Below are 115,343 nucleotides of genomic sequence, written 5' to 3'. Positions count from 1 at the left end.
TCGGCTTTACATCTGCCATTGTTTTAAGCACTTTGTCGCTGAATACCATATACGCGGGCAGGTTCTGTTTTTTTGCCAGTTCTCTTCTTAATACTCTAAGCCTTTCGTACAGGCCTTCATCAGGCGTGCCGGCTGCTTCAAATCCGCTTTCAAAAGGTTTTATCCGCGCCAAAGTATTAACATCCCGGACAAGTTCTTTAACCGTAATCCCCCTGCACACATCACATGAATCGCCGCAGTCATTCATGTACTCGCCAAAATAGCTGACAACTTCCCTGTGCCTGCAGGTTTGCCGTTCGGCCATACGGAACATATCCGTTGTTTTCTTTCTGAAATCTTCCCTTACATTTTCATCCATATAATCCTTTAAAAACATTCCATAATTTACCACGTCAGCCCACGAATAAAACATAACACAGTCGCTGTCCAGTCCGTCTCTGCCTGCCCTTCCTATTTCCTGATAATACCCTTCCAAAGTCTTTGGCATATCCGCGTGTATCACATATCTGACATTGGATTTATTAATCCCCATGCCAAACGCAATGGTTGCCACAACAACATCGCAGTCATCTTTCAAAAACGCATCCTGATTTTCAGCCCGCTGCTCCGCTTTAAGCCCCGCGTGGTAAGGCACCGCCTTTATCCCGTTTTTCTGAAGGTATTCGGCAAAACCATCAACGCGTTTTCTGCTCCAGCAGTAAACAATCCCGCTCTCTTTGTCATGGCTTTTCGCGTAATCCAAAACAAACTTTCTGACATTAACATCCCCTCCCTTTTTCGCGCATGCTATTTTAAGGTTAGGCCTGTAAAACGAACCGCGATAAACGCTTGGCGACGCCATTCCCAGCTGTTCCCCTATATCTTTTATCACTTTTGAAGTGGCAGTGGCAGTAAGCGCCAATACAGGAATATTTCCAAACCTCTTTTTAAGCCCCTGTAAATTTCTGTAAGAAGGCCTGAAATCATGCCCCCATTGGCTGATACAGTGGGCTTCATCAACAACAACCAACACAACAGGAAAATCCTCAACAAAACTGCCAATCCCCGAATCAAGAGCTTCGGGAGCAAGATACACAAGTTCATACCCGCCGTTTTTAAATTCCAAAAGGCGTTTTTCTTTTTCCGCGGCCGAAAGGCTGGAATTGATATAAACCGCCTTAAACCCGTATTCGTTCAAAGAATCAACCTGATCTTTCATTAAAGAAATTAAAGGCGAGATTACAAGCACCGTCCCCTTCATAAGCCGCGCCGGTATCTGAAAAGTAACAGACTTTCCCGCGCCGGTAGGCATGATGCCTATGGAATCCTTTCCAGCCATGACATTATCAATAAGCTCTTTCTGCCCCGGCCTGAAACTTTCATATCCAAACGTTTTCTTTAAAACCGAAATAGGCGACATAAATCCCCCTTAAATTTTCTTATTATACCGCACCTTCCCTGAACAGTTCACAAATCCTACACCAATTAACATTTGTCTATAAATTGTAGACAACTTAAATTTATTCAACACCTTCTTTTTTATCCCCTTCCTCAAAAAAACTATCTTCAAATTTATCCGCGGAAGGCAGATATTTTTTATATTCCTCGTTAAAAATTTATTTATCTTCCCAATCAGGGCTTTTTCCAGTTCTCTTTCTTCGTGTTCTTCGGGAAGTTCAAGAAAGTCAAAAGTATATTCATCTTTAACCGCAAGCTTAGCCTGATTTCTATATTTTTCCGGAACCGCTTCATTAAAATTAGTCTGGTTTTTCAGGTATCTTAGATAAGTCCCTGCTTCTATCTGATGAATAAGCACATTTTTTGTCCAGCCGAATTTTTTTGTCATCTGAATGTAAAAAGCACGTTCTTCGTTGTCTTTGCACGATTCCATAATTACAACATTGTGAGTCCATCCTATTTCTTGCACCATTGGTGCAAGTTTTGTATTATCAGAATACATAAGAAATAATTTCCTCATTCTCCACATATTATCAGCAGAAAACCCCTGTATTCCCGGATACTCTTTTTGAATATCTTTTGCCAGATTTTCAACCACTCCCTTGCCCCAGCCAAGCTTCACCTGTTTTTCGTGTATCATCTTTCCCAAATCCCAATACAATCCAATTAATTTTTTATTTACGGCTTTCAGCGCGTCATACTGCGCCCTGCGTATACGCCGCTTAATTTCACCTAGAAAATCCTCATAGCCATTTACTGATTTCCTTTTCATAAAACCCCCTCTATGAGTTTTAGTAACCCTTGCATCTGTATACCCAAGTATACAAAGTGTATACTTATTTGTCAACATCTATATAATTAGAAATAGAGGGACGGAGGGACAGAAGATTAAAGAGCGAATTAAGCTATAGGCAATTAAGCAGAAGCGAACAACCAAATAACTGTATTACGCTATAGCTTAATTGCTTAGTGTTTATAGCTTTTGCTTAGAAAAGTTGGGATATGGGTTAATCGTCTATGAGATAGTCTTTACGTACTTTTCCACCCTGTTCCTGCCGTTGTGTTTGGCAAGGTACAGTGCTTCGTCCGCGTTCATTATAAGTGTCCTGGCGTCTTCGGCGCACGCCGGATATGAGCACACGCCGATGCTTAAATTAATGGCTTTTTGTTCCCTGTCGTTGCCGCCCTGAAGATTTTTTTCACAGTACCGCCTTATCTCATCGCCTATTCCGGCCGCCCTGTCCAGGTCGTAGTTTTCAAGGACAAAGACAAATTCTTCGCCGCCATAGCGCGCCGCGAAAGTGCCGTGATGCGTGTGTTCAAAGTGAATGAGCATATCAGCCACTTTTTTTAATACCCTGTCGCCTTCCTGATGTCCGTAGCTGTCATTGAACTTCTTGAAAAAATCTATGTCAGTAAGCAGCAGGGACACACACTTGCTGCCGCCGGTATTTACACGTTCAATTGCTTCCCTTAATTTTTCCTGAAAAGTTAAGTGGTTTGTAAGCCCTGTAAGCCCGTCGCGGGTGGCCTGCTTTTTTATTTTTTCATACAGCTTGGCGTTCTGAAGCAGCATTGTAATTCTGGAAAAAAGCATTTCCAGCGTTTTAATTTCAAACTCCGTAAAAAACGCCCCTTCTTCCTTGTCCAGTTTTATAACGCCGTAAATTTCATCAGCATCCCTTAAGGGCGCTATTAGAAACTTGTCTGACCTTATGCCAAAATTTATCTTCTGCCCGCGGTCTTTCAAGCCGTTTACCACGGAACTTTTTCCCGAATCTATAACATACCGAAGTATTTCATCTTCTTTTGGCGATACCAGAGAACCTTTCACCCGTTCAGGATAGTTAAAAGTCTCTGTCACCTGAAACGTTTTCCCGTCGCCCGTGGATTCAGCCACATACGCGGACACAATATCAAACGACCTTGATTCATTAAAGAAAGTCTGCAGCAGTTTATGTTTGCCTTCAAGCAGGTTTAATTTTCCGTATATTTCATAAAGGCTGGAAACCCTGCGCTCTTTGCTTAAAGTCTTCTGGTTAATTTCCAGCATTTCTATCACATTGCCGGTTTCACGCGCAAGCGCTTCCATCATAGGCCTTACCGTGTCATTATCCGTAAAGTTTTCTTTTTTGAAATCCATGACTATAAGGCCTATCAGTTTATTTAAAATTACAGGCACAGACGCCAGTTTTTCCCCGCCTTCGCCGCTTTTATAATAGGGCTTATGAATCCCTTCCACATCAAAAACATTAAACCCTTCCTTTAAAATAGCGTTGCCTATCACCCCTTCCTTGATACCGACATTATATTCCGGGTCGGTCACAAGGCCTTCACCGCAGACGCTCATCATCAGCAGGAATTTTTTTTCATCATCATGGTCGCGCAGAAAAAGCATCACTGATTCGCTTTTTATGGAACGCCTGAAAACATCATAAAGATTTTTAAGCATATTATCGGCCACTGTTTTTAAATCATCCGGCTGTTTTCCGGTATCAGACACCCCAAATATCATCTTTTCCCTGCTGCCTTTATTTTCCCTGCGTGTTAAAAACAACACCGCGCAGAAGCCAACCACCACAGCATTAAATATTAAAAACCGCGGCTCTGTACCGCCGGTCCTTAAAACCGAAATAAGGGTAAGAAGCGTTATTAACCCGCCGTAAGCGTGATACCCCCTGTTTAAAAGGACAAAAACAAGAATATACATTGACCATAATAACGGCGACAGGTATCCGCCGGTAAGCGCGGCGGCAAGCACGCACCCCGCAAATACCCCAAACGCGGCTTTAAGCTGAAACGGCTTGTCTGTCTTTCTTGTTTTTTTCTCCGTGAAATACACATAGGTAAAAAATATACCGTAAAGTATGGGATATATAAATAATGGAATTTGTAAGTCCGGGAATTTTACAACAGCGCTTATAATATAGACAGCCGCAACGGCTGAATATAGGATTGTTTTTTTGCCCGACTGCCCGCCGGCCTTCGCGTTTGGCTTCCTTAAGACCACTTTTTGCGGGTAATTTTTAGCCATAGTTTACTTGAATTTTTTTGCTGCTTCGTCCGCGGTTTTGTAATACTCCAGGATGTTCGTGAAATCCAGAAGTTCAAATATTTCCATTACTTCCTGCTTCATATTTACAAGTTTCAGGTCGCCTTTATTCTTTCTTATGTTCTTAATTTCACTGATAAAGATACCCCATCCTGCACTGCTTATGTAGTCCACTTCTCCAAGGTCCATTATTATCTTAAATTTTTTGCCCTGAATAAGTTCCGCCATTTTATTTTCAAGAAGGGATGATGTGGTGGTGTCAATGTAACCCTGACAGCTTACCACTTTTATATCACCTTTATCCGTAACCTTAATATTTAAACCTTCCATAATTAATACCTCCCCTTAGTCTTTCCACTTAGTTTTTAAATATCCCGCCTGTTTCATAAACTTATTTGACCACATACTCATTATATCATTTTTTATATCCGGATAAAACAGTATTTTTTTAAATTCACTTTTTTTCATATAAACGGCGTTTTTCAGGATGTGGTCAGGGTTTGGTTTTAACACGCCGGATACCCGCACCCTAAAATACATATTAATAACGTGCCTTTTTCCTCCGGGGTATATGGAATCATTGACAAAAAGCAGTTCCCCCGCTTTTTTCACATTCAGGGACATCTCTTCCATAAACTCGCGCTTTAACGCTTCGTGCAGGGTCTCGCCGTATTCCACGCCGCCGCCCGGCAAAAGCCAGTACGACTTGCCATTCTTCTGGTGGTTGACCAGCAACAGCCTGTTATTTTTATCCAGGCATATCCCCGCCACGCGTATCCTGATATTTTTATCCTGCACGATATCTCCTTTTTAGTTACAAGTTTCAGGTTACAAGTTACAGGTTACCAACTGCAAGCCGTCAGTTGTAACCTGTCACCTGAAACTTGTCACTTGTCACCTGTCAGTTAAAATAACTCTCCATTTTCCGGTTTCTTATACCCAAAATGTTCATATGCCTTGCCTGTAACCTTGCGCCCGGATGATGTCCTTTGAATAAAACCAAGCTGAATTAAAAACGGTTCATACACATCTTCTATAGTATCGGCTTCTTCAGATACCGCTACCGCAATGGTTTCTATTCCCACAGGGCCGCCTTTGAATTTTTCTATGATTGTGGTTATGACCTTTCTGTCCATATTATCAAGGCCTATTTCATCAATTTCAAGCATGGCAAGCGCGGCCTTTGCGGTTTTAACGTCAATAACGCCAAGCGCTTTAACCTGCGCAAAATCCCTTACGCGCTTTAACAGCCTGTTTGCCACCCTTGGTGTCCCGCGCGAGCGCCTTGCAATTTCGTAAATACCCTCTTTGTCTGACTTAACCCCAAGAATTTCCGCGGAACGTTTTAAAATAATTGCTATGGAATCAGTATCATAAAAATCCACCCTGTACACAGCGCCAAAACGCTCCCTTAAAGGGGCGGATATCATGCCCGCCCTTGTGGTCGCGCCTATAAGCGTGAACTTAGGCAGATTTATCCTGAATGTTTTTGCGGACGGCCCCTTGCCTATTACAATATCCAGCACGCCGTCTTCCAGCGCCGGATACATTATTTCTTCAACCGAATGATTAAGCCTGTGTATCTCGTCTATAAAAAGAATGTCGTTTTCTTCAAGGTTGGTGATAATAGCCGCAAGGTCACCGGCTTTTTCTATTACAGGCCCTGCTGTTGATTTAATATTTACGCCAAGTTCATTGGCAATGATGTGCGATAAAGTGGTCTTTCCAAGCCCGGGCGGACCGTAAAATAAAATATGCTCCGGCGGTTCTTTTCTTTTCTTAGCCGCCTCAATTAATATTTTAAGTTTCTCTTTTACGCTTTCCTGACCTATATAATCAGTAAGCAGTTTGGGCCGTAAAGCGTTTTCCCGTACCCGCTCTTCCGGCTCCGCAAACCCTTCCACTATGCGCTCTGTATCTTTGTCGTCTTTCATCCAATTCTCCATTTGAATTTAAATCATATGCTGAATCCAAAGTTCTAACGGACAGCGCAGGAGCGCTGTCCCTACATAATCCTTTATTTTTGCAGCCGCCGAGCTATGTATTCCGCTTCTGCTTAACTGCTTATAGTTTAACTTGCCATTTTTTAGACCAACTGCCGCACCCTAAAGGGTGCGCCTACCAAATCCAAACCAAGCTGCTAAACCGCCCGACTTACCGCTTCTGCTTAACTGCTTATAGCTTAACTCGCTTTTACCAAGCCTCTAAGCATCCAAGCCTCTAAGCATCCAAAACTATCCCAGCCTTTTCAGCGCTTCCTTAATTACTTTTTCTTTATCCGCAGTACCTTCAATACTCCTTAACGCTTCCTTTAACGCTTCCCTTGCCTGCCCGTAATTAAAACCAAGCGCGGTTAAAACCTGTATGTATTCTTCTTCGTCAGGGATGTTTCCGCCTTTTGGTTCTTTTACTGCCATGGATTTACATTTATCCTTAAGTTCAAGAATAATGCGTTCCGCTTTTTTTCTGCCTAAGCCCGGTATCTTTGTAAGCGCTTCAATATTTTCGCTGCCAATCGCGCGCTTTAACGCGTCTATTGTAATATTTCCCAGTATGGTCATTCCCGCTTTGGCGCCTATTCCATTGACGGAAATTAACATTAAAAAAGTCTCTTTTTCCTGCAGGGTAATAAAGCCGTATAATTCCTGCGCGTCTTCCCTGACATTCATGTAAGTATAAAGCCTGACCGGCGCTGTTACGTCCTTTATATCAAGATATGTGGCAGCGGAAATAAATATCCCGTAGCCCACACCATTAACGTCTATAACAGCGTAATTTTCCGCCAGACTGTCTATTCTGCCTTCCACAAAAGCTATCATTTTTTTCCGCCTGTATTTTTAAAATTTTCAAACTTATAAAAACTGGAACAGCACACCGCTATTGCCAGCGCGTCAGCCACATCATCCGGTTTTGGAACCGCCTTTAAACCAAGCAGCATTTTTATCATTTCCTGCATCTGCTTTTTATCGGCTTTGCCGTAACCGGTAAGCGCCATCTTCACCTGCATCGGTGTGTATTCCCTTATCTGCGCACCGGCCAAAACCGCGGAAAGAAGAATTACACCCCTTGCTTCCGCAACGCTTATCGCCGTAGTCACATTTTTATTAAAGAAAAGTTTTTCCACTGACACAAATTCCGGTTTGTATTTATCTATTATATCAGAAAGTTCATTATATATCTTTTTAAGCCTTAAGGCGGGTTCCATATCTTTGTCTGTCTCTATAAGCCCGTAAGCCGCGGCCCTGACAGCGCTTCCCTTTTTTTCTATCACCCCGTAGCCGCAGCGCGCGGTGCCGGGATCTATTCCCAGTATTATCATCTATTCTCCGGAGTCATGAATTAATATTTATAAATTCTTTTTACCCTGTCGGATATTCCGGTAAGAATTTCATAAGCAATGGTACCCGCGTCTTCCGCCATTTTTTCAATGGGCATAATATTTTTTCCATCCCTGCCAAAAACAAGCACAGCGTCGCCCTGCTTTACATTTTTGTCCGCCTGTACCACTGTCAGGTCCATACACACAGTGCCAAGCACTTTTCTTTTTTTGCCGTTAATCATAACTTCGCCCTTACCCGATAAAGAACGCGGGAAGCCGTCGCCGTAGCCTATGGAAATAACCGCGGCATATTCTTTTTTACGCGCGGTGTACCTGCCGCCATAGCTTACTTTGTCGCCGCTCTTAAGGCCAATCACCTGCGCGACTGAAGTTTTTAGCGTCATCACCGGCAATAATGATTTGGCTGTTTTTTTATCGCAGTACGAACCGTACATCATAATTCCCGGCCTTACCGCATCAAAATGCGCGAAAGGATATTTTAAAATTGCAGCGGAATTTGCCGCGTGAAAAAGCACATCAGGCCCGGCTGCCTTTTTTAAAGATTCAAGTATTAATGACTGTTTTTTTGTCCTTTTGTCATTGGCAAGGTCGGCATCCGCGAAATGCGTGTAGACAGATTCAAGTTTTAGAAAATTACTGTTTCTGATAAAATTTATGAATCCAGGGGCTTTTTCGGGTTTAACGCCAAGCCTGTTCATTCCCGTGTTTATTTTAAGGTGTACTTTTATTATTTTTTTTGCCGCGGCGGCTTTTTTATCCAGCAGGCACAGCAGGGGCATATCATATACAGAAGGTTCAAGGTTATAGTGAATTAATTCCTGAATTTCATCTTCATAAAAACCACCAAGTATTATAATGGAAGAATTAATCTGCCCTGCTCGGATTTCAATACCTTCATTTACCCTGGCTACCGCAAGTTTTTTTGCCCCAAGATTTTCTGTCAGATAAGAGGCAACTTCAACAGAGCCGTGCCCGTAAGCGTTGGCTTTTATAACCGGTATTATTTCCCGCCCGCCGGACAGCCTGCCGGCAAGGATAAAATTGTGCGACAGCGCGGACATGTCTATATGGGCGCACGCGTTACACTCGTATCTTTCACGCATCAGCTGAAAGCCTCGTCATTCTGAAGTTCTGTGGTCTCCTCAAAGCATGTAAGTTCCGGAAGGAACAATACAGGCTGCGTCAGCGTTGGGCCGTTACGGTTTTTGGCGATTATAAGCCTGCAGCGCCTTACCTTTACAAACCGCTCCGCGCTTCCCTGCTGTTCCACGCCTTCGGTGTCTTTTTCATCATCACGGTCAATAAATATAACAACGTCGGCATCCTGCTCTATGGCGCCGCTTTCGCGCAAGTCTGAAAGTTTGGGTTCTATCCGCTTGCCGCTTTTGGTGCGGTCCCTTTTTTCCGATTCCCGGTTTAACTGTGACAGCGCAATTACCGGGATATTTGTTTCCCTTGCCATCGCCTTCATGGCCCTGGATATTGTGGAAATCTGCTGTTCGCGCGATTTAATGGAAGCGTCCGGTTTTACCAGCTGCATGTAATCTATTATTATAAGGTCAAGCGACTTGTTTTCTCTTTTTAACTGCGACATTATAGTCCTTACTTTAGCGCGCATTTCAAAAACGCCGTTATCATCCGTGTCTATAAACATCCTTGTTTCGGACAATACGCCTGCCGCTTCAAGTATCTTCTGTTTTTCTTCTTTGGTCATGTACTTGCCGGTCCTTATCTTCTGAATGCTGACCCTGGAACCGGTCGCAAGCATCCTTCTTATAAGATCCTCCGCGCTCATTTCAAAACTGAAGAAAAGGATATTCTTCTGTTTTCTGGTGGCAAGCCTGTGCGCGATATTAAGCACAAGCGATGTTTTTCCCAAAGACGGCCTTGCGGCCACAATGACAAGCGACCCGCCCGTAAGCCCCGATGTTGCTTCGTCTATCTTTTTGTATCCGGTCTCAAGGCCTATAAGCTCGTCCTTCATCCTTCCCATTTCATCCATCTGCACGTAAACATCATGAATCATGTCTTTTACTTCGCGCAGCGAACCCCTGCTTTTTTCTGTTATGGAAAATATCTGATTTTCCGCGGCTTCAATTATTTCTCTGGAAGGTTTTTCTTCGTCAAAAGAATTCTCCAGTATTTCGGCGGAAATGCCTATAAGTTTTCTTAAATCAGCTTTTTCACGGATTATTTTGGCGTAATCTTCCACGTGCATCCACGTGGGCATAAGATTTGAAAGGTCGGAAATATATGTGGCCCCGCCCACCGATTCAAGCTCTCCGGTGCCGTTAAGTTTGTCAATAAGAGTCAGGCTGTCTATTGCCCCGCCCACTGTCTGCAGTTCAAACATGGCAGAATATATTTTCTTGTGCCTGACATCATAAAAATCTTCGGCTGTGATTATGGGTATGACCACGTCTATTGCCTGGCCGCGAAGAAGAATGCTGCCAAGCAAGGACTGTTCGGCCTCCGCGTTCTGCGGGGGCACTTTCCCCTGAATTGTTTTTTCAGACATTAAAGCCCGCCTTTGCCCTGCTTAGTTCAGGCTTCCTTAACCACCCAAAGAACTACATTGGATTCTATGTCGCCCTTAAGTTTTACTTTTACGGCAAAGTTTCCAACTTCTTTGATATGCGATTCCATCTTTATGTTGCTTTTATTTACGTCATAACCGGCCGCTTTAATTGCCGCTGCCACGTCTGCTTCGGTAACAGAACCAAAAAGTTTGTCATCGGCTGACGCTTTTTTCTTTACGGTAAATTCTTTACCTTCAAGCTGCCCGGCCATTTCTTTAAGTTTGTCTTTTTTGGCTTCAAGCTTGACAGAACGCCTTTTCATCTCTTCCTGAATTGATTTTAAGTTCTTGTCAGAAACAGGCATAGCCATGTTCTGTGGAAAAAGAAAATTCCTGGCATATCCGTCAGTTACTTTTACAAGGTCCCCTGCGTTTCCTAATTTTTTTACGTTTTCTTTTAATATGACTTCCATGATTACCTCCGTACAGTTTTTTTTATCCTTTTATGTTTATTGCTTTAGCTTTTCTGAAACTAAACCATGTATCAAGCGCGCCCGTGGCTATAAGTACCGCTGACATAAGCGGTAAAAACACCGCGGACATATAAACAAGTATTTTTACAAAGCCCGGCATTCCCCTTTTATCCATAAAAAAGGAAGCCACTGAAAGCCCTATAAGAAAATATAAGTTACCAAGTACAAAGAGCACGTTTATCGCGGCTGTCTGCATCGCTTCATTATTTATTAAGTCTCGCCCTGCCAGAACAGCCATGGCCGCCAGTGCCAGCCACATTACTTTTAAGTCAAGCCACCAGAAAGAAAACGGCGCCATTTTGTGCTCTATTCCAAACTTTTTCAGCGCGTACATCCTGGTGAAAGTGTAGTTTAAAAAAACCATAAAAAGCACGCTTAACATCGACCATGCCGGAGCGGTCTTAACTACAAACAGCTCCACCTGTTTTTTTGCCGCCTGTATGTCCGCTTCGGGAAGCCCGGCTTTTCTTTGTGCTTCTACTGCAGCTTCCACGCTTCTATTAAGCTCCCGGTCCATATATTCTTTCATATCATGTCCCGTAGAAGCTTTAAATACCAGATACAGCGCCAGAACCGATAAAAACACAAAACAGGTTCCAAGAACAATAACCTTTACCCAGCCTACCTGCCTTTTAATAAGCCCCAGCATAAAAAAATCCAGGGCGCCAAAAAAAAGAAATATAAAAGCCAGGCTGGACAGAAAAAAAAGTATATCGCCTGCCATTTTTCCGCTTATTCAGCCGTAAAAGGCAGCATTCCCGCTTCTCTTGATTTCTTTACTGTCCTTGTAACAGCGCGCTGATGTTTGGCGCAGTTGCCGGTTACCCTTCTTGGTATAATCTTGCCCCTGTCGGTGATAAATCCGCGGAGAAAATCCACGTCTTTATAATCCACAGTATCTTTTCCCGCAGTGCAAAGTTTGCACCTTTTCTTTTTTGCCCTCTTGAATACAAAATTCCTTTTCATTCCGCCTGCTGGTGGTTTCATTGCCATTTATATATCCTCCTGAATCACTTTATATTTTTTTTAATTTCTAGAACGGGGCGTCATCCCCGCCGGAAGGCGTTCCGCCCGGCGCGTCAGCGCCCTGCGTATCATCCTCACCGGTAAATTCTTCGTCTTTCTTTCCTTTTCTGTCAAGGAACTGCACCCTGTCCGCTACTACTTCAAGAATGCTGTTTTTCTTTCCGTCATCCGATTCCCAGCTTCTGGACTGCAGCCTTCCTTCAACAAACACGGAAGAGCCTTTTCTTAAATAAGTGTGGCAGCTTTCCGCCTGCTTACCCCACACGACAACGTTTACAAAACATACTTCTTCTTTCTTTTCCCCTGTCTGCGTCGTGTAAGCGCGGTTTACAGCAAGCCTTATGTTTGTAACCGGCTGCCCCGTCTTCACGTACTTTATCTCCAGGTCTCTTGTAAGGTTTCCCATAAGAAGTACCCTGTTTAAATTAGCCATCCCGCAAACCTCCCTTTTATCGCTTTATGCCTGTTCCCCGCCGCCCTGTGATGTTTCAGAAGGAACGTCCGCAGGCGCCGGCTTTTCAACCGCTGTTTCTACCGCAGCTTTCTTCGGTTTTCTGACCTTTTGTTTCTTCAGCTTAATTATAACTTCATTGGAAACCATAAACCTTATGACCTCTTCGGTAAGCCTTAATTTTTCCCTGACATCAAATACCTGTTTTTCATCCACTTTGAATTTGATGTAATATACAAAAGCGTCTTTAAACTTCTTCATAAAAAAATGAAGTTTCTTCTTTTCCGGCGCTTTTTCTTCTATAACTTCGCCTTTTACCTCTTCTAACGTCTTCTTAACCTTTGCCAAAGTGGCCTTAATTTCCTCTTCAGTCAAAGTCGGCCTTAAATAAACAATTGCTTCATACGTTCTCATTCAGTGACTCCTTTCGTTTCATAAAAATGTTTTTTTCGGCGTAAATTATTATCCGCCTTAATACAATAAAAATACAGATAAATCCAAGTGTTTTTAGATGGAAAACACCCGGCTTTATCAAGCCAAATAAATTTGGCTTCGCAAGGTTCCACGCCATAAACAGCCCTTAACGCACCTGTAATACGTAAAAGAACATACTTATGCCGTGGAGAGATAAAATATCATAATGAAAAGCGTTTGGCAAGAGTAATTTTCCCGGAATCATGTTAAAAAGAATAAAAACCTGCCGTTTTTTGCCTTTCCACATCCTGCCTCAATATCATTCATTAATTATCGGGGTAAAAATGGCTCTTTTTAACACGATTATTTTATGTGCTTTTTTTCATTGCATTTTTCAATTTTCCCTTCTTTTGTCTTTTTTAACAAGCAAATATGTCGGCCCGCCGTAATCCCAGAAACTTACCTCCTTTACTTCCCATCCCTTTTCCGTATATTTATCCGCTTCATACTTGCAGTCTATAAAAAATTTGTTATTTTTTGTCTCCTGTTCATTCATTTTTTTCATGGCACACCTCCGTTTTTTTACCGTGTTTCTTTTAACAGGATCCGGCTTAAACCGGTCATGTCTTTAAAACCGCTTTGGTCCCTGTAATTTGCTGCGGCATCGCCGCCGTTTTTAACACAACCTGCCTGTTTTTAAATCAGTTAAGATTTTATTCAGCAGGTACTTTTGCGAAAGGCTCATATGGATAAAATCGATAGAATTCTCATACGCCTCCCCGGCTTTCTGCTTTTTCACCCCGGCGACTTCCCCGATAAGCGTCACGGTATTATTTTCGCCGCACACAATATCCACAAGAACCATCTCGCCTTTTTCCAAGCTTTGATCACCGTGAACTTTCATACCATAAGCGTTAAGCATAAGCGGAACGCGTTTTTTAAAAGCTCCTTCTTTATTTACCTCATCAATGCGCGAAAATGAAACTGTTACATTTTCAAGAATTTTATTAACTTTTAATCCCGGCGTAAAAATTTCTGTGAAAATCATTGTTGTCCCTCCTTTAATTTTTCAGGCGGGTTTATTAAGCAGGATACGGCCCCGTACCGCCGGACGGTATGCCGCTGCTTTCATTATCAGGGTTTTCCATGACATACCTCCTTTTATTTAAGTTATAAAATAAAAAATCCGGAATTTATAAACCTTTTGGATTTATAAACCCCGGATTACTTTTCAATTAGTCTTCGGTTTCCCGCCTACTCTTTGCCCAGTCTTCCGATCTGTGTCAGCTTTCGCTTCATTTGAATGTATTTTACTACAGTTCCTGAAATAAGTCAAATCAACTGCATATAATTTTAAACCGGTATAACCATAAACTTCAGTTAAAAAAAATGAACAATAACCCGCGCGTTTTTCTGCTTATTTATATTTTACGGGTAAAATTACATTAACATACCTGCCAGCCCTTTTCTTATCATCATTACCGCAATTGCCGCAAGTAGAAGAGCCATAATACGCGACACAGCCATAACCCCGGTATTGCCTATCATTTTAATAAGCGTCCTGGAAAAACTTAACACTAAAACGGCAATAAGGACATTAAGCACTACGGATACAATGGTGGGAATAATACCGTACTGCGCGGTTAATATCAGGCATGTGGTTAAAACCCCGGGCCCAACTATAAGCGGAGTGCCAATGGGCACAGCGCCTATTTCGGACGTTTCACCTATATGCTTTGCTATGTTAAATATATCGCGCAGGGCAATCAGAAAAAGAATTACACCGCCCGCGACCATAAAGTCATTTACTGTAATGCCAAGCACGGCAAAAATCCACTTCCCGATAAAAATAAAAACAAGAGCCAGTGAAATCCCGGTGACAAAAGACTGAACAAGGGTTTTATGAATTTCCTTCGCGTTAAGTTTTCGGGTTAATGATACAAATATGGGCAGAAGCCCTATAACATTTACCGCCACAAAAACAGGAATAAAAGCAAGTACAAATTCTTTCAACATAAAACCTCCCATAAATTAAATTATCCGGCAAATACCAGGCACTGTTGTTTCACAGGATCCGCCTGAAGATATATCTTTAAATCATCGCTTTCTATCACCCTGACGGCGCCACCATAATTTTTTTCTCCGGGAAATATCTGCGCAAAACTATCAGGCAGCGAATGCAGAAACTTTTCATTTAATATATTACCCTGCGACGACGCAAAGAATCCAATATACAGAATATTCATTTCCACGAGGTCATTAAAAAAATGCGTTCCCATGGAAAGGTCAGGGATAAGGCCTTCATGCATTCTGCCAATTTCGCATATTACAGATACCGTGTTAATCTCCGAAAATACAACCGGCACGCCAAGCTGCACCATGCGCGTGCCCCACCTTCCGGGCCCTAAGAGCATTATATTTTTACCCGCTTCTTCTTTAAAATGAGCGGCCCTTCCCACCAGCCGTGCCACAGCATACCTTTCCTGTTCGGGCAGCAGCCCATAAATTTCCGGCACCACATATATTATCCTGTCCACTTTAATTGTCCGCCCCTGCCCCACAAGCCCGCCTTTAGACTTAAGAATTATTCTTTCTTCATCCGCGGCAGGAAGCATGCTTGAAGTTCCGCTTTCCTTTCTGACATGCTGAGGCCTGCACTGAAGCAGGTTTATCCTGTACTTTTTATCCGGCGTGAAATTCGCGGTAAATTCTATATCCACCTGGCTGCCATAATTATCCCTTAATATGCGCAGCATCTTGCCCATGTCTTTTATAAATTCCGTGCCTGATATAACCGTATCAAAATTAATTATCCTGTACCGGGTTTCGTTGAATTCCTTTTCCACCGAAAACATTTCAGGATTTACTCCCGGGTTTTCTTTGATAATATCAGTGAAGTACTCCGTTTTCAGTTCATTTTTCTGAATGTCCAGAACATCCACTCTTTTTTGCGTGAACTTTACCGTATCAGTTTGATTACCTTCCGGCCTTTTTTTCGGGGCATTTACCGCCACTATCCGTGTGTAATCATCGTCATGCCTGTCAACGGCCCTGGTTCCAAGCCCGTACACAAGGCGTATAAGCCCGGAAGACGGGTCAATGTCTTCATCCCACTTATAGGAATTATAGGAAAATCCCACGCCGGCAAGATGCGGCATAAATATATTTTCATACCTTGTTCCGGAAACCCTCTGCACCAAAAGCGCCATCTGTTCATCCATATCAAGGACATTACGCCTTGCCCTGTAAGCCAGCGCTTCTTCAGACATAGTGCTGGCGTAGATTACACGGACTGCTTTTAAAAACTCTTCAAGCCTCTGTTCTTTTGTGCCATTGTTTACGCAGAAGATGCTTTCGTATTTCCCGGAAAACGCGTTGCCAAAGTTGTCTTCAAGAAGCGAACTTGAACGGACAATTATAGGAGCCTGCCCAAAATAATCCAGCATGTCCGAAAACTTCTGTTTCTCACTTTCCTGAAACTTTCCGTTTAAAATAAGATTTTTGGCTTCTTCCAGATGTTCATAAACGGTGGCCGGGTCTTTCTGCTGCTGCCTTATGTGCCAGCATCCGTTACGCACAAGAAAAGAATAAAAAATATCGGAACCTATATAAAAAGAATCATGTTTTTCAATGATTCCGGCGTATTCCGAAAAATGTTTTTTTAAAATAGCGTGCGCCAGAAGCATTCCGGCGGATTTGCCCCCAATCATTCCCGTGCCTATTGTCCGCTTCCATATGCGTATCAGTTCCGGCAGGTCAATAAACTTTTTTGCCATTTCCAGCATTCTTTCATCAGTTGAAAAAATCTGTTTTAACTGCCTTAAATATATCGCGTTAACCGTATCAAGAGAACATTCCCCGCGCCTGCACGATTCTATAACATCTTCAGATTCTATAAAGAGCCTGTCCCACAGCCCCACAGCCCGGTAAGGCGCCGACTGCAGCCCATACCACGGCTCGGACGCGGATATTTCCGCGATATCAGAACTGTTCATAACCGGCAAGAAATCATCCCCCGCGCGTTCATGAAGCATAAACATATCCGAAGAATACCTGCCGTCAACCTTCACCGGCTGAATGTAGTCGCGGCCGTCCCTGCTGTATATATCCAGTATCAGCTGCGTGGTCTTTGTTATCGGCTTTGTGGCGTGATATGAATTCAGGTTGCTGGTCACCACAAAATACGCGATACACTTCATTTTCAAAAGCCTTGGACAGGTAAGCACAAAAAAGTTTTCTATCATGCTTTCGCTGAAGTTCTGTACGGCAAGTTCAGAGAGCGAATCAAATATGTAATAAGCGCCGTCCCCTGTTTTCCCTATGACATCATGCATCTGCGTTATGAATTTTTCAAATCCCTCTTCGGGGCGAAGCACATGCACCTGCGCGCCGTCCGCTTCAGAGGCAAAAGGCGTATGTCCGGAAAAACGAAAATATATCAGTTTTCTGTTTTCCGACTTCGCGTAAGCACAGTATGGTTTTACATAAGGCAGAAAATGTTCCAGCACATCCGTCTGCCAGACAATATTATCGCCGGGAATTATCCCTTTTAATATTTTATCAAGTCCCGGTATTCCCGTGCTGTCTTTCATAATTACCTCCGGAGCTTTATTGGTTTTGGCCGTCTTTTTCTTCACGGCGTTTTAGTATGCTTAAAGCTTTAATATCCGCCCCGTTTACGGAGCAGTAAGACAGCGGTGTAGTCTCACCGCTGATTTTTTCATTGGGGTCAAAAAAATATTTTACCAGCAAAGATAAAAGCCTGTAATTCCGGTCAAAAGCCGCCTTTACAAGCGGTATTTCCCAGCTTTTCTTTACATCATATTTTACCCGCCTCTTTGTAAGCCCGGCGGAGTTTAGGCTGTAAAGCATTACTGTGTCGTTTTTATCCGCAAGCATTGCTATTGCCAGGTACTGCTCTTTTGTGTAAAACTTTGCCTGCGTAAATTCAGCTCCGCTTTGAATAAGCCGTCCGGCAAGGGCCCTTTTTTCTGCAAGCAGCGCAGCTGTAATAAAATCACCGCCTGAAATCTTTAAGAGTGATTTATTGCGCAGTATTTTTTCCAGCACAGGTTCATTACCGCCGCGCATAGCCGCTTTTAATACCTCAAGCGGCCGGGTTTTGATAAGCCCTGCATATCCCTGCAGTAAAACCGGACCAAACAAAGATTCATTTTCAACATTCTGAAGGTCAAAAACAGAAATTTCTTTCTCTTCATCTTTAAAAAAGATATAACCTTTTAATCCCGCTTCAGGTTTGTGTTTTAAAACCGCCGTTCCCGCTTTTAATTTACCCCCAACTAAAGCACACAGGATAAGCGGCGCTTTAATACTCTGATTAAAAAATATTACGTGGTCAGGGTCAAACCCCGCGTCCAAAACCGCTGTTAATTTCACTTCATCATCATTATTCAATAATTCTTCAAGTTTTTCATCCGCAAGCCGCCGGTTAGCGCCGTTAAACCTTCCGCTTAAAACAGATTTAAGCAGCACAGTAAATTTTCTGCCCGCCTTTTGTTTTACATCATTATATAAAGCCATATCGCTGTTGTCATAAGCAAAGCCCAGAAGTTCACGCGGGCTTCCCGAACCGCTTTTTAACATTATTGCAGCGGTATTGTTATGGCCGCTTTCCAGCGCAGCCATAACCGCCGTGTTTAATCCTGAATCCGTTTTATTCAGCAGGTACTTAACAGTTTCTTCATGGCCGCAGGCTGCCGCCATTTTCAGCGCGTCCGGAATATTATTCGCGCCTTTTCGCAGCAGATACTTTATAACGTCAAGGCTGCCTGTTTTAGAGGCTTTTAACATAGCCACATTATAGAATTCCGCGCCGTTTTTTACGGCCTCTTTCACGGCATCAAGGTCTCCCTTTTCCGCAGCTTCAAGAAGCCTTTCATCTTCAGTCAATTCTTACCCTCCGGTTAATCACTTAATTGTTAATCTGGAATTTGCTGTTTCCGCTTTTACCAGCCCTATACCGTTTGCCATCCAGCAGCTTCCCGTCATAGGGTTATTATCCACCAGATTTCTATTTACACGCGCGCTGATATGGTACGCGTTTACAGTATTTCCGTTTACTGATACTTCTTCCAACCCTTTATTTTCCATATCTACTATTACCTTTGCTTTTATATTTATTATAAGAAGGGTTTTTACTTTTACATTGCCCTCATACCGCCACTTTTTACCCGCCTGAATTGGAACTGCCAATATATTGGCTTCATTTTCAAGTTCAAGGGTGACGTAAATAAAACTTAGCACAGGAAGGTTCATCTGCGCGGCCTTAACCCAGATACCTTCATCATCCGCCCGCACAAAACACCTTATGCCGCGAGAAGGCACTTCATAAAGAGAATATTCAAGTTTGCCGTATTTCTCCGGTTTATTAACACTTGCCTGTACATCTGCCCTTTGTTTATTCTCTTTCTTATTAAACAGGCCGTATGTCCATTTTGATCCCGGTTCAAGCGGGCAGTAATCTTTAGGGCTGTATTCCAAAGCAAAAACCGCGCCAAAGAACAGCACAACAGATATTATTAGAAACCCTCTTTTCATTATTGCCCCCGGTTTTATTTGCTGTAAGCCAGCCCTATATCCATTATAAAATCCAATATTTTTACAGCAAACTGTTTTTTAAAAGCGTAAAATTTATCGTCAATTTCTTCAAACATTACGTTGTACTCTTCACTATCCCAGCTGTTTATAATCTCATTACGTTTTTCTATGTCCGGTACAATACCGCCCGGAAACAGGCTGTTTATTTTCTTTAACAGTTCAACCGGTTCATTAAACTTTATCTTTCCAAGGTCCTCTATAGTGTCATTAACATGGTCAGCGCTTTCATTATAATAAAAGCTTATAATACCGCTGTCTGCCTGTTCCATCAAAGAGTGGCAGTTAAACCATACGCGTTCATCTGATGTTAAGGCGCTGTAATCAGCCATTCCCTTTTCCGCAAGAATTTCCCATTCATTCTGAAAATCAATAAGCTGCTTCAATTATAATCTCCTTTTGCTCTGTCTCCTATCACCTATCTAATATCTACTGTCTAAGTTCACCAATGCGGCTGATTGCCTATTTCCACTCCGGTTACATCTTCCGCGGTCATAACAGCTATAAAAGCCTTGGGGTCTGTTTTTAGAATTGACCTTTTTAAATATGATATCTTTTTTCTTTCCACAACAGAATACAGAATATTCTGCTGTGTACCTTTATACCCGCCTTTACTGTCAATAATGGTAAACGCAAAGCGTTCTTTCTTCATATGTTCCGCTATAACATCTGATTTTTCAGACATTATAAGAACAGCGCGCCTGTGGGCAAACCCGTGAAAAGTTTTATTAGTAACATACATATTTACAAAGATATACACCAGCGTGTAAAGCACATTTTCCAGCGGAAAAAACGCGGCCATAGAACCAATAATTACCGCGTTTATTATCATAGACGAAGTGCCAATTGACATCCCTGTCATTTTATTAATTATAATGTAAAGTACATCCGCGCCGCCGGCAGAACCGTACGAACGCAGCGCAATGGCAAGGCCTATTCCTGAAAGCCCGCCGGCAATTACCGCGCACAACATCTTATCCTGCATGTGAAACTGAAAAGGCATAAGGCCAAGTATCACCGTATATATTGCCATTCCTATAAGAGAGTATACTGTAAACCTTCTTCCTACAAATTTCCATCCAAGCGCAAATATAGGAATGTTTATCAGAAGGTAAATTACGCCCAGCGGCAGAATATCCGTTTTATATGAAATCATAAGCGAAATACCGGTGGCTCCCCTTGAAATAAATTCCTGAGGCACAAGAAAAGCTTTTATGGCAAAAGCGGTGATAAGGCTTCCCGCGGTTATAAGAAATATATTATACGCCGCATCAGATATTTTCCTCTTCATAATCGCTCCCTTTTTTCTTTTATTATAACATAACAACACTTATAGTCCATCTGTCCTTCCAAACTGCCGGTTTTTCGCTTCCGCTTATAGTTCACTGGTTCATATATTTAAAATCAACTGCCCCGGGCTAAAGCCCGCGCCTGCCGGATCAAAATCCTCCGTCCCGCCAACCCTCTAACCATCCAAGCCCTTAAGCTTTTAGCATCCAAGCATCCAACCCTCCAAGCATCTATCTGTCTTTCCTCCCTTGCTTTTGTTATAATAACTTAAAATAATCAGGAGACACAGTATGCAGCCAAAATCCGTAAAAGAACTTCTAATAGCGCTTGTACGCATTCCTTCCGTCAACCGGTTTATTACCGGTGAAATAAAAGCGGAACAGAAAATCGGGGAATACTTAAAAAAACTAAGTAAATCTTTTGGTTTAAAAGCGCAGCTTCTGGACGTTCCCGGCTGCGCTGCCAACCTTCTTATTACAAAAGAATTTAAAAAAGATGCGCCATGGATAATGTTCTGCGCTCATATGGATACCGTTTCCGCAGAAGGGATGGATTTTGACCCGTTTTACGGTGAAGAAAAAGACGGCCGTGTTCTTGGCCGCGGTTCAAACGATGATAAGGGCAGCATTGCAGCGTCTCTCTGGGCACTAAAAGAATTAATCAGCGAAGGTAATTGGGTTAATAATATTGCCCTTTTATTTACAGTGGACGAGGAACAAAAGCGCAGCGGCGCCACGGCATTCTGCAGAGAGCAGCTGCCAAAACTTACGTTTAAACCGGCAGGAGTTATAATTGCGGAGCCAACTTCTTTAAAACCAATAGTCGCGCACGCGGGCATAGGACACTTCAGGGTAATTGTAAAAGGCATTGCGGCACACGCTTCTGACCCGTCCAAAGGCAGATCGGCCATTAAGGATATGGTAAAAGTAATGGATGTTATTGAAAAAGACTATATCGCCGGACTGACCGCAGCACACCCTTTATGCGGAAAAGCGCAATGTTCAATAAATATGATAAACGGCGGCCGCCAGATTAACGGAATTCCTGATGAATGTATAATACGCGTGGACCGCAGGGTCATGCCGGGGGAAGATGTGGATTCAGTAATCCCCGAAGTGGAAAAAGTTATAAGCGGGCTTAGAAAACAGGATCCCGCTTTACAGGTAACAGCAGAATCTGACTTCAAAGACAACCCCTTGTCACAGGACTTAAGCAGCCCATTTATAACAAAAACACTGGAAGGAATAAAAAAAGCAGGATTAGACAGCACACCCATAGGCGCGGCGTTTGCCACGGATGCCGGCGCTTTTTCAGCCATAGGATTACCCTGCGTGGTATTGGGCCCGGGCGAGGATAAAAATTCCCACACAGCAGATGAATCAATATCTGTAAAAGAACTTATAGAAGGCGTACGCATTTTCAAGGAATTAATGAAATCCGGGTATTAGCGCCCGGAACCGCGATTTACACAGATTAACAGCACATACTTAATTAATACCATTCCGGTATACCCTTAACAAGTATTCAGCATTACTTTACCGCCGCTTTTGTAGAAATATATGTCCATTTTGCAGCGGTTAAGTGGTAGTATATCAGTAAGGGCGGGGTTTGAAATCTTATCTGATAAACATGAATAGAGCGGTTTAACCGGAGATTACATGAACGAGAAAACAAAGCTTGTTTTAATAAGGTGCGCGCGGGTTTATATTGCCACAAAAAACTGGGACAAAGCCGTATCCGAATATGAAACTTTATATGCTGATTTTCCGGATGACCCCTATATAATAGAACCGCTTGCCAAAGCATACTATGAAAAAGGCGATAAATTCAAATCAAAAAACCTTTATGAAAAAGTTGTTGCGATTTTTGCATCCAAGGGCGATGAGATTAAGGTTCTAAGGATAAAAACAGACATCGCAAAAATGTTCCCCGAAGCCTCTGAGTCGGGGCAGCAATAAAAAAAGCCCGGGAAAAAAACACAATAAGGTTTTATCCCGGGCTTTTTATTGGATTTATTTCTTAAATTACTTCCTCAAACACTTCAAATGAATATCCGGGGTTTACATCATTTGCAAGTACTGTATCAGGGCCATCCTCACATTCAATCGGCATAACCAGCAAATAAAGCGTGCCTGTAAAGTCAGCAAAATAATTAACAGTACTTAAATACCCCGCGCCTGTCGGGTCATTACCGCAATTTACCGCACAGTCATCATTGTATACCAGACTATTTGTCTGTATATCATTAAGATCAAAAGTTGTTAATGCATTCTTACCGGCAGTGTCAAACACATACAACACCGTATCGGTATCCCCGGTTCCAACCGGGTCATTTTCATCGGTTGTAAGGTCAAAAGTCCTGAAAACATATGCAGAACCGTTTGTAACCGATACTTTAAACCAGTCTTTATCGCATGCACTGTCAAAAGTAAGCCCTGTAATTGAACTTCCCATCGCAACTGTAATTGCCTCATCCGGCGTATTTCCCGACGGCTCTGCCGCAGGCGCGCTTGGCGAGCTTGATTTGGAACAGGCAGCAAAAATGAAAAAGACTGCAAGTAATGATAAAATAAGGATCATAATTTTTTTCATAAAATGATTACCTCCATATTTTTTTATATTATACCAAAAAAACATATCTGACAACTTACATTTTTTAGCTTAAATAGAGACTGTGCACTTCACAAACTCTCCGTCCTTCGTGTCCGGTTCATACGCCATTGACTTCCATTTGTACTGGGTATCCCTTCGTCCTTTATTAATATGTTCCCCCATAATCTGCGCTTCCCATCCCGGTTTCATAAAATAAAATACCGGCGGTGCCAGCCTTCCCGAATCCCTTTCGTCCAGATATTCAGGATTAACCGCTTTAAGCGTATTTTCAATCAGCTGCGGCAGCATCTGCCGGATTTCTTCTTTCTCATCAACATCAAGATAAATTTCATACCTGCTTTTTGCCGCGTTGCCCACAGCCCGAAACTGCCTGACTTCAATACCTGACTCTTTTTTTATCGCGGCAAAAGTTTCCATAAAATGATTTACATGATTTTTTTCACCGCTTATATCAATTATGTCATTACATTTTCGCTGAAAAATAATCACCGGCGCCTTTTTATAAAAATCCACAACCCTTATTATATCCCCTATATCATACCTGTACAGCCCGCTGCCGTTTGTAAGCAGTATCTTATAATTCTTATTTTTTTCAAGCTGCCAGCAGCTTAAAACGGAATAAGAAGCGGATTCAGCCTGTTCTTCCGGAATAAACTCATAATAATTATTTTGAACAGCCAGGACAGTCCCGGGATAATTATCTTTAAAAGGAATAGAGCTGGCCGCCTCACTGGCTATATAGCCCAGGTCCCTTTTGGCAATACTTTTCCCAAAATAACAGTCCAGTTCATCCGCCTTATAACCCACGTTGCCCGCTGTCCAGCACCCAATAAGCTGCATTTGTGGCCATATACTGTACGGCATCAGCCGCCCTTGCTTTGTTAAAATACTTTCAAGTTCATCCGCCCTTTTGGGATTTGGCTTTATGTATTTTGAAAGTTTTTTTATAAGGGCAGGGCCTGCCTTCTCACCCGCAAAAAAACCTTCAGGAAAAAGCACGCCTTTTCTTATGCTTTCTATTATAACCCCGGAGTACTCCATCCCTGTTTTTACCATGTTAATTATCGTCAGAGGGCACGGGGTGACGATAAAAGAAACATTTTGTTCAAAAGAAAACCTTGCAGTCAGATAATAACGGGATTTATAGTCGCCCAGCATGGAAACTTCTTCCGGTACTGCATGAATTCCGCCAAAACGGGAAGCCGCGCCTGACCGCACCATTCCGGAAAAACAACCGCAGACAGTATTGCCTTTTGATAATTCTTCAACACCTTTGTTTGCTATTCCTATATTTTTACCCGCAAGAAGGTTCGGATGCGCTTTTATGGCACCATACAGCCAGTGAAAAGTCAGATCCATTGTCTTTTTATAACTTTCCGCTGTCATGGGAATATATTTGGGAGAAGCGCCGGTTCCTGAAGTCATATTGAACATTACAATTCGGCCGCAAGTCATAATGTTCTTTTCACCTTCAAGCATTTTTCTGATATCCGGTTCAATATCGCCGTACCTTACCACAGGAACATTATTTCTGTAGCCGTCTTCATCTTTTATCGCGGAAAAATTATATGCCTTTCCGTATTTACACGCTGCATTTTTCTTAAGAATAGATAAAAGCAGTTTTTGCTGCGCGCCTTCCGGATTTTCTGCCGCTTTATCAAGGCGCGCCTGAAGCATGGCTCCTTTTATTTTAATTGCCGTTTCCAGAAGATATCTCATATTATAAACCTCCCTTTATTCCCTGCACGGCAAAAAACATCCCCAAGATTATAAGAAAAACACCGGATCCAAGGGATATAATTCTTATGATTTTTTCATTTAATAATTTTCTGCCATAAGCTGATAAAGAGGAAAAAAACAGAGACCATAGCAGAACGCCCGTAAGTACCGCAGCCCCGCCTGCAAGCCAGAAGTAAACTGAATTTTTAAACACAATAGCGGATAACCCCGTCCACCATATTAAAGTCATGGGGCTTAATAAAGTCAGCAGGAATCCGTGAAGGTAATTCGCACCGTAAATCACGGCTGTTTTTTGTGATTTTATACCGTAAGCGGTTATACAGGACCTGACCCCAAGAAAAATTATAAAAAAAACACCGGCAAAATAAATCACACGTTCCGCGGGCCCGCCCGACAGAAAATTTTTAAATCCGGAGAAAACCAGAATCATAACAATAAAATCCGCCGTACAAGCTCCAAGAGAAAATAAAAAAGCGGGCTTAAATCCGCCCTGCAGGCCCCTTCGCATAATTTCTGAATTTACAGGCCCGATAGGAGCCGCAAGAGTAAACCCAAGCAATAAATTAACCGCTATTTCCCCGAACATTTACTGTCTCCGTTATTATTTTGTACTTTATTAAACAGAGGCGCAAATCCTTTCGCGCTGCCGCGATTGTATTGCGCCCCTGCTTTATTATTCATTAAGACACTCTTAATGTCTTCTCAGATATATATTTCCGGACTGACAATCCTCCTTACTTGCTGTCGCCCACGCCTATAAACGGCACTGCGCCGGCGCCGGTCACGTTAGGCAGTATGCCGTTCCATTTTTCAATCGCTTTCATATTTGCTTCAATCTTTCTAAGTTCAATAAGGTCGGCAGAGATATTGGCTTTCTGCAGCCTTAAAGATTCCGCTTCAGCGCGGGCGGCTGTAACTTTCTGCTCCGCTTCTATTTTAATACGTTCAAGGTCGCGTTTTGCCTTTAGCGCCAGCTGTTCGGCGGTCTGCTTGTTTTCAATGGCTTCCGTGAATACTTTTGAGAAACTGAAAGCCACAATTGAAAACGCGTCTACAGCTATATTATACGGTTTTAAACGTTCTTCAAGTTTCATCCTCATCTCTTCGCCGACTATGGGCCTTTTTGTGATAAGTTCTTCCGCTGAATACCTTGCGGTTACAGCCTTAACCACTTCAAGTATGGCAGGGTCAATAATTCTGTCTTTAAATAAAACTCCAAGTTCCTGATACACTTTATTGGCTTTGTCCGGAATTATGTGGTAGTTAAGCGCCACCGTAGATGTGACATCCTGAAGGTCGGCTGAAGCAGCAATTGTTTCCGTCATTGCCTTCTGTACTTTAACATCCAAAGTCACTATGCTCTGCATTACCGGGATTCTGAAATGTATGCCTTCATTAAGGACTTTATCCTCAACCGCTCCAAAATTCAGCATGACTCCCCTTTCCCCGGGGCCTACCAGAGCCCATGGCCTGAAAAATATCAAAACAACCAGCAAAACACCAACCGTAATTATTGTCTTTGGAAACCTGTTAAAAGCCTTTTTCATTTCGTAAAATTCTTCCGCCATCTTGTACCTCCTCTATTTTTTTTATACTGACATTATAAACAGATATAAATATTTGTATATGTTTATTTGAAGTTTTTTCGTTTATCAGCAGCGGTAAAAACACCATACATCCCGCTTAACCCCTTAAAAACAGGCGTTATACGGCTGCAGTGAAGGCAAAATACTACTCCCTTTGTTTTTCCGCCTCAAAACGGTACCTTGCATCCGCGATGATTTTATCCGCAAGCATATTTATAAGAGCCGTAAGTTTTGAACTTTCCGAATAGTCCGCTTCCGCCATTAAATCCGCACGCCCCGCTTTAAGCAGCTGCCTGCAGACCTTATACCCTTTTTTATCCCCCGGCGCGTACACCGCGACAGCATATCCGCCGGCGCCGCGCACAACCGTCATTGACGGCACATCGGTTAAACCGTCGCCTATATATATCATGTTTTTAAAAGGAATAGGCCTTAACTTTTCATCCATATGTTCATTTATGGATTCTCCCTGTTTTTCCTTTCCTTTATTAATACGAAAAATGTACTGCGTCTTGTTGGTGTCATTTACGACAATATTGGGAAATACAGCCTTACCCTGCCGGTTGTAATAATACTCGCACGCAAAAACATTATAGAAGTTCTTAAATATGGATGTCCCCTGTATTATCTCTTTCATGCCTCCGGAAGTGATGTAATGCCGCATTTCCGCAGCCGGCATTTTCGATTTCACATATTTGTTTAACCTGTGGAAGTGCGATTTTACACCCTTAAAATACTTTATATTTTTCGCGGGCTTTGCAAGCATCGCGCGTGTCAGCGGCACCCCTGCCTTATGCGCTTTTTCCAGTATCATCCGCAGGTATGTAAGAGTGGAATCCCCGCCGGTTTTCTTCATCTGGGCTTCCAGCTCACGCCAGAAATCCGCGCCCTTTATCCCCACCTGCGGCAGGACAGTGTAGTCCTGCATGGAACCGGGCGTCAGCGTCCCGTCAAAATCATAAATTACCGCGATTATTGGTTTCATTGCTTCTCCTTTACAGGCATTTACTTTTATTTAAAGTTTAAATTTATCTGCAGCCAAAATTTTATTAAATGCCGCAAACACATCATCAAGATTAAAATCCTCATCCGGGCTGATAACAGGTTTCAAATCTGTTTCCACCTGTTTTTTTAACAAATTCACCTTGTCCTTATCAAACCCAAAATCAACTTTAAAGTCACTTTTTACATTTTCGTCATTCATCTTTTTTTTAAATAAACTTACGAATTTATAATCATTAAAATCAAAGCCGGACTTTTTAATATATTTAAGGTCATAAAAATCTCTTATGGCCGGAATTTTTCTTGTTATCGCGGCTTTCAACTTTTCCGCAGCTGCCTCCGCAAGCGTCAAAGACAGGACTTTGCCTCCTTCTATAACGTCCCTTCCCGTAAAAACATCTTTAAAAAAATGTTTAACATCTACAAAAACAGGCGCGTCATATACCGGCGCCCTTAATGAAATTTCAATTTTAATTTTCTCCGGTTTATTTAAAAATATAGAATCGTAAATCACAGAAAAAACATATTGTGTGGAATTATTAAAACCCCTCCCTTCAGGAATTTCCATTTTCATTCCAAATTCCGCTATAAAATTCTTCATGGACGTTCTTATCGGCGACATTGCCCGGGAGCGGCCCGTTCTTGTAGTACATCTTTCATAGTTCAAGTATGAAAAATCCAGATCTTCACTAAGCCTGTGATAATCCAGATATGCTTTATTCAAAAGCGTCCCTCCTTTAAAAACACAAGCCCCCCTTAACACCCGTTCTATATTTTTTAATATTACAGTTAAGTAATAATCTTTTTCCACAAGCGCCGGCCTGAATCCGTACTTCCCGGAAACAGCAAGGCATAAATCTTTCAGTTTTTCACCCTCAATCATTTATTATCAGCCCCCACTCTTTGTTAACCTTTCCTTTTCTTGACCGGTTAAACGGGTTCAAGACTATATTTGTTCTGGACGGATCAAAAGACTTTTTTAATTTAACTATCAGTTTATTATCCGCTCCGGCTTCCTGTATTAAATAACCCGCCCTTTTTCTGACAGCTATTTCCGGATATTTTATCAGATATTCACATAACTTCACATAATCAATCCCCGACAAAACTTCTTTTACAATCTGTTTCATTGATTCAAACGTTCCTGTAGGTTTATATATAAAATCCACAAGCGTCCTTTCCTTATCGCTTATCGTTATCTTTTCGCCCTCAATTTCAATTTCAACCGTTCCATAGTATTTAAGCGGGGATATTTTTACAGCATTGTATTCAACACCCTTAATAACCGAAGAGTATGATTTTTCTGTATTTAAAACATATACAGACCTTGGTATCTGCCCGGTAAAACCCCAGTAATTGTACATAGTATAATATCCCAAATAATAATCTCCGGTACCTATCCAATACTTTGCAGTAATAAACTCATTGGGAGCCCAAAGCTGCTTTGGAGCCCTGATAGGTACAATAAAATATTTACCTCGGCTAATACGAATAAGCCTGCCCTTATTTACAAGGCGCGACAGTATATTTGACGTCTTCTTTTTTTCTCCAATAACTGAATTTGCGAATTCCCCGGTTATTAACTTTAGCCCTGAATATTCCGCTCTGGAAATGAGATTCAGCTCATCTTTTGATATACCTCTATAAAACTGTTGTTTATCATTCATTGTATTTATTCCTTCTAATTCTCATATTTTAAGAATTAACTAAACTAAATACATTATAGATACTTTTTTTTTTTTTTCAAGTCAAATCCAGTACCATTTTGTAGCCGCCAAATATTAAAGGCCGTATGCCAGGCGGTAGGCATGGGTCGGGGGAAGGCCTGCGTCCAGTATTTTTTTCTGCGCGGTGTGAATATCATAATCAAGCCTTTTTTCTACAAAAATACCGCTGCCACTGTCATACAAACAGACTCCCGCCTGCGGCATGCCGTCGCGCGGCTGACCCACGCTGCCTATGTTAATAATATACCTGAATCCTTTTTCAACATGTACTTTGCTGCCAAACCTGTACTGATACAGCCCGGAGTCTTCATTAAATCTGAACGCCGCGGGAATATGAGTATGCCCTATTAAACATATCTGTTCTTCAAACGATAAAAAGGCTTCAACCACTTCCCTTCCGGACATGACATAGTTAAAATTCTCCGGATAAAAAGGCGAACCATGAACAATTTTTATGGAATGTTCTTTTATCACCTCAGAATATTTCAGCCCCTTTATGTATTTCATATTATTTTCCGTTACCGTATCCTGATGCCAGGATATTGCTTCCCTGGCATTCCTGTTTACCCCATTAAAATCTTTCTCCCCCAATAAGTAATCTTCATGATTACCCCTTACACATAACACCCTCATTTCCTTTAACATCTCCACGCATTCATTAGGCTGAGCGCCATACCCGATAATATCGCCGGCGCAGTACACAGCTTCCGTATTATTGCTCTTTATGAATTCCGCAGCTGTTTTTAAAGCATCGTAATTGCTGTGAATGTCGGATATAAATGCAATCTTCATAATTAATCCACCCCGCAATTACAAGCATAGCTTATAAAACGGCACAAAATCAAGGTTTACAGGGGGAAACCATATCGTATAAGCCATAAAGGTAAAACAGTACTAAAACCCTATAATTTGATCTTCTTCTGTTTTTTTATGGTTTAACCATTATTTATTGGTTATGGGATAACAGTTTATGGGTTAATATTTCTATGGTCTTATCTGCCATATATTAATTTATGATATAATTAGCCACATAAAACACAGGAGAATTGAATGGCGTTTAACCCCGATATATTAAAGAAATTTACAGCTTCAAAAAAACCGGAAAAAGAAACCCCATATTCCATTAAAGAAGCCGGTTTAAAAGGGCAGATAACCGAAGTGGAAGGGGCAAAACTTCTTACTTATAATGAAGACTTTGCAATTACACCGTCATTACCCCCCGCGGAGCTGTTTAAGAACGAGTGCGAGTGCTGCCTGGAACTTTTACCGGGTGTGCGCGCCAAAAAAGCCGAGAAATTAAAAAGCACGGGTATAAATAAAATACAGGACGCCTTAACCCATGAAAAACACAAACAACACGCGCAGGACCTTGCGGGTATATTATCGTTTACCCCGGAAGAACTGACTAAAAGGCTGCGCACACGTTTATCCGGCTCTAACAGGCTTTTTTATCTAATGTCCGGCTTATACGACCCAAAAGATTTATTGTTTCTGGATTTGGAAACGCGAAGCCTTTTTTCCGAAACCCAGATAATTACAATAGGCACGGGATACTACGCTGATAAAAAAACTTTCAGCGTTAACCAGTTTACCGCATTAAACCCCGATGCCGAATATGAAGCCCTTATGTATCTGGATACCCTGTCTTCAAAATTCAAAGCGCTTGTCACATACAACGGCAGATCTTTTGATGTGCCGTTTACCGTATCGCGTTTTTCATATTACGGATTAAGAAACGCCGCCAAACGTTTTTCCGGCCTTATTAACTTTGACCTTCTGCATTACTGCAGGGCCGCGTTTTCGGCGGCTTTGGCGCATTCGCTTAAAGAGATGGAAATGTACCTGTTAAAAGAGTACCGCGATAATGACATAGACGGTTCTGAAGTGGATTACCATTACACCCGCTGGCTTAAACTGCACAAACCCGAAGACATAAACCTTATCACTTCCCACAACGTTATTGATGTGCGTTCCATGGCGCTGGTTTTAAACAAGCTTGGTGAAAAATGGGCAAGATAGATTCATTAATTCAGGATATAGAAATTTCAAGATATTACCGCGGCCAGATGGTAAGATCGTTATTAATTCCTGCCACACCCGCCCGATATAGCGATGCTGACCCGGCAGAATTATCGCCGGCGCAGAAAAAATACCTTGAAGGTTTAACACTTAAAAATTTGTATATCCACCAGGCTCAGGCGGTTATAAATTACAATAAGGGTTTAAACTCCGTCCTTACAACGCCCACGGCATCTGGCAAAAGCCTTGCTTTTAACCTGCCGGCGCTTTCTGAAATTGAAAAGGGCAGGTCATGCCTGTATATTTACCCGGCAAAGGCGCTTTCAAATGACCAGCTGATATCAATTGAAAAAATGAATTCATTATCAGGGCTAAACTTCATAAGCGGAGTATATGACGGAGATACGGACGCCGGTACAAAACAGCGCTTGCGCCGTGAAGCATCCGTAATAATCACAAATCCATACGAACTGCACCAGATACTTCCCTATCATTCAAAGTTCGCGGATTTTTATTCGCGCCTGGGTTTGATAGTGCTGGACGAAGCGCACAGGTACAGGGGCGTGTTTGGATCCAACATCGCTTTTTTAATCCGGCGGCTGCTGCGCATATGCAGCTACTACGGGGTAAAGCCCGCAGTCACCGCAGCTTCAGGTTCCATTAAAAACGCCGCGCAGTTTATGAATAAACTGACAGGGCTGCCCTTTACACAGATAAACGAAAACGGCGCGCCGCTTGCCGCAAAAAGGATTATCTTCTGGGACGCTGCAAAAAATACGGAAAAATCCGCGGTTACCCAGGCAAAGGACATTCTGCTTTCCTGCACGCAGAGCGATTTGCAGACGCTGGTTTTTACCAAATCAAGAAGAATGGCGGAATCCATAAGAATGTGGGCTTCCCAGGAAGACAGTTCCCTTGACATTGCGTCTTACAGGGCAGGTTATACGCCGGAGCTGCGCCGCGAAATTGAAAATAATTTGAAATCAGGAAAATCAAAAGCCATAATATCAACCAATGCCCTTGAACTTGGGATAGACATAGGCGGATTGGACAGCGTAATAATGGCGGGCTACCCCGGAACGGTTTCCTCTTTCTGGCAGCAGTCCGGCCGCGCGGGCAGAAGCGGAAAAGAGTCTGTAATATTTTTTATTCCGTCTGAAGACGCAATGGAACAGTACATATTAAAATTCCCGGAAACGGTTATGACACAGTCTTTTGAAAGCGCGAATGTTTCCCTTGAAAACCCGAATATCACCGCCGGTCAGGTGTTGTGCTCGCTTGCAGAGCTGCCTTACCCTTCAGAGGGAGAAGATAAAAACGGCCTTTTTTCAGACACGGGCGCCGGCGCTATAATTCCCGAACTTGAAAAACAGGGCGTTATAAAACGCACAGCACGCGGCCTTATTTATTCCGGCGGCGTGCGCCCGCATGACGCGGTGTCGCTTGATTCTTCCGGGCCTGCGTCAATTAAGTTAAAGGTGGACGGCAGGATACTGGAAGAACTTCCCTTAAGCCGCGCGTATGAAACTGCGCATAAAGGCGCGGTGCATTTATATAACGGAAAAAGCTACGTAATAACAGAACTTAACCTTTCGCAGGGCGAAGCCACAGCAGAAAAGAAAACCGCGGATTATGTGACTGAACCCGTGACAGAAGAAGAGGTAAGGATACTTAACCTGAAAAAGAAAATTGATTTTGAAGGTTTTTCCCTTTGCTATGGCGACGTAAACGTCACGGAATTTTTCAAAGGGTTCAGAAGGAAAAAAGCGGGCCGTACGCTTGGGCAGGAAAATCTGGTGCTGCCGCCCTTAACCTTTAACACGGAATCAGTCTGGTTTGATTTCTCACCTGAAATTGCAGCTAATATATCCAAACAGCAATTTGACCTTGACGGCTCTATGCACGCAGCGGAACACGCGGTAATTGGAATGGCGCCTATTATCGCCATGTGCGACAGAGAAGACCTTGGCGGACGGTCATACAGCACTTATACAAACGGCAATCCTATGATATTTGTATATGACACTTTTGAAGGCGGGATAGGTATTTCTGAAAAACTTTTTGAATCTTTTAAAGACTGGCTTAATCTGGCCTTAAACAACGTGTCATCATGCACGTGCGAAAAAGGCTGCCCTGCCTGCGTCTTTTCCCCCAAATGCGGCAACGGCAACAACCCGATAGATAAACTTGGCTCCATTGAGATTCTTAAATACTTAGTAAAATAGTTACAAGTTACAGGTTGAAAGTTACAGGTTTAAACATAAAATCAATAACAGTTTCAGATTTAAATTTAAGTTTCTAATAAAAACATAGAGGGGTGCTATGGGAACATTAAAAACATTTGAAGAATTAGACATATGGAAAAAAGGTATGGAAATAACAATGAAGGTTTACGAACTTAGCAGTACCGGATTTTTCTCAAAAGATTATGCGTTAAAGACACAAATACGAGATGCTTGTATTTCCATCACATCTAATATAGCCGAAGGTTATGAAAGAGACGGCGTCAAAGAACAAATTCAATTTCTATATTACGCAAAAGGTTCAGCCGGCGAAGTAAGAAGCCAGCTGCACACCGCAAAAAAATTGAATTACATTCAGGACACAGATTATTATGAAATCCTAGAAATACTGATTTCGGAATCTAAAATGATAAACGGGTTCATCAAATATATAAAAAACACAGGTTATTTAGGGAAAAAGTATTCAAAAACCACTACAATTACCAAATAGAACCTGCAACCTGCAACCTGTAACCTGCAACCTGCAACCTGTTACCTGCAACCTGTAACCTGTAACTACCTATTCTTCTCCAGCCACTTCATAACCGCGGCGTCGCCGGGCATTAACAGCAGATATTTTTCAAACGTCTTTATTGCCTGTGCTTTTTTACCCTGTTTGAAATAAACAGCGCCAAGCCGTTTATACACAGGCGCATAGTTTTCGTCGTACCCTTTTATTACATTATACTGAATTTCGGCTTCGTTTAACTTGCCGGTGTCTTCCACAGCACCGGCCTTTAACATCATTGCATCCAGCTGTGCTTTTGTTTTTGTATTATTAAGCATCCATTTTTTCACAGCAGCGTCATTGGGCATAAGTTTCAAATAACTTTCAAAAGTTTTTATAGCTTCAGCTTTACGCCCCTGTTTAAAATACACAGAACCAAGCCTCTTATAAGCGGGCGCGTAGCCGGTATTTATCTGCATAATATCAATGTATTTAAGTTCCGCTTCACTTAACTTTCCGGCGTCTTCAACCGCCCCTGCTTTTGCCATCATTTCGTCAAGCTGTGCTGTTGACAGTACCGCCGGCTGACCGCCAAAAATATAAGCTGCAGATACCCTGTGTGTTATTCCAAGGCTTCCATGCGGTACAAAAGCGTAATCAATTCCAAAATTTCCAAGTTTTATTCCGGCGCCCGCAGAAAACCCTTTAAGCCCGGTCAGCGTGTCTTCCCCAAGCATAAATTTATATCCGCCCCTTATGGCCAAAATCCCCGACAAAACATATTCAGCGCCCGCGGCAACTGATGGTATTTCTTTAAGCGTATATTTGCCTTCAACAGAAGCCATAAAATTATGATCTCTATTATTAATAATTTTTACTGCCGCACCGGTTTTTATACTTAAAGGTAATGAATACACCCCGGCTGCGCCTATGTTCTGCCCGGTCAAACCCAAAGATAATATCCCGGAAACATACTGCAGCCCGATGTCCCCCGCAAAACCGGTGTTAGAAGAGTTATCAAGAGAGTTTGTAATAAATTTAGCTCCGGCGCCAAGATAAAAACCGCTGCCAAGCGGAAACCCATATGCCAGAACCGCGCCAAGATAATAAGGGTTTATTGCCCCGCCATAAGTACCGCCAAGATTATCCACCCTTTCAAATGAACCGTAATTCATGTAAGAAATATCGGCGCCAAAAACGCCGGGGCCTGCCGGCACCGCGGCCATAAGGCGCTGATATGCAGTGTCAACAAACCACCTGTCATAAGCAAGTGAGACCTGTACATTTTTTATCTGCCCAAGCGCGCCGGCATTCCAATAGGCCGCACCCGCGTCATTAACAACGGCCGTATAAGCTTCTGACATACCTGCCGCCCTTGCGCCAGCCCCTATTTCCAACTCCGGAAAAATCACTCCGGCGCTGTCCTGCACCGCCGCCCATAAGAACACAGGCATTACTGCCGCCGCGGCTGCAATTAAAAATTTTTTCATGTCTATTATGCCCTCACTTTATTTAACAACAAGAAACTTGCCTGCTTTAAAGTTTATTTCTTTGCCTGACGCGCTTTTGGCATTAATCACATAATAATAAACACCGGGCGCGAATTTTTTTATGTCAAGTGTAATATTATTTGCCGCAGATGCAATCCCGTTATGTTCCGCCTGCGCCACGGGCATCCCCGCTGCGTTATAAATATTCAATTTTACCCAAGCCTGTTCATCCAACGCGTACACAACAGTTATAAATTCTTTTGCCGGCTGCGGCAGCACATAACTTGATCCTGTCTGCGCCGGTTTTAATACCGGTACAGCTGTAGCCGCGGCTGTTAAAGTAATTGTTGATGTGGGTGTAATCGTCCCGGTTTGCGTTATTGTGGGTGTATGAGTATTTGTCAAAGTAATAGTAGCAGTTGCTGTTGCTGTCGGGCTTGCGGTAGAAGTGGATGTCACTGTGTTTGTGGGCGTGGCAGATACCACAGGGCTTATCGTGGACGAAGGCGTGGCAGTGCTTGTGGGAGTGGGTGATAACACAGGGCTTTCCGTGGACGTCGGAGTGGCAGTACTTGTGGAAGTGGGCGATAACACAGGGCTTTCTGTTGATGTCGGCGTGTTTGTCTGTGTTATAGTCCCCGTCGTTGTTTGTGTTATTGTTTCTGTTGAAGTCCCTGAAACTGTGGCCGTAGCCGATTCAGTCACCGTGGCAGATACCGTTGCGGTTGCTGTTTGCGTAGATGTCTTTGTCACTGTTACAGATGCCGAGACAGTTGATGTCAGCGTAACAGACGCAGTACCCGTCTTTGTGCCCGTTAAAGAAGGCACAGCTGCAGTTGTTTGGGTTAACGTGGCAGTCGCCGTAACAGTTGCTGTGGGCGTATTGGTATATGTGGCGGTAGCGCCGGTATAAGTAAACGCCGCAACCCCCGTGCCCTGCTGTCCGTCCGGATTAAGAACCACTATATTTACAACCCCTGCCGCGTGCGGCGGAGTATTCATATTAAGCGTCATTGAATCAACAAATACAACACCCGTGGCAGCAGCTCCGCCAAAGGTAACTGTGCATCCGTTTTGAAAATTCATGCCGTATAAAATAACCGCTTCATTTCCGGCCGGCAAACCGCTGTCCGGATCGCACACATCCACCATAGGCGCCGGTTCTTTTATCTGTATGGTATAAGTTGTTATTTTGCCTTCATATGTTACCGTCAGCACCTGTGATGCAGACGCGGCAGAACTGTCAAAACCGGTAACATTATCCGTGGTTACAGGAAGAATTTTTGTACTAAAATCTTCATAAGTTCCGGTTATCACCATTCCCGTTATATCAAGCGGGTCTCCTTCGTTGTATATAAGTTTTGATGCAGGGGTGGTAATTATGATTCCTGTCAAAAGCGGCTGTACTATATCAATAGAATAAGATGTTGTTTTTCCGCCCACTGTAACCGTAAGCGCCTGCCCCGTAAAAGGAACAGTGCTGTTAAACCCGGTCACATCTGACAGCGTCACTGTTTCCTGTTTAGTATTGCCGTCCGTGTATGTCCCTGTAATTACAAGGCCCGTTATACTAAGCACATCACCCACGTTGAATACAAGTTTATTTGCCGGATGCGTAATTTCAATGGATGCCAAAGAAGGCGCTATGTCCACTTCAAATATCGCAGTCTTCCCGCCCACCGTAACTGTCAAAACCTGCCCGTTTACAGCATAAGAAGAATCAAATCCCGTTACATTTGCAGCGCTTATAATTTCCTGTTTTGTGGTTCCATCCGTATATGTGCCGGTAACCGCCAAACCTGCAAGATTAAGCGCCTCCCCTATATCATAAATAAGTTTATCCGGCTCCGAGGTTAACGCTATGCTTACCAGCGATGGAATTACATCCACCGTAAAAGTATCATAAAGCCCCCCGTAAGTTACTGTCAGTTCCTGAGACAAAGCCGCGGCAGCACTGTTAAACCCCGTTATGTTTGAAGGTGTTATTGCAAGTATTTCCGAAGACGTATCCGAATATGTCCCGGTGACTTCCATCCCCGTTATGTCCAGCGGTTCATTTATATCATACACAAGTTTTAAGGCCGGGCTTGTAATTAATACACTGTCCAGCGAAATAATATCAACGGTAAAATAAGCGGTAAACACGCCTGCCGTTATAGTAACCACCTGCCCGCTTGCCGCGGCAGAACTGTCAAAACCGGATATATTGGCAGCTGTCACATATACATTATGGGTGCTGCTATCAGAATAATTTCCCAGAACTACCAGCCCGCTTATATCAAGAGTTTCCCCTGTTTTATAAACTTGTTTTAGCGGGGGCGATGCCACCGAAATACCTGTAAGAAAAGCAGAAGTAATTTCCACCGTCCTTACCATCTGGTCCGCCGCGTTTAAAGCGCTGTCTGATACGTTGTAAGTTATGGTATATGTTTCCGGCGCAGCGGTTGAAACACTTCCCACCACATTATTTCCGCTGTCCCTTATTACAACTGCCATGCTTGCTGTTATATCTCCGTCTATGTTATCGGCAGCCGTAGCCGTCTCTATATATGTATCAGCAGCCATAAGAGTTACCGTAGCGCCGCCATTAAGAGATATCACGGGTTTTGTCTGGTCAGTAACGCGTACGGTCCGCGTAAGGCGTACAGCGCTGTTTAATGCCCTGTCATTTACATCATAGGTTATTGTATATACCTGTGGCATTAATGTTGAAACCGCACCTGAAGGAGTTATGTTTTGGGTTATTGCGGATGTCACATCGCCATCCACGTCGTCAAGCGCCGCGGCAGTCTCCGTATACACACTTCCCACGGCTATTGTAATATCATCCGCGCCGTTAAGGGATATTACAGGAGGATTCGCGTCATAGGTAAAACCATTTACAAGCAGCGCGGAAGTATTGTCGTTATTTGAAACCCTGACATCCACGCTTCCCGCCGCATGCGCGGTTGTTGTGATGCTTATCTGCGCGGAATTAATCCGTGTTGAAGGTATTAAGGCGCCGTCCATCATTACGGTGCAGCCTTCGCGAAAATTAGAACCGTTTATTGTTATTCCCAGCCCTCCCTGTATTTTTCCGAAAGCCGGAACGCAGGAAATAACAGAAGGCGGCACGGCATAAGTATATCCGCCCGCAAGAACCGCTGACTGCGTATCAGGATTTGTTAAAACTATGTCAACCGTCCCGGCATTGTGAGCAGGCGCCGTAAACTGAACTGTACTTGAATTTATCACGGTAACGCCTGAAGCCTCGGTCCCGCCTACACTGACCGTGCAGCCTGATATAAAACCCAAACCCGTTATACTTACTGTCTGACCTCCAAGCGTTGAACCGGACGCCGGCAGGCATGATATAACCGACGGCGGCAGCTGCCCAAAATAAACAAGGCCATTTACCAGAGATCCCGTCTGGCTGTCAGGGTTTCTTACCGTGACATCCACGCCTCCGGCGGCATGTGCAGGCGCTGTAAAACTTAAAGTCATGGTATCAACAAAAACAGGAACGTATTCAGCCGCTTCCATTATAATCCTGCAGCCGCTGACAAAATACTTTCCCGTCAGCGTCACATTTTGACCGCCGGCAGAATACAAAGTATTTGGTGTGCAGGAAGTTACAAGCGGCGGCGGTTTTGTATAAGTATAGCCGGCCGGCAGCACAGCATACTGACCGTCCGGATTAGTCACAACTATATCCACAAGCCCGGCCGCATGCGCCGGAGTTACAGCAGTAAGCTGTGACGCGCCGAAAGCAACCCCTGTCGCGAGAAATCCGCCTATTGTAACCGTACAGCCTTCAACAAAATAAGAACCTGAAAGTGTTACAGTATGGCCCCCCAGCGTTATTCCCGATACCGGCGCACAGGAAGACAATACAGGCGTGCGGCTGGAGGAATAAGTGAACATTCCCGCGCCTGTGGCAGTTTGTCCGTCCAGATTTGTAATTACAATATCCGCCGGGCCGGCTGCATGTGCGGGTGTTATTATTCTTAAGGTGGTGGAATTAATATACGTGACCGCGGCGGGGGAACCGCCCACAGTCACCGAACAACCGCTGTCAAAATTAGTTCCTGTTATTGTAACAGTATTTGCGCCGCCAATATAACCCACAGAAGGCGAGCACGATACCACTGTCGGAAAAGCCGCTTTAAGTTCAAGCCCAATAAGGGCGCTGTTGCTTGTACGGTTGGAATTAAAAACAACGCTGTACGCGCCGGCGACTGAAGCAGGAAGAGAGTAACCATATCCCCTGATATAAACTTTTGCGGATTTGTTCTGCCTTTGCCAGGTACTAATAAGGCCTGGTGTTACCGGTGTAAACGTCATGGAAAACTTATCATTTTTTTGCGCGTAAATTCCGGCTATATGGCTTCCTGCCTGAGCCGTAGTAAAGGGCATTGTTAAAGAATTACTGTTACCGTCAACCGCACTGTACTCCCCCACATTTCCAACTCCGTTATATTCCACAACACCGATAATTTTCCTGGAACTTTCTCCCTGACTAACGGTAATAGGCGCTGTCCCGCTTGCCGGATTTATAAGGTACCACATCTCCGCGCTTACGCCTGTGCCGTCCCCCGGACCGCTTGCGGTCCTTGTCACCGGGGTAAAAGACTGCCCTCCATAAGTTATAGAATTAATTTTCTGGGTGATGCTGTCGCTCATTACGACCGCCGTAAGCACAAGTACCCGGTTGGAATTTACGCTTGTGCTGTAATTAAAAACAGAAGCAGAGCCAATAAGATAATTGTTATAAACATTAGCGGTATTATACGTCACAGCTCCATTTATCAGGGAAGGTAATAAAATTGTAAGCAATACAACAAATATAAATTTAATCCCGCCATTAAGACAACTTATTAAAGACAAATTCTTCATCGGCTCACCAAGTTTAGCTGTCTTAACTTGCATTTATGTCATTTTATCCTTTAACATTTCATTAATCAATATGTATCTTTAAAACTCTTATATAAATCCTCCAAACCATAATTCATTATTCTTGCGCCATATAAATCAAGTTATAATAACAGCCTCAAGCGTGATAAATGTCCGTCTATGGTTATTTTTTAAACTCCGCCGCAAATATGCTTCCTTTTTCATCCCCTTCAGATTCCACCCAAATTCTTCCGCCATGGCGCTCCATAATACGTTTGCAGATGGCAAGGCCTATACCCGTACCCTCATATTCCTCCCGGGAGTGCAGCCGCTTAAATATTTCAAATATCCTTTCCTGAAACCTTTGTTCTATGCCTATGCCGTTATCCTTTATCCTTAAAATAACAGAAGACACGTTTTCCTGTGCCGTTATTTCAATTACAGGCGTGTTTAACTTACTCCTGAACTTAAGGCCGTTTTCAATAAGGTTCTGCAGCACCTGTTCTATCTGCATACCGTCACCCATAACAGAAGGCAGCGTTTGCGGTATTAATATCTGTCCTTTAACATCCTCTATTTTAAACTTCATTATATTAAGTATATGTTCAACCGCGTCATTCAGGTCAACGGGTTCAAATTTACCGCCCCTTGTATTTACCCTTGAATAATCCAGCAGGTCTTTTATAAGTTCATTCATCCTTAAAGCGCCGTCAACCGCAAAATCAATGTATTCCCGATCCTCGCTTTCAAGCCTGTCATATGATTTCCTCTTTAACAGCTGCATATAGTTTGAAACCATCCTTAACGGCTCTTTTAAATCGTGCGACACCACATACGCAAACCGCTCCAGGTCCACATTTGACCGTTCAAGTTCTTTCATTGTCTTTTCAAGCCCTCTTTCAGCAGCCCTCTTTTCAGTGACATCGTCTATCACACACAAATAACCCAGTCTTTCCCCATTTTTATCAACAGGCGCGGAGGATAAAGTCAGCTTTTTTTCAGATTCACCTGAACCGCGGTACAACTCCATGCCCGCAAATTTCTCACCTGACAGTATCATAGCTGATATTTTATCATCCTGAATAATCTCTGAAATATCATCCTTTTCAACCTTATATTCAAAGCCAAGCATCTGTTTTGCCATGGAATTTGCCTGCATCACAACTCCATGTGTATCTGTCAGAATAAGACCTTCATCCACTGATTCCAATATCCTATCCGCAGCCTGTTCCGCGTTTATTTCAAAAAAATCATATTTACCGGCCGCGTAGATAATCCCTGTTACAAAAATTAAAAACACCAGATTCGCTTCCAAAGGCACATGAATCCTGAGCCATTTAAGTATGAAACTTACAATTAAAGTTATCGCAAAAGCCATTATAGTTGTTGCCAATATTATATCCGCGGACTTTTTCATATTTATATTCTTCTGCCTGTTCCTGAAAACAACAAGCATACCCAGCGAAACCGCAAACATTACAAAAGAATAAACGATGAACAAATACACAAAAGGGGAATTGTTCCATATGCCTGTAAGCCCAAAAAAAGTCCTGTCGCAGCACACCATCATTTTATCAGAAAAAGCTGCCGCCTCAAATATAAACGGCATCGCAAAAAAGAAAGTCAGAACAAATACATTTTTAAGAATAATTTCTTTTTTCATAAAATATAAAAGAAAAATAACATAAAAAGTCGGAAAAGATGCCCACCCTATTGTCTGAATTTTCAGGATAATATCCGCTTTCTCCTGTGTTATGTATGAATTAAAAAGAAGGGCATTAGACCCGCTCCAGAACCACAGACAGATGAAAACCATTCCAAGCAGCCAGTTAATTACAGCACCGGGATTCTTTGCAATTATATATATCATCAGAACGAAATAAATTACAAAGGCGGAAAAATGAAGGAGTGTCCAGACGTTCAAATCAGCGCCTCCCCTGTCAGTTTTATATTTTCCTTTAATAAATTATACCATCAAAACCATTTAAAAAATTCAATTCCGCGGATAACATCCCAACCGCTTACACCTTCGTTTATTTCTAAATAATTGTTTTAACTCCGCCTTAACTTATTTCTTAAACTCAATCACAAACGTACTGCCTCTGCCTTCGCCTGCGGATTCCGCCAGGATTCTGCCGCCGTGGTTCTCCATTATACGCCTGCAGACGGCAAGGCCGACGCCGTTGCCTTCATACCGCTCACGCGGGTTAAGCCGTTGAAATATGTTAAAGATTTTATCCAGATATTCCCCATTAATACCAATCCCGTTATCCTTTATTTGAACGCGCACATACTCCGCGTCCTCCCGGGCCGAAATTTGAATCTTTGGATTTACCCCCGGAAGCCGGAATTTTACCGCGTTACCTATTACATTAACAAACAGCCTTATTACCTGTTTTTCATCACCCCATACTTTTAAAAGGCTTTCTGATACAGTTATTTTAGCGCCCGCTTCATCCGCATTCTGTTTAAGAGCGGCGATAGCGCCGGCTGCAATCAAATCAAGATTCAGCATTGAATTTTTAACGGTACCGGACTGTATAGCGGCATAATCCAATAAGTCATTTATCAGGCTGTTCATCCGAAACGCGCCTTCAACGGCAAAATCCATATGCTCCTTTTGAGCGCCATCCAGTTTTTCATAAGCTTTCTTCTTCAGCAGCTGCACATGGCTTGCCACCATCCTTGCGGGCTCCTTCAAATCATGTGCCGCCACATTAGCGAATTGTTCCAGGTCCGCATTAGATTTTTTTAATTCCGCGATAGTATATTTAAGTTCTTCTTCAGCTGTTTTTCTTGCAGTAATATCGTTTATGACGCATATATAGCCAAACCTTTCGCCCCTCTTCTCCACCGGCCCTGCAGATATTGTATAAACCTTTCTTCCTGACGGCGTTTCCCTTACCGCTTCTTCTTCCATAATTTTTTCGCCTGATGCCACCCTTTTTACCAGCGAATTCTCACCCAAAAGTTCAAATATATTCTTTCCACGGGGATTGCCAAACCGCTCCATCATTTCAACCGCGTGTTTATTTGCTTCCACTACAATCCCGTCCATATCTGTCAGTATTAAACCTTCATCAATTGATTCAACAATTTTATCTGCGGCAGTTTCCGCGTTTATCTCAAAAAAACTGTATTTTTCCGCCGCATAAACTATTCCCGCGACAAATACAAGAAGGGTAATATTCACCTGAAGAGGTATATGAATGCGCAGAGCTTTTAAAACAAAACTTACTATAACCGTAACCACAAAAAACATAACAGTGCTTCCAAGTATTATTTCAGCTGATTTTCTGTAATTGCCCTGTTTGTGTTTTCTTATGAAACTTATAAGGTTTAGCATCAGTACTGCGAAAACAACCGCGCTGTAAACTATAAAAAGATACACATAAAAAGAATTTTTCCATATTCCCGTCAGGCCAAAATAAGTTCTGTCACAGCAGATAAGCATCTGTCCGGAAAAATTACCAAATTGAAAAAATGCCGTAACAAAAAACAGGGCGATATACAGAAACGAATTATTTAGAACCGCGGTTTTCTTCATCAGATGAAACAAAAAAAGGGCATAAAAAACCGGAAAAATAGCCCACGACAGCGACTGAACCCTAAGCACAAAATCGGCCGTCAGCGGGGATATGTAGGAATTATAAAGTATTGTATTTGTGCCGCTCCAGAACCACATACACAGAAAAACAGCCGCCAGCATCCAGTTTATGACCGCGTTTGGATTTTTCAGAATGACATAGACAACAAGCACTGAATAAATTAAAAAAGCCGAAAAATGCACCGCCGTCCATATATTCAAATGCGCCCCCTGCAGTTTTAAAACATAAACAGTTTATCTTATTTTGCCCCTTAAAAAAGCGCCCATCTTTTTATCGGTATTTTCTATATGCAGTACAAACCAGTTATACACCGCTATGCTTTCATTATAAATATCATCGCCTTTTATACTACCCGTGCTTAGTTCATCGTAAAGCAGCGTGATACGCTTTAGAAAGCCCAGGTGTTTTTCCTGATGTTCCTTAAAATCCGGATATATATATTTAAGCATAAACATTTCTTCTGTCCTGAAATGTTCTTCAATATAAACAGCAAGAAATTTAAGGATGCCCGCCGCGGTTTCAGGCTCTTCTTTTTTTTCAAGCGCGTCAGACAGTTCCTTTAATTTGCCGATAATCTTTCTGTGCTGCACATCCACTTCGCCTATACCCACCGACATTTCCGGTTTCCATTCAACAGCCATTTTATCGCCCCTTTATTATTCGCTTTTAAATTTTCTTTCTGTCCTGAAAGGCCCAAAAGCTATGGGGGATGTTTCCATTCCCGTAATTCTGTACTTGCCTTTTTCATCAAGCCTCACGGTAAGCCTGTGATAAAGCACTCCTTTTTCGCTTAACGCCCTGTAAAAAAGCTCAATGGTGCGCGAATTTGAATCCACCAGATAGCTGTCCGCTTTAAACCCTTCAAAACGGCCGTATTTTAGCTTTGCGGTATCAAAGGCAATTTCCAGCGCGCCTATGCCGTTGTTATTTTCAAAATTCGGGTCTGTCATGGCGTACGCGGCATCCACGTCCTGCATTTTATACAGCGTATAAAGAAAATCCCCGGCTTTTGCCCTGGCTTTTTCCGCTTCCATCATAAATATCTGCCCGCACGAAACAGTAAACATTATCAGTAATATTACCGCGATTTTTTTCATTTAGACCACCATCCGTCATTTTTTATTTTGTCCGATTTCCCGCCAAAAAGATAAACAGCGCCGCCTTCTGATATTAACCCGGCTGAATACCTTGCCGGAAACGCGTCCTTGGCCGCCTGTATCCACACCTTGCCGTTAACTGACCACCACACATCGCCGGCCGCTTTACCATCCGAAAGCTGCCCGCCCATTACCCACATCCTTCCGCCAAAAACAAAACAGGCAAAATCCGACCTTTCCCCAAACGTGGCGCTTGTTGTTACCGCCTCCCAGTCAGCGCCATTGGTTGAATTCCATACATCAGAAAATTTCTCTTTTTCCCCTTTTCCGCCTATAACCCATAATTTATTGTCAAAAACAATAAAACCGTGCGATGACCTTGTTTTAAATAATTCCCTGTCTGTTTTTTCCTTTATCCATCCTTTTTCTTTATCAAAATAATACACATCACTGCTGTATTTTTTGCCGTCAAAACCGCCGCTTAAACGGGGCTTATCCTTAAAAACAGCCGCCCTTAAACCGCGCGCCGCCGGTGCAGTATTTTCCGCGGCAAGCGCCGTAAAAGTCACGGCCCCGTATGAAATCCATGTGTCATTAAAAAACTTTTCGCCCTTGTCATCGTTATAATAACCGCCTATTACGTAAGTTTTACCACCATCCGTACAGAAAGCAAAATCTTCCCTTTCACCAAAACCTGTATTTGCAGCGGAAGTTGACCAGATTTCAAAATCAACGGTTAACGGTACATCTTTCAAATATGCATTTTCACTTTTTCCGCCTATAACAGCAATGCTGCCGCCAAGTTTTAACAGCGCATGGTTATACACCCCTTTAACCTGAACAGGCACATCTATTTCCTGCCAGTTTGCCATTCCCGGCACCGCGGTAGGCGCAGCCACAGGAGGCCTGTAAGAAGCCGCGGCGGGATTGGAACTTCCCGTGCATCCGCAAAAAATAAAAACAACAGTTACAAAGCAGTATAACAAAAATGTTTTTTTCAAAAATTACGCTCCATTTTAATTTATTTATCAAAAAATTATGCTGTCCCTGTCCCGCAGTTCATCATTTAAAACATAACCCTTTTCCCTGAAAAGTTTTAAGCACACATCCACAATTTCCGAATCATACAGAATACCTTTGTTGCGTTCTATTTCTTCAAGAGCCCTTTCAATGCCATACGCTTCATGGTAAGGACGTTCAAAAGTTATTGCCTCCACCACATCCGCTATGCTTATTATCCTGGATTCCAGAAGTATCTGCCCGTCTTTAAGCCCGTCGGGGTAACCGCTGCCGTTTATCCTTTCGTGGTGCTGAAGCACTATCTGCGCTATAGGCCACGGAAAGTCTATATTCTTAAGCACGTCAAAACCGGCCTGCGGGTGCCGTTTAATTATATCGTATTCATCGCCTGTAAGTTTAGCTTTCTTATTTAAAATAGATCCGGAAATAAATATTTTGCCTATATCATGAATAACCGCAGCTATATATATGCCGGCTATCCTGTCTTTATCAAGCCCCATTTCAGAGGCAATGGCCGCGGCCAGGTCTGCCGTACGGTTCTGATGGCCTACAGTATAAACATCCTTCTTTTCTACAAGCTTTTCCATTGCCATTATTATGCCGTTCATTATTTTACGAACAGTCCTGGCGCTGTCTTCAAGTATACGTTCAGTTTTCTTTCTTTCGCTTATATCCCTTATTACGGAAATTACCGCTTTCTTTCCCGCAAAATCTATCATATGGGCGCTTACTTCCGCCTGATAAGTTATGTGCTCCGCCCTTACTACAGTCTCAAAAATACAATGCCCGTTTTGGGCTATTTGTTGCACGGCCTTTCTGGAAATTCCGGTTGCCTCAGGCGGCATAAAATCCGAAAGCTTTTTTTTCAGAAGCTGGCCCCTGCTTAAACCTATCATCCGGCATGCCACTTCGTTTGCTTCCAGTATTCTTCCGTCTGTTTCTCCCGGCAAATATTCATGCACCGTTATTGCGTCATACGCGGATTCAAACAGCGTCTTATATTTATTAATGTTCTCAACCAGTTCGCGTTCAAGTTTCTTTCTTCTTGTTATATCCCGTATAGAGGAAATAAAACCGACAGGTTCACCCCGGTTATCTTTCATAACAGCGGAACTTAACTCAATATAAATAGCCTCCCCATTCTGTTTCTTTATGATATATTCACTTCCGCTGACAAAACCTTCTGATAGAAGTTTCTTTATATTTAAGTCAAACCTTTGTATATCTTCACTATCTAATGCTATTCTTACATTTTTTCCCACTAGCTCCGAAACTGATTGCGCACCATAAAGCTGCGCGGCGCGCTCCGAAGCATAAATCACCTGTCCGGACAGGTCCATGGTCATAACAGCATCAAGTGAAGTCATGGCCATCTTGCTGCTTATTTCCTCTGCGTTTTTCAGAGACTGCCTTAAATCCTTTATTTCCTTTTCAAGGCTTTCCTGACTGGATAGTTTTTCCCTTAAACTATTAAGTTCTTCCATAAGCTTCTTTTCGTTAAGTTTTTCGGGCAAGACAAACCTCCGGAAATGGATTGTGATACTAATTAAGCGTACAAGTTACAGGTTACAGGTTACAGGTTACAGGTTACAGGTTACAGGTTACAGGTTACAGGTTACAGGTTACAGGTTAAAGGTTAAAGCTACAAACTAACAGCTGACAGCTGTAACCTGATAATTGTAAGTTGTAATCTGCTACTTTATTTTAAACACCTTTTTCCATTCAGGAAACCTTGGGAAAAAAATAACAAATAAAAGGGCAGAAACAGCAAGCAGCCCGTAAAAATCCTGTTTGGTGCCGGCCGAAAAATATAAAACAAGCCCCAGCGCGGCGGGTACCTGACATATCATAAGCACCGACACGGAAGATATGTAAAGCGATGAAATCGCCTGGCTTCCGCCAAGCGATGCCTTCCTTAAAAAATACTTCTTGATATACAGGCATATTATATAAACCACAACACTTAAAACAAGAAATATTTTCTTTAACATTACCGGATCAAAATCCACTATCGTCTTTCCCGCTATTTCCGGCCTGCGGGAAATAAATTCCACTATCCCCGCATAAAAAAACAGGCTTGCAAACAGAATATAACCTACAACCTTTGCCGTTTTGTATATCTTTTCAAGCGCTTCGTTTTGTTCCATCATCTCACCCTATTGTAACGTAGTTTCTTCCCGAATTTTTACTTTCATACATAAACCTGTCAGCCCTTTTTACAAGCTGTTCCATGGATTCTCCCCTTTTCGCAACTGTTGCACCTATGGAAATTGTTACAGCCACTGTCCCGTCAGATGTATTCAACGAGGACTGCGACACAAGCGACCTTAACTTTTCCGCTATCGCATAAAGCGTTTTATTGTCCGCGTCCGAAATAACCGCTACAAACTCTTCGCCGCCCCACCTGCCTATAAAGTCTTCAGTCCTTAAATTGGCCGCAAGTGTTTTTGCCACCATTTTTAGAACATCATCACCTGCGTCATGGCCATACTTATCATTAACATCCTTAAATTTATCTATATCCATAAAGAGCAGCCCAAAATCCCTGGCCCATGCATATCTTTCAATTTCCGCAAGTTTGGCGCCTATCTTAATTTCCGAATACCTTCTGTTGCCTATCCCTGTAAGTTCATCAATAAAAGCAAGTTTTTCAAGTTTTTCTATCTGCATAAACGCGCTCATTTTGGATGAGTTATCGCTGAAGATTTCCACAGCGCCTGCCACTTCACCGTTATCAGTAAAAATCGGTGATATCCGGGTTAAAACAGGTATCCTGTGACCGTCTTTGTGCTTTAAATATATGGCCTCTTCCACAAGGCGCCTTTCCTTCATCGCCCTTATCGCAGGGCATGTTTCACTTCCGCAAAGCGGTTCGCCTTTAACATTTGTATGCACAAGTTTACGGTCCCAGCAGTGCGTCCCTATAATTTCCTGCGCTGTGTAGCCCGTAAGTTTTTCCGCGGCCTTATTCCAATATGATATTTTTCTTTCGGCATCGCAGAAATAAACAGAATCATAGAGGCTGTCCAGTATCTTCTTAAAAAAGTCCTTCTGATACTCCACTTTTTACCAGCTCCTTAAAACAGCGTGCGCGGCACCTGCCGCAAAAAACAACATTTACGGATAATATATTATAATTTATCCCCCAATTACTGTCAAACACGATAATAGGCAAAATTTACCGCCGCGGTTTAATTTAGAATATCTTTATGATTTAACTTTATGCGATTCAGGGGGATTTTCAGGTTGAAATCTTTAATTCAGGTCTTTTACGGGTCCGGGCAGGTAATTCTATATGGCCCTTTTATCCGACTTTGACAGCCAGTAATCTTCTATATATTTTGCTATCTGTATATAATTTTCTATATCCATTTCTTTGGTGATATAAAAATTAGCTTTTAAAGCATATGCTTTATCAATGTCATTTTTAAGGCTTGAAGATGAAAGTATGATAACAGGGATACCGGAAAGATTTTCATCATTTTTAATCTCTTTTAAGACTTCAAAACCGTCTTTTTTTGGTATTTTAAGGTCTAAAAGCACCACATCCGGCCTTAAACTTTCGGTGTATCCGCCGGTTCTTTTTAATATATTGACGGCCTGTTCACCGTCAGTTGCAACGCTGATGTTGCACTTTATGGTTAATTCCTTGAAGCATTCTTCAATGAGTTTAATATCTGCCCTGTTATCTTCAACAAGTAAAATATCAACAGTTTTCATTTCTGCAGCGGACATTTCCCCATCTCCCGTATATTTTTTTATTTCCCAATATTATTTATATCACCCAAAAAGGCGCATATCAAGAAAACTAAACGTTTATTTTTTTTATTTTTTCCAGCAGCATAACAGCTTCATTAAGTGTTTTTTCAATTCCGTCGCGTTCTTCGCCGCCTCTGCTGTGCTTTTCCAGCGCTTCTTTCAGAGCTTTTTCCACCGGTATTATACCCTCAGCCAGGTTCCGTATTTCAGACTCCCTGCGGCGGTCCTGTTCCTGAAGCTTTTCGTAGCTTTCTTTAAGTTTGCGGTCATTTTCTTCCATTTCACTTATAAGCTTGTTTCTTTCTATGGCGTGAAGTATGGCGCGTTTTAAAAGTTCGCTGTCTGTCCTGCCTTTAACAAGATAATCCTGCGCGCCTTCTTTAAGCGACTTAATTGCCAGCATTTCATCATCCATTCCGGTAAGAACAACCACAGGCACTTCTTTAACTTTATCTTTCACCCTGTTAAGCGTGTATATGCCGTTGCTGTCCGGCAGGGTAAGGTCAAGAAGTACAATGTCCGGCTTCACTTTATCCAGCGCCTGAAGCCCGCTTAAAAGCGTGGATGCAACTTCAAGATAAAAAGGTGAATTTCTAACTTCTGAAAGTATTTCCCAGATAAGCCTTACATCGCCCTGATTATCCTCTATAAGCAGTACTTTTATATGCTTTTTATTCACAGAAACCGCCCTTATTTTTTACCGTTTATATAAAAACAAATAATTAAAAATATTTCAATGCGCTTTAACATCATCGCGTTTTCCAAAAGAAAGCCAAAAATTATCAATTCCCTTTACCGCGTCTATAAGGTTATCCAACCCCGCGGGTTTCGTAATATAACAGTTAGCCGACAATTCGTAAGACCTTACAATATCACTTTCTGAATCCGAAGTGGAAAGCACCACTATCGGTATTAAACTTGCGGCCTTGCTTTGTTTTATTTCACTTAAAACTTCCAGCCCGCTTTTCCTTGGCAGGTTAAGGTCAAGAATTACAATGTCAAAACCCGTATCATTATCCCTTAACAGTATGTCCGTGGCTTCCACCCCGTCCCTTGCGCTTACAATGCTGCAGTCGGGGTCAAACCCCTTAAAAATTTCCCTTATCAGTCGTAATTCCGCCGGATTATCCTCCACAAGAAGAATCCTTGGGTTTTTATTGCCGCTAATTACGTTCATAACACGCCGCCTTACCCGAAAAACACATAACAAAATTAAACTTTTCAATCCATATTTTTTTTAGCAGCGTAATACCGGGTAAAATTGAAAATTTAAACAACCTGCATTCCCACATAAGCCGCCCCCTTAGTTGCGGGAAATCAAACAATTACAATTAAATTATATATGAAAAAGAAAAAAAAGTATATTACAAAAAAAAGATGATTTTTCAAGCGCAGGACTGCATTTTATTACCAATTGCCGACAGCCCCGCCGCCGTAACCCTTTTTTTCACTGTCCACGGGCTGTTTAACAAACTGTTTTTTTGTCTTGTTTTTTCCCAACATGAAACTGATACCGGCAAGCGCAAATAAAAGCGCAGCACCGCCAATCAATATGAAAACTAAAAATTCAGGGCCTTTTGTTTTACCATGGGATGAAAACGATTCTGTCATGGCTTTTGCGCCTTCATAAATACCGGCGCTATAATCCCCGGCTTTAAAATAAGGCACAATTACATTATTTATAATTTCCTGAAACTTTTTTTCTCCGCTTTCAGCCAGCGTCTGCCCCAGTTCCACTTTTAACCGCCTGTCGTTAACCGCCACCAGCATAAGTATCCCGCCCTGTTCCAGCTTCCACTCGCTAAGCGCGTTTGCAGCAAGGATGTCAACCCCTTCTTTTCCTGCCGTGTAATCGGACGCGGAACCTATAGTAAGAATTGAAGCTTCAATTCCGGTTCTTTTTTCAAACCGTTTTAAAAGCAGCATAATTTCACCGGCGTTTTTGTCATTTATCACAGACGCATAGTCGTTAATATACCTGCTTTTTCTGTACGGAACAGAGTCTGACGAAAACAATGCGGTTGAAAAAATAATAAAAATTATAAAGGCAACAGCTATCCTCAATCTCATTGCGCCGCCTCATTTATGGAAATTGCCGGAAAAAAATCAGCTAACATGCTGCCCGTAAGATTAACCGCTGCAGTCAACCCTATTGAAAACTGGCCTTCTTTCAGTTTTCCGGTCACAGAATCACTTACATGTTTCCAAAAACCTTCCGGAACTTTCCCATTTATTCCGTCATCGGCAAATACCACAAACTTTCTATCAGCAGTTGATATATAAAGAAGCACACAGTTTTTATCCGTTGAATTATTAAGGCTGTAGGTTTCAAATACAGCCCTTGCCCTTTCAAACGGATCCCTTCCGGCTTTTTTTTCTATATGCACGCGTATTCTGCCGGTTGTGCGGCTTTCAGCAGTATTAATACCTGCCTGAAGCATAATTTTTTCCTGCTCTGTAAGTATATTTTCGGGTGTGACTTTCACTTTATATTTTACCTTCCGCTTCCATGCCAAGCCTTTTAAAAAACAGCATCATAAAAGCATGGCGTTCTTTTGCAAGTTTTTTGCCTTCCCTCGTAAACATTCTGCCCCTTACGTACCTTAATTTTACCATATATTCCCTGTACGCTGTATCATCCTGTGTGTATGGTTTTGTCTTTAAAATATCAGCCCCGGGATTATGCAGCTTTGCCCCCACTTCACCGGCAAATAAAAATGCCCGTCCTATTCCTACCGCGCCTATGGAATCCAGTTTATCCGCGTCAAACAGCACCATTGCCTCTTTTGTCGCGGGCCTTCTTTGGGACCTGAACCTGTGGCACTCTATGCAGTGCTTTACAGATTCAACAAAACCGGCTTTAAATCCATTCCTTAATAATATCCGCGAAGCCTTTTTCGCCCCAAGCAGCGCATGGTCTTTTTTGCCGCCGCTTTTATCTTCTTCATGGCGGGATATATCATGAAGCACCGCGGCATATTTAACAATTTTTATATCTGCTTTTTCTTTTTTTGCCAGATGAACAGCAAGCCGCAGCACTCTTTGTGTGTGTTCCCAATCGTGTGACCCGCGTGATTTTTTTAAGACCTGTTCCGCGCCTGCGCTTATTTTTTCAAACATTACATCCAACATACACCCCTGTACATATCACATATTATGCTTTAAAAACCTATTTATCACTCCAGCTGACTGCATATTCCGTAACCGCATCGCCTTTTGTCTTTGCCTTTACTATTTCCACATTAATATCCGTTACCCCGCAGATTTCAAGGCCTTTATGCATCCAGCCGCCTATCCTGCTTTCCACAACAGGGCATATATCAGCAAATTCCACTATTCTTAATACCGATGAATTATCCCCCGTAACTTCCGACTGCATTACACTTGGCTTATAATAAGTGGAAAAAATTGAACTTGCCTTATTTATAATAAACTTTGCCGAACCCATCTTGACAAACAGCCTGTAGATGCCCTTTAAACCATAGTCAGCGCTGAACATTCCCGAATCCCACGCGCCTTTTTTTACATCCCCGCTGTAAAAAAGTTCGCCAATCTTCTTTGTGGGTTTCCTTAACGCATCTTCAATAGGATACCAGTTATTTGTAAGAATCGCGCTCTCGTATACTTTTTTTGCCTGCGGGTCAAGGCTTGATATCCACTTGTTCATATTCTGTTCCCCAAAAGCCGCTTTTACAAATTCCCTGGTGGAAATAACAGCCGTTCCTTTTACTTCCATTTCACCCTCCCGTTTAATATTATTTCAGCAATAATCCCGGTTATTTTCTATAACATTACTCTCGCCAGGCTTTAGTTTATCTTCACAAGCTCCAGTTCAAAAGTAAGGTCCTTACCCGCAAGCGGATGATTTGCGTCCAGCTTAACTTCATTGCCTGACACTTCCATTATTATTACCTGAAACACCTGGCCTTCGGGGCTGACCATCTGAAGTTCCTGCCCTGCTTTTGGCTCCATTCCCTCGGGAAGATTTTCTTTGCCTATTGAAAACACAGCTTCATCGCTGTATTCCCCGTAAGCCTGCGCGCAGGGTATTACAATTGTCTTTTTTTCCCCGGCAGAAAGGCCCAGTACTCCATTTTCAAAACCCGGTATCACCTGGCCTGTGCCTATTGTAAATTCCAGCGGCTCTTTTCCTTCGGAAGAATCAAATACTTTTCCGTCCTTTAAACTGCCTTTATAGTGTACTTTAACTTTATCTCCGTTTTTTGCCGCAGCCATTATTACCTCCGGTTTTTTATTTCAGTTCCGCCAGAAAATCCTTTGCTTTTTCAAGGCTGTCCATGGCGACCAAATTTTTTCTTCTTGTAAACATAAGGACAGCGTCATAAAGGACTTTTTTTATGCCTTCCAGCCCCACTACAGCCGTCATTTTTATAAACGGTTTATTGCCCGCCGCAAAATCCTTAAAAGCAGCTGCTATTTCTTTATTATACATACTTCCCGAAATATCCAGCAGCCCCAGCACGCTTTCCGGCGGCTGATTGCGTATAAGCGCTTCCGCCTGCTTCATAGTACTCATTACTTCTTCCTGATTGCTGTTTGAAAAATCCATATGAACAATCTTCTTCCCTTTATGATTTATAATTGAACATCCAGCCATGTATTCCTCCTGAAATATTTTTTAGCATTCTACCATTTACCGGCAGCAAATTCCATTCTGTTTTTTTTATTATATTGTGAAATTTATAACTTGCTTATCTTACACATTTTACCGCGGCTTCATCTTCTTCGCCGACGCTTAAGCTTATCTCTTCACCTGTATTTTCGCCTATATACTGCTGCGCCGCAGTTATCATTATAGGAAAAAACTTTCTTAATTCTTTTGTACCGCCATGATTGCTTATTGACGTTTTCCACAGCTGCTTAAGTTTTTTATTTTCCTGTTTTAATTTAAGGTCATACGCATCAAGAATTATGTATTTTGGGTATGTGGTATACACGTCCGTCCTTTCCTGGTACCCGGTAATGCCGTAATCCGGCGTATACGAAGTGCTGGATATGTACTTTGTAGAGCCGTCCTCTTCCTTTATTATATTGGCTATTGTCGTGGTCTCGCCGCCGGTCTGCCCCCACACCGGAGTGGTATATGAATATACATGCCTTTCCGCTTCTCCCACGCCGTATGACATGTATATTTCTAAATCCGCTTTACCTATACTGTCCACCGCAGTATATCCTTTTTTTTCAAGAGCTGCAGCCACATAACAGGCATATTCCATAAACTGCAGGTCGCTTGCGTCTATATTTTTATTGCCGGAGACTATTACAAAATTTTTGCCTGTAATAGCACTCCTGTCATTTATGGAATCCACATTCACTATATAACGCCTGGAACAGCCTGATAAAAAAAACACAACCACAACAAGAAACAACAGTACTGCTTTGCCGATACGCATATACTCACCTCCATATTTAATTCCATTTAACTATACCATACGATAATAAGCGGCGCAATAAGTCTTGACGTAGTAGCACAAATGTGCTAATTTAGAAATAAGCAGAAGCGGATTAAGCAATTAAGCTATAGCGAAGAAATAAGCATAAGCGGATTAAGTTGCCCTGCTTATAGCTTAACGCTCTATGTTTCAATCTTTCGCTTATGCTTAACTGCTTATAGCTTAATTCGCTATGTTTTACTTAACTGCTTATAGCTTAACGCTCTATGTTTCAATCTTTCGCTTATGCTTAATTGCTTATAGCTTAATTCGCTATCTTTTGGAGGTTATCATTATGCACAGAAGCACAAAAAAAGTACTGGAAATAATAACAGACAGTTTAACAGACAGCAGCACGCCCCCTACCCTGCGGGAGATTGCAAAAAAAGCGGGTTTTTCATCCACCTGGCCGGTGCGCTACCACCTTAAAAAACTGGCGGAAGAGGGATTTATAAAGATGAAAAAGAACCTGTCGCGCTCTATAGAACTGGTGTCAGTTCAGACCGGTATTCCCCTTCTGGGAAAGATAAGCGCGGGTCTTCCCATTTACGCGGCGGAAAATGTGGAACGGCACATTCACAGCGTTGTGGATATTTTCGGGGTAAAAGACATGTTTGCCCTGTCAGTAAAAGGCGACAGCATGATAAACGCCGGCATACTTGACGGCGATATTGTTTTTGTACGAAAACAGCCGTCCGCGGACGAAGGTGAAATTGTAGCCGCGCTTATAGGCGAAGAAGCCACGGTAAAACGCTTCTACAAATCCAAAGACGGCGTGAAACTTGTGGCAGAAAACCCCAACTACAAACCGATATTATCAAAAGAAGCTGTGGTCATGGGAAAAGTGGTCGGCGTAATGAGGAAATGCTGATGTCCGCCGAAAAAATAAACGAGAAAGTAAAAGCCGGCGTGGTCTTTGGCACAACCGGCCCCGTGCCGCGCTGGTTTACATGGCGCAAGAAAAAGATACTTATAAATTCCGTAAATTACAACTGGAAAAGCACGGACGGCAAAGCCGTGCTTCTGCACTTTGCGGTAACTGCAGATTCCGGCAGCTATGAACTTTCTTTCAACCGCGATTCCATGGAATGGAAACTGATGAAGTCAGAGATTTTATGAGCCTTTCACCATCCGCGGCGCGCACCATAATGCTGGTGGACATGAACGCCTATTTCGCCTCTGTGGAACAACAGTGCAACCCGGCTTTGCGCGGAAAACCTGTGGCGGTCTGCGGCGAAGGGCGCACGGTAATAGTCACAGCTTCATACGAAGCGCGCGCTTTTGGCGTAAAGACAGGCATGACCCTTCCCGAAGCACGGCAGATATGCCCCGGCCTTATCCCCGTGCAGGGCGACCTTGATAAATATATTGAAACCTCCCTTCGCATACACAAAATACTTCTTGATTACACGGATATGGTGGAAGTCTTTTCCATTGACGAATGTTTCATGGATGTCACAGCCACGCACCGCCTTTTTGGCGGCGCAGTTAACATAGCGCGCGAAATAAAAGACAGGATAAAAAAAGAGTTTGGACTGTTATGTTCCGTGGGAATAGGGCCTAACCGCGTAGTATCCAAAATAGCCGGCAAGATGCACAAACCGGACGGGCTGACAGTAATGAACAAAGAAGACATTTACGGTATATTCAAAAATATGCCCGTTGAAAAACTTCAGGGCGTGGGCATAGGCCCGCGCGTGGCCGAGAAACTTTATTTTATAGGAATAAAAACAGCCGCCGAACTTGGCGGCGCGCCTGTGCAGCTTTTAAAGTCGCACTTCGGGATACTTGGCAGGATATATAAAGCCATAGGCATGGGGCTTGACGATACCCCCGTGGCAAAATACGGCGATGAAAAACCGGTGAAATCAGTCGGACACAGCCACACCCTTGCGGCAGACACAACGGATATTAACGTGATATATTCATACCTTTTAATGCTGTGCGAAAAAACCGGTTTCCGCCTTCGCGGATACAAGCTTACCGCGCGGACTGCCGCTGTTTATGTAAGGTTTTCAGACTTTACCGGCTTTTCACAAAGAAAGACCTTTAAACATTACTTTGATTCCGGCGAAGAAATTTTTAAATGCGCGAAAGAAATATTTGATTCCCTTCTGCCTTTACAAAAAGAGGTCCGCCTGCTTGGAATAAGCGTGGGCAATTTATCTGCCGCCGCAGGCCAGTCATTTTTATTTGAAAACGATGAAAAAAAAAGGCAGTTAACCTGCGCGGTGGACGAAATAAACAAAAAACACGGCGACTTCACGGTAAAACCCGCTTTATTGATTACCGCGGAAAAGTTCGGTATACTTGAAAGGTGCGGGATAATAAGTACAAGGATATGGAAGAAATAGATGGATGCTTGGATGGTTAGAGGCTTGGAGGCTTGGAGGCTTGGACGGTTAGAGGCTTGGCAGGCGTAGGCTTGGCAGTTTGTTGGATTTTACTAAGCATCCAACCATCCAAGCGTCCAAGCATCTGAATTAATAAATATCCGGGGGCAATATGGCATTGAGCAATATAAAGATAGGGACATCCGGTTTTTCTTTTCCGGACTGGAGAAAAGGCGTAATTTATCCGCAGGGCCTGTCCCAAAAAGAAGAGCTTTTATACTACAGTAAAGAGCTTGAATTTGACACGCTGGAGATTAACGCGTCTTACTACACCATAATGGCTGAAAAAACTATTGCCGCAATAGAACAGAAAACACCGGATAATTTTGAATTTGTTGTCAAAGGGTACAGGGGTTTTACCCATGACCCTTTTGATACACGGCTGGGCGCCAAAAAACCGTCCATACAGAAAGCTTTTCTCGACATTGAAAAATTCATATCTTCCCTTTCCCCGCTGCGCGAAGCGGAAAAACTTGGATGCGTACTGCTTCAGTTTCCCGTGTTTTTTAACCCGTCCGCAGAATCATTTGAATATATCTGCAGCTGCAGGAAAGCTTTTAAGGAAATTCCGCTTGTCATAGAATTCAGAAACAAGTCCTGGGCCAAAGATGATACCTTTGATTTTTTAAGGGGCAATGACCTTGGCTACTGCGCGGTGGACGAACCCAAACAGCCCCGTCTGATGCCTTTTATTAACGAGATAACTTCCGGTACGGCTTATTTCCGCCTGCACGGCAGAAGCGATAAATGGTTTAACGCGCCAATGGAAGAAAGGTATAATTACCTGTATTCGGATGATGAACTTTCGGATTTTATTCCGGAAATAAAAAAAATGGCGTCAAACGCCGTAAAAACATATATCTTTTTTAATAACTGCCACGCGGGCTCCGCGGTAAAAAACGCGCAGAGATTAAAACAACTGCTAAAAAAGCAGGGAGTGTTGTTTTAACTAACCTACAAACAGGCTTTTCGTGGAAAACTGCGGGTCGCTTGTAAGGTTAACACCAAGCCTTTTTAAACCTGCTTCATCACCGGGTGTCGGCAGGTGCGATATGTGAACTTCACACCCCCTTAATTCCGTCAACTTTTCCATTGCGGCTTTGGCTGTTGGGTTTGTAGCAGCGCTTATGCTTAACGCTATAAGGGTTTCGTCAAGATCAAGGCTTACTGTTTTTTTCTTAAGTATATCTTTCTTAAAAGCGCTTATGGACTCTGTAATAAAGGGCGCCAGTACGTGTATTTTATCCGGAATTTCCGCCATTTGTTTTATGGCGTTTAAAATCACGCTTGAAGCCGCATGCATTGTCGGGGAATTCTTGCCCGCTATAATTGTTCCGTCTTTTAACTCTATTGCCGCTCCGCAGTAGATTCCTTCATTGCCCTTGTTTTTCTTTTCGCCGTCCTGCGATGCCTGCCTTGCCGGCATTACCACACTTCTGTCTTCAGGTTTAACATCAAGTTCTTCCATCAAAAGTTCCGCGCGTTCCACCGCGTCTTTATCTGTCAGTCCCATCATATATTCGCACTTACACCTGAAATAACGCCTTATCACTTCCTGCTTTGCGGCTTCCTGCGTTACCGCATCATCAACAATACCAAAACCCGCCCTGTTCACACCCATGTCCGTGGGCGACTTATAAACATCTTTTTCATCCATTATTTTTTTCAGTATTCTTCTTATAACAGGAAAACATTCCACGTCGCGGTTGTAATTAACCGCGGTTTCTTTATACGCTTCAAGGTGAAAAGGGTCAATAAGGTTAAAATCTTTTATGTCTATTGTCGCGGCTTCGTACGCCACATTCACCGGGTGCTTTAAAGGCAGGTTCCATATCGGGAAAGTCTCAAACTTTGAATAAGCGGATTTAATTCCGCGCACGTGGTCGTGGTATAACTGCGAAAGGCATGTTGCAAGTTTTCCGCTGTTGGGTCCCGGGCCGGTTACAACTATCAGTTTCTTGTCCGTTTCTATATAATCATTTGCGCCGTAGCCTTCATCGCTTACAATAAGATCCACATCGGTAGGGTATCCCTTTGTGAATTTATGGGTGTAGACTTTTACCCCCATCCTTTCCAGCTTGTTTTTAAACTGCTGGGCAGATACCTGTCCTTCAAACCTTGTTATTACAACACCCAGCACATCAAGCTGGCGTTCCCTTAAATCATCTATAAGTTTTAACACATCCATATCATAGGTAATTCCGAAATCCGCGCGCATCTTTTTCACTTCAATGGCGCCGGCGTAAATTGCTATAAGGATGCCCGCTTTATCCTTCATTTTTTGCAGCAGCCTAAGTTTGACATTAGGGTCATACCCCGGAAGCACGCGCGCGGCGTGATAATCAAACATAAGTTTTCCGCCGAATTCAAGGTAAAGCTTCTGCGATTTATTAACCCGCTCAAGTATGAAAGAAGTCTGTTCGTTTAAATACTTTTCATTATCAAATCCATTTTTTAATACCATAGCTTCTCCTGCAGAAGTTTATGTATTTTTTTCATTTGGTTCATTATAGTATAACGGCTTTAAAAGTTTTTCAAGGGTAATATTCGTTGACGCGGCAGTTTATTCATCCGTGGATTTGTTATTTCAGTACGCGCGGGAGCACGCCCCTTAACTTAAAAATCAATTCACCCATAAACCGAATAATTAATCCTGTTCTTCCCCCCGTGCTTTGCGTCATACATAAGGTCGTCGGACTTTTTTATAACATCATCAACAGTACGCGCCGCCTTTAAAAAAGTAACAACGCCAAAACTGAAAGTAATAAAATTATACTTCTTTTTCATTTCATCATTCAGCACCCTGTATATTTTCCCGGTAATTTTTTTTGCCTTTGAAGGCCCCGCTTCTATCAGAAGGATGCCAAACTCGTCTCCGCCAAGCCTTGCCACCATATCAGTGGGCCTTATATGCTTTCTTATAATATGGGCTATATCTACAAGCAGCATATCCCCGGCTTTGTGTCCATGCATGTCATTAACCGATTTAAAGTTATCCACGTCAAGATATACTATAGTAAAAGGTTCTTTATATCTTCTTAAGCGCTTTAATTCCATCTCCACATATTTAAAAAAACCCCTGCTGTTGGAAATTTTCGTCAAAAAATCCTCATTTGCCAGCTTAATTTCCATTTCAAGGAAGTTTCTTACCGTATTAACAAGTACAGAAAAAGCCATAAAAATTATTATCCTTGCAAAGGAGTTAATATAAGGTATAAACGGCTGCGAATAGCTTCTGCCCGCGAATAAATCGCCTATAAACCAAACAAAGGCGGCAAAAACAGATATTACAATTCCTGTGCTTTTTCTACCAAACCACGCCGCGGCCATAACAGGAAGGATATACAAAATGGAAAAGGTGAATTCATATTCTACAAAAACCCCAAACCACCCCAGCAATATACAAAAAACCATACAGATACTGATTAAAATTCCTGTATTTACATTCTTTAACCACTTTTCTAAATCCGTATTTTTAGCCATTTAAAACACCTCTAAGCTAATTATAGCAGTAATTATTGTTTCAGACTTAAAAAAGAAAAACCCGGCATCTGTTATCAGTGCCGGGTTTTAAATATTTACAAAATTTATTTGTATTATATAATCAGACCCTTTTTTCCACAGGGGTATATTCAAGTTTTATATCGCCGGTATATACGGCGCGCGGCCTGAAAAGCCGGTTATTCGGCAGATATTCCAGTATCCTTGCTGTCCATCCCGAAATTCTTGAGGCCGCAAATATAGGCGTAAACATTGCGGTTTCAATACCCATTGCCTTGTATATAAGCCCTGAATAAAAATCCACATTCGGGAATATCTTTTTTTCTTTCCCAAGTTCCCTGACTATTATACTGTCAAGCATTGTGGCTGTGTCAACAAGGGGTTTAATCTCCGGCCTTTTTTCCACCATAAACCGTACAAGCGGCCCAAATACCCTGGCGCGCGGGTCATAAGCTTTATATACCCTGTGCCCAAAACCCATAACCTTTCTCTTTGACTCCCTTACCTTTTTAAACCACTCTTCGGCATTTTCCGGCCCGCCTATTTCTTCAAGGTCGTACAATACCTTTTCATTGGCGCCGCCGTGCAGCGAACCTTTTAAACTTGTAATTGCCGCGACAATTGAACTATACATGTCGGTCAGCGTGGAATTGGCAACCATACCCGTAAATGTGGAAGCGTTCATCCCATGGTCAGCGTGAAGTATAAGGGCTACATCCATAATTTTTTCCGCCACTTCATCAGGCCTTTTTCCTGTCATCATATATAGAAAGTTCGCGGCATGGCTTAAATTAGGGTCCTGCTTAACGGGCTTTTTGCCTGCCCTTATTCGTGCTATCACAGCCACAAGCGAAGAAACCTGCGCTATCAGCTTTATTGATATTTCCTGCTGATTTGCGGCAGAAATATCTTCTGTCTTTTCATCTATCGCGCCAAGCATGCCGACCGCCATATACAGGCTTATCATCGGGTGTGTGTTTATGTTTGTAGTAAGGCGCAGCGCGTCAAAAACCTCATATGGAAGCTCCCTGTACGAAACTAATCTATTCTTAAAATCATTTAGTTCCTGCTTATTTGGAAGCTTGCCGTAAAGTAAAAGATATGACGTCTCTTCAAACGTGGAACTGTCCGAAAGCTGAAAGCAGTCATACCCTCTGTAAACAAGGTGCCCATTAACTCCGTCAACATAACCCACTTTACTTTCACACGCAATTGCACCTTCAAGCCCTTTGTTGATGGACGCCGAAATAGGCCACTCAACCGAAGAAGCTATTACAGCACCAACCTCGCTCTGGTTTTCTGTGGCTACAAGTTTGGCCGCTTCCCTGATGGTTTCTTTAATTCTTGCTACACTCATTTTTGTACCTCCTTGCCATTTTTGTCACATAAACCATAATAAAGACTTAGCTGCAATGTGTCAACAAAAACCGAGTATTTATTTCCCGGGTTTTCGTAAGTTTTCGCAGGCCGATATAAACAAAAAATGCCATGGGCTTTTAACCCATGGCATTTTAATGTATTAAAGATTTATTCTTTTGTTATAAACTTATAGGCAATTCCGCCTAAAACTCCGCCCACTATCGGGGCTAACCAGAACATCCAAAGCTGCTGAATTGCCCAGCCGCCCACAAAAAGCGCCTGGCTTGTGCTTCTTGCCGGGTTAACCGATGTGTTTGTAACAGGAATGCTTATAAGGTGAATAAGCGTAAGGCCCAAACCGATAGCTATTGGCGCAAACCCTGCAGGCGCTTTTTTATCCGTGGCGCCCATTATGATAAACAGGAACATAAATGTCATTGCTATTTCTGTTACCATAGCGGCTGAAAGCGAATAACCGCCGGGTGAATGTGCGCCAAATCCGTTTGCCGCAAAACCGCCTGCCTGCGCATTAAATGCCGGAATTCCGCTTGCAATGATAAAAAGGATACCCGCGCCTGCTATACCGCCCAATACCTGTGCCAGCATATAACCCGGAACTTCTTTTCCGGGAAAACGCCCGCCTGCCCAAAGCCCCGCGGTAACTGCCGGATTTAAGTGGCATCCGGAAATATGCCCTATTGCAAAAGCCATGGTAAGTACAGTCAAACCAAACGCAAGTGAAACACCCAAAAGCCCAATTCCTACATTAGGAAAAGCTGCTGCCAATACTGCACTGCCGCACCCTCCCAGTACAAGCCAGAACGTCCCTACAAATTCCGCTGCTAATTTCTTCATTAATTACCTCCCAAAATATTTTTTGATTACACTTGTTTTATTTGAATTACATTTCCGGAAGCTTATAAACTACATATGCCTGCCGTCACAAAAAGGCTTGTTCTTGGATTTTCCGCAGCGGCATAATGTGACGCGGTTTCTTATCTCGTATGTTTTACCTTCGGCTGACTCTATTGGAATACCGCCTTTAACCCAAAGCGGCCCGCTTACATCCGCCTGCGGGTCTTCGGTGGCGCTGATATGAGGTTTAAAGTCAGGTTCTATCGGCTTTCCTGTCTTTTTGTCATAAGCCACAAGCCTGCCCGCGGAACAATTGCACGCCTGTTCAATGGCTATTTTTTTTGATTCAGGATCATTGGACTTTTTAGTTAAATGCCACGTGCCGCCTTTTGGGTGGCAAAAACGCGCAGACGCGCAGAACACTTCCGCGTCTTTCAAATCCAAATCCGGGCCTTTATAAGTTTTTGCCATTTCTTCAAAAGTCTTAAACTCAGCGGTCTCTTTACCGTTAAACTTTTTTTCGTTATGAGCCCCGTCACAGAAAGGCGGATTCTTGGTATGCCCACACCGGCATAAAGAGTAGTTTTCTTTCGTTTTATAATCTTCCTTTTTTATCCAGAATTCCGGCTCATCAGACTCCCCAATTTCCGCGATACTTTTATCCAAAGGAATATTCCCAGATACCAGATAAGGCCCATCTTTACACACCTTAATTTTTTTCATCCATTCCTCCGCAAAACACTAAGTAATAATTTATATATATTTTACCACCGCTGAATTACAGAGGCAAAGAGAAAATAATGGGGGAGTACAGATTATCACTTATTGCATTTTAACGCTTTCTTTATAACCGGAGCAACCTTTTTGCCATTTATCCCTTTACATTTACAATAATCTGAATTTATCCAATCAGAAAGCAATTTTGTACCTTTGCTCGAGTTGCAGGAAGCACAGCACAAAGCAATATTGTCAGGTGTAATAATACTTGCATCATTTATAATGTGTTCCCAAGTTGACAGATTTTTTCTGGAAGCGTCCCTATTATTGGATGCTAATTTAACTCCACAATACACACAATATTTGTCCCGTTCCCGAACTGTAGTCTCTAAGGACTTTGGAATTCCCCATCTATTACTCATTTTCAACCACCATTTATTTTCCTCTAAGCGCCGTGATAATTATCGCTCATTAAATGTCTTTTCTTTGATTTGAAAACTTTATCTTTAATTCGTTCCAAAATCGTTTTATTTAAAGGATCTCTACCTGTCTTTGACCTGAGTTTATATACTTTCCCATTAAACTTCCATAGTTCTTTTCTTACCCACTGTTTTTCCAGCTCAATGCGCTGATACCTGCCATCCTTATAATAGTAATCATAATGCGCGCATTGTTTAATTATTATAATATCTTTCAGCGTTTTTTTCCTGCAGTCCGAATATTGAATTTCGCCGTTAATTACATATCCCTCACCGTCATTACCCATGCTATTAGCAGGAACAGAGACGTATGTGTCAATAACCTTGATTATTTCATTTTTTGAATTAATATTGAAAATAATCAATTTTTCTACACTATCTCCTGCCGCCCAACCCTCATTTATTCTCATAACAATTTGAGTTCCTTCGCCACATCCAAGGTCAGCAATTTCAAATTCTGCCATTCCCCTTGATGCTTCACGCAGCGAAGAAATAGGTTTATTATCCCGTCCTAATAATATCACTCCATTTTCCAACCAGTTACTTCCGGGATCTCGCAAAGAAAACACTATCACAAATTTAGCATCCCGATTATATATGTTACTAATGACTTTAAGTTCTTTAAAAACAATTTTTTTCTTCCCGGAAAAAATATTTCCCAAAGTTACTGTATTCGATATTGCATCAGGATAGACATCTGTAATTATTTTCTCTATTTGCTTCTGATTCAATTCGGTTATATTTACCCGCTTTGCGGAGTCTTCTTCCGAAGCATTTTTAGGCATTGCCGTATCTGCAAAAAGGCCTGTATATAATCCAAGCAGCGTTAAAATAAACATTATTTTTTTCACATTCCCTCCGCTGAAGACATTTTAGCATTTAAGTGTACATTTTCAAGAGCGATTAAACACGCACGGACTCGGTCACCTCGCCGCTACCTGCGGCTCATCGACCTACCCTCCGGGCACTATAGCCCTCATCTGCCTGTCGCGCGCTCTCGCGCTTTTCGTCCGCAGGACGCGGCAAATTCCATTTTAGTCCTGCGCGAAAAATTCATATAAAATACAATTCCCGCACTTTCCTTATGTCAGGGGAGGTTGAAGACCTGCAAAATTCGTGAAAATGATACGCACTTGAATTCACTTTTTATAACCTGTTTTATTTAGTATTAACATCAACAATTCTTACATATCCATCTTCGCACCCTGCAACAACACTCTTGCCATCAGGTGCAAACTTTACAGAAAATATATAATTATCATCTATTTGAAAATTACTCAACATCGTTCCGTCTAACATATACCATAAACGTATATTCCAATTAAGGCTTCCCGATGCAAGATATTTACTATCAGGCGAGTATGATAATGAATACACCCGATGTCCATGTCCCAAGCATGAATACACTTGGTTCCAATTTTCAGCATTCCACACTTTGATATAACCATCCCCGTCGGCCGATGCAAGATATTTACCATTTGGCGAATAACACAAAGCATAAACTGTATTGCTGTGCCCGTTTAATGTTCGTTTTATCATTAGCGTTTCTGCATCCCTTATATCAATGCTGTTACCTTTTCCTCTTGACGCTATGCTTTCCCCGTCAGGCGAATATACCGCTGTCCATATAGCATTCCCGTTTTCTAACTTTTCAGATGTCTTTATAAGATTGCCTGTTTTTTCGTCCCATATTTTAATATAAGCATCCCACCCACCAGATAAAATCCTATTTCCATCCGGCGAATAACTCACACACCAAGCTACATCTTCATGTCCTGATATTGTGTTAATACACTTACCATCGGATACATTCCACGTCTTTATAATACCATCTGCACTTGATGATACTAATCGTTTTCCGTCCTGCGAGAAAGAAACAGAATTTATAGCTCTTTTATGCCCAATTAACTCTTTATATGGTCTCATTGTATTGCTATCCCATAAATAGAGTGTTGAATCATTACCCGCCGATGCAATATACATCATGTCCGAGGACACATCTACACTCCACACCGATATCTGATTGCCTATTAGTTTTCGCTCATGCAAAAGCGTGAGAATCCCAGGATTTTCTTCTTTCATAAAAGATAATTTATGTTGCAACGATACATATCCATCATATGAACAATCCGAAGCATTTATTAAAAAAGAATTACATATAAACAACATCATTACCAAAAAAAAGACTTTCCACAAACGAAGCTCTCTCATTTATAATCACTCATCATCTGTAAGATATCCCTGTTTTCAAAATTTGTTAACTTGAATATCATTTTCCCATTGCTATCGCCAACATAAAACTCTCCGTGACAAAACCCTCCCGGATAACTAAATCCCGCATTATAACTAGCCCACGGCTTTAGAGGTTTTTTCACCTCTTCTTTATAACCTTTCGGAACTTCTCCAAATCTAACTTCTTCTATTACATTTCCACCACAATCATCATCAACGTTTTCATTTGGACAATCATATACAATAGACCATACTGTTATCCATTGTTTTTTCAAGCTCGAATATGCCTGAACTTCAAAAAACGGCATACGTCTTTTGCTAAATGTAAAAATCGGCGACTCAGGTTCACCGCTAATTTTTATAGGAATAGATGCCAGACATCCGGTTAACAACACAAATAAAATTAATGCTGATAATACAATTCTTAAGTTCTTCATTCTCGCCCTCCCTTGCTTTTTATTACAAATATATTTTATCACTCTTGCTTCTATTGACAAGGAAAAAAATGCGAGAAGACAATCGAGGTATGGGGTAAAAAGGCCAGCTAAATTCCCTCGGGCAGGACTCGGGCACCTCACCGTTACCTGCGGCTCGTCGACCCCCGGAATCTGCCTGTTGCGCGCTCCCGCGCGCTTTTCGTCCGCAGGACGCGGCAGATTCCATCCGAGTCCTTCCCGGGTATAAAATGAAAAAGCCCAACTTTATGCTGGGCTTTTTCATTTTATGGCTTACCAAATCATATGATTCTCGCACCTTTTTGATGGAAGGAGAACCTAACAGGTTATTAAATTGCATTAATAGACTTCTAAAAAGGTACGATGCCGAAAAAAACATAGAAGATCTGCACATCAACTCCGGGGATATAGAACAAACTTAAAACAGAGTAAAAAATAGCAATAAAAAAAATTTCTAGTCTTTTTTCCGGATAGTACTTGATATAATATATAATCATTAACATTAAAGATATCAACATTTCAATAAAAGTACGAAACCAAGCGAAAACCGATTGATTTTTTTGTACAAATATAAAAAATGTGGGAGTTGTAAACATATCTGGCATTACAGATCTAATGGAAGCAGGATTATCTAGATTTGTCAGAATTGGAATTCCGAAAAAAAGGAAAAAAGCTATTATCGGAAAAATTACTAATAGTAAAAACACAACGATAAAACGATCAAATTTGAACCAAAACAATACAAAGGAAACAATTGAAAAAATAGCTGAAATTATTAATATTCCATAAGAGGATAATAAAAACCAGATACAGGTACCTAAGAAAAAGAAAGCAGACCAAAAAACAAGTATACTTAATAGAATCCCAAGAATTATCCTTTTCATTTTTGCCCCTTTTGTTCCTTTAAATTATTTTCATTTTATCACCTCTCTTTCAATTAACAAGGAAAAAGATGCGAGAAGACAATCGGGGTATGGGGTAAAAAAACATACCAAATATTGCAAGACTCAAGTCCTGCCCGGCACGGAGTGCATAAAAATAAAAAAGACCAGCGTTTAAGCTGGCCTTTTTTATTTTTGGCTCCCCGGGCAGGACTCGAACCTGCGACACTGTGGTTACGATCTGACTCCAATTACTTGGAGAGTCGGACTATACCATCACCATGGCATTTCTGCTTTAGGCGGCGGGTGTCTAGTCTCTGCACCTTCAATGAACTTTTCAGTTCAAGGCTTGGCTCAGGATTGCCCCATAGGGGTTTCCCTGAATTTACCCGCTTTTCACCTCAACGTTTCCGATGAGGGCTGCTAATTTCGGCGCTTACGCGCCGCGTGTACAGCCACATGCTCTACCGACTGAGCTACCAGGGAACTTATTAAATTGTATGCTCAATAGATTTTATATATTATCCTATGGTTTAGATGTTGTCAACAGGTTTTATGCCTATAAATATATACTTTTTAAACAGATATAACGCTAACACATCATAAACCGCGTGCATTGAAACAGCTGCCCAAAAACCCATATATTGGTATAAATACCCCATTACCACGCTTAACAAAAACATAATAACGCCGAAGACCGAGATGCTTACGCTTTTAGGATTAAAATAACCGTGTATTAATATAAACACAAATGACGTCAGCCATATTCCCCAGTACTGCTGCAATACCACCCTGAACAGGATTTCCTCACAAAATCCCGCAAGCAGCGCGATTATAATCATATCCGTCAGCTTTATATCAAACATTTTAAATAACGAACCCAGCAATTCCTGAACCGGTTTAAAGTAATTAATCCGCACAAGATAGTTCAGCGCAAACGCAAGAAGAACACCTATCCCCGTGCCGGCTAACAGCTGTACAGCAACAGGAGATATGCTGATAATATCAAACCATTTTTTCTTTTCCACAAAGAATATTACCAGCCACGCAATTACCGGCAGAGAAAGTTCCATTGACAGGGTTAACAGATATAAACTCTTCTTGTCTTTCATTTAATATGATTTCCTTGGGAAAAGGTCGCGTTTGGTGTTTTGTACCCTGTCTATAAAGAGGATTCCGTCCAAATGGTCAATTTCGTGCTGAAAGATAACGGCTTCAAAACCGTGCGCTTCAATTATTCTTTCTTCCCCATTATTATCCATATATTTCACCTTAACATAATCTCCGCGCTCCACATTACCCGTATAATCCGGTACGCTTAGACAACCTTCCCTGTTTATTGTACTGCCGGAAACCTGCAGAATCTGCGGATTTGCCATTAAAAGAAGGCCGTGAGAAACAGGCACTTTTTTATGCCCTGTGGCATCAACCACAACTATCCTTTTAAGTTCGCCCACCTGCGGAGCCGCGACACCCACGCACCCTTTACTGACATACATTCTGTCTTTAAGGCGTTCCATAAAACCGGCTGTTTTATCATCCATCTCTTTTATAAAAAACGATTTTTCCCTTAACAGAGGGTCAGGAAACTGGTGAATTTTCATAGAACCGCTTCTTCCACCTTTTCCATTGTCACATGCACGCCTAACTTTTTACCTTTAAGCTTAAGCGCCGCTTCAAGTTTTTTCCCGGCTTTATCAGTGCTTACGCACACTTCCATAAACATATAATACGCATGAGGTTTTACGCGCTCCGAGCTTTTTGTTTCAAGGTCTATTATATTACCGCCATTTTTAAATATCACTTCTGTCATCCCATTCACTATGCCGGGCTTGTCTGCCCCGCTTATAGAAACCGAATACACACACCCTTTTTCTGCGCTTTCTTTCATCTCTTTTTCTGATATAGTCCTTATATCAACCGTCATGTTAAACCTGTCCATAAATTTTGAAATCTCGCCGGAGAATTTGCCTTTATCATATTTTTTATCGCTTGATAAAAGCATTATCATGGAAAAAGTCTTTCTTAACATAAGCATGGATGAGTCTTCAATGTTGAAACTGAATTTTTTAAGGATGGTAGTAAGGGCGTATACCACGCCTTTTTTATCCACTCCGCCCGCTATTAACATCAAACGTTCTTTCATGATAACCTCCTAAAAGATTTATCCCATAAACTGTTATCCAATATCCCATAAATAAAATCAACTGCCGCGGGCTAAATCAACTACCGCACCCTAAAGGGTGCGCCTACCAGAACCAAACCAGCCGCCCAGCCGCCCAGCCGCCCAGCCGCCCAGCCGCCCAGCCGCCCAGCCGCCCAGCCGCCCAGCCGCCCAGCTGCCCAGCTGCCCAGCTGCCCAGCTGCCCAGCTGCCCAGCTGCCCAGCTGCCCAGCTACTTTACTTCGCCGGCGTCGGCCTTGGTTTTGCGCCCCAGCTGTCAAACTGCCACCTTAATTCATAACCAAGATAAAGTTCATCGCCGCCCAGATAGGGGTTTCCGAATGACTTATGGAAGATAAGTTTATTAATATCATCAAGGGTATATTCCATACCCAGCGTATGTTCAAAATCAAGCCCTGACTGCGCTTCTTCCATAATCCCTGTGGTGTCCACAAGTTTTCCCGTGTAGCCAAGATAAAACTTATCTGTTATATACTGCCCTATTTCCACTTCTGCCAGCGTCTTTTTTTCCGCGGTTCTTGTTGTGCTCTCGGGAGAATCCGTTCCCTGACCTACAATTTCAGAAAGCTTGGCGTCTATCTTTAAAACAGAGACAGGTAAAAACACCTGAATCTGTTCCGTCCCTTTTTTTATCCAGAAACTTGCTATGGCATCCGCCATTTTTGTAAAATCTTCAGGTTTTAAATTTGTAGTATCCCCCATATCCCTGCCCACTGTAACTATGTAAAGCAGCCTGTTATAGTCATTTCCTATTTCCGGCAGGATAGGGTCAGAAGTGAGGTCTATCTTTAAATTGCCCACCTTTCCGTACGCGTGCAGATTAACCTTAAGGTCCATCGTCTCTGTCTGCCCGTTTGCTTTATATACTTCCATTCTTCTGAACTTAGCAGATGCAAAGACATCCAAGACCGGCCTTGTAGAGCCGTCAAAAACCACCTTGGACTCCCTTAAATCATCCACTATAAAATCCGTGTTCATATATTTATAAACGCCTCTTATAATATTTAAATTTCCTGTAAGCTTCATGCTGTTACCCTTATCCTGAAGAAGCAGAGGGGAAGCGCCAAACTTAATATAAACATCAGCATAATTATTAAGGTAATTGCTGTAGAACCTTACGTTGTCCCCGCCGGTTAACTGCACATCCCACGTTATTTTTTTGGCAAAATTATCCTCGTCTTTTATTGTGGTATCCTCGCCTGCTTTTGTTTTGCTCTTAATAGGATACAGGTAGGTAAAGTCAGAAGCTTTAATGGTGCCTTTAATAAAAGGAGCTTCCAGTTTGCCGGTCATGGCAAGGTCAATATCCGCGTCGCCGCGTAAAAATTCCATATACGGTGTATCCGTGAACCTTATCCTGTCGCCTATATTGGTTATGCGCCAGTTTACCTCGTCCGGGCGGACAAACTTCATGATGCCGCCTTTTTTCTCGTCAAGGTTCTGTATCTTAATTGTACCGCGTTCCGTATCCCCCTTAAGGTCATATATATCTATTACATTGTCCCTTATAAGTATGTTAGCGTAAACGTGGCTTAACTCTTTAAACAGATATTTAAGCTTTATATTTCCGTCCGTTACGTCTATCTTGCCTGTCACTGACGGAAATTCTTTTGTCCCGGTAATACGCGCGGTAAGATTGGTAACACCCTGCGCTTCTTCAATGAAACCAAGAAATTTTAAAATAGACAAATCTCCGTCTTTTATGTGCGCTTTTAAATCCATCTGCTCACCGCGCATCTTTTCCGCCGCTTCTTCCGTCATAGGCACAGGTATCTTTCCGCCAAGGGTCAGTTCATATTTATCATCTTTGGTTAATATAATCGGCCCAATCGGCGACATGTCAAGCCAGTCATTTTTTAAAGACAGCACGCCGGATAAAACATCAAATTCAATCCCCGCGAAACTTCCATTTTTTATTGCCACCTGTATTGTAAGGCCTATTCCTTCTTTGCCGTTTCCGGATAATTTTACATTTCCCGCGGCAGTGCCTTCCCACGAAAAACCCAGCCCTATAAGGCCGTCTATAAGCTGCGGATCAAGTTCCTGGCAGTTTATATCAACAGCGGAATCACCGCTGTCGGACATTATCCTGCCGGAAGCATTAATTACTTTTACACCCGCCTGATTAAATGCTTCAAACTTTCTTATGTCCGTCCATTTTTTTTCAAAACCAATATCGCCCTTTAACCTGTACGCCCCTTTGCTTGTATTTAAAAGAAGCCCGTCTTTTGAATAATTTACCTTTATGATAAACGGGTTAAAAGTGTGATTTTTAAACTGAAAACCGTCGCCCGCAAACGAACCGTCAAAAAGGGCGTTGTCGCCGGTAACCAGCCTGCCGGCTATTCCAAGGTATCCGTTAAGCCTGTTGCCCTGCAGTTTATAATCAAGTGCCTGCATTTTAATATCGGTGAAAACCGTTTTATCATCCGCAAAAGTTACCGTACTTCCCGCCAGATCCAATGAAGTCTTTCTGTAGTACAGCAGGGCTTTTTCCAGAAAAAGTTTTCTGTCTTTATAGGCATATTTCACTTCCAGATCGTTAAAATCCATACCCGCAATTCTGCCGTCCACAGCCAGAAAATCACCCAAAGCCTCAAGTTTGCCGGGCCTGCCGCCCAGCTTTCCGCTGCCATTTAACCTTCCCGAACCTTCAAACCCGCTGTCAAAAATAGATGCGGCTTTTTTAATATCCATATTAACAACATTATAATCCGCGGAAATTTCACGCGCTTTTATTTTATCGCCTTTTACATCAAAAGCCATTTTTCCGTTAAGTTTTATAAGCCCTGTATCCTGCACTATTTCGGCGTTTACAGAAGCCTTTTTCGCCTCACCGGATACCTTTATTTCCCCCCTTAACAGCGAATCCTTTGCAAGCCCGTCCCTTTTTAAACCCGCAAGCCGGTAAACGGGATATAGGTCAGCGTCTTTAATTTTAATCAGCGCGTCTATCAGCGGCTTATCGCCGTAAATAAATTTTCCTGCGGCAGAATAAGTTTCTCCCCATGACGCCCTGAACTCTCCGTCCTGCCCCTTCTTGCCCCTAAGCGTTACATCAAGCACCGGAACTGCGTTACCGTTAAAATAAATATTTTCAGCTTTAAATTTGGAAAAAATTCCGGCCATATCCTCAGCAAGGTTCAGCACAATGCTGTTTGATAACGCCGCATCCGCCTTTAAAGCCCGGTTAATCTGATAATTCTTCATCCGGCCGTTCATGTGCAGCGCGACATCGGACCCGTTTGTCACGGTACATGTGCCCGAAGATACAAGCGAACCTTCGGACTGATTAACGTCAAATTTTTCAACCGCGAACTGATTTTCAGCGCCCTGGGCTTTCAATTCAATACTGCGGTAAATTCCGCTGCCGTATTTAACATCCACCCCTATTTTTCCGCCATATCCGGTGGCCTCTTTTTTCACAAGCATTCCGCCGTTTATAACACTGTTATCAATAAATTCAATTCCGGTAATTTCCTTAACCACCCCGCCTTTTAACCCTTTAATATCGGCATTAATCTGAAAAAGTTTATTTTTAAGGGAAAATTCCGCGCTGCCTTTAAACCCTCCCGAAAAATCCACGCCGCTTACTTTAAGCTCGTTTTTCGCAAGTTCAGCCCTGCCTTTAACGGTATATTTCTGCCCTTTTATTTCCAGCCTGTCAGACTTAACATCAAGCGCTATCTGCGGGGAATCAACGGCGCCTTTTATTTCAAGCAGCGCGTTTATAATACCGTCAATATCCTTGCCTCTGAAATATGCAATATCGGCCTTTGAAATTACAAGGCCGTTTACCTGCCCGTTTACGTTAAGCTGTTTTGTCTTTATGCCGTAATCACCGGCCACCTTAACAAGCGTGCTATTTTTATCCTTAAGCGTCATTGTACTGGCGGATATAATATCATCTTTCACCGTAATCCCCGCGTCCAGTTTAAGCGCGCTGTATTTTCCGTAATCAAAAACAGTTGAATTAACCGCTTTAAAAGACCCTTTTGAAAAAGTAAAAGCCGAAGTGACATTTCTGATTTCGCTGCCTTTAAACGAAAGCATCCCCGACTTTATCAAAGCCGACGCACCCGGCGTTACCAGCGTGCCGTAAGCGTTGAAGTTAATATCCGCTATGCCGGCAAATTCACGGCCGGAGCTTATTTTTTCCGCGTGCAGCTGCCTTAAAGTTATGCCAAGGTCTATTTTCTTATCCTTTGCAAGCTGAATTTTACCCTTCCCTCCAAGTGTTCCGCCGCCCACCGTCCCCGAAACACTTTTCAGATTTAACGTCTGCGCATCATATGACAGGTCCGCCCTAAGCGATTTTATGGGGGCATCCCACAGCGCCCCTTTATCCCAAAACAGCCCGCCTTCCGCCTTTAAATCTTCCTGATAGCCCTTAAAATTAAAAGCAGCCCTTAAGCTGCCGCTTAAGATGTCTTTATTTATCTGCTCCGCTTTTATTTCCGACAGACTGAATACGCCGTCATAAAAAGGTTTTTCATAAATATCAGACGCTTTCGCTTTTATAATACCTTTGCCGCCGTAAACATCAAAACTTATGCCTGTAATTTCGGCCGCGGAATTTTCAACATTTAAAACGCCGCTTATATTTTCAAGATAAGGCCCGTTTATAAACTGCACCATTCCGCCTTGCATGGCTGCGTTGGCAGAAATCTTCATTTTATCGGGTTTAAACTCCGCGCCTGTTATCTTTGCCAAAAGCGATATTTTGCCCCCGTTAACGCGTATCTGTCCCGGCTGCGATACATATTCCGCCCAGTTTGAAAGCAGTTCATCCTTAAGCGATAATACGCCGCCAAAATCACCGCCGTTTAACGGCTGACTGTAATTTACGCTGAAATTTTTTCTGTCGCTTCCGGGTGTTTTTCCGGCAAGAAATATCTTAAACCTGCTGTTTTTATCAACCAGGGTAAAAGAGCCTTTTAAGGAAGAAATGCGGGTGCTGAAATTTTTATCAGCATCAAAATATTTTATAACGCCGTTTTCTATGAGTATGCGGTTAACAGGAAGCGCGGGCATGCCGCCCGATGAAGGAGAAACCTCCGGAAAGGGGGTTTCAAAAAACCTTGAAATATTAAACACGCCTTTATCTTTTTCTATGTTTACCGCAGGCCCGTCCACAATAATATGCGACAACAGCGTTTCCATATTTCTCTTTTTCAGAAAATAATCAACAAAATTAAAGCGTATTATCACTTTTTTTATGGATGCAATTTCCCCGGCAACAGCGGCTGTTCTTGCGGCCGGAATTGACACATTGCTTATTATTATATTATCCACAAACCCAAGCTTTATGGCGCCTACATGGATATTTCTTCCGGTCGCCTTAAACAGTTCGGCTTCCACGTAATCTTTGGCATAATCAGTGATAAAACCGCTTTTCATAGCTATCACCAATACCGCCGCAAGCACAGCTGTAACGGTAAGCAGTACCGTAAAAACGCTTCTTAATACTTTCAAGGTTTATCCTTAAATACCAGCTTTTCTTCTTCCCTTTCCACGTCTATTTTCTTTGAACCTTTCACATTGCCTTCAAGTATCTTTTCCGCCAGCGGGTCTTCCAGAAGGCTTTGTATGGAACGCCTTAACGGCCTTGCCCCATACATAGGGTTAAACCCTTTTTCCGCGATAAGTTCCCTGGCTGAATCGGATATTTTCACTTCCATGCCTTTTTCACCAAGGCGCTTTAATACATCCACAAGCATAATATCCACTATTTTGCCCACGTCGTCTTTTGCCAGCGGATGGAAAACAATTATTTCATCCACCCGGTTTAGAAGCTCCGGGTTCATGGCTTTTTTCAGGTCTTCCATAACGTGCTCTTTCATCTTTTCATAGGAAATTTCTCCGGAAGCCTCACGGGAAAAGCCAAGAGTCTTGCTTCTTTCAATATGCTTTGACCCTATATTTGAAGTGATGATGACAACAGTGTTTTTAAAATCCACCACCCTTCCTATGGAATCCGTAAGCCTTCCGTTTTCTAAAAGCTGAAGAAGGATGTTAAAAACTTCCGGGTGCGCTTTTTCTATTTCATCAAAAAGCACAACCGAATACGGCCTGCGCCTTACTTTTTCTGTAAGCTGGCCTCCGTCTTCAAAACCCACATAGCCGGGAGGCGCCCCTGTTAAACGCGACACGGCAAATTTTTCCATGTATTCAGACATGTCTATTCTTATAAGCGCTTCCCTGTCTTCAAAGAGAATGTCGGCAAGCGACCTTGCCATTTCTGTTTTTCCTACCCCCGTAGGCCCTAAAAAAATAAACGAACCAATGGGTTTGTTAGGATCAGACATCCCGGAACGCGAGCGCCTTATTGCCTTGGAAACTGCCTTTATGGCCTCTTCCTGCCCTATAAGCCTTTTGCCAAACTCTTCTTCCATCTTTAAAAGTTTTTCTGACTCTTTTTCTTCAAGTTTGTAAAGCGGCACGCCTGTCTGTTTGGATATTATATAGGCTATGTCTTCCGCTTTTACCACCGGCACTTTTTTAGCCTTGCTATTGTCAAACTTTTTCTTCATTTCCACGCGCCTGCGGTTAAGTTCATTTATTTTATCCCTGAACCCCGCCGCCTTTTCATATTCCTGCGCTTTGGCCGAAGATTCAAGCTCCTTGCGGACATTCTCTATTTCCTTATCCACTTCCCTTATATCTTCCGGAAGGGTCGTGGCGTATAACCTTGCCCTGGCTCCCGCTTCGTCAATTAAATCAATCGCCTTATCCGGCAGAAACCTCTCTGTGATGTACCTGTTAGAAAGTTTAGTGGCCGCTTCTATGGCTTCATCCTCGTATGTCACTTTGTGGTGCGCCTCGTATTTGTCTTTTAACCCTTTTATTATCTCTATAGTCTGGTCTATGGACGGCGCTTTTACAATTATGGATTGAAAACGCCTCTCCAGCGCCCCGTCTTTTTCTATGTGTTTGCGGTACTCGTTCAAAGTGGTTGCTCCAATACACTGAAATTCGCCCCTTGCAAGCGGCGGCTTTAACATATTAGACGCATCAATAGCGCCTTCGGCTGCACCCGCGCCTACAATTGTATGAAGTTCATCAATGAAAAGAATTACGGTGTTATTGGAATGCCTTACTTCGTTAATAATGGTCTTTAACCTTTCTTCAAATTCACCCCTGTATTTGGTGCCGGCCACAACAGATGCCAGATCCAAAGTCACGACCCTTTTATTCAAAAGCAGTTCCGGCACTTCGCCTTTTATTATTTTCTGCGCAAGGCCTTCCACTATAGCGGTCTTGCCCACTCCCGGCTCGCCGATAAGTACGGGGTTATTTTTTGTCCTTCTGCTTAATATCTGAATAACGCGCTCTATTTCGTCTTCCCTGCCGATGACAGGGTCAAGCTTGTTGTCACGCGCCAGCGTTGTAAGGTCACGCCCAAAATTATCAAGTGTGGGTGTTGCGGTTTTTGAAACGGCAGCGCCCTGAAAATTGGGAAGTTTTGCCGGCGAACTTGTGCCCAGGATATTAATTGTCATTTCTTTTGCTTTTTTGTAATTGACCCCGACTTCTTTAAGCACGCGCGAAGCCAGCCCGTCTTCTTCTTTTAAAAGCCCAAGCAGCATGTGCTCTGTGCCTATGTAATTGTGCCCCATAAGCTGCGACTCTTCAGCCGCGTACTGAAACGCCCTTTTGCTTACGGGAGTGAAAGGAATTTCACCGGCAAGCATGGTGGAAGTGGCGGAATCCACTATTTTTTCTTCCACTTCAAGTTTAAGTTTTTCCAGGTCTATATTTAAAGTTTCCATAACAGCAGCGGCCATTCCTCCGCCGTCTTTTATTATCCCAAGCAGAATGTGTTCCGTACCCACATAATCATGCCCCAGCCTCTGCGCCTCTTCTTTGGCAAATGCCACAACTTTTCTTGCCCTGTCGGTAAATTTGTCAAACATGGTTCACCTCTTTATGCCATAGTTAACGCGCGCAAAAGCACCTGCTCTGACTGTTTTTTATTTAACCTTAACGCCCATTGTAACGGTCTTCTTTTTAAATTCCGCTAATATCTTTTTTGTAAACGGCCCCGGCACGCCTTCGCCTATAGCCCTTCCGTCTATTCTTGTAACGGGAATAACCTTGGCCGCGGTTCCGGTCAGGAAACATTCATCAGCCGTGTAAAGGTCGTACCTTGTAACGATTGTCTCAAATACATCCATTTTAAGTTCTTCCCCTATTTCCAATACCGTCCTTCTTGTCATGCCGCCCAAAGCGCCGCTTGTAAGGGTTGGCGTGTACAGCTTCCCTTTTTTAATATGAAAAACATTGTCTCCCGTGGCTTCTGCCACGTGCCCAAGGTTATTTATCATTATAGCTTCCGCGGAACCGTGGTTGCCGGCTTCCATTTTTGCCAGAATATTATTCAGATAGTTAAGCGACTTAACCCTTGGTTCCAGCGTTTCGCTTAAGTTGCGCCTTACCGCCACCGTTGTAATAAACATGCCATTTTTATATAACTCTTCCGGATACAAACTTATATTCGCCGCTATAATAAAAAACGTCACGCCCTCCGTACATTTTCTTGGGTCCAGCCCAAGGTCGCCTACGCCCCTTGTGACCACAAGCCTTATATAACCATCTTTTAACTTGTTTGCCTTTACCGTTTCCACCACCTGCTTAATCATATCTTCCTGTTTCATTCCAATATCCATATTAAGAAACTTAGCGGAATCATAAAGCCTTTCTATATGATCCCTTAACCTGAATACATTATTTGAATAAACCCTTATTCCTTCAAATATCCCGTCGCCGTATAACAAACCATGATCAAACACAGATACTACAGCTTTCTCTTTTGGTACCATCTTCCCGTTAAGATTAATCAGCATACTTTCCTCCTATAAAATTATATTATAATTTATCTTACATTTTTAATGCTTGCTATGTTGCCGTCCTCTATTAATACTATTCTGTTGCCTATAGAAGTCAAGTGTTCGTTATGCGTTACAATTACAAAAGTGTGTCCGAAACTGCGGTTGAAATCCAGTATCACTTTATGAATAATTTCCGCGTTTGCCTTGTCCAGATTGCCGGTGGGTTCATCCGCGAACACAATGTCAGGGTCATTAATAAGCGACCTGGCAATTGCCACCCTCTGCTGCTCTCCTCCGGACAATTCGCTGGGCTTATGTGTCAGCCTTCCGCCCAGGCCTATGGTGATAAGAAGTTTTTTTGCTTTTTCAAGCGCCTCTTTTTTATTTATACCCGCAATCATTGCCGGCATGGCCACGTTTTCCATGGCGTTAAATTCAGGCAACAAATGATGAAACTGGAATATGAAACCCAGCCTTTTGCTGCGAAGCATTGCAAGTTTTTCATCATTAAGCGTGTACATATCTTCGTCGTTTAAAAGCACCCTTCCGCTGCCCGGCCTGCTTAAGCCGCCAAGAATGGCAAGAAGCGTGCTTTTCCCGGCGCCCGAAGGCCCCACTATCATAAGCAGTTCGCCTTTTTTAACTTCCAGGTTTACGCTCTTTAAAACATTAAGCTGGTTCTTGCCTGTTTCAAACGTCTTTCTTATATCCCTTGCCGTCATTATGTTACTCATAACGCACCGCCTCTACAGGGTCCAGTTTGGACGCGTGATAAGAAGGGTAAAGCGTCGCAAAAAACGATATTATAATCGCCGCAATTGGGATTATAATTACTTCGGAAAATTTCAGCGATACCGCAAGTTTGTCAATGTAATACACGCTGCCGCCTCCCGGCATGGAAATGGGGTATGCTTTTAAATATATGCATATAAGCACGCCCGAAACAAATCCTATAACCGCGCCCAGGATGCCCGTAGCCACCCCCTGTATTATAAAAATATTCATAACATCGCTGTTGCTTGCGCCCATTGATTTTAGAATACCTATATCTTTTGTTTTTCTCATTACAATCATTATAAGGGTGGACGCGATATTGAACGCCGCCACCAGGACCACAAGAAGCAGAATTATAAACATCGCAAGTTTTTCAATCTTCAGCGCGGAAAAAAGGTTCTTATTCAAAGACATCCAGTCGCGCGCCCATAGGTCTTTATATATTCTGTGAATCTCTGTGGCAACTATTGTCGCGTTTTCAAGTTTGTCTGTTTTTATGGCTATGCCTGTTGCCACGTCACCGCGGTTGAATAATTTCTGAACCGTATCCATTGACGCGTAGGCAAACGTAGTATCGTAATCATACATTCCCGCTTCAAAGACGCCCACTATGCGCATCCTGCTCATTTTAGGAATCATGCCTGTAGGGGTCTGCTGAAACACCGGCGAGATAACAATAATTTCATCTCCCAGTTCCGCGCCTATATTATTCATAAGTTCCTTGCCAAGCACAATGCCGCGTTTGCCGTCAGGAAGCTCCCTCATTATAAAATCCATATCGCCTTTTATTATGTTTTTTTCAAGGTTGTTCACCGATGACATGCTTGAAGGTTCTATACCCCATAAAAGCATACCTTCCACTTTTTCGCCGGACTTTAACATAACCTGCCCCATGAAATAGGGGGCTGCAGCTTTTACGTGCTGAATTTTTTTAATACCCTTCATTTTCTCTTTGTAACCGGAAATACCCTCTTTGGTATAAGACGATACAACCACGTGGGCATTGGTGCCTATTATTTTGTCTCGGATGTCCTCGTGGAACCCGTTCATGACGGAAATAACAACAATAAGCGCGGTTACGCCCAGCGCAATGCCCGCCACGGAAAGAATTGAAATAAGGTTTATAAAACCTTTCTTCTTTGCAGACAGATAACGCAATCCTATAAAGTAATTAAAAGGCCTTGGCATAATACTCAACTCCTTTATTCTGATGCTTGGACGCTTGGATGGTTGGATGCTTGGCAAAACCAACCGACATTCCAATCCGCCATTTATATTTTTATCTTAAATATTTTACGTTCCAACTACCGCACCCTAAAGGGTGCGCCTACCAGTACAAAAAATAGCACTTTAGCAGTTTAAGCAATTAAGCTATAGCGAAACTAGTTCTTTTGCCTTCCGCTTATGCTTAACTGCCTAATGCTTAACTGCTTATGGCTTAATAGGCTCTTTCTAAGCTTCTAAGCATCCAACCATCCAAGCGTCTAAATTACTTCTCCGGCCTTAACAGCGGAAACAAAATTACATCCCTTATCGAAGCTGAATCGGTTAAAAACATTATCAGCCTGTCAATACCAATTCCAAGGCCGCCCGCCGGCGGCATTCCATATTTTAACGCTTCCACGTAATCTTCATCAATTGCCTTTGCCACTTCGCCATGCGTGTCCATATCTATCTGCTGCCTGAACCTTCTTTCCTGGTCTTCGGAATCATTAAGTTCCGAAAATCCATTGGCAAGTTCGCGCCCAAAAATATACGGTTCAAAACGCTCTGTAATAGCCGGATTGTTTCTGTTTACTTTTGCCAGCGGCGAAATTTCCACCGGGAAATCGGTTATAAAAACCGGCCCCATTAATTTAGGTTCCACAAGTTCGCCGAATACAAGTTCTAAAAGTTCCCCGCGCAGCGCGCCGGGGCGCACATCCACTTCTTTTGCCTTTAATATCTCTTCAAGCTGGGCTTCAGACTTTGAATCAAAATCAATTTCCGCGTACTCTTTAATCGCGTCCTTCATGGAAATCCTTTTCCACGGCGGCGTCAGGTCAATTTCCGAGCCCTGGTATGTGATAACCATTCTGCCAAGCAGTTTATCCGCAAGGTGCGCTATCATTTCTTCGCACAGGTTCATGACTCCCTGAAAATCGGTGTACGCCTGATACAGCTCCACCATTGTGAATTCCGGGTTATGCTTTATGGATATGCCTTCGTTTCTGAAGTTACGGTTTATTTCATACACCTTTTCAAAGCCGCCCACAAGCAGCCTTTTAAGATAAAGCTCCGGCGCTATCCTCATGTATAAATCCATATCCAGCGCGTTGTGGTGCGTTAAAAAAGGTTTCGCCTTGGCGCCGCCGGGTATCGCCTGCATCATGGGAGTTTCCACTTCCAGAAAACCGCGCGAATCCAGAAAGTTCCTTATCTCTTTAATTATCTTTGTCCTTAAAACAAAAGTATTCATTACCTCTTCGTTTGAAATTAAATCAAGGTACCTTTTGCGGTAGCGGGTTTCTTTATCTTTCAGCCCGTGCCATTTTTCCGGAAGCGGCAGCAGCGACTTTGTTAAAAGGTCAAACTTGTCCGCCTTTACCGTAAGTTCGCCTGTCTTTGTTTTAAATACTTTTCCTTCCACGCCGAAAATGTCGCCTATATCCATCTTTTTAAAATCTTCATAAGCTTCATCGCCCACCGCGTCTTTTCTTATGTAAACCTGAATAATTCCGGAAAAATCCTTTAAGTTTGCAAACGTTGTCTTGCCATGTCCCCTTATACTCATTATTCTGCCGCATGCGCGTTCAACAATATCACCTTCCACGCCCTCTGCCACTGAACCATTGCGCTCTTTAATTTCAGCAATTGTGCCGCTTCTGTCATAGCCGTACTTGTACGGTACATTTCCCTTATTTACAAAATATTCAAGGTTGTCTTTTCTGGCTTTTAAAAGTTCAGATTCGCTTAGCACCGGCTGTTCGGGCACGGCGTTAACATCATGCTTCTTTCCCTGTTCCATCTTATTCTCCATAAACTTTATTTTTGAATTTTTGTATCTTGTCGTAATATTCGTAAGGAAGCCTTATCTTTCCTATCCTTGTGTAATCCTTTGAAGTCCCGTGGCAGTCGGAGCCTCCGCTTACCAGAAGGTTATTGGCATTGGCAATATCCATGTATTTATTCATGTCTTCATAAGTATGGTCAGGATGAAACACCTCTATCCCGTTTAACCCTTCCTTTGCCCACTGCGGTATCATTTCATCCGCGTTAAACAAACCCGGATGCGCCAGTATTGAAACTCCTTTTACTTCTTTTACAAGCGTTATTGCTTCCTGCACGGTAAGCTTGGCTTTTGCCACATACGCCACCCTGTCTTCAGCAAGAAACCTGGCAAAAGCGTCCTTTATGTTTTTCGCGTAATTCTTCTGTACCATAAGTTTCGCGATGTGAAGCCTGCCCGCATTGTTTATATTTTCGGTAAATTCAAACAGGTCTTCAAACGCTATGTCCATGTTAAGTTCTTTAAGCTTGCTTATTATTTTCTTCGCGCGCTCCGTGCGTTTCTTCTGAAAGTAGGTAAGTTTCTTTACAAACTCCTGGTTTTTCCAATCCACAAAAAGCGCCACTATGTGAATTTCTTTATTGTTATGAATAGCGGATAATTCTATACCCGGGACAAACTTCACCCCGTACTTTTTTGACATTTCAATACCTTCAGGAACACCTGCAACGGTGTCGTGGTCGGTAATTGCAATGGCTTCAAGGCCGCTGTCTTTTGCCCTTTGAAATACCTCTTCAACGGTGTTTGTGCCGTCCGACTTCCTTGTATGAATGTGAAGGTCGGCCCATTTATCAGACTCTTTAAGTATCACTTTTTACTCCAAATATATTTCAGGCGGCCAAAAGGCCGCCGTCAGGATCTTAATTTCACATTATGGCAAATATTTCACGGCAAAAATATAACGTTTAAAATGGAGCGGGTGAAGGGAATCGAACCCTCGTCTCAAGCTTGGGAAGCTCGCATTCTGCCACTGAACTACACCCGCAAACATTAATATATATAATATATAATTTTAAGGGATTTTTCAACGTAAATATGCGGAAATACGGAGGCTTGGACGCTTGGAGGTTTGGTATAGATCTGGTAGGCGCACCCTTCAGGGTGCTGCAGTTGAATTATTATAAAATATCCGAATTGCGGAGCCTCTGCGCTGCAACTTTTACGCTATTGCCTCTGCTTATAACTTAATACGCTTTTATTATCACTGTCCCTTCTGCTTTCTCTCGTAAAAAAATTAAATATAAATCAACTGCCGCGGGCTAAAGACCCGCGTCTACCATTACAAAACATAGCTCTTTAACAGTTTAAGCAATTAAGCTATAGCGAAACTTGCTCTTTTAGCCTTCCGCTTATGCTTAACTGCCTAATGCTTATCTGCTTATAGTCTCTCTCTTACCAAGCTTCCAAGCATCTAACCATCCAAGCTTCTATTATTATATCCACTTCTCTTCCAGCACTTCGCCTTCCAGGCTTATTGTTACCGCCTTTATCGGCACTTTGCGCTGCGCTTTTTCAATTCCCGCTTTTGCCATCTGCACAAGGCCGCCGCAGCACGGCACCTGCATCCTTACAACGGTTAAGGTATTTATCTTTGCCTGGTCTGCCATTGCGGCAATTTTCTCCACATAAACATCCATGTCAGAATCCAGCTTTGGGCATGCAATGGCAAGGGCTTTATTACGTAAAAAATCTTTATGAAAACTGCCCATGGCATACGCCACGCAGTCAGCTGCAAGCACCACATCCGCGCCGTTAAAGTAAGGCGCCGCGGGTGATACAAGGTGAAGCTGCACAGGCCACTGCCGCAATTCCGAGGGCGCCGAACCATTATCATTATGATGTTCGTGATGTTTGTGTTTTGTATTGTCAATCATGCGCGAACCGGGGCACCCTCCGCCGTGGCCTTTATGCTCGTGATGACTGTGATGCCCGTGAGCAGCCGGTTCTTCTTCATCAAATGTGATATTGTTTTCCTTTAACACTTCTCGTGCGGTTTTAAGATAGCCGTCCTGCCCGTGGTCACGCAGATGTTTCATATGCGCTTTAACCGTGTTAATACCCTGTTTTATTATGTTTTTTATCACGCGTTTTTCATCATATTCTTCCACATCTTTCTTAATTACTTTTAAAGCGTCCTTAGGGCATTCACCCACACATGCGCCAAGTCCGTCACAAAGGTAATCCGCCACAAGCCTTACTTTGCCGTCAATTACCTGAAGCGCGCCTTCCGGGCATCCGGGAATGCAGTTTCCGCACCCGTCGCATTTCTGTTCGTCAATTTCTATCACTTCGCGAATCATATTCCACCTCCGTAATTTTTCTTGATTGAATTATACAAGATAGTATATCACCTGTCAAGTGATATTCTACGGAAGAAAGTTGCAAGTTACAACTAACAAGTTACAAGTTGTTACCTGTTACCTGTCACCTGTCACTTGTCACTTGTCACTTGTCACTTGTCACCTGTCACCTGTCACTTGTCACCTGTCACCTGTCACCTGTCACCTGTCACCTGTCACCTGTCACTTGTCACCTGTCACCTGTCACCTGTCACCTGTCACTTGTCACTTGTCACCTGTCACTTATAAATCATTTTTTTCGTCATGCCGCCATCAACAACAAAATTCTGCCCTGTGATAAATCCCGCCTTGTCGGAAACCAGATATAATGCAAGCTGCGCTATATCAGAAGGCACACCCACCCTGCCTGCCGGGTGTTGTGTTTTATCCGCTTCAGAGTGAACCGGCTCTTTAAAATCTCTTTTTTTCTTAAAATCAGATACTTCAATCCAGCCCGGGCTTATGCAGTTAACACGCACATCCGGCCCAAGGGAAACAGCCAGCGAATGTGTAAGCGCCACCACACCGCCCTTTGTGGCAGAATACGCCTCTGTATTGGGTTCAGACATTAACGCGCGCGTGGAAGCCATGTTTACAATTGCACCCTTATTCTTCTTAAGATGCGGCGCGCCATATTTTGCAGTTAAAAAAATAGACGTAAGATTAACACCCATTACCCTGTTCCATTCAGCCAGTGTTAATTCAGTTACAGGTTTATTATTGCCGATTCCCGCATTATTTATTATCGCGTCAACAGACCCAAAAGCAGCCGCGCAGCCCTTTATAAGTTTTTCCACCTCAGCTTCAGCTGAAACATCACACTTGCAGAAAGAAAGCTGATTACCCGCATTCATTGCATCCAGAAGTTCCAGCGCCGCTTCGCCGTCAATATCGGCCATCATAACGTTCCATTTATCTTCCATAAATTCCTGCACCATCCCCCTTCCAATTCCCTGCGCCCCGCCTGTTATTATTACTGTTTTGTTTTTCATGTTTTTCTCCTATAAAATTTTGATGTTTGGACGCTTAGACGCTTGGATGCTTGGCAAAACTGTCCAAACCTTCGTTGTATCCTTCGTTTATGCCTAATTGCCTATAGCTTAATACGCTTATTCTGACTGTTGGACGCTTAGACGCTTGGATGCTTGGCAAAACTGTCCAAACCTTCGTTGTATCCTTCGTTTTTGCTTAATTTTGCCTATAGCTTAACTCGCTTATTCTGATGCTTTGACGCTTAGATGTTGGGATGCTTGGTAAAACCGTCCAAACTGTCCCTTAACACTTTCGCTCGTAAACTCGCTCTTGCCAAGCCTCCAAGCCTCCAAGCATCTAAGCATCTAAGCATCCAACTGTCCCGATCCATCCTACATCTCTTCAATCATTTTTTTCAGCGTTTCCGCAATATCCACAAGCTTTTTATAGTCAACAAGTGAAGGTTTATCTTTGTCAGTGTGCGTGATTTCGGAGCAAAGCTGTGTAAAATTTTCCGATGTGATTGCAACTGCCGGAACCCCGAATGACGCAAATACCATATGATCGCCCTGCGGCCATTGACTGCCTTCAACAAAACCGGGCGCATCCGAAAATACACGCCTTATTTTAACCGCATCAGCCCCCTGCATCCCATAAAACGAAAAAGCCGTCTTTTTGCCTTTCATTCCCGCCGCGTCCATATTTATTACAAATCTTATTTTATCCATTTTGTTATTATTTACTTTCAGGTATTTCATCTGTCCCGGCACCGCGTAAAAATCCTCGCCGTTCAACGCCAGTATTTCCAAGCGGTTTTTGCCGGTGTAATTTTTCATCATCTCCGCAAGAAGCATAAGCGTTACAATGCCCGTACCGTTATCCAACGCTCCGGGCGTCTTGTCCTTTGTGTCTATGTGCGCGCATACTGTAATTTTATTCCCCGCGCCGCCTTTATACCCCGCAACATTCCACGCTTTTGATTTTTTTCTTTCGGATTTAAAAGAAAGGCTGATAATAGAGTTTTCAAAAAGCGCCAGTTTTTTCCCGTAAATATCCTTCATATAAACCGATGGTATGTTGAAATCCCCGTCTTCAATCATAGGAAACGGATACGCGCTTCCGGCTGTTTCCGGGTTTTTGGATGTTGCAGTAATTATTGCCGCGGGTTTTTTCTCTACCAGCAGCCTGTAAATTTCTTTATGCTCATCAGGATTATAAAAAACAAACTTTTTAGGCATAAGCTGCTGCGCGGTTATTTCGCCTTTTAAAAGCACTATTCGCCCTTTCAAATCAGCATTACGCAGCTCCCGCAGCGACGACACAACTGTTAAAGGCGCTTTTACCCTGCAGCTTTTAGAATAAGGGCTTACCCTTGCCTTAAAAAACGTATTTCCGGCTTTAAGTATAACCTTATTTTCTTTCCAGGTAATGCAGTTAAAATTCTGCCTTTTTATTTTCCATCCGTATGAGGACAATACCTTTTCAAAAAACAAAAGCGCCTTTATGTTATTTTTTCTACCGGGGCACCTTTCCGGCATTTTCAAACATAATATTTTCAGATACTTTTCCGCCTTTATTTTAATTGCTGCCCTCTTCATTAACACCCTCCAGATAAGTAATATTTTATTTTCCGGTGTTCCAAGCCGCCATCTTTCCGCTTATAATTTATCAGCTCTTTTTAAATAAACTGCCGCGGGCTAAAGACCCGCGCCTACCAGATCTAAACCGAGCCGCTGAGCCGCCGAGCTGCTTTTTTGTATTCCGCTTATGCCTAACTGCTTATAGCTTAACTCGTTATGTTTAAACTTTTTCGCTATAGCTTAACTGCTTATAGCTTAATTCGTTATGTTTGAATATTTCCGCTTATGCTTAATTGCCTATAGCTTAACCCGCTCTTCCCAACCTTCTGAGCCGTCAAACCGCCGCTTTACCAAGCCTCTAAGCATCTAACCTTCCAAGCATCCAACCGTGCTGCTTCAGTTAATATATCACACCTCTATAACAATTCAACCGGAGTTAAACGCCTTTTCTGCCATAAAATTGACTTTGTCGCGTTTATCGGATATACATAATTATAGGGGTAATTAAAAATTTAAGGGAGGCAATAATGCGTGTCTTATGTATTGACGATTCACCGTTACAGATTAAACTTATGTCTATTTATTTAAAGAGCAATCCCGATTTAGAGATGGTCCCGGCATTAGGCGCTAAAATAGGCCTTGAAATAGCCCGCCTGGAGCCAATGGACATGATCCTTCTTGACCTGGAAATGCCGGAGATGAACGGGGAAGAAGTATTAAAAGCCTTAAAATCCGGCCCTTTAACAAATGAAATTCCGGTTATAATATTTTCTTCCTGTGATGAGCCGGGTATTGAAGAAAAACTGATGAAGCTTGGCGCGGCTGCGTTCTTAAAAAAACCACACGGCATCCAAACCCTGAACAATACAATTAACATGGTAATCAGGGATAATCACACCAGGGCAAATTAAATTCTTAAAAAAATAACGTAGTATTATTTTCTCTTTTTAGTTTTTACAACATACACCGGTTCGTGCAGCAGTAAATGATATTGTTTTCTAAGATCCACAAGCACCTCTTTTAAAATCGCGGCGACCGGGATGGCAATAAAAATTCCCATCACACCCATTAAGTTCCCTCCTATTATAATCGCCAGGATTATAACAAAAGCGCTTAAACCAACAGAGTTGCCCACCAGATGCGGGGTGATAATATAAGATTCTAAAAGCTGTGCCACTGTAAAGACCACACCTATTCCTATTAACAGCCCTATCCCTTCATAATAAGCCAGCCCCATGACAACCGCCGCCACAAAACCAATAAGCGATCCCACATAAGGTATAATAGAAAGCAGGCCCGCGGCAAACCCTATTACAAAACCGAACTTAAGCCCAATAGCATAAAGCCCTGCGCCGTAAAGCAGCCCAAGTATTAAAGCCACAACAAGTTTTCCCCTGATATAGCCGTTTAAAATTCTATTTATCCTGCCCATATAATTTTTAGCCATAGGGATGTATTTTAAGGGAATGTAGCTTTTAATCTCTTCTTTCACCTTTTCATAATCATAAACCATAAAAAAGAAAAACAGCGGTATTAAAAGTATGTTTAAAACCGCAAGCATCCACTTTAATATATTGGAAAACAAACCCGAAACCGTACCCGTTATTTTACCCACGGCATCCGCGGAAAGGCGGCTTACCTGCTGTTTTATAAGCCCGTCTATACCGTTTTCACTTATATTTAAATCCATCCCCGCGTTTGACGCGAAAGTATCCACCATTATAAGCGCCTTGGCGGAATTATCCGGCAGTTCCTTTATAAAACTGCCGGTATCGCTTATCATCCTTGGAAGGACAGCCATTGCCGAAAATACAACCACGGCCGCGGTTAAAATAAATATCAACGTTACCGCGATTATACGGTTTACGCCTTTTTTCTCTAATTTTATTATAAGCGGGTATATAAGGTACGCAAGGGCGAAAGCTATTAAAAGCGGTTCTAAAGCGTATCCAAGCCCTACGGTTACAAGTATTGCCGTACACGCAAAAAACGACATGATAATAATAAGTTTTGCCCTTTTAGACATCACGTTTTCCTTATAAGAGTTTTTTTAATAACTTATTCCAGCACAACGCCAAGGGTTAAAGACATTGTATTCAGCCAGTTGTTTGTATAACCGTCGCCCTGCCTGTCTTCACCCTGCGACGTGCCTTTACCGCCGCCGCCAAGGAACCTTAAATTAATAAAAGGATTTATGCCGTTTTTCAGGGCAATTCCGCTTCTGAAAGAAGCATCCCATATTGCGCCTTCAAAGGGATACTTTGAACCGTTAAAGAATTCACTTGAAGCGTAAAAAGCATCAGTTTCCATGCCAATCCAAATACCATTATCAAAATTATATTTTCCCGCAATTCTTAAAATAGGCACAGGCCCAACATTTTCGTTTATTATTGACGTTGTGCCGTCAGCAGATTTAAAGCTGATAGACGCGTTGCGCACCTGCATTGAAAGCCCGGCGCCAAATTCATTGCCTTTATCCTTAAGAAAGTACCAGGTATAGCTTGCCCTGTAAAAAGAAAAACCATACCTTACCACCATAGGTGTGCCTTCAGTAAATAATACATCGTGGAAATAAGTGTCTTTTTTTGCCACCGCGTCCGTTACCACGTCCAGCGGCTGGTAAAGGAAAGTAATGCTGTGATTATCCCAAAGCCTTAATTCCGCGTTAAACCTGTTAAAAGCAAAAAGCACGTCCTGATTACCGTCTTCCTTATAATCAAACTGTGTGCCTGCCTGACCAAACTGGATGGTGTGGGATAAAACAGATATAAAGCCCGCTTCCGCCGTTAAATTGAATTTGTACCACCCCGAATCATTACCCAGCAAAGTGCCCTCTGCCATTACAGGAAACGCCATTGCAACAACTGCAGCCAACACAATTATAAACTTTTTCATATACCCTCCTATAATTTGAACTTATATCAATACTGATTATATCAGCAAAAAATTAAATCGCAATAACAAAAGACAGCCGGGACGGCACGGAAAATAAAAAAAGCCGCTTACGGCCTGCATCACCGGAAGCGGCTTTTAAAATTAAAATAGTTTATTTGTTTTTCTTGTTCATCCTTTTTTCCTTAAAACACTCTTTCTTTGTTTCCATGTCTTTTTTTAATATTTCCTTCTGCTCTTTTGTAAGCAGCGCGTTTATTTCCGCGGAATCACGGGCATTCTGCTTCATGGCATCAGCGTGTTTTTTTGTCGTTTCATCTATCATTTTATCTATCTTTGCCATATCCGGTTTTTCTTTTGCAAGTTCCGCCTTTATTGTTTCATGTACTTTTCCCATTTCTTCCCTTTTCGACCCCTTCACAGGCTTTTTGTCGCCAAGTTTTTTAAGCTTTTCCATCTGTTCTGTAGAAAGGTTAAGTTCTGAAGCCTTTGAAAGCAGCATTTTTGGGCACATTGCGCCGCCCATTCCCATCCCCATCTTTTGACCCATTTCCATTCCTTTTCCCATTTTACAGTCCGCTTTATTTGCACCTGATACTACAGCGGTAAAAGCAAACAACAGAATTACAGCCAGCCCTGTTACAAAAGTCTTTTTCATATTTACCTCCAAGAAAGTTTTTTACTTACAAATATTAGACGCCCCGCCGCCTGTTTTAGTTTCATTAATTATTTATTACACGGCTGGCAGTCATAACAAGCATAAATAAGGCAGGTTTAACGCTATGCTTTTGTTATGACCTTATCCGGCAAAACAAATGAACATAGGAGTAATTCAGAGAGCTTTGCATTCTTTAATTATGCACGCTGTTTTCTATTCAAAGCATTATTTTCCTTAACCCTGTATTTTACAATCTTCGTTATAAGCATGTATGGAATGGGTTTGTCCAGCAGGAACTGTATTGTACCTTTTGTTGTTTTATACGCGGCAAGTTCTTTTTTAAAAGCAATAATAGCGGATGGCGCAGGAAAAAAGCCTATGTGTTTTTTGAACCCGGAAAAATGAACCAGATTTCCGTTTAGTTTAAACGTGGGTATCCCGTAAGCCATTGCTTCCTGCGCTTTTGGCGCGGCTTTTTTTATTACCTGCCTTATCTTTGTCAGAATCTTACGGTTATCGTCAGGATATTTGCTTATAAACTCTGTTACCGGATCATTTTTAGTATCCTTTGTTCTCATATATCCCCCTTTATTTCTTTACCAGATAAAACGCGGCGGCATCTCCCTTTTCTTCTTTATTTAATCCGCGTGCTTTTTCTTTATATCCTTGTATTACCGCTTCAGAAAAACCTGACTTTTCCCTGTTTTGCGCGTAAGAATTTTCCGCTGTAAGAGTTACACCTTTTATATACTGCTCACTTGCCCAAAACTGAAATTCATCACCTTCATAATTTACCCTGTTAACCTTAAGCTGTGCTGTATCAGCCATTAAAGAAATGCTTTTAACCGTATGCAGGAAAAAATGCCTTGGCGCGTCAAGCTGAACCCAATTTACGCCATATGTTTCAAAAGCATAGGAATCGCAAAGCGGTATCCTGATAATGCAGGTTCCATTATCAGACAACAATCCGGAAATTTTATCCATAACAGCCTGTGGTTTTTCCATGTGCTCATAAGAATGGTTAAGCATTATAAGGTCCCACTTCCCGGAAACTTCAAAGATATCTTTTTTATGAATTTCAAGGCCGTTTTTGTATTTTATGATTTCATTGCCTATAAACGGATCCACACCCAGTACATTTTTAAACCCTGCATTTCTAAGCGAATACAATTTCCCTCCGCTGCCGCACCCCACGTCAATAATTCGAGAATCCCTGTTAAGCCCAAGCCCTGACAGCATCATGAATTCATCCCGTTTTTTAAACAGCGACAATAACCTTCCCACAATGCCTTTGCCTGTAATTGTATAAAAGTCCCTGTTTGCCTTTGTAAACTTTGTGATAACATCTTTATATATGGGTGTTTTTTCAAGGGAAGAATAACTGTAATAACTTTCAGGGTAATACTTTTTCATATCATCCGGAATCTGTGCTATCTGCAAACAGCCGCACTTAGCGCACTTGAAGTACGAAAAAGATTCATTTATGCCAAACATCATTTCTTTAACATTATATTGCCTGTTGCCCTCTGTGTTATTACATATTCTGCAGTTCATAAAACCCCTGTAATATTTTTAATTACCGACTATATCAATTAATAATACCGTCATGTGTCGCTAAAAACAATAACAAAATATGGTTTTCACTTATAGCGGTTTTACATCAGCCCCCTATATCACCGGTCAATCTTAATAACCGTTTTTCTGTGTTTTTTTAATTATTAAAATATATTTATCGGCTTTCAAATTCCCTTTCGTCATTCATTTTATTATACCCTTTGTCAATTTACTTTCTTGACTAATTAATATGAATTTAATAATATTATCCCAAGGGAAAAAATCATAGGAGGTTTTATGAAAAAAGCATTTTTAACTGTACTTGTAATTGTTTTAGCAGTTGCTTTATCATCGTGTTCTCCCGCAAGCCCGGCAGCAGCAGCCTTAGAAGTTACCCCAACTCCGCCTGCAGCCACCACATCATCAGACATTTTTATTTTGGCTAATTTTCAGCTGACCGATACCATGACAACCGCCAACTGCACTATTGAAGACACTAATACTGATACCTGGATTAATAACGCAACTGTTACAATTGCAGGACACACAATTCCTTTTATTTTAGACGGAGTACACTCGACATTTACCCTTCCCGGCACTTACGCAACCGGAGATACAGTCACTCTTAACGTGACAACATCTTACGGGACAGCCACTGCTTCCGGCACAATTCCCGCAGAAGGCGCATCCGCTAACGCAGTCGCAGTAAGCGGAGCTAAAGCCGGTTCTTTATTCTACATCTCCCACTAAAGCTAAATCAAAATAAAAAAGCCCTTGGATTTTATCCAAGGGCTTTTTTATTTATTTAAGGTAAAACTTTATTCTATCCTGCTGTGTTTTTCTTCCTGGTTGAAACAACGATAATTATTATTATCACTATAATGATAATTAATATTATAATCCACCACGGGAAGCCGCCTTTGGTTTTTGCGTCCGCCGCTGCTTTTGCTGCCGCATCCGCGTCCGCTTTTGCCTGTGCCGCTACAGCTTCTGCCGTTGCCTGTGCTGAAGCCAACTTGTCTGCTGCTGCCTTTGCTGCTGTTTTTGCCTTGCCGCTTACTGCCTTTGAAGCTTTCTTAACCGCCGCAGCTGTCTTCGTTGCGGCTATTTCCGCTGCTAAAGCTGTTTCAGTTGCTTTTGCGCTTGCAGCTTCAGCAAGTTCTGCCGCTGTGTTATCAGCTGCAGCTTCCGCATCCCTTTCTTCCTGCGCCGCCGCAGGCGTTGAATCAACAGTGGTTCCGTCAGCATTCTTCTGAGTTGTAGAGCAGCCCGCAATCATAAAAACAAAAGCCATAACAAAAACAATAAACAAATTCTTTTTCATTTTTCCTCCTGAAATTTTTTTCTTAAAACCCCTTACAGTTTTAATAATTATACCACAAATTTGATTTTTTCAAAGAACTGTATAAAAAATACTTAAAAATCTTTATTCATTTAATTACCTTTCCACCAATCGGCCAATAAATTCATCCGCAGCACTGAATATACTGCCGGCAGCCGTCTGATAAACAAAGTGCGTGCCTTCCAGCACCTTTAAATCAGCCGCCTTGCCCAGCCTTTTCATGTGTTTGTCCTGGTATTCAGTTCCGATTTTTTTATAGGTATCAGACGATACTAACTTAAGCACAGGAACCTCTGCGGGAAAAACAGAAGCGTTAACCTCGTTGATATTGTCCGCCATACTTAAAGACTGGTTAATAATAGTGTTATTCAGGGTGTGAAAAACAAATGTTTTATAATCGCTGATTTCTTTTTCAGTATATCCGTTTTCTTTCTTATGAAACGCGGGAATAAGCCCGTATATAAGCCTTGTAAGCCCTGTCGCCTGCTGAATTTTTCCAATTGTAAATATAAACTTCGGCGGGTTTCCAGATACTTTTTCCCCGGTTGAAGTGGTATCAAGCATTATTACCGCGGATACTTCGCGCGGATATTTTGCCGCATAATATTCGCTGTAAATCCCCGACGCGGAATGAGGCATAAGGATATAAGGCGGTTTAAAGCCATTAAGTTTAAGCGCAGTTCTTATCTCGTTCACGTAATTTTCATTTGTCCGCGCGGTATCTGTCTGTCCGCTGAATCCTGTTCCAAAATATTCCACACATACCACAGTGTATTTTGCAGAAAATTTTCTGATAAGGGGGCCAAAATCCGCGCTTGGCAGCGGAACGCCAAATCCCGGCAGAAGCACAATCGTCTTGCCGCCGTTTCCCATGGAATAAACGTGCATTTTACCGCCGTTTATATCCGTCATTTTTCCGTATGGCGATATCTTATCAAGTTCACCTGAAAAAAATAAACTGTTTACCGCAAACCCTGCCAGATTAACAAGCACAATTACAGCCGCAATCACACCCAGAATTTTTAAAACTTTTATTTTCTTTTTTACTTTTACTTCCGCCATATCATCCGCCTCCGGTTTTAGTAAACAATTATAATTTATCTCTGCTCCTTACACTTTAACGCCAATACGGGGAGTATGCCACAGTTGCGCTGTTGGTAATATCCACAGCGTTTTTGCCGTCAGCATCAACTACGTATATATATTCACTGCCATATTTTTTAAAAACAATTTTTTTGCCGCCAGGCGACCAGAACGGTTCTTCGGCCTTCACTTCGCACTTAAATGCTTTTAAATCTGTGCCGTCAGGTTTTATTGTCATAAGTTTACCTTCGCTTTCAAACAGTATCAGTTTTCCATCAGGCGACCAGCACGGGGTGTCATCATTATCGCCGGTTTTTGTAATCTGTTTCTGGCTTTTTCCCTCAGCGTCCATTACAAACACCCTGTTTCTCTTATCCTTGTGCCTTGAAAAAACAATGCGTTTGCCGTCAGGCGACCACTTAGGATCTGATTCGTGATACTCGTCGTCAGTTAACTGTTTAATTTGGCTTCCATCGGAATTCATCACGTAAATATCGTTTCTTTTCGTGGATTTCGCCCCGACAAAAACAATCTTTTTTCCGTCAGGAGAGCAGTCTATGTGATTTCTGAACATCGTCCCGGATGTAAGCTGCTTTTTTTCCGTTCCGTCAGTATTCATTACAAATATCTGGTTTATCTGCTCTTTTGTATCTGCGCCGTAGTCAACGTAATAAATCTTTTTTCTGTCGTGCGAAACAACAGCGCCTATGCCGCCGTTGGTGTCTGTTAATTTTCTCTGCAGGCTTCCGTCCGGGCACATTATGTACACATTAACCCCGCCGTCACGCCTTGAAGTAAAAGCTATTATTCCGTTTTTTTCATACTTTTCCGCGGTCTTCTGCCTGAATAAATCCCTGTTTTTTGCCGTAACAGGCAGCGCGCAGGCGTCATAATTATCTGATTCGGAATAAAAAACCGGTTTTACAGGTTCAAGGTTATTTCTTAACCCGTGAAGCAGACGCCAGTGACTGCCATTTTGCGGCACGGAGAAAACCGGTATCCTGCCCCCAATAACCCAAGCCACAGAACCGTCTCGGCCGTCTTCCATATATAATGCTGTCTGTTCTTTATTATTACCATCAGGATTCATCATCATTACCTGCGCTTTTCGTTCATACCAGTCAAAATAATAAAGCTTTTTTCCGTCCGGGCTCCAAAACGGTTTTGTATGGCCTTCGCCATAATTAGTAAGCCGTCTTCTGTTATTACCTTCAATATCCATAACATAAATCATATAAGTCCCGCCGTTTACAAATTCAATCCTTTTGCCGTCCGGGACAGAGTATTCATCCCATTCTTCATATTCAGATTCGGAATCTTCCTGCGAGTATTGCTTTATATTCTCTTCTTCTTTATCACTTTGAAACGCTATCATTTTACCATCAGGGGATACTAACGGATTAAGGTCATTATAACCATCCCCGGATATTTTCTTGATATTTTTACCCCTTGTGTCCATTATATAAAGCGACCACTTATTGCCTTTTTTTGAAGAATAAATTAGATGTTTCCCGTCCACCATCCATTCAGGACAGTCATTGTCAGAAGTGCCGTCGGTTATCTTACGCAGATTTCCGCCGTCTATATCCATAATATAAATATCAGCGTTTCTCGCCCTGCCTTCACCAACCTGTTTATATCCCACGGCAAGTATTTCAGAGCCGTCAGGCGATATTTTTGGCATACAGAAAGCGAAGTCCGGTTTGTTTGTGATTCTTGTTTGCAGCGACGCGTCTTCCTGCATTACATATATCTGCTCGCCCCCGTCACGGGTGGAAACAAAAGCGATATAGCCAAGACTCTCTGCGGCAAATAAAGGTAATACGTAAAACACAAACATCAAAGCTGCAATAAATATCTTTTTCAAAATTCCCTCCTGTTATAAAACATATAATGAGTTTATTTTATCTTTGTTGTTATAAAAAGTCAATTAAAGCGGATGAAACAGGATTTTGACGTTTTAAAGGGTGGTTTTGTTTACGGGGGGGTAATAATAATAAAAATAGATAATCGAAAATCGAGAAATATACGTTGAAATCGACTTCCCGGAGTGATACCAGAGTTATGTGTGAATACACATAATTTTCTTATCAAATACCATTTCACTTCCGATGTCGAGCCTTACAAATCAACTTTTCACTTCTTCCCCATACCTTCGTTTGCCGTAAAAAACGGCAAACGGACATATATGGGATTACTGTGCCTTGCTAACATATCCTCACTTGATACTTTTTTGGTTGTTATAAGCCTTTGTTCGGTTTCTATCGCGTAGTAACCCTTTTCTCTTATTTCATCCACCATAGCGGTGTGATATATGCTGAATATGACTATATCCCCGGGCATTATCCGCGGGTTTTCAGGAAGAACCCAGCCGCTTGCCACGCAGAATTCCCTTAAATTTTTTACCCTTCTGGCAAAGAACGCGTTTTTCGGTTTGTCTCCGTTTCTGTTGGAAAACGCACCGGGATTCATTTTATAAAATTCCCTCATTTCCTTTTCCATATATAATCCGGCTTTTTCCAGCGACAAGTTTATCACGTCTATACATACAATTTTCCCTGTCCGCCACCCTATATTAAAAAACTTACCCATATTAAAATCATACGGTATGCCCACTAAACCTTCCGCGGCTTTCAGCGTATCCTCAAGATTCGCTATCCCATCACCATCCGCGTCCGCGTCCTGCATATTGGCAATCCCGTCGCCGTCAACATCAGGGTCGTCCATGTTTCTGATACCATCTCCATCAATATCCTCATAACGGTATCCCAGCCTGTTATCTATTGAATCTCTGAATATATAATTTTTGACGGCAATAAAAGCGAACAAAACAACTATCAAAATGATAATTTGTTTCTTATGCTTTTTAACCATTTCCAAAAAAGCATTAATAGTAAATGATACCGTGTTCTTAAAACCGCCTTTTCCCATTCCGGCTCCTTTTCGCAAAAACATTAAATATATTTATATAAAGTTATGGGGACTTTCAAGAACGAACCTCTAGTTGAGAGTTTACGGAATTTAGTGTTTCTATGCTTCTGACTCAAGGTACATCCCTATATTTTTTTATTTAGCTATTAGTTCCATGACATTATCCGATTTCTTTTTATTAATTCTATCGCCACTCTTAGGTCTAGGTGAGATTTTCCTTTTAATAATATTTATTTTCTTATCACCTGTTAGACTTTCCGTTTTAATAATTCTGTATCCGTCACTATTTGACATTGTCTCCATATACTTTGGACCGCCATCGATGAAATATACTATTCTTTTTTTTAGCAAACCTTCAGAATCAAAATATTCAATTCTTGAACCTCGAAACATCGCAGATTCAGAAAAATACTTTAGCAAAAAAATCAATTCATCCTGTTTATTATACATCTTTCCTTCTTTCCTTTCGCCAGTATCAGCATCTAAAACATAATCAATATATCCATCATAATTATCTGCGGCATCTTTCATAACTTCTTTAATCATTCTTCCTTTTTTAATGTATCTATGTTTATACCCTTTCGGAGCATCATTTGAAGGCTCATATGTTCGATTTTTCACTATCCCCTTTGTATATTTAACCCCTTCCAAAAATTTTCCATTTTCAGAATACTTCTTCAAAACACCATTACGTTTACCCTTTCTGTTCTTCACTTCGTACATATTATTACCGTTTTCATAGAATCCTTTTTCTTCCCCGTTTAATAATCCGTCATGATAATATTTTCGAAATGCAATTTTTCCGGTTTTATAATATTCAATATACTCGCCCTGTTCCTTTCCTTGTTTATAACTGACTGTTACTTTTACCTGACCGTTTGGATAATACTCAATATACTGGCCGTCCAATTTATCGTTAATATAATTGGAAACAACACTTAAGTATTTATTAAATGTTTTACTTGCATATGCATAATCAAATCCGTAATTTTTTGATTCTCCATGCTTCATTCCGTCATGATAGTTATCCTCTTTCATTAAATCACCATTTACCGAATATTCTTTTAACAACCCTTCAATTTTCCCATTCACGTTTCTGTATTCTCTCCGCTTATTTCCATTTTGCCAGTATTTTACGACATCATCATTCAGATTTTTCGGATCCGGATCGCCGGTATATTTTTTATATTCAGATTTTTTATTGCCCTTTCTGTCAAACATTACAGTTGGCCCCTCTTTATCATCTTTCCAAACCGTTCTGCTTTTTATAGTTCCATCTTCATAGAAAGATTCTGCAAGTCCATGAAATTTATCATCTTTATGTGTGAAATAATATTTTATATTGCCGTTTGGATAATACTCAGTTCTTTTGCCATTCAATTTCCCTTTTTTAAAAGATCTTCGGGCAATAACCACTCCTTTTTCGTAATAAATAACGTCACCTTCAAAACGATCATTTGCATATGTACCTGTTTGCAGGATACTGCCGTCTTCCCAATACCAGGTTTCATCACCCTGCTTAATCCCATCCTTATAATGTAAAACCCACATTGGCTGGTCATTTGCATATTTAATAATGACTTCTTTATCCGCAACTTTATCATTCTGATAATTTACATATCCTGTCGCTTCACGTCCATCAGGCTCAATATTTACATATTTATATTTCCCATTTATTTTTTTACCCTTCTTATCAACATCATAATAAAAATCCGTTCTCCATTTCGCAATAACAATCCCATCCTGATAAAACGTCTCTATCCTGCTGTAACTTGACGAATCATATTTTCTAACAACCAGATTCTCCGCCATTATCAAAAACGGATAAACACAGATAAATAAACAAATAATTATTTTTTTCATCACAAAACCTCCCGTTAATTTCTATAAATTATACTCCATTTGAATAAATAATTAAATAGGGTTTGACTTTTTATATTTTAGTATTAACATGTATTCATGAATATAAAAAAATTAAATTTCTGTAAATTATGTTTCTTTTTCGTTTTATTTTTCAGCTTTGCTTCCGCGGAAAATATTAAACAAAGACATTATAACCTCGACACAGCAAATTTTATCGGCCAGGTCGCACCGAATTTTAAAATCAAAACAAGTGATAATAATATTTTCTTACTTTCGGAAGAAGTCGGCAAAGAAACACTAATATTTTGTTTTGCCGGCACACAAAACTTCACCTCCGCGCCTTTTTTGAAAAAAATACAAGCCATTAAAGTTCGCTACAATAAAAAACCCGTGAAATTCATCCTGATTTCACAGGACTACAAAGATTTAATCAAAACTTTTCTGGATAGAAATGATTTGGATTTTGTTTTTTATTCGGATAATAACAAAACGTTAACAAAACAGTTTAAAATCGAAGAACAACCCGGCATTGTTATTATAGGCGTTGACGCAAGAGTACAACTTCACGCTTCCGGCACAATACCAAAAAACATCGACAACTATATCAATAAGGTTATAAAAGCAAATATTAAATCACTGAGGAAAAAAGAAAATATTAAGAATACAAAAGAATATTTCGCAGAACACTTTGCTGATATTGACAATTATTATAGAGACAACTATAGGGCACGCATATATAACAAAATCAAATGTCCATGCCAACCTTACCTTTCATTGTCCGAATGCGGCGATTGTCAGGAAGGAAAAACCATAGAAAAGACTCTTGATGAATATTTTAGTAAATTCCATTTATTTAATACTAATACACCGGATAAAAATCTCGCAGAAGAGATACTAAAGACAAACGTGGAATTTTTAACAGACTAAAAAGCCTCATTTACCAATTACCACAAACATTTATATTTTATGTTTTTGACTCCGCAAGTCCGCTGAAATTCCGCTGACGCTGTTCCGCTTTTCTAACGTTTAGTAAGCGCGGAATTTCTCTTCAAGCCTCAATACCATATAAGAATAAACTCTAGCAATTTACATGTTGTTGTAAAGTACATAAAGATTGGCTATTAACAGAAAAACCCGGAATGTTATTTAGTTCTCTTTCTAATATATCAGGTATACGCAAATCACTTTAGTAAACTACTACTTAATTTTCTTAAGTTTAAATTCAATTGGGGTATCAGAAGAAAAACGCTCCGCATCGATCCATTGTTCTTGATATTCATCAGCAGTTACCCCTATCATCTTTGTTTTTTTGGGGTAAAAATCAACAGGGGTTGAAATCCCTTCATCATTTGTTTTAGCAACACAAGTAGTTGAAACCCAATCACCATAACTTGTCTTTAGGCATATCCGAGCATCCCTGATAGGTTTTTTTGTATCATCCTCTCTGACAAATACATTTAATTTTTCTTTATGATTCTCTACGAAAACAAATTTAAGTAATTCAACCTGCGGACTAAATAAAAAATTTATTCCTTGTATCGTTGTATATCTATTGCTTTCACTAATATATTCATCATCTTCCGCAGAAAGATTATAGTTTCGTCCATATTCGGAGTTTACCGCAAACTCGCCATTATCATCCGTTTCATAAATAACAGGAGACGTGAAATTCATCCATTCCCCAGAAAGATCATCAAAAAAATCTTTTCTTAATTGCATCTTACATTTTTTTATTGGGTTTCCTGTCTCATCGGCTATTGTAATGATTTTTTTAACCGCTCTACTCAGTTTAACATCCCACTGTATTTCATCTTTCATTTCAACCACCAAATGCTCTCTTTCTCTACCAATTTCTTTCGACATTTTATCTTGCCAACTTTTATCTTTTTCCCAAATATAAATCGGTGACTTTTCCCACCGGTAATCTTCTTTAATAACCGCAAATTGAAGTATTCCATACCCCCTATTTGATTTAGCCGAATCATTATCATCAAATCGGACTTTAGTTCTACCTTGGGAGTTTGTCTTACCTATCTTAATCTCACTTTCAGGAGGATAAATACGCTCTAAAATTACTTCAGCGTTTTGAACCGGTTTTCCATCCGGAAGACTTACAGAAATTGTTAATGTAGCAGCACCAGAAAAAGCACTTAAAATTAAAGTTAAAAATAAAAATAGCAGACCGAAGTTATATTTATATATGCTACCACTTTTTAACATTTCCGCTTTTTTTATCATAGTTTCATTTTACCACCAAGTAAAGCAAAGGCAATAGAAAGATAACTCATTTTGAATCTTAAAAACCATCAAAAATAAACCATCTACAAAACGAACAGGCTTTTTACCTGGCAGAAGTAACAAGGCTTGCCTACTACGCAAATTTTCGCCTAAAATTTGCTGCGCATGCCCTCTGAAATTCCGCTGACACTATTTAGTTTTTCTACCTTACGGCAGTGCGGAATTTATCTTCGAGACTCAACACCGTATAAAAACAAAAAGCCTATTTAATTACCTTTTATCTTGGCTTTTTATCAATCCCGATATCATCCGGCATACGTTATCAATCCGGCTTTTATATTCCTGATTTTTTGCATCGCTGATTAATTTTTTTCTTTTACACAGTTCTAATATAGAAACACATTCAAAAGCCGAGCCCCTGGCTATGTGAAAAAAATGCGTTTTGTCGTTCTTAGTGAACCTGCCATTGCCTTCCGCAATATTATTTGGTACAGATAACGCGGCACGGTTTGATTGGTCTTTAAGATAATATTTACCCTTAGAAAACGTCTCGGTAACACTGGTAAGTTCATCGGCAAGCTGCATAGACTGATTGTAAACATCAAGATTTTCAAATAAAAACGGCATATGACCCCTCCCGCATATGGTTTCATTAAATACAAATACACTGCAAACACCGAAAATCGAGAATCGAGAATTGTACGTCAATGCTCGCCTTCCGGCGCGATTCTATATCCATGCCTTATTTATCGATTATCGTTTTCTCTATTCTTTGCCATAAGGCCGGCTAACTGCCGAAAATCGAGAATCGAGAATTGCCCGTCAATGCTCGCCTTCCGGCGCGATTCTATATCCATGCCTTATTTCTCGATTCTCTACGACAAGGCCGGCTAACTGCTGAAAATCGAGAATCGAGAATCGCCCGAATTGACTTTGTATTATATTTCTCAATTATCGATTGTCGATTCTCTGCCATAAAATAAAAAACCCGCGGTTAAGCGGGTTTTTTATTTTATGGCGGGAGTGACGAGGCTCGAACTCGCGACCTTCTGCGTGACAGGCAGACGCTCTAACCAACTGAGCTACACCCCCGCTAAACTTTTTGTTATAAGCGGTTTTTATATTATCTACTATCTTCACTACAATTTCAACTACGTAAATTTTATGGTGGGCGCTGAGGGACTCGAACCCCCGACCCTCTGCTTGTAAGGCAGATGCTCTAACCAACTGAGCTAAGCGCCCATCTGTGTATGATTTCAATTAACCTAACCTTTTAAAGAAACCGAGCTAATTTTCTATATTTCGCTTATGCTTAACTGCCTATAGCTTAATTTGCTATTATTTCAACTTCAACTGCCGCGGGCTAAAGACCCGCGTCTACCAAGTCTTTATGGAGCGGGAGACCGGGTTCGAACCGGCGACATCCAGCTTGGAAGGCTAGCGCTCTACCAACTGAGCTACTCCCGCATTTAAAGAACAAGCCAAAACTTATATAATAACACTGCAAGATTATACAAGAATATGCTGAAATTTCAAGCATATTTCACATAAATAAAATAATGGTGGGGAGGGATGGGTTCGAACCATCGAAGGCGTTAGCCAACAGATTTACAGTCTGCCCCGTTTAGCCACTCTGGAACCTCCCCACTATTTCATATCATCTCTTTATCTTTTTAAGAACAATTCTCTGTATCTTTAAATCAACTGCCGCGGGCTAAAGACCCGCGTCTACCAGATCTTTTCTATCTATTTTTCTATGGAGCTGGCGAGAGGACTTGAACCTCCGACCATCTGATTACAAATCAGACGCTCTACCACTGAGCTACGCCAGCCCATATACTTTTTATTTCTTAAATTTCGGCGTTATAAACAACGCGCCCTAAAGGACGCGGCTACCACGGCAAAACATAGCACTTTAGAAGTTTAAGCATTTAAGCTATAGCGAAACCCGCTTATGCTTAATTGCCTATAGCTTAATCCGCTATTATTTCTCAGCCGCCGATCTTCCTCATCCGTTCATAGAAAACAACAGCGGCGGCGTTTGACACGTTTAAAGAGTCAATTCTGCCTTTCTGTTTTATTTTAACAAGAAAGTCGCAGTTTTTCTTTACCAGTTCTCTCATTCCTGCGCCTTCATTGCCCAGGACAAAAGCTGTCTTCTTGTCAAAATCTGTTTCATCTATAAATTTATCGCCTTTTAAATCAAGGCCATAAATCCAGAAACCATTCTTTTTTAAAATCTCAAGAGCGTTGTTAATATTGCTTACAACCACCATTTCTATATATTCCGCTGCACCGGCTGAAACTTTATAAGCAGCATCATTCACCGGCGACTGCCTTTTTGAAGTCACAATTATACCACAGACACCAAAAACTTCGCAACTTCTAATTATAGCTCCAAGGTTGTGCGGGTCTTCTATGGAATCCAGCACAGCCACTGTTATATTCTCTTCTCCCGCGTGTTTTCGTAAAAATTCGTCAATGCCCCACGCTTTTAACCCTTCTATTGAAGCGGCAACTCCCTGGTGCTTGTCTGTGCCTGTTATCTTTTCAAGGTTCTTTTTGTCAGTTATTGTTATTTTCGCGCCTGTTTGCCTTACCTCTTCAATTACATCCGACATCTTCTCCGCGTCTTTCAAGACAACAAGTTCATATATTTTTCTGTCATTTTTTATTACTTCTCTTATAACATTTCTGCCGTATACCCACATGCTATTTTAACTCCCTTATGATATATGTCCGCGCCTTGGTGAATTCAAGGATGTAACCCGTCTCCGCCGCTTTTTTCTTTAATAAATCCGCTTCTTCGTACTTCTTTTCAGAACGTAAAACACCTATCTGCTTTACCAGGTCAATAACCTGCGGGTCAACCGGTTTTATTTCCGGCACTATGCCAAGCACCCCGCCCATTAAACGCAGCACAGCGTCATATTCGGCGGCGTCAGCATCTGTCATATTCGGCAGTTTAGACTTAATTTCCGCAAGGCAGTTATATATAACGGCCTGCGCTTTGGACGTATTAAAATCTTCATCCATGGAACTTTTGAATTCCGCTATGAATTTGTTATCCGGTTTTATCTGCTCATTAATATTAATACCCTCAAGGCGCTGGTTTAAACGCTGAAGGGTGTAATAGTATTCGGAATACCCTTTTTTTACCGGTTCCATATTTTCATATGAAAAATCAAGCGGCCCGCGGTAATGCGCTGACAAGATAAACATCCTTATAACTTCCGCGGAAAAATCCTTTAACAGGTCGCGGACCATTACAAAGTTGCCTTTTGATTTGGACATCTTTTCGCCCTTAATATTCATGTATCCGCCGTGCATCCAGTATTTGGCAAACTCTTTGCCTGTGCACGCCTCTGACTGCGCTATTTCATTTTCGTGGTGGGGGAAAACCAAATCCGCGCCGCCACCGTGAATATCAAATGTCTCGGCAAGGTATTTTGAAGACATTACGGAGCATTCTATGTGCCAGCCCGGCCTGCCCTTGCCCCACGGACTTTCCCAGAACGGCTCTCCCGGCTTGGAAAATTTCCACAGTGCGAAATCCAGCGGGCTTTTCTTTTCTTCATCAACATCCACCCTTGCGCCTTCCTGCAGGTCGTCAATATTCCTGTGCGACAGTTTTCCGTACCCGTTAAAACTTGCCACGCTGAAATACACGCCGTTCTTTGACGCATAGGCGTTGCCCTTTTCTATTAATATAGATATCATCTTAATCATGCCTTCAATTTCTTCAGTGGCGCGCGGGCTTACATCGGGTTTTTTTACCTTAAGCGCCTGCGTGTCTTCAAAATACGCGTCAGTATATTTTTTCACCACGTCCTGCCAGGTAATACTCTCTGCCGCGGCCTTGTTTATTATTTTATCTTCAATGTCGGTGATATTCTGGACAAATTTCACTTTATATCCGCTGTATTCAAAGTATTTTCTTATGGTATCAAAAACCACAAAAATCCTGGCATTGCCTATGTGAAAGTAGTTATATACAGTAGGCCCGCAGACGTACATTTTCACTTCGCCCGGCGTTACAGGTACAAACTCTTCTGTTTTTCCCGTCATTGTATTGTGAACCTTTATCATTTACGCTTTCTCCTTAAGAACCGCAACCGCGTGCGCGCTTACGCCTTCTTTGGCGCCGGTGAATCCAAGGCCTTCTTCTGTTGTGGCTTTAATGGCCACCTGGGACTCTTTAACGCCAAGGCACTGCGCCAGCGACGTTTTTATCTTTTCTATGTACGGTGCAACCCTTGGGTATTCCGCCACTATTATTGAATCCACATTGCCTATCACATAACCTTCTTTTTCAATAAGTTCCTTTACCTGTTTTAAAAGTTCCGTGCTTCTTATCCCCTTATATTTTTCATCCTTATCCGAAAAATAATAACCTATGTCGCGTAAGCCCGCGGCGCCCAGCATTGCGTCCATTATGGCGTGAATAAGGACATCCGCGTCTGAATGGCCTTCCAGCCCGAATTCGGCTTTTTCAAATTCCACGCCGCCTAAAAACAGCCGCCTGCCTCTTTTTAACCTGTGTACGTCATATCCAATGCCTACACGCACTTAAATCACCCCTTTAATTTCTTAAAATACGGCAGTCCCTTTAATATTTCAAGGTCCTGCTTAGTGGTTACTTTTATGTTAATGCCTTCATATTCAACGGCCTTTACTTTTTTTCCGCGCGCTTCAAACAGCTGCGCGTCGTCTGTTGGTTTAAGCTTATTAAAGTCAGCGGTTTCATACGCTTTAAGGATTTCTTTATACCGAAATCCCTGCGGCGTCTCTGCCGTCCTTAATTCATTCCTGTCCAGCGTTCCATTTAAAAAACCGCCCTTAACCTTTTTAACGGTTAAAGAAACTTTTTTAACAGGAATTGCCGCAGGATATTTTTTTAACTCTCTTAAAACATCTGTAATAAGGCCCGGTTCAAAATACGGCCTTGCGCCGTCATGAATAAGGACGTTATCAACAGCCATCTTCTTTAGAAACTTTAAGGCGTTATAGACGGAGTCATATCTCTGTGCACCCCCGTCTATAACGCCTGCGACTTTTTTAAAACCATATTTCTTTACTATCATCTTCCCGGCAAATTCCCTGTAATCAGGGGATACCACCAGCAGTATCAAACCTATTTCACGCGACTTTTCAAAAACAGATACCGCGTGCGCAAGAATTTCCCTGCCTTTTAACTTAAGATACTGCTTTGGTACGGCTCCGCCAAAGCGTTTTCCGCTTCCGGCAGCCACAATTATTGCCGCTGTCTTCATTCATTTTCCTTTTTTGGTTCTTCACTGTGCGCTTCACTTACAGGCGCACTCTGCGTGGTACTGTTAGTATTGTTATTACGGTTCTGGTTTCTGTCATTACGGCGGAACGGCCTTTTAAAATATCCGCGCGCGCCGCGGTTCTCACGGCTGTCGCCGCCCTGTTCGTATCTGGCAAATATCATCCTTCCGGCGTCTGTCTGCAATACGTTGGTAACCACCACATCTATCTTCTTATTAAGAAGTTTTCTGGCGTTATCAACCACTATCATCGTGCCGTCCGTAAGGTATGCTATGCCCTGTTCTTTTTCTTTTCCTTCCTTCATAATTTTCACGCCTATGCGCTCACCGGGAAGGAAAGACGGTTTTACCGAATTGGAAAGGTCGTTAATGTTAAGAATCTTAACGCCCTGAATCTCCGCGGTTTTATTAAGGTTATAATCGTTAGTAATAATTTTAGCGCCCGTCTCTTTTGCCATTAATACCAGTTTCTGGTCAACTTCCCTTGTCTGCGGATAGTCTTTATCAACTATTTCCAGCGTGACGCTTGGCATCTTGCGCAGGTCATTTAAAATATCCAGCCCCCTGCGCCCCTTGCTTCTTTTCATGTGGTCCGACGAATCAGCTATGTACTGAAGTTCGTGAAGCACAAATTTCGGGGCGATAAGTGTGCCTTCCAGAAATCCGGCCCTGCAGATATCCTTGATTCTTCCGTCAATAATTACGCTGGTATCAAGTAATTTAGGATAAACCGACCCTTTTTTTGCCTCTTTACCGGACAGGAATATATCCCCGATAATCATAAGGGCCGCGGCTGCCGCGCCGGACAATGTAATAATCCCGTATAATGAATTGGATTTATAAAGCATAACCCCGGCAAAAACTGAAACCGCCATAAACAACAGATAAATAAAATACTTCATTTTTTTCTCACCACCTTTTAATTTAATCCGCGCGTTTTTTTAAAGTTTTGTAAGCGCGCTTACATTTCCAATCTTTATAATTTCCATCCTGCTTTTTCCCGCCTTTGAACGCTCCGGCACATAGGCTGTTTTAAAACCCATTCTTTCCGCCTCTGCCAGGCGCTGTTCCAGAAACCTAACCGGCCTTACTTCGCCGTCCAGCCCCAGTTCCCCAAGAAAAACCGACTTGGTGGAAACAGGCCTGCCCGTATGGCTGCTGTATATGGCGGCGGCGGCGCCTAAATCTGCCGCTGTTTCAACTATCTTTATGCCGCCGGCCACGTTTAAAAATATATCGCAGTTATCAAGTTTTAAATCAAGGTTCTTTTCAAGAATCGCCACTATAAGAAGAAACCTGTTGTAATCAATTCCCGTAACCGTCCTCTGCGGATTGCCGTAGCTTCTGCGCACGGTTAACGCCTGAATTTCCAGCAGAAGGGCGCGCGTGCCTTCCATTACGGTTACTATTCCGCTGCCTGTCTTTGTTTCTTTCATTTCATCCAGCAGTAATTTTGACGGGCTTTTTACCTCTTTAATGCCAGATGCCTGCATGTCAAATATCCCTATTTCATTGGTGGAGCCAAACCTGTTTTTTACCGCCCTTAACACCTTAAACTGGTAATACTTTTCCGCTTCAAGGTATAACACCGCGTCCACCATGTGTTCAAGCATCTTAGGCCCGGCTATTGTGCCTTCTTTTGTCACATGCCCTATTATTATCACCGGCACGTTTGTCTTTTTTGCGGCATACAAAAGCTGGGCGCAGCTTTCCCTTAACTGATTAACGCTTCCTGCCGCGCCTTCAATCTCTTCCTTATATACAGTCTGTATTGAATCCACCACCACAAGGGCGGGTTTGTCTTTTTCAATGATATCGGATATTTTTTCAACCGAAGTCTCTGACATTACCTTCAGCGATTCCGATTTAATTCCCGTCCTGTCAGCCCTCATCTTAATCTGCCTTAGGGATTCTTCTCCCGACACATACAGCACATTGCCGTAACGCGCGGCTATCCTGTCCGCAATATCCAGCGCGATTGTGGACTTGCCCACGCCGGGTTCACCGCCCATCAATACAAGCGAACCCTTTACAATACCGCCGCCGAACACCCTGTCTGCTTCTTCTATGCCGGTGGTTATGCGTTCTTCTTCGCCGGCTTTAATATCCTTAAGCGGGCTTGCCGCAGACGCACTTTCAAACTTTCTGTAATCTGCGCCGGCTTTGCCCTTAAATTCTGTTTCTTCCTGAAACGTGTTAAACTCATTGCAGGAAGGGCACTTTCCAAGCCATTTCGCCGACTGATACCCGCAGCTTGCGCAGGAAAATACCGTCTTTTTTTTCAACTTTAATCCTTTTACAGGTTAATTAAATTCCAAGTTCTTTATTCTTAATCTTAGCCGTGACCATTTCAATGAACTTTATAAAGTCCACGCCTTTTTCTTCTTCGCCCGTTCTTTTTCTTACCGATACGGTCCTGCTTTCCACTTCTTTGTCGCCAAGGATTAACATGTACGGCACTTTGTCCATTGTGGCTTTTCTAATCTTGGCTCCTATTTTTTCGCTGTCCAGGTCAAGGCCAACCCTGATATTGTTTTTCTTCAGCTCTGCTGCCAGTTCTTTCGCGTAATCATCGCAGCGCTCTGTAATGGTTAAAATCATTACCTGTTTTGGCGCAAGCCATACAGGGAACGCGCCTTTGTAATGCTCTATTAACACGCCAAAAAAACGTTCCAGCGAACCCATAAGCGCCCTGTGTATCATAATCGCCCTGTGTTCCTTGCCGTCCTTGCCTGTGTAATTGATGTTGAAACGTTCCGGCAGGTTAAAGTCCACCTGAATTGTGGAACACTGCCACGTTCTGTTAAGCGCGTCTTTTATTTTAATGTCTATCTTTGGCCCGTAAAAAGCGCCGCCGCCTTCATCTGTGCCGTACTTAAGCCCTGCAATTGAAAGCGCGGACTTTAAAGCGTCCTGCGCCTTTACCCACACTGAATCATCGCCTATATGGTCAGCAGGCATGGTGCTTAAATACACTTCAAATTCAGAGAAGCCGAATGTCCTTAAAATAAACATTACAAAATTCAGCGCTTCTATGATTTCTGATTCCAGCTGGTCTTCCCTGCAGAAAATATGCGCGTCGTCCTGTGTAAAGCCGCGGACCCTCATAAGCCCGTGCAATACGCCCGACTTTTCATACCTGTAAACAGTTCCAAGTTCCGCCCACCTTAAAGGAAGGTCACGGTAACTTTTCTTTCCGTTGTTGTACATCAGGATATGAAAAGGGCAGTTCATGGGTTTAAGCTGGTATTCCATTTTGTCAATGTTCATTGTGTCAAACATGCTGTCGCGGTAGAACCCGGTATGCCCCGAAGTATTCCACAAATCAATCTTTGCTATATGCGGGGAGAATATAAGGTCATAGCCGTTTTTTATGTGTTCGTTGCGCCAGAAATCTTCCATTTCTTTTCTTATAACGCCGCCCTTAGGGTGCCAGTAAATTAAGCCGGGCCCAAACTCTTCATGAGTTGAGAATAAATCAAGTTCTTTTCCAAGCTTTCTGTGGTCGCGCTGTTTTGCTTCTTCAACCGTGTGCAGGTACTGTTCCAGCATCTCTTTTGACGGGAATGAAATGCCGTATATCCTCTGAAGCATCTTGTTCTTTTCATCGCCGCGCCAGTAAGCGCCTGCCAGTTTTAAAAGTTTTACCGCTTTTATCTTTTTTGCAAGGCCTATATGAGGCCCGCGGCAAAGGTCTGTAAACCCTGCCGTGGTATAGGTGCTTACCGTGTCGTCATTAATACCTTCCATGATTTCTATTTTATAGGTTTCGCCCATGTCAGAAAACATCTTTATGGCGTCTTTCTTTGATATTTCCTGCCTTGAAAATCCCGCGTTTTCTTTTATTACTTTCATCATCTCTTCTTCAATTTTCACAAGATCATCATCGCCAAAATTCTTTTCCCTGTCAAAATCATAATAGAACCCTTCGTCTATGGAAGGCCCTATTGTCACCTTTGTATCGGGATAAAGCCTTTTAACAGCCGCCGCCATGATATGGGAAGTGCTGTGCCAGAATGCCTGTTTTCCTTCCGCGTCTTCAAAAGTAAATGCCTTTAATTCACCGCCTTCATTTAACGGCGTGCCAAGGTCAATAAATTTTCCGTTTATTGAAGCCACAAGAAAAGCGGACGTCTCTGTTTCTGCTTCTTTTAATATTTCTATGGCCCTTTTGCCCTGTTCTGCCTGGTACTCTTTGCCTTTATAATTTACCGTTATCATGCCCATGTCAGTCTCCTTTTGCTTTGCCTTTCAATTATAAAATAAATTGTTTTTAAAAAAGCTCTTGTAGGGACAGCGCTTGAATGCGGGCTTTGCCACGGCATTCACGCATGTCCGTTTAAAAACATAACCAATAAAACCTATTTGTTTGTTAAAAAAAACATCAGCTGTTCAAGTTCCAGCGCAAGGTCCACGTTTCTTATTATTATGTCTTCATCGCTTACCAGATGCTTACCCGCGAAATTAAGCACGCCCTTAATGGGGGTCTTTTTAAGTTTGGTGAAAATATCCGGTATAACAGCAGCCGGGGTGGTGATTATTAAAATTTCTATCTTCTCTTTTTTTATCACTTTTTCCATGTCTTCAGAACCATATATTTTTACCCCGTCTAATTCCCAGCCCACTTTATCCGGGTCCACGTCAAATCCCGCCACCACTTTAAAACCCCTTGCTTCAAAACCGCGGTACATTAAAAGCGCGCTGCCAAGGTTTCCCGTGCCGACCACGGCAACCCTTACGCCTTTATGCGTGCCCAGTATCTTAGAAATATTCTCTTTTAACTGTTCAACGTGATAGCCAAAACCCCTGCGGCCAAACTTGCCAAAATAAGCAAGGTCTTTTCTTACCTGCGCGGGATTAAGCCCTATCTGCTTTGCCACCTGTTCCGAAGACACGTATTCCACGCTGCCTGCCGACAGTTCCGAAAAACATTTAAGGTATAGAGAAAGCCTGTTTACCGTGGGAAGCGGTATTTTTTTTATCATTTTGTCTCACCTTTTTTATCTTTATCAAGGTCTACCAGGTCGTTCATTTTAAAAGAATGCTCGTGCGACTTCATATAATCATCAAGCTGTTTTTTCTCTTCGGTCATCTCTATATCGCGGCCGGCAAGCGTCACCTTTTTTAGTTCTTTGTCCACTTTAATTATCTTGGCCTTTACCACATCGCCTTTTTTGCAGGTAATCTTGGCGCTGTTCTTTACCGGCATCCTGCCGTTAATGCCTTCTATTACCTCGCAGATTACACACCCTTCTTCAATTGATAAAACCTTTACATCCACAATGGTTCCTTCCTTATAAACATTGGCAAAAGACGTCCACGGAGACTGCGTCAGCGCCTTTAACCCAAGCACTATCCTGTTCTTTACTTTATCAACAGCCAGTATCTTAAACTCTTTTTTGTCGCCAACTTTAATCACTTCGGAAATTTTCCCGAAGCCCTGCCATGATATGTCATCCATCCCCACAAAGGCGTCCACATTTTCTTCCATCTCTATCTTAATCCCTTCGCCTTCAATTATCTCCGCCACTGTGCCAAACACCCTTGCATCCACCGGATAACGTTCTTCCATGTCAAACCAGGGATTGCCTTCAAGCCTTTTTATGCTTAAAAATACTTTATTTTTATCCTTATCAATATTTATTATCTGCGCTTCAAATTCCTGACCCTGCGAATAAACATCAGCCGGGTTGTTTATCTTTCTAAAATAGGAAAGTTCCTGTTTCTGTATGAAACCGCTAAGTTCGGGGCTAAGCTCAACTTCAAGCCCTTCGTCGGTTATATTTTTTACTTTCACATTTAACCTGTCGCCATGCTTATATCCCGCGGCAAAAGACGGTTCCTGCACCTGCTGTACAGGCGCGCTTGCTGCCGGTTCCGCGGCTGCCGGTTGTTCCTGTTTTACAGCGGCTGTTTCCTGCTGTTTTTCAGGCGCCTTGATATCCTCCGCGGGTTTTTTAATCTGATTACCTGATGCTTCTTTATAGGATACCACCACGTTTCTTTTTTCTTCATCCAGCTGAATTACCTTTAAAGGAATTAACTTATTAAGTATTTCTTCAGCCGGAACCCTGGCATGTGATAAGGGCAGAAAAGCCGTCACATTCGCCCCAAAATCAATAATAAATCCGCCTTTAACCGCTTTGACCACTTTACCGTCAAGCGGTGTAGCCTTCTGAAAAGAATCCTTCACTTTGGAAAACACGGCTTTCTTTTCCGCGATAATCCTGGACAAAAGCACAACACCTTCGCCGTTATCCATCCGCTTTACAAGAACCTCTATTTCGTCCCCTTCATTAATCCCTTCATAATAGCTGTATCTTGATGTTTCTTCTTTGGGGACAATACCCTCTGATTTGTATCCAATATCAACAAAAAGGTCGCCGTCGCTCTTCTTTATTACTTTACCTTTTACGACCTTTCCTTCCCTTATATTCCTGATCTCATTTTCCATCATGCTGCTCCATGTATTTTATTTTATTTATTATCTCTTTTATGGCGCTTTCCGGCGTTGAAGCCCCGGCGCTTATTCCAATCCTGGTTTTCCCTTTCAGCCACTCTTTTTTTATTTCCGCCGCCGTTTCCACGTGGCGCACTTCCTTTAATATACCGCGCGAAAGTTCATAAAGCCTTTTTGTATTGGCGCTGTTCTTGCCGCCCACTATTATCATAAGGTCGGACTTTTTCGCAAGCTGCATTGTCGCTTCCTGCCTTTTCTGGGTGGCATCACATATTGTGTTAAACACCCTTACTTCAGCGTACCTTCCAACAAGCACTTTTTTCATCACCGCAGCCGCAATTTCCATAAATTTTTCGGCGCTCTGCGTGGTCTGGCATACAACGCCAACCCTGCTTTCAAGGTGCGCTTTCATCACATCCGCGGCGGTGTTTAAAACTATGCCTTTATCACCCGCGTATCCTGAAATACCTTTAACTTCGTAATGTTCTTTATCGCCAACTATTATAATCTGATAACCTTCATCTTTAAGCCTTTCCACGGCTTTATGAATCTTCTTAACGTAAGGGCATGTGGTGTCAAGCACGTCTGCCGCTTTTGCCCTTAACTGCGTTTCTTCTGCCGGCGTTATTCCGTGCGTGCTTATTATGGCACAGCCGCCTTTTTTTATTCCGTCAACGGATTCCACATGCCTGGCTCCCGCTTTTTCAAGCCTTGCCGATTCCTGCGGGTTGTGAATTATCTGCCTTAAAGAATACACGCCCTTATCGGTATTTTTATCCGCGTATTCAAAAGCCAGTTTCATGGCCCTTTGAACTCCGAAACAAAACCCGGAACCCTGCGCTATTGTTACCGTAAACTTTTTCTTCTTTGCCATTATTAAGCCCGCTTATTATTAATTAATTTTATCGCCCTGATTTTTTAAATAGTCCGCTTTCATCTCTCTTAGCCTGTTTATAACCCTTGCCGTAATTTCCTCGTAAACTTCCCTGCCTTCGGGCTTTTCAAACAAATCATCAAATGACATCACATCGCCGTAAA

General features: G+C 42.2%; 109 protein-coding genes, 6 tRNA genes and 1 pseudogene (2 of these 116 cut by a window edge). 13 read left to right on the top strand and 103 right to left on the bottom strand.

Annotated features, from left to right (window positions below):
* The 22 genes from CVV21_10090 to CVV21_09985 form a co-directional block, all read right to left on the bottom strand.
* Positions 1–1,399 carry the 5' portion of a RecQ family ATP-dependent DNA helicase gene (locus CVV21_10090; GenBank protein ID PKL91132.1) on the bottom strand. Its footprint begins 392 nt before the window's first position, so only the first 1,399 of its 1,791 coding nucleotides appear in the window; it begins with the start codon at positions 1,397–1,399; its stop codon lies off the left edge, out of view.
* Positions 1,400–1,408: 9 nt separating this feature from the next.
* Positions 1,409–2,209 (bottom strand): hypothetical protein, encoded by an 801-nt coding sequence (locus CVV21_10085; protein ID PKL91131.1) that lies wholly within the window; start codon positions 2,207–2,209, stop codon positions 1,409–1,411.
* Positions 2,210–2,452: 243 nt separating this feature from the next.
* A complete protein-coding gene (locus CVV21_10080) occupies positions 2,453–4,471 on the bottom strand; it encodes a hypothetical protein (protein PKL91130.1) in 2,019 nt (672 codons plus the stop codon).
* Positions 4,472–4,474: 3 nt separating this feature from the next.
* Positions 4,475–4,819, bottom strand: a complete 345-nt coding sequence (locus CVV21_10075) for an anti-sigma factor antagonist (protein ID PKL91129.1) — start codon at positions 4,817–4,819, stop codon at positions 4,475–4,477.
* A gap of 15 nt (positions 4,820–4,834) precedes the next feature.
* Positions 4,835–5,290, bottom strand: coding sequence for an NUDIX hydrolase (locus CVV21_10070; protein PKL91128.1), 456 nt, complete (start codon positions 5,288–5,290; stop codon positions 4,835–4,837).
* Between the two features lie 104 nt (positions 5,291–5,394).
* Complete coding sequence (locus tag CVV21_10065; protein ID PKL91127.1) at positions 5,395–6,423, bottom strand: Holliday junction branch migration DNA helicase RuvB; 1,029 nt, start codon at positions 6,421–6,423, stop codon at positions 5,395–5,397.
* A 300-nt stretch (positions 6,424–6,723) separates the two neighbouring features.
* The gene (locus CVV21_10060) at positions 6,724–7,308 is read right to left on the bottom strand and encodes a Holliday junction branch migration protein RuvA (protein PKL91126.1); all 585 of its coding nucleotides are present in this window, start codon (positions 7,306–7,308) and stop codon (positions 6,724–6,726) included.
* The gene (locus CVV21_10055; GenBank protein PKL91125.1) at positions 7,305–7,808 is read right to left on the bottom strand and encodes a crossover junction endodeoxyribonuclease RuvC; all 504 of its coding nucleotides are present in this window, start codon (positions 7,806–7,808) and stop codon (positions 7,305–7,307) included. Before CVV21_10055 ends, CVV21_10060 begins: the two co-directional genes overlap by 4 nt.
* A gap of 20 nt (positions 7,809–7,828) precedes the next feature.
* Positions 7,829–8,932, bottom strand: a complete 1,104-nt coding sequence (gene alr / locus CVV21_10050) for an alanine racemase (GenBank protein PKL91124.1) — start codon at positions 8,930–8,932, stop codon at positions 7,829–7,831.
* Complete coding sequence (gene dnaB / locus CVV21_10045) at positions 8,932–10,347, bottom strand: replicative DNA helicase (protein PKL91123.1); 1,416 nt, start codon at positions 10,345–10,347, stop codon at positions 8,932–8,934. The genes alr and dnaB overlap by 1 nt, the downstream gene beginning before the upstream one ends.
* Positions 10,348–10,373: 26 nt before the next feature.
* Complete coding sequence (locus CVV21_10040; GenBank protein PKL91122.1) at positions 10,374–10,820, bottom strand: 50S ribosomal protein L9; 447 nt, start codon at positions 10,818–10,820, stop codon at positions 10,374–10,376.
* A 22-nt stretch (positions 10,821–10,842) separates the two neighbouring features.
* Positions 10,843–11,604, bottom strand: a complete 762-nt coding sequence (locus CVV21_10035; protein ID PKL91121.1) for a hypothetical protein — start codon at positions 11,602–11,604, stop codon at positions 10,843–10,845.
* Between the two features lie 8 nt (positions 11,605–11,612).
* Entirely contained in the window at positions 11,613–11,867 is a 255-nt protein-coding gene (gene rpsR / locus CVV21_10030) for a 30S ribosomal protein S18 (protein ID PKL91159.1), read from the bottom strand.
* A 46-nt stretch (positions 11,868–11,913) separates the two neighbouring features.
* Positions 11,914–12,339, bottom strand: coding sequence for a single-stranded DNA-binding protein (locus CVV21_10025; GenBank protein ID PKL91120.1), 426 nt, complete (start codon positions 12,337–12,339; stop codon positions 11,914–11,916).
* 24 nt (positions 12,340–12,363) lie between these two features.
* The gene (rpsF, locus tag CVV21_10020; protein ID PKL91119.1) at positions 12,364–12,771 is read right to left on the bottom strand and encodes a 30S ribosomal protein S6; all 408 of its coding nucleotides are present in this window, start codon (positions 12,769–12,771) and stop codon (positions 12,364–12,366) included.
* 676 nt (positions 12,772–13,447) lie between these two features.
* Positions 13,448–13,819, bottom strand: a complete 372-nt coding sequence (locus CVV21_10015) for a hypothetical protein (protein ID PKL91118.1) — start codon at positions 13,817–13,819, stop codon at positions 13,448–13,450.
* Between the two features lie 392 nt (positions 13,820–14,211).
* Positions 14,212–14,799 (bottom strand): hypothetical protein, encoded by a 588-nt coding sequence (locus CVV21_10010; GenBank protein PKL91117.1) that lies wholly within the window; start codon positions 14,797–14,799, stop codon positions 14,212–14,214.
* Between the two features lie 8 nt (positions 14,800–14,807).
* On the bottom strand, positions 14,808–17,363 hold the full coding sequence (locus tag CVV21_10005; protein PKL91116.1) for a pyruvate, phosphate dikinase: 2,556 nt from the start codon (positions 17,361–17,363) through the stop codon (positions 14,808–14,810).
* 16 nt (positions 17,364–17,379) lie between these two features.
* Positions 17,380–18,681: a hypothetical protein gene (locus CVV21_10000; protein ID PKL91115.1), complete on the bottom strand. Its 1,302-nt coding sequence runs from the start codon at positions 18,679–18,681 to the stop codon at positions 17,380–17,382.
* Positions 18,682–18,699: 18 nt separating this feature from the next.
* The gene (locus CVV21_09995) at positions 18,700–19,329 is read right to left on the bottom strand and encodes a hypothetical protein (protein PKL91114.1); all 630 of its coding nucleotides are present in this window, start codon (positions 19,327–19,329) and stop codon (positions 18,700–18,702) included.
* A gap of 14 nt (positions 19,330–19,343) precedes the next feature.
* A complete protein-coding gene (locus CVV21_09990) occupies positions 19,344–19,772 on the bottom strand; it encodes a hypothetical protein (protein ID PKL91113.1) in 429 nt (142 codons plus the stop codon).
* A 56-nt stretch (positions 19,773–19,828) separates the two neighbouring features.
* Positions 19,829–20,677 carry a YitT family protein gene (locus CVV21_09985; GenBank protein PKL91112.1) on the bottom strand — a complete coding sequence of 283 codons (849 nt, stop codon included), beginning with the start codon at positions 20,675–20,677 and terminating at the stop codon, positions 19,829–19,831.
* A 289-nt stretch (positions 20,678–20,966) separates the two neighbouring features.
* Between CVV21_09985 and CVV21_09980 the strand changes: the two genes are divergently transcribed.
* Both CVV21_09980 and CVV21_09975 read left to right on the top strand, forming a co-directional pair.
* A complete protein-coding gene (locus CVV21_09980) occupies positions 20,967–22,124 on the top strand; it encodes a hypothetical protein (protein PKL91111.1) in 1,158 nt (385 codons plus the stop codon).
* Between the two features lie 210 nt (positions 22,125–22,334).
* A complete protein-coding gene (locus CVV21_09975) occupies positions 22,335–22,634 on the top strand; it encodes a hypothetical protein (protein PKL91110.1) in 300 nt (99 codons plus the stop codon).
* A 61-nt stretch (positions 22,635–22,695) separates the two neighbouring features.
* Here CVV21_09975 and CVV21_09970 read toward each other — a convergent pair whose 3' ends face one another.
* From CVV21_09970 to CVV21_09935, 8 genes are all read right to left on the bottom strand, one after another.
* Complete coding sequence (locus tag CVV21_09970; GenBank protein PKL91109.1) at positions 22,696–23,268, bottom strand: hypothetical protein; 573 nt, start codon at positions 23,266–23,268, stop codon at positions 22,696–22,698.
* Between the two features lie 69 nt (positions 23,269–23,337).
* The gene (locus tag CVV21_09965; GenBank protein PKL91108.1) at positions 23,338–25,008 is read right to left on the bottom strand and encodes a hypothetical protein; all 1,671 of its coding nucleotides are present in this window, start codon (positions 25,006–25,008) and stop codon (positions 23,338–23,340) included.
* 1 nt (position 25,009) lies between these two features.
* Positions 25,010–25,615: a hypothetical protein gene (locus tag CVV21_09960; protein ID PKL91107.1), complete on the bottom strand. Its 606-nt coding sequence runs from the start codon at positions 25,613–25,615 to the stop codon at positions 25,010–25,012.
* A 148-nt stretch (positions 25,616–25,763) separates the two neighbouring features.
* Entirely contained in the window at positions 25,764–26,597 is an 834-nt protein-coding gene (locus tag CVV21_09955; protein PKL91106.1) for an HflC protein, read from the bottom strand.
* A 163-nt stretch (positions 26,598–26,760) separates the two neighbouring features.
* Positions 26,761–27,600, bottom strand: coding sequence for a haloacid dehalogenase-like hydrolase (locus CVV21_09950; GenBank protein PKL91105.1), 840 nt, complete (start codon positions 27,598–27,600; stop codon positions 26,761–26,763).
* Between the two features lie 30 nt (positions 27,601–27,630).
* Positions 27,631–28,500, bottom strand: a complete 870-nt coding sequence (locus CVV21_09945; GenBank protein PKL91104.1) for a hypothetical protein — start codon at positions 28,498–28,500, stop codon at positions 27,631–27,633.
* A complete protein-coding gene (locus CVV21_09940; protein PKL91103.1) occupies positions 28,493–29,284 on the bottom strand; it encodes a hypothetical protein in 792 nt (263 codons plus the stop codon). Before CVV21_09940 ends, CVV21_09945 begins: the two co-directional genes overlap by 8 nt.
* A 114-nt stretch (positions 29,285–29,398) precedes the next feature.
* On the bottom strand, positions 29,399–30,136 hold the full coding sequence (locus CVV21_09935) for a hypothetical protein (protein ID PKL91102.1): 738 nt from the start codon (positions 30,134–30,136) through the stop codon (positions 29,399–29,401).
* A 258-nt stretch (positions 30,137–30,394) separates the two neighbouring features.
* Between CVV21_09935 and CVV21_09930 the strand changes: the two genes are divergently transcribed.
* The 3 genes from CVV21_09930 (at position 30,395) to CVV21_09920 (ending at position 34,096) form a co-directional block, all read left to right on the top strand.
* Positions 30,395–31,363, top strand: coding sequence for a hypothetical protein (locus CVV21_09930; protein ID PKL91101.1), 969 nt, complete (start codon positions 30,395–30,397; stop codon positions 31,361–31,363).
* A complete protein-coding gene (locus tag CVV21_09925; protein ID PKL91100.1) occupies positions 31,351–33,588 on the top strand; it encodes a DEAD/DEAH box helicase in 2,238 nt (745 codons plus the stop codon). The genes CVV21_09930 and CVV21_09925 overlap by 13 nt, the downstream gene beginning before the upstream one ends.
* A 97-nt stretch (positions 33,589–33,685) precedes the next feature.
* Positions 33,686–34,096, top strand: coding sequence for a four helix bundle protein (locus CVV21_09920; GenBank protein PKL91099.1), 411 nt, complete (start codon positions 33,686–33,688; stop codon positions 34,094–34,096).
* A 65-nt stretch (positions 34,097–34,161) separates the two neighbouring features.
* On the opposite strand, the gene CVV21_09915 is transcribed toward CVV21_09920, so the two are convergent.
* The 20 genes from CVV21_09915 to CVV21_09820 form a co-directional block, all read right to left on the bottom strand.
* Positions 34,162–35,583, bottom strand: a complete 1,422-nt coding sequence (locus CVV21_09915) for a hypothetical protein (GenBank protein ID PKL91098.1) — start codon at positions 35,581–35,583, stop codon at positions 34,162–34,164.
* Positions 35,584–35,601: 18 nt separating this feature from the next.
* The gene (locus CVV21_09910; GenBank protein ID PKL91097.1) at positions 35,602–40,491 is read right to left on the bottom strand and encodes a hypothetical protein; all 4,890 of its coding nucleotides are present in this window, start codon (positions 40,489–40,491) and stop codon (positions 35,602–35,604) included.
* Between the two features lie 148 nt (positions 40,492–40,639).
* Positions 40,640–42,379 carry a hypothetical protein gene (locus tag CVV21_09905; protein PKL91096.1) on the bottom strand — a complete coding sequence of 580 codons (1,740 nt, stop codon included), beginning with the start codon at positions 42,377–42,379 and terminating at the stop codon, positions 40,640–40,642.
* Positions 42,380–42,523: 144 nt separating this feature from the next.
* Entirely contained in the window at positions 42,524–44,263 is a 1,740-nt protein-coding gene (locus CVV21_09900) for a hypothetical protein (protein PKL91095.1), read from the bottom strand.
* A 33-nt stretch (positions 44,264–44,296) separates the two neighbouring features.
* Complete coding sequence (locus CVV21_09895) at positions 44,297–44,704, bottom strand: hypothetical protein (protein PKL91094.1); 408 nt, start codon at positions 44,702–44,704, stop codon at positions 44,297–44,299.
* A 15-nt stretch (positions 44,705–44,719) separates the two neighbouring features.
* Complete coding sequence (locus tag CVV21_09890) at positions 44,720–45,160, bottom strand: hypothetical protein (protein ID PKL91093.1); 441 nt, start codon at positions 45,158–45,160, stop codon at positions 44,720–44,722.
* Positions 45,157–46,161 carry a hypothetical protein gene (locus CVV21_09885; protein PKL91092.1) on the bottom strand — a complete coding sequence of 335 codons (1,005 nt, stop codon included), beginning with the start codon at positions 46,159–46,161 and terminating at the stop codon, positions 45,157–45,159. The genes CVV21_09890 and CVV21_09885 overlap by 4 nt, the downstream gene beginning before the upstream one ends.
* A 27-nt stretch (positions 46,162–46,188) precedes the next feature.
* Entirely contained in the window at positions 46,189–47,694 is a 1,506-nt protein-coding gene (locus tag CVV21_09880; GenBank protein ID PKL91091.1) for a hypothetical protein, read from the bottom strand.
* 180 nt (positions 47,695–47,874) lie between these two features.
* Positions 47,875–48,327 (bottom strand): hypothetical protein, encoded by a 453-nt coding sequence (locus tag CVV21_09875; protein ID PKL91090.1) that lies wholly within the window; start codon positions 48,325–48,327, stop codon positions 47,875–47,877.
* 4 nt (positions 48,328–48,331) lie between these two features.
* Positions 48,332–49,243, bottom strand: a complete 912-nt coding sequence (locus tag CVV21_09870) for a sensor domain-containing diguanylate cyclase (protein ID PKL91089.1) — start codon at positions 49,241–49,243, stop codon at positions 48,332–48,334.
* A gap of 228 nt (positions 49,244–49,471) precedes the next feature.
* Positions 49,472–49,900, bottom strand: coding sequence for a response regulator (locus CVV21_09865; GenBank protein PKL91158.1), 429 nt, complete (start codon positions 49,898–49,900; stop codon positions 49,472–49,474).
* 88 nt (positions 49,901–49,988) lie between these two features.
* Positions 49,989–50,633, bottom strand: coding sequence for a hypothetical protein (locus tag CVV21_09860; protein ID PKL91088.1), 645 nt, complete (start codon positions 50,631–50,633; stop codon positions 49,989–49,991).
* Between the two features lie 39 nt (positions 50,634–50,672).
* Positions 50,673–51,116 (bottom strand): response regulator, encoded by a 444-nt coding sequence (locus CVV21_09855; protein PKL91087.1) that lies wholly within the window; start codon positions 51,114–51,116, stop codon positions 50,673–50,675.
* 230 nt (positions 51,117–51,346) lie between these two features.
* Positions 51,347–52,009 carry a hypothetical protein gene (locus CVV21_09850; GenBank protein ID PKL91086.1) on the bottom strand — a complete coding sequence of 221 codons (663 nt, stop codon included), beginning with the start codon at positions 52,007–52,009 and terminating at the stop codon, positions 51,347–51,349.
* The gene (locus tag CVV21_09845) at positions 52,006–52,425 is read right to left on the bottom strand and encodes a hypothetical protein (protein PKL91085.1); all 420 of its coding nucleotides are present in this window, start codon (positions 52,423–52,425) and stop codon (positions 52,006–52,008) included. The genes CVV21_09850 and CVV21_09845 overlap by 4 nt, the downstream gene beginning before the upstream one ends.
* A gap of 1 nt (position 52,426) precedes the next feature.
* Positions 52,427–53,059 carry a phosphohydrolase gene (locus CVV21_09840; protein PKL91157.1) on the bottom strand — a complete coding sequence of 211 codons (633 nt, stop codon included), beginning with the start codon at positions 53,057–53,059 and terminating at the stop codon, positions 52,427–52,429.
* Between the two features lie 49 nt (positions 53,060–53,108).
* On the bottom strand, positions 53,109–53,675 hold the full coding sequence (locus tag CVV21_09835) for a hypothetical protein (protein PKL91084.1): 567 nt from the start codon (positions 53,673–53,675) through the stop codon (positions 53,109–53,111).
* A gap of 71 nt (positions 53,676–53,746) precedes the next feature.
* A complete protein-coding gene (locus CVV21_09830; protein PKL91083.1) occupies positions 53,747–54,175 on the bottom strand; it encodes a peptidylprolyl isomerase in 429 nt (142 codons plus the stop codon).
* Positions 54,176–54,191: 16 nt separating this feature from the next.
* Positions 54,192–54,557 carry a hypothetical protein gene (locus tag CVV21_09825; protein PKL91082.1) on the bottom strand — a complete coding sequence of 122 codons (366 nt, stop codon included), beginning with the start codon at positions 54,555–54,557 and terminating at the stop codon, positions 54,192–54,194.
* A gap of 94 nt (positions 54,558–54,651) precedes the next feature.
* On the bottom strand, positions 54,652–55,353 hold the full coding sequence (locus tag CVV21_09820) for a hypothetical protein (GenBank protein ID PKL91081.1): 702 nt from the start codon (positions 55,351–55,353) through the stop codon (positions 54,652–54,654).
* A 232-nt stretch (positions 55,354–55,585) separates the two neighbouring features.
* Between CVV21_09820 and CVV21_09815 the strand changes: the two genes are divergently transcribed.
* The 4 genes from CVV21_09815 (at position 55,586) to CVV21_09800 (ending at position 58,734) form a co-directional block, all read left to right on the top strand.
* Positions 55,586–56,263: a hypothetical protein gene (locus CVV21_09815; GenBank protein PKL91080.1), complete on the top strand. Its 678-nt coding sequence runs from the start codon at positions 55,586–55,588 to the stop codon at positions 56,261–56,263.
* Entirely contained in the window at positions 56,263–56,511 is a 249-nt protein-coding gene (locus CVV21_09810) for a hypothetical protein (GenBank protein ID PKL91079.1), read from the top strand. The genes CVV21_09815 and CVV21_09810 overlap by 1 nt, the downstream gene beginning before the upstream one ends.
* Entirely contained in the window at positions 56,481–57,746 is a 1,266-nt protein-coding gene (locus CVV21_09805) for a DNA polymerase IV (GenBank protein PKL91078.1), read from the top strand. The genes CVV21_09810 and CVV21_09805 overlap by 31 nt, the downstream gene beginning before the upstream one ends.
* Before the next feature lie 151 nt (positions 57,747–57,897).
* Positions 57,898–58,734: a DUF72 domain-containing protein gene (locus tag CVV21_09800; GenBank protein ID PKL91077.1), complete on the top strand. Its 837-nt coding sequence runs from the start codon at positions 57,898–57,900 to the stop codon at positions 58,732–58,734.
* Here the strand turns inward: CVV21_09800 and CVV21_09795 are convergent, their stop codons facing one another.
* The 23 genes from CVV21_09795 to CVV21_09685 form a co-directional block, all read right to left on the bottom strand.
* The gene (locus CVV21_09795; GenBank protein PKL91076.1) at positions 58,735–60,249 is read right to left on the bottom strand and encodes a hypothetical protein; all 1,515 of its coding nucleotides are present in this window, start codon (positions 60,247–60,249) and stop codon (positions 58,735–58,737) included. It lies immediately after the preceding gene.
* Between the two features lie 164 nt (positions 60,250–60,413).
* Entirely contained in the window at positions 60,414–61,268 is an 855-nt protein-coding gene (locus CVV21_09790) for a hypothetical protein (GenBank protein ID PKL91075.1), read from the bottom strand.
* Positions 61,269–61,389: 121 nt separating this feature from the next.
* Positions 61,390–62,643, bottom strand: a complete 1,254-nt coding sequence (locus CVV21_09785) for a citrate synthase (GenBank protein ID PKL91074.1) — start codon at positions 62,641–62,643, stop codon at positions 61,390–61,392.
* Positions 62,644–62,813: 170 nt separating this feature from the next.
* The gene (locus CVV21_09780; GenBank protein PKL91073.1) at positions 62,814–63,500 is read right to left on the bottom strand and encodes an aquaporin Z; all 687 of its coding nucleotides are present in this window, start codon (positions 63,498–63,500) and stop codon (positions 62,814–62,816) included.
* 69 nt (positions 63,501–63,569) lie between these two features.
* Positions 63,570–64,223, bottom strand: a complete 654-nt coding sequence (locus CVV21_09775; GenBank protein ID PKL91072.1) for an iron-binding protein — start codon at positions 64,221–64,223, stop codon at positions 63,570–63,572.
* 95 nt (positions 64,224–64,318) lie between these two features.
* On the bottom strand, positions 64,319–64,639 hold the full coding sequence (locus CVV21_09770; protein ID PKL91071.1) for an HNH endonuclease: 321 nt from the start codon (positions 64,637–64,639) through the stop codon (positions 64,319–64,321).
* A 23-nt stretch (positions 64,640–64,662) separates the two neighbouring features.
* A complete protein-coding gene (locus CVV21_09765) occupies positions 64,663–65,547 on the bottom strand; it encodes a hypothetical protein (protein PKL91070.1) in 885 nt (294 codons plus the stop codon).
* A gap of 307 nt (positions 65,548–65,854) precedes the next feature.
* The gene (locus tag CVV21_09760; protein PKL91069.1) at positions 65,855–66,907 is read right to left on the bottom strand and encodes a hypothetical protein; all 1,053 of its coding nucleotides are present in this window, start codon (positions 66,905–66,907) and stop codon (positions 65,855–65,857) included.
* Entirely contained in the window at positions 66,904–67,365 is a 462-nt protein-coding gene (locus CVV21_09755) for a hypothetical protein (GenBank protein ID PKL91068.1), read from the bottom strand. The genes CVV21_09760 and CVV21_09755 overlap by 4 nt, the downstream gene beginning before the upstream one ends.
* Positions 67,366–67,733: 368 nt before the next feature.
* Positions 67,734–68,267 (bottom strand): hypothetical protein, encoded by a 534-nt coding sequence (locus CVV21_09750; GenBank protein PKL91067.1) that lies wholly within the window; start codon positions 68,265–68,267, stop codon positions 67,734–67,736.
* Between the two features lie 530 nt (positions 68,268–68,797).
* The gene (locus tag CVV21_09745; GenBank protein PKL91066.1) at positions 68,798–69,376 is read right to left on the bottom strand and encodes a hypothetical protein; all 579 of its coding nucleotides are present in this window, start codon (positions 69,374–69,376) and stop codon (positions 68,798–68,800) included.
* Entirely contained in the window at positions 69,377–69,868 is a 492-nt protein-coding gene (gene def / locus CVV21_09740) for a peptide deformylase (protein ID PKL91065.1), read from the bottom strand. It abuts the gene before it with no gap.
* A complete protein-coding gene (locus CVV21_09735; protein ID PKL91064.1) occupies positions 69,865–70,410 on the bottom strand; it encodes a hypothetical protein in 546 nt (181 codons plus the stop codon). Before CVV21_09735 ends, def begins: the two co-directional genes overlap by 4 nt.
* A 103-nt stretch (positions 70,411–70,513) precedes the next feature.
* Positions 70,514–70,708: a hypothetical protein gene (locus CVV21_09730; GenBank protein ID PKL91063.1), complete on the bottom strand. Its 195-nt coding sequence runs from the start codon at positions 70,706–70,708 to the stop codon at positions 70,514–70,516.
* The gene (locus tag CVV21_09725) at positions 70,665–75,923 is read right to left on the bottom strand and encodes a hypothetical protein (GenBank protein ID PKL91062.1); all 5,259 of its coding nucleotides are present in this window, start codon (positions 75,921–75,923) and stop codon (positions 70,665–70,667) included. Before CVV21_09725 ends, CVV21_09730 begins: the two co-directional genes overlap by 44 nt.
* Positions 75,920–78,364, bottom strand: a complete 2,445-nt coding sequence (locus CVV21_09720; GenBank protein PKL91061.1) for an ATP-dependent Clp protease ATP-binding subunit ClpC — start codon at positions 78,362–78,364, stop codon at positions 75,920–75,922. The genes CVV21_09725 and CVV21_09720 overlap by 4 nt, the downstream gene beginning before the upstream one ends.
* Positions 78,365–78,421: 57 nt before the next feature.
* The gene (gene ilvE, locus CVV21_09715) at positions 78,422–79,294 is read right to left on the bottom strand and encodes a branched-chain-amino-acid transaminase (GenBank protein PKL91060.1); all 873 of its coding nucleotides are present in this window, start codon (positions 79,292–79,294) and stop codon (positions 78,422–78,424) included.
* Positions 79,295–79,323: 29 nt separating this feature from the next.
* Positions 79,324–80,013, bottom strand: coding sequence for a lipoprotein-releasing system ATP-binding protein LolD (locus CVV21_09710; protein ID PKL91059.1), 690 nt, complete (start codon positions 80,011–80,013; stop codon positions 79,324–79,326).
* On the bottom strand, positions 80,006–81,241 hold the full coding sequence (locus tag CVV21_09705) for a lipoprotein-releasing system transmembrane subunit LolC (GenBank protein ID PKL91058.1): 1,236 nt from the start codon (positions 81,239–81,241) through the stop codon (positions 80,006–80,008). Before CVV21_09705 ends, CVV21_09710 begins: the two co-directional genes overlap by 8 nt.
* 301 nt (positions 81,242–81,542) lie before the next feature.
* Positions 81,543–83,060: a lysine--tRNA ligase gene (gene lysS / locus CVV21_09700; GenBank protein ID PKL91057.1), complete on the bottom strand. Its 1,518-nt coding sequence runs from the start codon at positions 83,058–83,060 to the stop codon at positions 81,543–81,545.
* A 1-nt stretch (position 83,061) separates the two neighbouring features.
* On the bottom strand, positions 83,062–83,913 hold the full coding sequence (locus CVV21_09695; protein ID PKL91056.1) for a phosphatase: 852 nt from the start codon (positions 83,911–83,913) through the stop codon (positions 83,062–83,064).
* Between the two features lie 100 nt (positions 83,914–84,013).
* Positions 84,014–84,087, bottom strand: a tRNA-Gly gene (locus CVV21_09690).
* A 448-nt stretch (positions 84,088–84,535) separates the two neighbouring features.
* Entirely contained in the window at positions 84,536–85,402 is an 867-nt protein-coding gene (locus tag CVV21_09685) for a 4Fe-4S ferredoxin (protein ID PKL91055.1), read from the bottom strand.
* A gap of 121 nt (positions 85,403–85,523) precedes the next feature.
* On the opposite strand from CVV21_09685, the gene CVV21_09680 reads away from it, so the two are divergent.
* Positions 85,524–85,739 (top strand): hypothetical protein, encoded by a 216-nt coding sequence (locus CVV21_09680; GenBank protein PKL91156.1) that lies wholly within the window; start codon positions 85,524–85,526, stop codon positions 85,737–85,739.
* On the opposite strand, the gene CVV21_09675 is transcribed toward CVV21_09680, so the two are convergent.
* Both CVV21_09675 and CVV21_09670 read right to left on the bottom strand, forming a co-directional pair.
* Complete coding sequence (locus CVV21_09675; GenBank protein ID PKL91054.1) at positions 85,681–86,433, bottom strand: oxidoreductase; 753 nt, start codon at positions 86,431–86,433, stop codon at positions 85,681–85,683. The two genes, CVV21_09680 and CVV21_09675, sit on opposite strands and share 59 nt — an antisense overlap.
* Before the next feature lie 372 nt (positions 86,434–86,805).
* Complete coding sequence (locus tag CVV21_09670) at positions 86,806–88,011, bottom strand: Zn-dependent exopeptidase M28 (GenBank protein PKL91053.1); 1,206 nt, start codon at positions 88,009–88,011, stop codon at positions 86,806–86,808.
* A gap of 509 nt (positions 88,012–88,520) precedes the next feature.
* On the opposite strand from CVV21_09670, the gene CVV21_09665 reads away from it, so the two are divergent.
* On the top strand, positions 88,521–88,904 hold the full coding sequence (locus CVV21_09665; protein ID PKL91052.1) for a hypothetical protein: 384 nt from the start codon (positions 88,521–88,523) through the stop codon (positions 88,902–88,904).
* Positions 88,905–88,927: 23 nt separating this feature from the next.
* On the opposite strand, the gene CVV21_09660 is transcribed toward CVV21_09665, so the two are convergent.
* The 5 genes from CVV21_09660 to CVV21_09640 all read right to left on the bottom strand — a co-directional run bounded on the left by CVV21_09660 (position 88,928) and on the right by CVV21_09640 (position 93,097).
* Complete coding sequence (locus CVV21_09660) at positions 88,928–90,019, bottom strand: hypothetical protein (GenBank protein ID PKL91051.1); 1,092 nt, start codon at positions 90,017–90,019, stop codon at positions 88,928–88,930.
* Between the two features lie 32 nt (positions 90,020–90,051).
* The gene (locus CVV21_09655) at positions 90,052–90,888 is read right to left on the bottom strand and encodes a hypothetical protein (GenBank protein ID PKL91050.1); all 837 of its coding nucleotides are present in this window, start codon (positions 90,886–90,888) and stop codon (positions 90,052–90,054) included.
* A 151-nt stretch (positions 90,889–91,039) separates the two neighbouring features.
* On the bottom strand, positions 91,040–91,543 hold the full coding sequence (locus CVV21_09650; GenBank protein ID PKL91049.1) for a hypothetical protein: 504 nt from the start codon (positions 91,541–91,543) through the stop codon (positions 91,040–91,042).
* Positions 91,544–91,740: 197 nt separating this feature from the next.
* The gene (locus CVV21_09645; GenBank protein ID PKL91048.1) at positions 91,741–92,121 is read right to left on the bottom strand and encodes a hypothetical protein; all 381 of its coding nucleotides are present in this window, start codon (positions 92,119–92,121) and stop codon (positions 91,741–91,743) included.
* A gap of 10 nt (positions 92,122–92,131) precedes the next feature.
* Positions 92,132–93,097: a class I SAM-dependent methyltransferase gene (locus CVV21_09640; GenBank protein ID PKL91047.1), complete on the bottom strand. Its 966-nt coding sequence runs from the start codon at positions 93,095–93,097 to the stop codon at positions 92,132–92,134.
* Positions 93,098–93,394: 297 nt separating this feature from the next.
* Between CVV21_09640 and CVV21_09635 the strand changes: the two genes are divergently transcribed.
* Positions 93,395–93,847: a hypothetical protein gene (locus CVV21_09635; GenBank protein PKL91046.1), complete on the top strand. Its 453-nt coding sequence runs from the start codon at positions 93,395–93,397 to the stop codon at positions 93,845–93,847.
* Positions 93,848–93,920: 73 nt separating this feature from the next.
* Here CVV21_09635 and CVV21_09630 read toward each other — a convergent pair whose 3' ends face one another.
* The 5 genes and pseudogenes from CVV21_09630 to CVV21_09610 form a co-directional block, all read right to left on the bottom strand.
* The gene (locus tag CVV21_09630; GenBank protein PKL91045.1) at positions 93,921–94,421 is read right to left on the bottom strand and encodes a hypothetical protein; all 501 of its coding nucleotides are present in this window, start codon (positions 94,419–94,421) and stop codon (positions 93,921–93,923) included.
* 180 nt (positions 94,422–94,601) lie between these two features.
* Positions 94,602–95,501, bottom strand: a pseudogene (locus CVV21_09625) (alpha/beta hydrolase).
* Between the two features lie 55 nt (positions 95,502–95,556).
* Positions 95,557–97,389 (bottom strand): hypothetical protein, encoded by a 1,833-nt coding sequence (locus tag CVV21_09620; protein PKL91044.1) that lies wholly within the window; start codon positions 97,387–97,389, stop codon positions 95,557–95,559.
* Positions 97,390–97,658: 269 nt separating this feature from the next.
* On the bottom strand, positions 97,659–98,453 hold the full coding sequence (locus CVV21_09615) for a hypothetical protein (protein ID PKL91043.1): 795 nt from the start codon (positions 98,451–98,453) through the stop codon (positions 97,659–97,661).
* Positions 98,454–98,588: 135 nt separating this feature from the next.
* Complete coding sequence (locus tag CVV21_09610) at positions 98,589–100,316, bottom strand: hypothetical protein (protein ID PKL91042.1); 1,728 nt, start codon at positions 100,314–100,316, stop codon at positions 98,589–98,591.
* A 96-nt stretch (positions 100,317–100,412) separates the two neighbouring features.
* On the opposite strand from CVV21_09610, the gene CVV21_09605 reads away from it, so the two are divergent.
* Positions 100,413–101,243, top strand: coding sequence for a hypothetical protein (locus CVV21_09605; protein PKL91041.1), 831 nt, complete (start codon positions 100,413–100,415; stop codon positions 101,241–101,243).
* 270 nt (positions 101,244–101,513) lie between these two features.
* Here CVV21_09605 and CVV21_09600 read toward each other — a convergent pair whose 3' ends face one another.
* From CVV21_09600 to CVV21_09515, 18 genes are all read right to left on the bottom strand, one after another.
* Positions 101,514–102,554, bottom strand: coding sequence for a hypothetical protein (locus CVV21_09600; GenBank protein ID PKL91040.1), 1,041 nt, complete (start codon positions 102,552–102,554; stop codon positions 101,514–101,516).
* A 270-nt stretch (positions 102,555–102,824) separates the two neighbouring features.
* A complete protein-coding gene (locus CVV21_09595) occupies positions 102,825–103,181 on the bottom strand; it encodes a four helix bundle protein (protein ID PKL91039.1) in 357 nt (118 codons plus the stop codon).
* 388 nt (positions 103,182–103,569) lie between these two features.
* Positions 103,570–103,646, bottom strand: a tRNA-Asp gene (locus CVV21_09590).
* A 73-nt stretch (positions 103,647–103,719) separates the two neighbouring features.
* A tRNA-Val gene (locus tag CVV21_09585) sits at positions 103,720–103,796 on the bottom strand.
* Between the two features lie 149 nt (positions 103,797–103,945).
* Positions 103,946–104,021: transfer RNA gene (locus CVV21_09580), tRNA-Gly, on the bottom strand.
* A gap of 93 nt (positions 104,022–104,114) precedes the next feature.
* Positions 104,115–104,200, bottom strand: a tRNA-Tyr gene (locus CVV21_09575).
* A gap of 111 nt (positions 104,201–104,311) precedes the next feature.
* Positions 104,312–104,386 (bottom strand) — tRNA-Thr (locus CVV21_09570).
* A gap of 159 nt (positions 104,387–104,545) precedes the next feature.
* Positions 104,546–105,265: a 23S rRNA (guanosine(2251)-2'-O)-methyltransferase RlmB gene (locus CVV21_09565; GenBank protein PKL91038.1), complete on the bottom strand. Its 720-nt coding sequence runs from the start codon at positions 105,263–105,265 to the stop codon at positions 104,546–104,548.
* A 1-nt stretch (position 105,266) separates the two neighbouring features.
* On the bottom strand, positions 105,267–106,640 hold the full coding sequence (locus CVV21_09560; GenBank protein PKL91155.1) for a cysteine--tRNA ligase: 1,374 nt from the start codon (positions 106,638–106,640) through the stop codon (positions 105,267–105,269).
* Positions 106,641–106,643: 3 nt separating this feature from the next.
* Positions 106,644–107,123, bottom strand: a complete 480-nt coding sequence (locus CVV21_09555) for a 2-C-methyl-D-erythritol 2,4-cyclodiphosphate synthase (GenBank protein ID PKL91037.1) — start codon at positions 107,121–107,123, stop codon at positions 106,644–106,646.
* A gap of 5 nt (positions 107,124–107,128) precedes the next feature.
* Positions 107,129–107,827 carry a 2-C-methyl-D-erythritol 4-phosphate cytidylyltransferase gene (gene ispD / locus CVV21_09550; GenBank protein PKL91036.1) on the bottom strand — a complete coding sequence of 233 codons (699 nt, stop codon included), beginning with the start codon at positions 107,825–107,827 and terminating at the stop codon, positions 107,129–107,131.
* Complete coding sequence (locus CVV21_09545) at positions 107,824–108,747, bottom strand: PIN domain nuclease (protein ID PKL91035.1); 924 nt, start codon at positions 108,745–108,747, stop codon at positions 107,824–107,826. Before CVV21_09545 ends, ispD begins: the two co-directional genes overlap by 4 nt.
* Before the next feature lie 39 nt (positions 108,748–108,786).
* Positions 108,787–110,130 carry a DNA repair protein RadA gene (locus tag CVV21_09540; protein PKL91034.1) on the bottom strand — a complete coding sequence of 448 codons (1,344 nt, stop codon included), beginning with the start codon at positions 110,128–110,130 and terminating at the stop codon, positions 108,787–108,789.
* A gap of 22 nt (positions 110,131–110,152) precedes the next feature.
* Positions 110,153–112,072, bottom strand: a complete 1,920-nt coding sequence (locus tag CVV21_09535) for a threonine--tRNA ligase (protein PKL91033.1) — start codon at positions 112,070–112,072, stop codon at positions 110,153–110,155.
* Positions 112,073–112,206: 134 nt separating this feature from the next.
* A complete protein-coding gene (locus CVV21_09530) occupies positions 112,207–112,830 on the bottom strand; it encodes a redox-sensing transcriptional repressor Rex (GenBank protein PKL91032.1) in 624 nt (207 codons plus the stop codon).
* The gene (locus CVV21_09525) at positions 112,827–114,302 is read right to left on the bottom strand and encodes a hypothetical protein (protein ID PKL91031.1); all 1,476 of its coding nucleotides are present in this window, start codon (positions 114,300–114,302) and stop codon (positions 112,827–112,829) included. The genes CVV21_09530 and CVV21_09525 overlap by 4 nt, the downstream gene beginning before the upstream one ends.
* Entirely contained in the window at positions 114,289–115,179 is an 891-nt protein-coding gene (gene ispH, locus CVV21_09520; GenBank protein PKL91030.1) for a 4-hydroxy-3-methylbut-2-enyl diphosphate reductase, read from the bottom strand. The genes CVV21_09525 and ispH overlap by 14 nt, the downstream gene beginning before the upstream one ends.
* Before the next feature lie 18 nt (positions 115,180–115,197).
* A protein-coding gene (locus CVV21_09515) for a hypothetical protein (protein PKL91029.1) crosses the window boundary here: on the bottom strand, positions 115,198–115,343 show its final stretch. Its footprint extends 526 nt past the window's final position; 146 of the gene's 672 nt are visible here — the last part of the coding sequence; its start codon lies off the right edge, out of view; it ends in the stop codon at positions 115,198–115,200.

The sequence above is a fragment of the Candidatus Goldiibacteriota bacterium HGW-Goldbacteria-1 genome (assembly GCA_002839855.1).
Lineage (GTDB): Bacteria > Oederibacteriota > PGYV01 > PGYV01 > PGYV01 > PGYV01.
Note: the sequence above shows the minus strand (reverse complement) of the source record. Positions and strands in the feature narration are given on the sequence as shown.

Coding starts and splice junctions, on each gene's coding strand:
- CVV21_10085 (PKL91131.1), bottom strand. CDS start 2,209: ATGAAAAGGAAATCAGTAAATGGCTATGAGGATTTTCTAGGTGAAATT.
- CVV21_10080 (PKL91130.1), bottom strand. CDS start 4,471: ATGGCTAAAAATTACCCGCAAAAAGTGGTCTTAAGGAAGCCAAACGCG.
- CVV21_10075 (PKL91129.1), bottom strand. CDS start 4,819: ATGGAAGGTTTAAATATTAAGGTTACGGATAAAGGTGATATAAAAGTG.
- CVV21_10065 (PKL91127.1), bottom strand. CDS start 6,423: ATGAAAGACGACAAAGATACAGAGCGCATAGTGGAAGGGTTTGCGGAG.
- CVV21_10060 (PKL91126.1), bottom strand. CDS start 7,308: ATGATAGCTTTTGTGGAAGGCAGAATAGACAGTCTGGCGGAAAATTAC.
- CVV21_10055 (PKL91125.1), bottom strand. CDS start 7,808: ATGATAATACTGGGAATAGATCCCGGCACCGCGCGCTGCGGCTACGGG.
- alr (PKL91124.1), bottom strand. CDS start 8,932: ATGCGTGAAAGATACGAGTGTAACGCGTGCGCCCATATAGACATGTCC.
- dnaB (PKL91123.1), bottom strand. CDS start 10,347: ATGTCTGAAAAAACAATTCAGGGGAAAGTGCCCCCGCAGAACGCGGAG.
- CVV21_10040 (PKL91122.1), bottom strand. CDS start 10,820: ATGGAAGTCATATTAAAAGAAAACGTAAAAAAATTAGGAAACGCAGGG.
- CVV21_10035 (PKL91121.1), bottom strand. CDS start 11,604: ATGGCAGGCGATATACTTTTTTTTCTGTCCAGCCTGGCTTTTATATTT.
- rpsR (PKL91159.1), bottom strand. CDS start 11,867: ATGAAACCACCAGCAGGCGGAATGAAAAGGAATTTTGTATTCAAGAGG.
- CVV21_10025 (PKL91120.1), bottom strand. CDS start 12,339: ATGGCTAATTTAAACAGGGTACTTCTTATGGGAAACCTTACAAGAGAC.
- rpsF (PKL91119.1), bottom strand. CDS start 12,771: ATGAGAACGTATGAAGCAATTGTTTATTTAAGGCCGACTTTGACTGAA.
- CVV21_10015 (PKL91118.1), bottom strand. CDS start 13,819: ATGATTTTCACAGAAATTTTTACGCCGGGATTAAAAGTTAATAAAATT.
- CVV21_10010 (PKL91117.1), bottom strand. CDS start 14,799: ATGGGAGGTTTTATGTTGAAAGAATTTGTACTTGCTTTTATTCCTGTT.
- CVV21_10005 (PKL91116.1), bottom strand. CDS start 17,363: ATGAAAGACAGCACGGGAATACCGGGACTTGATAAAATATTAAAAGGG.
- CVV21_09995 (PKL91114.1), bottom strand. CDS start 19,329: ATGAAAAGAGGGTTTCTAATAATATCTGTTGTGCTGTTCTTTGGCGCG.
- CVV21_09985 (PKL91112.1), bottom strand. CDS start 20,677: ATGAAGAGGAAAATATCTGATGCGGCGTATAATATATTTCTTATAACC.
- CVV21_09980 (PKL91111.1), top strand. CDS start 20,967: ATGCAGCCAAAATCCGTAAAAGAACTTCTAATAGCGCTTGTACGCATT.
- CVV21_09975 (PKL91110.1), top strand. CDS start 22,335: ATGAACGAGAAAACAAAGCTTGTTTTAATAAGGTGCGCGCGGGTTTAT.
- CVV21_09970 (PKL91109.1), bottom strand. CDS start 23,268: ATGAAAAAAATTATGATCCTTATTTTATCATTACTTGCAGTCTTTTTC.
- CVV21_09965 (PKL91108.1), bottom strand. CDS start 25,008: ATGAGATATCTTCTGGAAACGGCAATTAAAATAAAAGGAGCCATGCTT.
- CVV21_09960 (PKL91107.1), bottom strand. CDS start 25,615: ATGTTCGGGGAAATAGCGGTTAATTTATTGCTTGGGTTTACTCTTGCG.
- CVV21_09955 (PKL91106.1), bottom strand. CDS start 26,597: ATGGCGGAAGAATTTTACGAAATGAAAAAGGCTTTTAACAGGTTTCCA.
- CVV21_09950 (PKL91105.1), bottom strand. CDS start 27,600: ATGAAACCAATAATCGCGGTAATTTATGATTTTGACGGGACGCTGACG.
- CVV21_09945 (PKL91104.1), bottom strand. CDS start 28,500: ATGATTGAGGGTGAAAAACTGAAAGATTTATGCCTTGCTGTTTCCGGG.
- CVV21_09940 (PKL91103.1), bottom strand. CDS start 29,284: ATGAATGATAAACAACAGTTTTATAGAGGTATATCAAAAGATGAGCTG.
- CVV21_09935 (PKL91102.1), bottom strand. CDS start 30,136: ATGAAGATTGCATTTATATCCGACATTCACAGCAATTACGATGCTTTA.
- CVV21_09930 (PKL91101.1), top strand. CDS start 30,395: ATGGCGTTTAACCCCGATATATTAAAGAAATTTACAGCTTCAAAAAAA.
- CVV21_09925 (PKL91100.1), top strand. CDS start 31,351: ATGGGCAAGATAGATTCATTAATTCAGGATATAGAAATTTCAAGATAT.
- CVV21_09920 (PKL91099.1), top strand. CDS start 33,686: ATGGGAACATTAAAAACATTTGAAGAATTAGACATATGGAAAAAAGGT.
- CVV21_09915 (PKL91098.1), bottom strand. CDS start 35,583: ATGAAAAAATTTTTAATTGCAGCCGCGGCGGCAGTAATGCCTGTGTTC.
- CVV21_09910 (PKL91097.1), bottom strand. CDS start 40,491: ATGCAAGTTAAGACAGCTAAACTTGGTGAGCCGATGAAGAATTTGTCT.
- CVV21_09895 (PKL91094.1), bottom strand. CDS start 44,704: ATGGCTGTTGAATGGAAACCGGAAATGTCGGTGGGTATAGGCGAAGTG.
- CVV21_09890 (PKL91093.1), bottom strand. CDS start 45,160: ATGAAAAAAATCGCGGTAATATTACTGATAATGTTTACTGTTTCGTGC.
- CVV21_09875 (PKL91090.1), bottom strand. CDS start 48,327: ATGGAACAAAACGAAGCGCTTGAAAAGATATACAAAACGGCAAAGGTT.
- CVV21_09865 (PKL91158.1), bottom strand. CDS start 49,900: ATGAAAACTGTTGATATTTTACTTGTTGAAGATAACAGGGCAGATATT.
- CVV21_09855 (PKL91087.1), bottom strand. CDS start 51,116: ATGAACGTAATTAGCGGCAATAAAAACCCAAGGATTCTTCTTGTGGAG.
- CVV21_09850 (PKL91086.1), bottom strand. CDS start 52,009: ATGAGATTGAGGATAGCTGTTGCCTTTATAATTTTTATTATTTTTTCA.
- CVV21_09840 (PKL91157.1), bottom strand. CDS start 53,059: ATGTTTGAAAAAATAAGCGCAGGCGCGGAACAGGTCTTAAAAAAATCA.
- CVV21_09835 (PKL91084.1), bottom strand. CDS start 53,675: ATGGAAGTAAAAGGAACGGCTGTTATTTCCACCAGGGAATTTGTAAAA.
- CVV21_09830 (PKL91083.1), bottom strand. CDS start 54,175: ATGGCTGCGGCAAAAAACGGAGATAAAGTTAAAGTACACTATAAAGGC.
- CVV21_09825 (PKL91082.1), bottom strand. CDS start 54,557: ATGGCTGGATGTTCAATTATAAATCATAAAGGGAAGAAGATTGTTCAT.
- CVV21_09820 (PKL91081.1), bottom strand. CDS start 55,353: ATGCGTATCGGCAAAGCAGTACTGTTGTTTCTTGTTGTGGTTGTGTTT.
- CVV21_09815 (PKL91080.1), top strand. CDS start 55,586: ATGTTTTACTTAACTGCTTATAGCTTAACGCTCTATGTTTCAATCTTT.
- CVV21_09810 (PKL91079.1), top strand. CDS start 56,263: ATGTCCGCCGAAAAAATAAACGAGAAAGTAAAAGCCGGCGTGGTCTTT.
- CVV21_09805 (PKL91078.1), top strand. CDS start 56,481: ATGGAAACTGATGAAGTCAGAGATTTTATGAGCCTTTCACCATCCGCG.
- CVV21_09800 (PKL91077.1), top strand. CDS start 57,898: ATGGCATTGAGCAATATAAAGATAGGGACATCCGGTTTTTCTTTTCCG.
- CVV21_09795 (PKL91076.1), bottom strand. CDS start 60,249: ATGGTATTAAAAAATGGATTTGATAATGAAAAGTATTTAAACGAACAG.
- CVV21_09790 (PKL91075.1), bottom strand. CDS start 61,268: ATGGCTAAAAATACGGATTTAGAAAAGTGGTTAAAGAATGTAAATACA.
- CVV21_09785 (PKL91074.1), bottom strand. CDS start 62,643: ATGAGTGTAGCAAGAATTAAAGAAACCATCAGGGAAGCGGCCAAACTT.
- CVV21_09780 (PKL91073.1), bottom strand. CDS start 63,500: ATGAAGAAATTAGCAGCGGAATTTGTAGGGACGTTCTGGCTTGTACTG.
- CVV21_09775 (PKL91072.1), bottom strand. CDS start 64,223: ATGAAAAAAATTAAGGTGTGTAAAGATGGGCCTTATCTGGTATCTGGG.
- CVV21_09770 (PKL91071.1), bottom strand. CDS start 64,639: ATGAGTAATAGATGGGGAATTCCAAAGTCCTTAGAGACTACAGTTCGG.
- CVV21_09760 (PKL91069.1), bottom strand. CDS start 66,907: ATGAGAGAGCTTCGTTTGTGGAAAGTCTTTTTTTTGGTAATGATGTTG.
- CVV21_09755 (PKL91068.1), bottom strand. CDS start 67,365: ATGAAGAACTTAAGAATTGTATTATCAGCATTAATTTTATTTGTGTTG.
- CVV21_09750 (PKL91067.1), bottom strand. CDS start 68,267: ATGAAAAGGATAATTCTTGGGATTCTATTAAGTATACTTGTTTTTTGG.
- CVV21_09745 (PKL91066.1), bottom strand. CDS start 69,376: ATGAAAGACAAGAAGAGTTTATATCTGTTAACCCTGTCAATGGAACTT.
- def (PKL91065.1), bottom strand. CDS start 69,868: ATGAAAATTCACCAGTTTCCTGACCCTCTGTTAAGGGAAAAATCGTTT.
- CVV21_09735 (PKL91064.1), bottom strand. CDS start 70,410: ATGAAAGAACGTTTGATGTTAATAGCGGGCGGAGTGGATAAAAAAGGC.
- CVV21_09720 (PKL91061.1), bottom strand. CDS start 78,364: ATGTTTGACAAATTTACCGACAGGGCAAGAAAAGTTGTGGCATTTGCC.
- ilvE (PKL91060.1), bottom strand. CDS start 79,294: ATGCTGATTAATCTTAACGGGAAGATGGTACCAAAAGAGAAAGCTGTA.
- CVV21_09710 (PKL91059.1), bottom strand. CDS start 80,013: ATGAGTAACATAATGACGGCAAGGGATATAAGAAAGACGTTTGAAACA.
- CVV21_09705 (PKL91058.1), bottom strand. CDS start 81,241: ATGCCAAGGCCTTTTAATTACTTTATAGGATTGCGTTATCTGTCTGCA.
- lysS (PKL91057.1), bottom strand. CDS start 83,060: ATGGAACAGGGAAAGAAGCATGATGTTAACGCCGTGCCCGAACAGCCG.
- CVV21_09685 (PKL91055.1), bottom strand. CDS start 85,402: ATGATTCGCGAAGTGATAGAAATTGACGAACAGAAATGCGACGGGTGC.
- CVV21_09675 (PKL91054.1), bottom strand. CDS start 86,433: ATGAAAAACAAAACAGTAATAATAACAGGCGGGGCGCAGGGAATTGGA.
- CVV21_09670 (PKL91053.1), bottom strand. CDS start 88,011: ATGAAGAGGGCAGCAATTAAAATAAAGGCGGAAAAGTATCTGAAAATA.
- CVV21_09665 (PKL91052.1), top strand. CDS start 88,521: ATGCGTGTCTTATGTATTGACGATTCACCGTTACAGATTAAACTTATG.
- CVV21_09660 (PKL91051.1), bottom strand. CDS start 90,019: ATGTCTAAAAGGGCAAAACTTATTATTATCATGTCGTTTTTTGCGTGT.
- CVV21_09655 (PKL91050.1), bottom strand. CDS start 90,888: ATGAAAAAGTTTATAATTGTGTTGGCTGCAGTTGTTGCAATGGCGTTT.
- CVV21_09650 (PKL91049.1), bottom strand. CDS start 91,543: ATGAAAAAGACTTTTGTAACAGGGCTGGCTGTAATTCTGTTGTTTGCT.
- CVV21_09645 (PKL91048.1), bottom strand. CDS start 92,121: ATGAGAACAAAGGATACTAAAAATGATCCGGTAACAGAGTTTATAAGC.
- CVV21_09640 (PKL91047.1), bottom strand. CDS start 93,097: ATGAACTGCAGAATATGTAATAACACAGAGGGCAACAGGCAATATAAT.
- CVV21_09635 (PKL91046.1), top strand. CDS start 93,395: ATGAAAAAAGCATTTTTAACTGTACTTGTAATTGTTTTAGCAGTTGCT.
- CVV21_09630 (PKL91045.1), bottom strand. CDS start 94,421: ATGAAAAAGAATTTGTTTATTGTTTTTGTTATGGCTTTTGTTTTTATG.
- CVV21_09615 (PKL91043.1), bottom strand. CDS start 98,453: ATGGGAAAAGGCGGTTTTAAGAACACGGTATCATTTACTATTAATGCT.
- CVV21_09610 (PKL91042.1), bottom strand. CDS start 100,316: ATGAAAAAAATAATTATTTGTTTATTTATCTGTGTTTATCCGTTTTTG.
- CVV21_09605 (PKL91041.1), top strand. CDS start 100,413: ATGAATATAAAAAAATTAAATTTCTGTAAATTATGTTTCTTTTTCGTT.
- CVV21_09600 (PKL91040.1), bottom strand. CDS start 102,554: ATGATAAAAAAAGCGGAAATGTTAAAAAGTGGTAGCATATATAAATAT.
- CVV21_09595 (PKL91039.1), bottom strand. CDS start 103,181: ATGCCGTTTTTATTTGAAAATCTTGATGTTTACAATCAGTCTATGCAG.
- CVV21_09565 (PKL91038.1), bottom strand. CDS start 105,265: ATGTGGGTATACGGCAGAAATGTTATAAGAGAAGTAATAAAAAATGAC.
- ispD (PKL91036.1), bottom strand. CDS start 107,827: ATGAAGACAGCGGCAATAATTGTGGCTGCCGGAAGCGGAAAACGCTTT.
- CVV21_09545 (PKL91035.1), bottom strand. CDS start 108,747: ATGAAGTATTTTATTTATCTGTTGTTTATGGCGGTTTCAGTTTTTGCC.
- CVV21_09535 (PKL91033.1), bottom strand. CDS start 112,072: ATGGGCATGATAACGGTAAATTATAAAGGCAAAGAGTACCAGGCAGAA.
- CVV21_09530 (PKL91032.1), bottom strand. CDS start 112,830: ATGATAAAAAAAATACCGCTTCCCACGGTAAACAGGCTTTCTCTATAC.
- CVV21_09525 (PKL91031.1), bottom strand. CDS start 114,302: ATGATGGAAAATGAGATCAGGAATATAAGGGAAGGAAAGGTCGTAAAA.
- ispH (PKL91030.1), bottom strand. CDS start 115,179: ATGGCAAAGAAGAAAAAGTTTACGGTAACAATAGCGCAGGGTTCCGGG.